Origin of the sequence: Methylobacterium sp. 13MFTsu3.1M2 (assembly GCF_900112625.1) — a bacterium.
Classification (GTDB): domain Bacteria; phylum Pseudomonadota; class Alphaproteobacteria; order Rhizobiales; family Beijerinckiaceae; genus Methylobacterium.
Genome location: NZ_FOMM01000003.1, coordinates 167,773 through 280,483, shown reverse-complemented (window position 1 = coordinate 280,483; position 112,711 = coordinate 167,773). Strand labels below are relative to the sequence as shown.

Annotated in this window: 99 protein-coding genes and 1 pseudogene (1 of these 100 cut by a window edge); 49 read left to right on the top strand and 51 right to left on the bottom strand. The window is 72.0% G+C overall.

Features of this window, described 5'->3' with window-relative positions:
• The gene (locus tag BM314_RS03340) at positions 1-675 is read right to left on the bottom strand and encodes a transglutaminase-like cysteine peptidase (RefSeq protein ID WP_020092510.1); all 675 of its coding nucleotides are present in this window, start codon (positions 673-675) and stop codon (positions 1-3) included.
• A 250-nt stretch (positions 676-925) separates the two neighbouring features.
• On the opposite strand from BM314_RS03340, the gene BM314_RS03335 reads away from it, so the two are divergent.
• From BM314_RS03335 to BM314_RS03315, 5 genes are all read left to right on the top strand, one after another.
• On the top strand, positions 926-1,495 hold the full coding sequence (locus BM314_RS03335) for a c-type cytochrome, methanol metabolism-related (RefSeq protein ID WP_026604819.1): 570 nt from the start codon (positions 926-928) through the stop codon (positions 1,493-1,495).
• Between the two features lie 141 nt (positions 1,496-1,636).
• On the top strand, positions 1,637-2,857 hold the full coding sequence (locus BM314_RS03330; RefSeq protein ID WP_026604820.1) for an FIST signal transduction protein: 1,221 nt from the start codon (positions 1,637-1,639) through the stop codon (positions 2,855-2,857).
• Complete coding sequence (locus tag BM314_RS03325; RefSeq protein ID WP_056526969.1) at positions 2,854-4,200, top strand: ATP-binding response regulator; 1,347 nt, start codon at positions 2,854-2,856, stop codon at positions 4,198-4,200. Before BM314_RS03330 ends, BM314_RS03325 begins: the two co-directional genes overlap by 4 nt.
• A 221-nt stretch (positions 4,201-4,421) precedes the next feature.
• Positions 4,422-5,849, top strand: coding sequence for an MFS transporter (locus tag BM314_RS03320; protein WP_020092514.1), 1,428 nt, complete (start codon positions 4,422-4,424; stop codon positions 5,847-5,849).
• A gap of 68 nt (positions 5,850-5,917) precedes the next feature.
• Positions 5,918-6,715, top strand: coding sequence for an SDR family NAD(P)-dependent oxidoreductase (locus BM314_RS03315; RefSeq protein WP_091976883.1), 798 nt, complete (start codon positions 5,918-5,920; stop codon positions 6,713-6,715).
• A gap of 342 nt (positions 6,716-7,057) precedes the next feature.
• Here the strand turns inward: BM314_RS03315 and BM314_RS03310 are convergent, their stop codons facing one another.
• Complete coding sequence (locus BM314_RS03310; RefSeq protein WP_012320460.1) at positions 7,058-7,417, bottom strand: SWIB/MDM2 domain-containing protein; 360 nt, start codon at positions 7,415-7,417, stop codon at positions 7,058-7,060.
• 243 nt (positions 7,418-7,660) lie between these two features.
• Here BM314_RS03310 and BM314_RS31235 point away from each other — a divergent pair, with 243 nt between their 5' ends.
• The 3 genes and pseudogenes from BM314_RS31235 to BM314_RS03300 form a co-directional block, all read left to right on the top strand.
• Positions 7,661-7,783, top strand: coding sequence for a hypothetical protein (locus tag BM314_RS31235; RefSeq protein WP_020092516.1), 123 nt, complete (start codon positions 7,661-7,663; stop codon positions 7,781-7,783).
• 49 nt (positions 7,784-7,832) lie between these two features.
• Positions 7,833-8,318, top strand: a complete 486-nt coding sequence (locus BM314_RS03305; RefSeq protein ID WP_042669689.1) for a DUF2721 domain-containing protein — start codon at positions 7,833-7,835, stop codon at positions 8,316-8,318.
• A 118-nt stretch (positions 8,319-8,436) separates the two neighbouring features.
• Positions 8,437-8,790 (top strand): annotated as a pseudogene (locus tag BM314_RS03300) (PRC-barrel domain-containing protein); the annotation flags it as partial.
• Between the two features lie 106 nt (positions 8,791-8,896).
• Here the strand turns inward: BM314_RS03300 and BM314_RS03295 are convergent.
• Positions 8,897-9,304, bottom strand: coding sequence for a hypothetical protein (locus tag BM314_RS03295; protein WP_026604823.1), 408 nt, complete (start codon positions 9,302-9,304; stop codon positions 8,897-8,899).
• 339 nt (positions 9,305-9,643) lie between these two features.
• Here BM314_RS03295 and BM314_RS03290 point away from each other — a divergent pair, with 339 nt between their 5' ends.
• The 7 genes from BM314_RS03290 to BM314_RS03260 all read left to right on the top strand — a co-directional run bounded on the left by BM314_RS03290 (position 9,644) and on the right by BM314_RS03260 (position 18,241).
• Entirely contained in the window at positions 9,644-10,453 is an 810-nt protein-coding gene (locus BM314_RS03290; protein ID WP_091976881.1) for a PRC-barrel domain-containing protein, read from the top strand.
• Positions 10,450-11,826: an MFS transporter gene (locus tag BM314_RS03285; protein WP_042669687.1), complete on the top strand. Its 1,377-nt coding sequence runs from the start codon at positions 10,450-10,452 to the stop codon at positions 11,824-11,826. Before BM314_RS03290 ends, BM314_RS03285 begins: the two co-directional genes overlap by 4 nt.
• Before the next feature lie 204 nt (positions 11,827-12,030).
• Entirely contained in the window at positions 12,031-13,800 is a 1,770-nt protein-coding gene (locus BM314_RS03280) for an ABC transporter ATP-binding protein (protein ID WP_026604824.1), read from the top strand.
• 308 nt (positions 13,801-14,108) lie between these two features.
• Positions 14,109-15,038 (top strand): glutaminase, encoded by a 930-nt coding sequence (locus tag BM314_RS03275; protein ID WP_091976879.1) that lies wholly within the window; start codon positions 14,109-14,111, stop codon positions 15,036-15,038.
• Between the two features lie 99 nt (positions 15,039-15,137).
• Positions 15,138-16,547 carry an MFS transporter gene (locus BM314_RS03270; RefSeq protein ID WP_091976878.1) on the top strand — a complete coding sequence of 470 codons (1,410 nt, stop codon included), beginning with the start codon at positions 15,138-15,140 and terminating at the stop codon, positions 16,545-16,547.
• 52 nt (positions 16,548-16,599) lie between these two features.
• A complete protein-coding gene (locus BM314_RS03265) occupies positions 16,600-17,175 on the top strand; it encodes a Uma2 family endonuclease (RefSeq protein ID WP_026604825.1) in 576 nt (191 codons plus the stop codon).
• 52 nt (positions 17,176-17,227) lie between these two features.
• The gene (locus BM314_RS03260; protein WP_091926249.1) at positions 17,228-18,241 is read left to right on the top strand and encodes an adenosine kinase; all 1,014 of its coding nucleotides are present in this window, start codon (positions 17,228-17,230) and stop codon (positions 18,239-18,241) included.
• Between the two features lie 54 nt (positions 18,242-18,295).
• Here BM314_RS03260 and BM314_RS03255 read toward each other — a convergent pair whose 3' ends face one another.
• A complete protein-coding gene (locus BM314_RS03255; protein WP_244539831.1) occupies positions 18,296-19,921 on the bottom strand; it encodes a methyl-accepting chemotaxis protein in 1,626 nt (541 codons plus the stop codon).
• On the opposite strand from BM314_RS03255, the gene BM314_RS30900 reads away from it, so the two are divergent.
• Positions 19,830-20,096 carry a hypothetical protein gene (locus BM314_RS30900; RefSeq protein WP_244539832.1) on the top strand — a complete coding sequence of 89 codons (267 nt, stop codon included), beginning with the start codon at positions 19,830-19,832 and terminating at the stop codon, positions 20,094-20,096. The two genes, BM314_RS03255 and BM314_RS30900, sit on opposite strands and share 92 nt — an antisense overlap.
• Positions 20,097-20,167: 71 nt before the next feature.
• On the opposite strand, the gene BM314_RS03250 is transcribed toward BM314_RS30900, so the two are convergent.
• The 9 genes from BM314_RS03250 to BM314_RS03210 all read right to left on the bottom strand — a co-directional run bounded on the left by BM314_RS03250 (position 20,168) and on the right by BM314_RS03210 (position 31,958).
• Complete coding sequence (locus BM314_RS03250) at positions 20,168-21,139, bottom strand: NADPH:quinone oxidoreductase family protein (protein ID WP_091976876.1); 972 nt, start codon at positions 21,137-21,139, stop codon at positions 20,168-20,170.
• 55 nt (positions 21,140-21,194) lie between these two features.
• Positions 21,195-23,288 carry a hybrid sensor histidine kinase/response regulator gene (locus tag BM314_RS03245; protein ID WP_091976875.1) on the bottom strand — a complete coding sequence of 698 codons (2,094 nt, stop codon included), beginning with the start codon at positions 23,286-23,288 and terminating at the stop codon, positions 21,195-21,197.
• Between the two features lie 163 nt (positions 23,289-23,451).
• A complete protein-coding gene (locus tag BM314_RS03240; RefSeq protein ID WP_244539830.1) occupies positions 23,452-24,642 on the bottom strand; it encodes a hypothetical protein in 1,191 nt (396 codons plus the stop codon).
• Positions 24,643-24,765: 123 nt separating this feature from the next.
• Positions 24,766-27,924 carry a DNA polymerase I gene (gene polA / locus BM314_RS03235; RefSeq protein ID WP_056526885.1) on the bottom strand — a complete coding sequence of 1,053 codons (3,159 nt, stop codon included), beginning with the start codon at positions 27,922-27,924 and terminating at the stop codon, positions 24,766-24,768.
• A 22-nt stretch (positions 27,925-27,946) separates the two neighbouring features.
• Positions 27,947-28,306 carry a HepT-like ribonuclease domain-containing protein gene (locus tag BM314_RS03230; protein ID WP_091976873.1) on the bottom strand — a complete coding sequence of 120 codons (360 nt, stop codon included), beginning with the start codon at positions 28,304-28,306 and terminating at the stop codon, positions 27,947-27,949.
• Positions 28,287-28,583, bottom strand: a complete 297-nt coding sequence (locus BM314_RS03225) for a nucleotidyltransferase family protein (RefSeq protein ID WP_020092532.1) — start codon at positions 28,581-28,583, stop codon at positions 28,287-28,289. The genes BM314_RS03230 and BM314_RS03225 overlap by 20 nt, the downstream gene beginning before the upstream one ends.
• 60 nt (positions 28,584-28,643) lie before the next feature.
• Positions 28,644-30,125, bottom strand: coding sequence for a UdgX family uracil-DNA binding protein (locus BM314_RS03220; protein WP_170868028.1), 1,482 nt, complete (start codon positions 30,123-30,125; stop codon positions 28,644-28,646).
• Positions 30,125-31,336: a putative DNA modification/repair radical SAM protein gene (locus BM314_RS03215; protein ID WP_091976872.1), complete on the bottom strand. Its 1,212-nt coding sequence runs from the start codon at positions 31,334-31,336 to the stop codon at positions 30,125-30,127. Before BM314_RS03215 ends, BM314_RS03220 begins: the two co-directional genes overlap by 1 nt.
• A gap of 76 nt (positions 31,337-31,412) precedes the next feature.
• Positions 31,413-31,958 (bottom strand): regulatory protein RecX, encoded by a 546-nt coding sequence (locus BM314_RS03210; protein ID WP_091976870.1) that lies wholly within the window; start codon positions 31,956-31,958, stop codon positions 31,413-31,415.
• A 224-nt stretch (positions 31,959-32,182) separates the two neighbouring features.
• On the opposite strand from BM314_RS03210, the gene BM314_RS03205 reads away from it, so the two are divergent.
• The 3 genes from BM314_RS03205 (at position 32,183) to grpE (ending at position 37,163) form a co-directional block, all read left to right on the top strand.
• The gene (locus BM314_RS03205) at positions 32,183-33,601 is read left to right on the top strand and encodes a TAXI family TRAP transporter solute-binding subunit (protein WP_091976869.1); all 1,419 of its coding nucleotides are present in this window, start codon (positions 32,183-32,185) and stop codon (positions 33,599-33,601) included.
• Positions 33,602-33,652: 51 nt separating this feature from the next.
• Positions 33,653-36,445, top strand: a complete 2,793-nt coding sequence (locus tag BM314_RS03200; RefSeq protein ID WP_020092537.1) for a [protein-PII] uridylyltransferase — start codon at positions 33,653-33,655, stop codon at positions 36,443-36,445.
• A gap of 103 nt (positions 36,446-36,548) precedes the next feature.
• Positions 36,549-37,163 carry a nucleotide exchange factor GrpE gene (grpE, locus tag BM314_RS03195; protein WP_026604829.1) on the top strand — a complete coding sequence of 205 codons (615 nt, stop codon included), beginning with the start codon at positions 36,549-36,551 and terminating at the stop codon, positions 37,161-37,163.
• An 18-nt stretch (positions 37,164-37,181) separates the two neighbouring features.
• On the opposite strand, the gene BM314_RS03190 is transcribed toward grpE, so the two are convergent.
• The 3 genes from BM314_RS03190 to BM314_RS31230 form a co-directional block, all read right to left on the bottom strand.
• A complete protein-coding gene (locus tag BM314_RS03190) occupies positions 37,182-37,553 on the bottom strand; it encodes a phospholipase A2 family protein (RefSeq protein WP_056526870.1) in 372 nt (123 codons plus the stop codon).
• Positions 37,554-37,738: 185 nt separating this feature from the next.
• Positions 37,739-38,476, bottom strand: a complete 738-nt coding sequence (locus tag BM314_RS03185) for an outer membrane protein (RefSeq protein ID WP_091976868.1) — start codon at positions 38,474-38,476, stop codon at positions 37,739-37,741.
• 35 nt (positions 38,477-38,511) lie between these two features.
• Positions 38,512-38,640: a hypothetical protein gene (locus BM314_RS31230; protein WP_020092541.1), complete on the bottom strand. Its 129-nt coding sequence runs from the start codon at positions 38,638-38,640 to the stop codon at positions 38,512-38,514.
• A 474-nt stretch (positions 38,641-39,114) separates the two neighbouring features.
• On the opposite strand from BM314_RS31230, the gene BM314_RS03175 reads away from it, so the two are divergent.
• Both BM314_RS03175 and BM314_RS03170 read left to right on the top strand, forming a co-directional pair.
• A complete protein-coding gene (locus BM314_RS03175; protein ID WP_091976866.1) occupies positions 39,115-39,960 on the top strand; it encodes a DUF6502 family protein in 846 nt (281 codons plus the stop codon).
• Positions 39,961-39,971: 11 nt separating this feature from the next.
• Positions 39,972-41,267 carry a DUF5666 domain-containing protein gene (locus tag BM314_RS03170; protein WP_091976864.1) on the top strand — a complete coding sequence of 432 codons (1,296 nt, stop codon included), beginning with the start codon at positions 39,972-39,974 and terminating at the stop codon, positions 41,265-41,267.
• A gap of 192 nt (positions 41,268-41,459) precedes the next feature.
• Here the strand turns inward: BM314_RS03170 and ada are convergent, their stop codons facing one another.
• Positions 41,460-42,524, bottom strand: coding sequence for a bifunctional DNA-binding transcriptional regulator/O6-methylguanine-DNA methyltransferase Ada (ada, locus tag BM314_RS03165; RefSeq protein ID WP_091976863.1), 1,065 nt, complete (start codon positions 42,522-42,524; stop codon positions 41,460-41,462).
• Between the two features lie 177 nt (positions 42,525-42,701).
• Here ada and BM314_RS03160 point away from each other — a divergent pair, with 177 nt between their 5' ends.
• A complete protein-coding gene (locus BM314_RS03160) occupies positions 42,702-43,688 on the top strand; it encodes an alginate O-acetyltransferase AlgX-related protein (protein ID WP_091926237.1) in 987 nt (328 codons plus the stop codon).
• A gap of 145 nt (positions 43,689-43,833) precedes the next feature.
• On the opposite strand, the gene BM314_RS03155 is transcribed toward BM314_RS03160, so the two are convergent.
• Positions 43,834-44,580: a YebC/PmpR family DNA-binding transcriptional regulator gene (locus tag BM314_RS03155; RefSeq protein WP_056526849.1), complete on the bottom strand. Its 747-nt coding sequence runs from the start codon at positions 44,578-44,580 to the stop codon at positions 43,834-43,836.
• A 229-nt stretch (positions 44,581-44,809) separates the two neighbouring features.
• Here BM314_RS03155 and BM314_RS03150 point away from each other — a divergent pair, with 229 nt between their 5' ends.
• Positions 44,810-45,850, top strand: a complete 1,041-nt coding sequence (locus BM314_RS03150) for an SDR family oxidoreductase (RefSeq protein WP_091679417.1) — start codon at positions 44,810-44,812, stop codon at positions 45,848-45,850.
• Between the two features lie 34 nt (positions 45,851-45,884).
• A complete protein-coding gene (locus tag BM314_RS03145; protein ID WP_091976861.1) occupies positions 45,885-46,859 on the top strand; it encodes an MBL fold metallo-hydrolase in 975 nt (324 codons plus the stop codon).
• Here BM314_RS03145 and BM314_RS03140 read toward each other — a convergent pair.
• From BM314_RS03140 to BM314_RS03125, 4 genes are read right to left on the bottom strand one after another with little or no spacing between them, the layout of a single operon-like run.
• Positions 46,820-47,608, bottom strand: a complete 789-nt coding sequence (locus tag BM314_RS03140) for an HAD-IA family hydrolase (RefSeq protein WP_091976860.1) — start codon at positions 47,606-47,608, stop codon at positions 46,820-46,822. The genes BM314_RS03145 and BM314_RS03140 overlap by 40 nt on opposite strands.
• Entirely contained in the window at positions 47,602-48,288 is a 687-nt protein-coding gene (gene rpe / locus BM314_RS03135) for a ribulose-phosphate 3-epimerase (protein ID WP_091926234.1), read from the bottom strand. The genes BM314_RS03140 and rpe overlap by 7 nt, the downstream gene beginning before the upstream one ends.
• Before the next feature lie 20 nt (positions 48,289-48,308).
• On the bottom strand, positions 48,309-49,169 hold the full coding sequence (locus BM314_RS03130; RefSeq protein ID WP_091926233.1) for a phosphoribulokinase: 861 nt from the start codon (positions 49,167-49,169) through the stop codon (positions 48,309-48,311).
• A gap of 23 nt (positions 49,170-49,192) precedes the next feature.
• A complete protein-coding gene (locus BM314_RS03125) occupies positions 49,193-50,248 on the bottom strand; it encodes a class 1 fructose-bisphosphatase (protein ID WP_091976858.1) in 1,056 nt (351 codons plus the stop codon).
• Between the two features lie 182 nt (positions 50,249-50,430).
• On the opposite strand from BM314_RS03125, the gene BM314_RS03120 reads away from it, so the two are divergent.
• Together BM314_RS03120 and BM314_RS03115 are read left to right on the top strand one after the other, a co-directional pair.
• Positions 50,431-51,378, top strand: a complete 948-nt coding sequence (locus tag BM314_RS03120; protein ID WP_026604832.1) for a LysR family transcriptional regulator — start codon at positions 50,431-50,433, stop codon at positions 51,376-51,378.
• Positions 51,375-52,619: an NAD(P)/FAD-dependent oxidoreductase gene (locus tag BM314_RS03115; RefSeq protein ID WP_091976857.1), complete on the top strand. Its 1,245-nt coding sequence runs from the start codon at positions 51,375-51,377 to the stop codon at positions 52,617-52,619. The genes BM314_RS03120 and BM314_RS03115 overlap by 4 nt, the downstream gene beginning before the upstream one ends.
• Positions 52,620-52,955: 336 nt before the next feature.
• Here BM314_RS03115 and BM314_RS03110 read toward each other — a convergent pair whose 3' ends face one another.
• From BM314_RS03110 to BM314_RS03100, 3 genes are all read right to left on the bottom strand, one after another.
• A complete protein-coding gene (locus tag BM314_RS03110) occupies positions 52,956-54,197 on the bottom strand; it encodes an MFS transporter (protein ID WP_170868027.1) in 1,242 nt (413 codons plus the stop codon).
• Between the two features lie 81 nt (positions 54,198-54,278).
• Complete coding sequence (locus BM314_RS03105) at positions 54,279-55,193, bottom strand: amino acid ABC transporter substrate-binding protein (protein WP_091976855.1); 915 nt, start codon at positions 55,191-55,193, stop codon at positions 54,279-54,281.
• A gap of 117 nt (positions 55,194-55,310) precedes the next feature.
• Positions 55,311-55,955, bottom strand: a complete 645-nt coding sequence (locus BM314_RS03100) for a glutathione S-transferase family protein (protein WP_043712443.1) — start codon at positions 55,953-55,955, stop codon at positions 55,311-55,313.
• A gap of 186 nt (positions 55,956-56,141) precedes the next feature.
• Here BM314_RS03100 and BM314_RS03095 point away from each other — a divergent pair, with 186 nt between their 5' ends.
• The 4 genes from BM314_RS03095 to BM314_RS03080 all read left to right on the top strand — a co-directional run bounded on the left by BM314_RS03095 (position 56,142) and on the right by BM314_RS03080 (position 60,652).
• Entirely contained in the window at positions 56,142-56,522 is a 381-nt protein-coding gene (locus BM314_RS03095) for a response regulator (protein ID WP_020092557.1), read from the top strand.
• Positions 56,523-56,594: 72 nt separating this feature from the next.
• Entirely contained in the window at positions 56,595-58,568 is a 1,974-nt protein-coding gene (locus tag BM314_RS03090; RefSeq protein WP_091976853.1) for an AI-2E family transporter, read from the top strand.
• 132 nt (positions 58,569-58,700) lie between these two features.
• Positions 58,701-60,320, top strand: a complete 1,620-nt coding sequence (locus tag BM314_RS03085; RefSeq protein WP_091976851.1) for a hybrid sensor histidine kinase/response regulator — start codon at positions 58,701-58,703, stop codon at positions 60,318-60,320.
• A gap of 17 nt (positions 60,321-60,337) precedes the next feature.
• On the top strand, positions 60,338-60,652 hold the full coding sequence (locus BM314_RS03080; RefSeq protein ID WP_091976850.1) for a plasmid stabilization protein: 315 nt from the start codon (positions 60,338-60,340) through the stop codon (positions 60,650-60,652).
• 51 nt (positions 60,653-60,703) lie between these two features.
• Here the strand turns inward: BM314_RS03080 and BM314_RS03075 are convergent, their stop codons facing one another.
• Both BM314_RS03075 and BM314_RS03070 read right to left on the bottom strand, forming a co-directional pair.
• Positions 60,704-61,594, bottom strand: coding sequence for a ketopantoate reductase family protein (locus BM314_RS03075; protein ID WP_091976849.1), 891 nt, complete (start codon positions 61,592-61,594; stop codon positions 60,704-60,706).
• A gap of 20 nt (positions 61,595-61,614) precedes the next feature.
• Positions 61,615-64,698 (bottom strand): D-2-hydroxyglutarate dehydrogenase YdiJ, encoded by a 3,084-nt coding sequence (locus BM314_RS03070; RefSeq protein ID WP_091976848.1) that lies wholly within the window; start codon positions 64,696-64,698, stop codon positions 61,615-61,617.
• Positions 64,699-64,822: 124 nt separating this feature from the next.
• Here BM314_RS03070 and BM314_RS03065 point away from each other — a divergent pair, with 124 nt between their 5' ends.
• The 6 genes from BM314_RS03065 to rpmG all read left to right on the top strand — a co-directional run bounded on the left by BM314_RS03065 (position 64,823) and on the right by rpmG (position 70,263).
• On the top strand, positions 64,823-65,161 hold the full coding sequence (locus BM314_RS03065) for a hypothetical protein (protein WP_091976846.1): 339 nt from the start codon (positions 64,823-64,825) through the stop codon (positions 65,159-65,161).
• A gap of 137 nt (positions 65,162-65,298) precedes the next feature.
• Positions 65,299-67,620, top strand: a complete 2,322-nt coding sequence (gene rnr / locus BM314_RS03060; protein WP_091976845.1) for a ribonuclease R — start codon at positions 65,299-65,301, stop codon at positions 67,618-67,620.
• Between the two features lie 23 nt (positions 67,621-67,643).
• Complete coding sequence (locus BM314_RS03055) at positions 67,644-68,108, top strand: DUF983 domain-containing protein (protein ID WP_091976843.1); 465 nt, start codon at positions 67,644-67,646, stop codon at positions 68,106-68,108.
• On the top strand, positions 68,065-68,808 hold the full coding sequence (locus tag BM314_RS03050; RefSeq protein WP_091976842.1) for an NUDIX hydrolase: 744 nt from the start codon (positions 68,065-68,067) through the stop codon (positions 68,806-68,808). Before BM314_RS03055 ends, BM314_RS03050 begins: the two co-directional genes overlap by 44 nt.
• A complete protein-coding gene (locus tag BM314_RS03045) occupies positions 68,805-69,989 on the top strand; it encodes an MFS transporter (protein WP_244539828.1) in 1,185 nt (394 codons plus the stop codon). The genes BM314_RS03050 and BM314_RS03045 overlap by 4 nt, the downstream gene beginning before the upstream one ends.
• Positions 69,990-70,095: 106 nt before the next feature.
• The gene (rpmG, locus tag BM314_RS03040; RefSeq protein ID WP_020092568.1) at positions 70,096-70,263 is read left to right on the top strand and encodes a 50S ribosomal protein L33; all 168 of its coding nucleotides are present in this window, start codon (positions 70,096-70,098) and stop codon (positions 70,261-70,263) included.
• 390 nt (positions 70,264-70,653) lie between these two features.
• Here rpmG and BM314_RS03035 read toward each other — a convergent pair whose 3' ends face one another.
• The 5 genes from BM314_RS03035 to BM314_RS03015 form a co-directional block, all read right to left on the bottom strand.
• On the bottom strand, positions 70,654-71,571 hold the full coding sequence (locus BM314_RS03035) for a LysR family transcriptional regulator (RefSeq protein ID WP_020092569.1): 918 nt from the start codon (positions 71,569-71,571) through the stop codon (positions 70,654-70,656).
• A gap of 76 nt (positions 71,572-71,647) precedes the next feature.
• Positions 71,648-73,309: an OFA family MFS transporter gene (locus tag BM314_RS03030; RefSeq protein WP_051123735.1), complete on the bottom strand. Its 1,662-nt coding sequence runs from the start codon at positions 73,307-73,309 to the stop codon at positions 71,648-71,650.
• Between the two features lie 217 nt (positions 73,310-73,526).
• On the bottom strand, positions 73,527-74,213 hold the full coding sequence (locus tag BM314_RS03025; protein WP_091976840.1) for a metal ABC transporter permease: 687 nt from the start codon (positions 74,211-74,213) through the stop codon (positions 73,527-73,529).
• A 311-nt stretch (positions 74,214-74,524) separates the two neighbouring features.
• Positions 74,525-77,224: an aconitate hydratase AcnA gene (acnA, locus tag BM314_RS03020; protein ID WP_091976839.1), complete on the bottom strand. Its 2,700-nt coding sequence runs from the start codon at positions 77,222-77,224 to the stop codon at positions 74,525-74,527.
• A 442-nt stretch (positions 77,225-77,666) separates the two neighbouring features.
• Entirely contained in the window at positions 77,667-78,482 is an 816-nt protein-coding gene (locus BM314_RS03015; protein ID WP_091976900.1) for a tetratricopeptide repeat protein, read from the bottom strand.
• 126 nt (positions 78,483-78,608) lie between these two features.
• Here BM314_RS03015 and BM314_RS03010 point away from each other — a divergent pair, with 126 nt between their 5' ends.
• On the top strand, positions 78,609-80,009 hold the full coding sequence (locus tag BM314_RS03010) for a leucyl aminopeptidase family protein (protein ID WP_091976837.1): 1,401 nt from the start codon (positions 78,609-78,611) through the stop codon (positions 80,007-80,009).
• A 107-nt stretch (positions 80,010-80,116) separates the two neighbouring features.
• Here BM314_RS03010 and BM314_RS03005 read toward each other — a convergent pair whose 3' ends face one another.
• From BM314_RS03005 to BM314_RS02995, 3 genes are all read right to left on the bottom strand, one after another.
• Positions 80,117-81,289, bottom strand: a complete 1,173-nt coding sequence (locus BM314_RS03005) for a M20 aminoacylase family protein (RefSeq protein ID WP_091976836.1) — start codon at positions 81,287-81,289, stop codon at positions 80,117-80,119.
• A 99-nt stretch (positions 81,290-81,388) separates the two neighbouring features.
• The gene (gene cueR, locus BM314_RS03000) at positions 81,389-81,850 is read right to left on the bottom strand and encodes a Cu(I)-responsive transcriptional regulator (protein WP_091679471.1); all 462 of its coding nucleotides are present in this window, start codon (positions 81,848-81,850) and stop codon (positions 81,389-81,391) included.
• Positions 81,847-84,321, bottom strand: a complete 2,475-nt coding sequence (locus BM314_RS02995; RefSeq protein ID WP_091976834.1) for a heavy metal translocating P-type ATPase — start codon at positions 84,319-84,321, stop codon at positions 81,847-81,849. Before BM314_RS02995 ends, cueR begins: the two co-directional genes overlap by 4 nt.
• Before the next feature lie 174 nt (positions 84,322-84,495).
• On the opposite strand from BM314_RS02995, the gene BM314_RS02990 reads away from it, so the two are divergent.
• Positions 84,496-85,107, top strand: a complete 612-nt coding sequence (locus tag BM314_RS02990; protein ID WP_091976833.1) for a glutathione S-transferase family protein — start codon at positions 84,496-84,498, stop codon at positions 85,105-85,107.
• On the opposite strand, the gene BM314_RS02985 is transcribed toward BM314_RS02990, so the two are convergent.
• The 11 genes from BM314_RS02985 to BM314_RS02935 form a co-directional block, all read right to left on the bottom strand.
• Positions 85,089-86,360: an ATP-binding protein gene (locus tag BM314_RS02985; RefSeq protein WP_170868023.1), complete on the bottom strand. Its 1,272-nt coding sequence runs from the start codon at positions 86,358-86,360 to the stop codon at positions 85,089-85,091. The two genes, BM314_RS02990 and BM314_RS02985, sit on opposite strands and share 19 nt — an antisense overlap.
• A gap of 19 nt (positions 86,361-86,379) precedes the next feature.
• The gene (locus tag BM314_RS02980) at positions 86,380-87,468 is read right to left on the bottom strand and encodes a lysylphosphatidylglycerol synthase domain-containing protein (RefSeq protein WP_020092580.1); all 1,089 of its coding nucleotides are present in this window, start codon (positions 87,466-87,468) and stop codon (positions 86,380-86,382) included.
• 152 nt (positions 87,469-87,620) lie between these two features.
• Positions 87,621-88,250: a uracil-DNA glycosylase gene (locus BM314_RS02975; protein WP_091976831.1), complete on the bottom strand. Its 630-nt coding sequence runs from the start codon at positions 88,248-88,250 to the stop codon at positions 87,621-87,623.
• Positions 88,240-88,998, bottom strand: a complete 759-nt coding sequence (locus BM314_RS02970) for a PIG-L deacetylase family protein (protein WP_091976898.1) — start codon at positions 88,996-88,998, stop codon at positions 88,240-88,242. The genes BM314_RS02975 and BM314_RS02970 overlap by 11 nt, the downstream gene beginning before the upstream one ends.
• A 42-nt stretch (positions 88,999-89,040) precedes the next feature.
• Positions 89,041-90,279 (bottom strand): glycosyltransferase family 4 protein, encoded by a 1,239-nt coding sequence (locus BM314_RS02965; RefSeq protein ID WP_091679479.1) that lies wholly within the window; start codon positions 90,277-90,279, stop codon positions 89,041-89,043.
• An 85-nt stretch (positions 90,280-90,364) separates the two neighbouring features.
• The gene (locus BM314_RS02960; protein WP_091926216.1) at positions 90,365-91,237 is read right to left on the bottom strand and encodes a sugar phosphate isomerase/epimerase family protein; all 873 of its coding nucleotides are present in this window, start codon (positions 91,235-91,237) and stop codon (positions 90,365-90,367) included.
• Entirely contained in the window at positions 91,234-92,835 is a 1,602-nt protein-coding gene (locus BM314_RS02955; protein ID WP_091976830.1) for a YcaO-like family protein, read from the bottom strand. Before BM314_RS02955 ends, BM314_RS02960 begins: the two co-directional genes overlap by 4 nt.
• Before the next feature lie 177 nt (positions 92,836-93,012).
• Entirely contained in the window at positions 93,013-94,008 is a 996-nt protein-coding gene (locus tag BM314_RS02950) for a Gfo/Idh/MocA family protein (RefSeq protein WP_091976828.1), read from the bottom strand.
• The gene (locus BM314_RS02945; protein WP_091976826.1) at positions 94,008-95,189 is read right to left on the bottom strand and encodes a class I SAM-dependent methyltransferase; all 1,182 of its coding nucleotides are present in this window, start codon (positions 95,187-95,189) and stop codon (positions 94,008-94,010) included. The genes BM314_RS02950 and BM314_RS02945 overlap by 1 nt, the downstream gene beginning before the upstream one ends.
• Before the next feature lie 44 nt (positions 95,190-95,233).
• Complete coding sequence (locus BM314_RS02940; protein WP_091976825.1) at positions 95,234-96,163, bottom strand: HD domain-containing protein; 930 nt, start codon at positions 96,161-96,163, stop codon at positions 95,234-95,236.
• A gap of 40 nt (positions 96,164-96,203) precedes the next feature.
• A complete protein-coding gene (locus BM314_RS02935; RefSeq protein ID WP_020092589.1) occupies positions 96,204-97,394 on the bottom strand; it encodes an inositol-3-phosphate synthase in 1,191 nt (396 codons plus the stop codon).
• 349 nt (positions 97,395-97,743) lie between these two features.
• On the opposite strand from BM314_RS02935, the gene BM314_RS02930 reads away from it, so the two are divergent.
• The 7 genes from BM314_RS02930 (at position 97,744) to BM314_RS02900 (ending at position 104,075) form a co-directional block, all read left to right on the top strand.
• Positions 97,744-98,988 (top strand): transglycosylase SLT domain-containing protein, encoded by a 1,245-nt coding sequence (locus BM314_RS02930; RefSeq protein WP_091976896.1) that lies wholly within the window; start codon positions 97,744-97,746, stop codon positions 98,986-98,988.
• A 294-nt stretch (positions 98,989-99,282) separates the two neighbouring features.
• Positions 99,283-99,519 carry a DUF6894 family protein gene (locus BM314_RS02925; RefSeq protein ID WP_020092591.1) on the top strand — a complete coding sequence of 79 codons (237 nt, stop codon included), beginning with the start codon at positions 99,283-99,285 and terminating at the stop codon, positions 99,517-99,519.
• A 141-nt stretch (positions 99,520-99,660) separates the two neighbouring features.
• Entirely contained in the window at positions 99,661-100,722 is a 1,062-nt protein-coding gene (locus tag BM314_RS02920) for an MBL fold metallo-hydrolase (RefSeq protein ID WP_091976823.1), read from the top strand.
• A gap of 153 nt (positions 100,723-100,875) precedes the next feature.
• Complete coding sequence (locus BM314_RS02915) at positions 100,876-102,495, top strand: ABC transporter substrate-binding protein (RefSeq protein ID WP_091976822.1); 1,620 nt, start codon at positions 100,876-100,878, stop codon at positions 102,493-102,495.
• 98 nt (positions 102,496-102,593) lie between these two features.
• Positions 102,594-102,839, top strand: coding sequence for a hypothetical protein (locus BM314_RS02910; RefSeq protein WP_042675621.1), 246 nt, complete (start codon positions 102,594-102,596; stop codon positions 102,837-102,839).
• Between the two features lie 194 nt (positions 102,840-103,033).
• Complete coding sequence (locus BM314_RS02905; protein ID WP_020092595.1) at positions 103,034-103,447, top strand: CREC-EF hand family protein; 414 nt, start codon at positions 103,034-103,036, stop codon at positions 103,445-103,447.
• A gap of 313 nt (positions 103,448-103,760) precedes the next feature.
• Positions 103,761-104,075, top strand: a complete 315-nt coding sequence (locus BM314_RS02900; protein ID WP_091976821.1) for a hypothetical protein — start codon at positions 103,761-103,763, stop codon at positions 104,073-104,075.
• Positions 104,076-104,133: 58 nt separating this feature from the next.
• Here the strand turns inward: BM314_RS02900 and pcaD are convergent, their stop codons facing one another.
• Together pcaD and BM314_RS02890 are read right to left on the bottom strand one after the other, a co-directional pair.
• Positions 104,134-104,931, bottom strand: coding sequence for a 3-oxoadipate enol-lactonase (pcaD, locus tag BM314_RS02895; RefSeq protein ID WP_091976820.1), 798 nt, complete (start codon positions 104,929-104,931; stop codon positions 104,134-104,136).
• Positions 104,932-105,020: 89 nt separating this feature from the next.
• Complete coding sequence (locus BM314_RS02890) at positions 105,021-105,293, bottom strand: DUF2061 domain-containing protein (RefSeq protein ID WP_020092598.1); 273 nt, start codon at positions 105,291-105,293, stop codon at positions 105,021-105,023.
• 206 nt (positions 105,294-105,499) lie between these two features.
• On the opposite strand from BM314_RS02890, the gene BM314_RS02885 reads away from it, so the two are divergent.
• A complete protein-coding gene (locus tag BM314_RS02885; protein ID WP_091976819.1) occupies positions 105,500-105,769 on the top strand; it encodes a hypothetical protein in 270 nt (89 codons plus the stop codon).
• Here the strand turns inward: BM314_RS02885 and BM314_RS02880 are convergent.
• Positions 105,756-106,136: a hypothetical protein gene (locus BM314_RS02880; RefSeq protein ID WP_091976817.1), complete on the bottom strand. Its 381-nt coding sequence runs from the start codon at positions 106,134-106,136 to the stop codon at positions 105,756-105,758. The genes BM314_RS02885 and BM314_RS02880 overlap by 14 nt on opposite strands.
• A 114-nt stretch (positions 106,137-106,250) precedes the next feature.
• On the opposite strand from BM314_RS02880, the gene BM314_RS02875 reads away from it, so the two are divergent.
• The gene (locus tag BM314_RS02875; RefSeq protein WP_091976815.1) at positions 106,251-106,679 is read left to right on the top strand and encodes a DUF1810 domain-containing protein; all 429 of its coding nucleotides are present in this window, start codon (positions 106,251-106,253) and stop codon (positions 106,677-106,679) included.
• Between the two features lie 4 nt (positions 106,680-106,683).
• Here the strand turns inward: BM314_RS02875 and BM314_RS02870 are convergent, their stop codons facing one another.
• The gene (locus BM314_RS02870) at positions 106,684-109,143 is read right to left on the bottom strand and encodes a PBP1A family penicillin-binding protein (RefSeq protein ID WP_091976814.1); all 2,460 of its coding nucleotides are present in this window, start codon (positions 109,141-109,143) and stop codon (positions 106,684-106,686) included.
• Positions 109,144-109,303: 160 nt separating this feature from the next.
• Entirely contained in the window at positions 109,304-109,966 is a 663-nt protein-coding gene (locus BM314_RS02865; protein WP_091976812.1) for an HdeD family acid-resistance protein, read from the bottom strand.
• Between the two features lie 194 nt (positions 109,967-110,160).
• Here BM314_RS02865 and BM314_RS02860 point away from each other — a divergent pair, with 194 nt between their 5' ends.
• Positions 110,161-111,450 (top strand): HlyD family secretion protein, encoded by a 1,290-nt coding sequence (locus BM314_RS02860; RefSeq protein WP_091976810.1) that lies wholly within the window; start codon positions 110,161-110,163, stop codon positions 111,448-111,450.
• A gap of 5 nt (positions 111,451-111,455) precedes the next feature.
• Positions 111,456-112,711 carry the 5' portion of a DHA2 family efflux MFS transporter permease subunit gene (locus BM314_RS02855; RefSeq protein ID WP_091976895.1) on the top strand. The gene runs 415 nt beyond the window's last position, so the window shows 1,256 of its 1,671 coding nt (coding positions 1-1,256); it begins with the start codon at positions 111,456-111,458; the stop codon falls past the right edge of the window.

Genomic DNA, 112,711 nt, shown 5'->3' with positions numbered 1-112,711 from the left:
TCACCGGTTTGCGGTGGTGACCGGGGAGGTGACGCCGCCGAGGGAGACCCAGGCGACGGCGTCCTGGCTCTCGCGCTTGATGAACACGTAGCCGGTCTTGTGCCAGGGCAGGATCGCGCTGGTCTTGTTGTCGAGCACCAGGTCGCCGCGGTCGGTGATCAGGGTCAGCACGGCGTGGCCCTCGCCCTTCTCGTCGATCACCACGGTCATGCGCATCGCCCGCCGCGGCAGGCCGGCCTCGGCCAGCATGTGGCGCTTGAGCAGCTGGAAGTCCTCGCAGTCGCCGATGCCGTCCTCGGCCAGGTCCCAGCGGTCGGCCACGTGCAGGTGGTCCTGGTCGGTCATCGGCTCGATCGCCTTGTTGACCCGCCGGTTCACCGACACGATCGTCGCCCAGGTGGCGGGCGTCAGGCTGATCCGGGCCGGCTCGCCCCGGTCCAGCGCGCACTCCGCCGCGTAGGTCTGGCAGAACGTCACCCACGCCGCGATCGGCTTGGCATCGCCCTGCACCCGGGCGCCGGCCTCGGTGGGCAGGCTCGCCAGCGTCTGCGCCTGGGCCGGGGCGGCGAGCCCCGCGACGGCGAGGACAGCCAGGGCCGCCCGGCGGCTCCGGGAGAGCCGACGCGAGGCGGGTCCCTTGACCAGGCCCTGCATCATGGAAACCGCGAACCGCATCGCCGGGACCCAACCGTTAAGCTCTCGTTAACGAAAGCTCTCACGCCGGCGGGCCGGCGGCAATCCGCCGATTAACAAAAGGTTAATGCTGTGCGCAACGCGGATAAGCGCACTCTCGGCCGGTCATCGTGACGCTCACCGGCCGTGCTCGAAAACGTGAAGGCGCCTCAAGGTGTTCTCCGACGAGATCCGCCGTTATCCCGGCACCGCGCCACCAAGAAGAAGCCTGTGGGCGGCAGGAGGAAGACGTATGCGTTGCGTTGCAGACAGAGTGGCCGGCCTCGTCCTGGCCGGGCTCGCAGCGGGAACCCTGGGGATGCTGCCGGCCTCCGCCGCGGCTCCGACCACCGCCCCGCCCGCGACCGACCTGAAGAGCGAGGGGCCGACGCAGCCGGCCAAGGTCCAAGACGGTCAGTACACCGACAAGAACGGTAACCCGACCTACCACGTCACGGACGGCGGCAAGATGGTCGACTGGTACACGATGTCCGGCTACGTCCGGTACAGCGCGAACTGCATGGCCTGCCACGGCCCCGACGGGCTGGGATCGACCTACGCGCCGTCGCTGGTCGACGCCCTCAAGGGCATGGACTACGCGCAGTTCGCCGGCATCGTCGTGGGCGGCAAGAGGGACGTGAACGCCTCGCAGGAGCTGGTGATGCCCGCCTTCGGCGAGAACAAGAACGTCACCTGCTACCTGCCGGACATTTACACCTATCTCCGCGCCCGCTCCGACGGGGCGCTCGGCCGCAACCGGCCGTCCGAGCACGAACCCAAGCCCGCGGCCTTCGAGAAGGCCGAGGATGCCTGCATGAAGTGAGGCCGCCCCGGTCCGGCTTCCCGCGCGGACCGGACCGGGTCGACACGCCCCGTTGCACCGCTCGATTGCGCACGACATACTCCGCCCAAGACGCTGAAGAGCGGGCGCCAAGCCTGCCGAGGGGGTCGCAGGGGGTGGAACGTGGCTCAAGGATCGGGAGTGCGCCGCCATCTGTGCGGCATCTGGACGGCCTGGACGGACGCGGCCGGGGCCGCCGACGCGGCCGCGGAGGTGGCGCTCGCGGTCGGTGACACCGCCCTGTCGCAGGTCGTCGCGTTCTTCTCCGCCGATTACGATGCCGAGATCCTGGCCCGTGCCCTGGAGACCCGGTTCCCCGGCGTGCCGGTGGCCGGCTGCTCGATGTCGGGCGGCATCGCCCCGGCCGGCGGCCTCGACCGCGGGCTCGTCGTCATCGCGTTCCCGGCCGAGCGGTTCCGGATCGTCTCGACCGTCCTCGACGCCATCGACCACCTCGACGTGGAGCGGACCGCCTCGGCGGTCCGGGCGCTGCGCCGGACCCTGGACCCGCTGGACCGGTGCCGCGATGTCGACGCGGCCGGCACGGGCCACCGCTTCGCCCTGTCGCTGATCGACGGGCTCGCCAACGCCGAGGAGACCGTGGTCTCGGCGATCGCCTGGGCGCTCGACGGCATCCCGATCGTCGGCGGCTCGGCCGGCGACGACCTGCGCTTCCGGGACGCCGTCATGCTCCACGGCGGGAAGATCCACCGCAAGGCGGCGGTCCTGGTGCTCGTCGAGACCGACTTCTCGGTGGAGATCTTCAAGAGCGACAATTTCGAGCCGACGCGGACCAAGTTCGTGGTCACCGCCTCGGACGGCGAGCGCCGCACCGTGCACGAGCTCAACGCCGAGCCGGCGGCCCGGGAATACGCGATGGCGATCGGCCTCGACCCCGAGGGCCTGTCGCCGATGAGCTTCGCCGCCTACCCGCTCGCCGTGAAGGTCGGGGGCGAGTATTTCTGCCGCTCGATCCGGCGGATGAACGAGGACGGCTCGCTCAGCTTCTTCTGCGCGGTGGACGAGGGCGTGGTGCTGACCCTCGCCGAGCCGCGCGACATCGTCGCCTCGACCCGGGCGGAGTTGGCGCGCCTCGACGCCGTGCTCGGCGGCGTCGACCTGATCATCGGCTTCGAGTGCGTGCTCCGCCGCCTCGACGCCGAGAGCCGGCAGGTCCGGCACGGGATCGCCGACCTCTACCGTCGCTACAACGTCGTCGGCTTCGAGACCTTCGGCGAGCAGTACCGGGCGATGCACCTGAACCAGACCTTCACGGGCATCGCCATCGGCAAGACCCTCGCCGCGGGCGCGCCGGCCGCGGCCCCCGCCCCGGCCGCGTCGTGACCCTGCACCCGAACGGCCTCGAGACCGACGCGTCCCTGCACCGGCGGATCGAGAAGCTCGAGCGGATCAACGCCGCGCTGATGTCCCATGTCGAGCGCTCCATGGACCAGCGGGGCAGCGCCTACTCGCTGTTCCAGACGGCGATCATGCTCGAGGGCCGGGTCCGCACCCGCACCGAGGAGCTGACCGGGCTGATGCACCGGCTGGAGCGCTCCAACGAGGCGCTGGCCGCGGCCAAGGAGGAGGCCGAGACCGCCAACCGCTCGAAGACGCGGTTCCTGGCGGCGGCGAGCCACGACCTGCTGCAGCCGGTCAACGCCGCCCGCCTCTCGATCTCGGCGCTCGCCGACCTCGACGTGCCGCCGGAGGCGCGCACCATCGCCGGACAGGTGGAGCGGGGCCTGCAGACCATCGAGGACCTGATCAAGACGCTGCTCGACATCTCGAAGCTCGATGCCGGGATCGTCCGGCCGCAGGTCCAGCCCGTCTTCCTGCCCGACCTGCTGGCGGGGATCGCGGAGAGCTTCGAACCCTTCGCACAGCGCAAGGGCCTGCGCCTGTCGGTCCACTGCCCGGACCTGACCGTCACCAGCGACGTGGTGCTCCTGCAGCGGATCCTCCAGAACCTCGTCTCCAACGCCGTCCGCTACACCCGCACCGGCGGGATCGTCCTGGCGGCCCGGCGCCGGTCCGGCGGCGTCCGGATCGAAGTGACCGACACGGGCTGCGGCATCGCCGCCGAGGAATGCGAGCTCGTCTTCGACGAGTTCTTCCGGGGCGGCGACCGGCCGAGCAGCGGCGAGGAGCCTGGCCTCGGCCTCGGCCTGTCGATCGTCCGCCGCATGGCCCTCGCCCTCGATCATCCCCTGCGGCTGCGCTCCCGGGTCGGCCACGGCACCCGGGTGTCGCTGACGCTGCCCCTGAGCGCGGTCCCGGCCGCCGCCGCGCCGCCCGCCCCGGTGGCGACCCGGCTCTCGGGAGCCCACGTCCTCGTCGTGGAGAACGACGCCTCCACGGCCGACGCCCTCGCGCGCCTGCTCCAGAACTGGGATGCAAGGGTCTCGACCTTCCGCGACCTCGCGGGGGTGAAGGCCGCCGTCGCGGCGGGCGCCGGGGCGCCGGACATCCTGGTGCTCGACTACCATCTCGACGACGGCGCCTGCGGCCTCGACGTGGCCGCCTATCTCCGGGCGCTGCATACCGGGCCGCTCCCGGTCATCGTCACCACCGCCGACCATACCGGCGCGGTCGAGGAGCGCGTCACCGCCGCCGGCGCGGAGCTCGTGCACAAGCCGATCAAGCCGGCCCAGCTCCGCTCCCTGCTCACCTACATGCTGGCCTGAGCCCGATCGGGCGCCGCGACGCGCCGGCTCGCGCCGGATCCGAGCCGCGGGCGTCCGCGGCGAACACTCCCGTCCGCGCCGTGACATAGGACACACGCCCCCCCTCGACGGGCCTCCCCGCCTGCGCGACAGGGAGCAGCATCCGCGGCGCGTCCCGTGCCCGGATGTCCCCCCGCCATCGACGTCACGGACCCGCCGGGACGCCGCAGGAGCGCGCACCCATGGCGCAGGTCCCGCACGGTCCGACAGGCAGCCCGCCGGGTCATCCTCAGGGCACCGCGCAGGGGCCCGTCCAGGACGGCCTGCCGCCGCGCGAGCGCGTCCTCGCCATGGCGGCGATCGGGCTCGCCATGACCATGGCGGTCCTCGACGGGGCCATCGTCAACGTGGCGCTGCCCGTCATGGCCAAGGACCTCGCGGTCCGGCCGGCCGACGCGATCTTCGTGGTCAACGCCTATCAGGTCGCCGTCACGGCGAGCCTCCTGCCGTTCGCGGCCCTCGGCGACATCTTCGGCTTCCGGAAAGTCTACCTGCCGGGGCTCGCGCTGTTCGTCGCCGCGTCGCTCGCCTGCGCGGTCGCGCCGAACCTGCCGATGCTGATCGCGGCCCGCATCGTCCAGGGCCTCGGTGGCGCGGCGATCATGAGCGTGAATATCGGCTTCGTGCGCTTCATCTACCCGCACCGGATGATCGGCCAGGGGGTCGCCAACGTCGCGCTGGTGGTGGCGGTGGCCTCGGCCGCCGGCCCGACCGTGGCGGCGGCGATCCTGTCGGTGGCGACCTGGCCCTGGCTGTTCCTCGTGAACATCCCCGTGGGCCTGCTGGCCCTGGCGGTGGCGTCCCGGACCCTTCCAGTCACACCGGCGAGCGGCCGCCCCTTCGACCTCGCGAGCGCGGTGCTCAACGCGCTGACCTTCGGCCTGCTGATCATCGGGATCGACGGTCTCGGCGATCCGGAGGCGCGCAGCGTCGCGATCGTCGAGCTCGCCGCCGCCCTGGTCATCGGCGCGGTGTTCGTCCGGCGCCAGATCCGGCTGCCCGCCCCGCTCCTGCCGGTCGACCTGCTGCGGATCCCCGCCTTCGCCCTGTCGATGGCGACGTCCGTCGCCTCGTTCTGCGCCCAGATGGTCTCCTACGTGGCGCTGCCCTTCTACTTCCAGGACGTGCTGCACCTCTCCAGCACCCAGACCGGCTTCCTGCTCACCCCCTGGCCGATCGCGGTCGCCGCGATGGCGCCGATCTCCGGCCGCCTCGCGGACCGCTACCCGCCCGGCATCCTCGGCGGCGTCGGGCTGGCCATGATGGCCGCCGGGCTCGTCAGCGTGACGCTCCTGCCCGCGGCCCCCGCCACCCTCGACATCGTCTGGAGGCTCACCCTGTGCGGCCTCGGCTTCGGCCTGTTCCAGTCGCCCAACAACAAGGTCATCGTCACCTCGGCGCCGCGCGAGCGGGCCGGCGGGGCGAGCGGGATGCAGTCGACGGCGCGGCTCACCGGGCAGTCGCTCGGCGCGGCCCTGGTGGCGGTGATCTTCGGCCTGACGCACGGGCTCGGGGCCGAGCGGGCCGTCACCATCTCGCTCTCCTGCGCGGTGGCGCTCTCGGTGATCGGCGGCTGCGCCAGCGTCCTGCGGCGGAGTCGGAGCGGCTAGGCCGACCCCGTATGCCACCGCGGGCGCGGGACCGCGTTGACGCGACGAGTCACGTGCAGGAGCGTCCCATGGATCTCGATCTCACCGGCCGGAAGGCCCTGGTCACCGGCTCGACCGGCGGCATCGGCTACGCCATCGCCAAGGAACTCCTCGATCTCGGCGCCGAGGTCGGCATCAACGGCCGCACGCCCGAGCGCGTCGAGGCTGCGCTGGCGAGGCTGCGGGGCGAGGCGCGGGCCGGCCGCGCCTTCGCGGCGCCGGGGGATGTCGCGACCGCGGACGGCGTGTCCGCGCTCGTCCAGGGGCTGCCGGTCGTGGATATCCTGGTCAACAACACCGGGATCTTCGAGCCGAAGCCGTTCTTCGAGATCCCGGATGCCGACTGGCAGCGCTTCTTCGACGTCAACGTGATGAGCGGCGTGCGCCTGTCCCGGGCCTACACGCCCGGCATGGCGGAGCGCGGCTGGGGCCGGGTGATCTTCATCTCCAGCGAGTCCGGGATCAACACGCCGACCGAGATGGTCCATTACGGGATGACCAAGACCGCGCAGCTCGCGATCTCCCGCGGGCTCGCCCAGACGGTGGCCGGCAGCGGCGTGACGGTCAACAGCGTCCTGCCCGGCCCGACCCTGTCGGAGGGCGTCGCGGAGTTCATGACGCAGATGGCCGGCGGCGCGGCCGACGCCGACCTCGAGGCCATGGGCCGCCAGTTCGTCGCGGAGCACCGGCCTTCCTCGCTGATCCGGCGCCTCGCGCGGGTGGAGGAGGTGGCGAGCCTCGTCGCCTATCTCTGCAGCCCGGCCGCGAGCGCCACCACCGGCGCAGCTCTGCGGGTCGACGGCGGTGTCCTGCAGGGTCTAGCCTAGGATCTGGCGCGGCCCGGCCCCGGGATCAGGACCGGTCCGGGCATCACCCGCCGGTCTCGGAAGCGGTGGCCCGGTCGACCAACCCGCGGGCGCGGGACCGCGATGCCCGGCGAGAGCGCGCGAGGAAGCCCGGGATCCAGACCCGTGGGATCCGGACCTATGAACGCGCCCCGCTCCGCGGATCGCCCGAGCCCGCCGGGTTGACCGGCGGCTCTGGATACTGGGCTTTCGCCCGCGGCGCGCCGCGCCATGTCGGCCGGTCGTCCGGCCCGACTGGAGCGTCGCGGAGGCACCTAGAGCCGTCGGCCCAGACGAGACGCCGGACTTGGCTCTAGGTCGTGATCAGGCCTTCAGGTGGGCGGCGAGATGCTTGTTCATCTCGAACATGGAGCACTTGTCCTTGCCGAAGACCTTCTTGAGCTTGTCGTCGGCAACGATCTCGCGCTTGTTCTGCGGGTTCTGAAGATTGTTCTTCTTGATGTAGTCCCAAACCTTGCTGACCACCTCGCCGCGGGGCAGCGGGCTGGTGCCGACGATGGCGCCGAGCTCGGCCGACGGCTTCAGCGGCTGCTGCAGAGCGTTGGGCTTGGTGCCGGCCGACTTGGCGGCAGCCGGCTTCGCAGCCTTCGCCGGGGCGGCCTTCTCCGCAGTCTTGGTGGTCTTGGCCGCCTTCGGCGCAGCCTTCTCGGTCTTTGTGGCCATAAACTTCCTCCGGTTCTCGGGCCGCAGGCCGGGGCATGATCGCCCCACGGCCGAGCCAGCATAGCAGCAACTAAGCGGTGCCGCCGCCGTTCCAAGGGGAAATTGCCTTTGCAGCCCCCTCATCCACAAGGCACGCACGAGAATCCCCTGTGGGATCGCCCGATCGACGCCGTGGTGAAGATTATTCGGTCCGATGCCGGGCGCGAAACCTGCTCTTAACAATCCTGCGCGCGAAGTACAGACATGTTCGCCCCGGCCCTCACGCTCGCGCTCCTGCTCGCCACCGGACTGGTCACCGGTCTCGGGTTGGTGATCCGCGCGGAGACGACGGCCTCCGGCACCGCGCCGGGGCGCGGACTGATCTGAGCGACCCGGGATTGCCGCGCCGGTCCGCCGGGTGCATCAGCCCGACCGCATGACCGACCCGATCACCCTCGCGAGCCTGGAAGGGACTGCCCACGTCGTCCAGGTGGCGCTCAGCCCCGTCTTCCTGCTGTCGGGCATCGCGACGCTCCTCAACGTCTTCGGGGCCCGCCTCGCGCGCGTGGCGGACCAGGCCGACCACGTCTCCGGATTGCTGGCGGGGGCCGGCGACGCCGAGCGCGTCCGCCTCGGTCAGCGCCTGGACCGCCTTCACCGGCGCTCCCTCGCGCTCGACGCCGCAGTGTTCCTGGCCGCGCTCGGCGGCGTGGCGACCTGCGGCTCGGTGCTGACGCTGTTCGTGGGCGCGCTGCGCGACAGCACGGTCGCGACCCTGCTGTTCGGCCTGTTCGGCGCGGCGATCCTGTGCACGCTGTGCGCCCTCGTGGCCTTCGGCTTCGAGATGCTGCTGGCGAACCGCTCGGTCCGCGACCGGATCAACCAGCGGCGGGCGAGCGCCGGCATGCCGCCCGACCGCTGAGCGCTCGGTGCGGGTCCGGACCCCGCGCCCCGCCGGCGGAACCGGTCCCGACCGGCGCGCTTAGTGAGCCGAGGGACCGCCGCGCGGGCACGACCCCGCGCGCGAACCGGGAGAGATCATGCCGACGGACCTGCCCAACGAGCGCACCCTGAGAAAGCCCGGCACGCTGGAGCTCGACCCCGCCGCCGGCGAAGGCGTCGCCATCGACGAGACGCCGCGGCTGATCGCGTCCAACAGGGTCGAGGGCACCGCCGTCTACGACCGCAGCGGCCGCCACCTCGGCGCCATCCACAATTTCATGGTGGACAAGATCTCCGGACAGGTCGCCTACGCGGTTCTGGCCTTCGGGGGCTTTCTCGGGCTCGGTGAGACCCACCACCCGCTGCCCTGGAAGGCGCTGAGCTACAGCACCGAACTCGGCGGCTACGTGGTCGATCTCGAGCCCGGCGTGCTCGCGGAGGCGCCGAGCCAGGCGGCCGGTTAGGCCCGGCTCGTCGACCCGGGCTGTCGGGCGCGGATCATCCCGCGTCGCGGCGCGCGGACGCTTCGCTGCGGAGCGGGCCCCGGGACGTGCCGGCTCAGAACTTCCCGCCGAGGCCGACGCTGCCGCCCGGCGACAGCATCGGGCCCATCGAGCCGCTGCCGCCGCTGCCGCCGACGGCCGCGTTGCCGCCGTCGAGATCCTCGCGCCGGATGCGGCGCTCGCCGCTGTCGGCCGTCCGCGTGGCGCCGCCGGCGGTCTTGGGAATCGCGAGCTGCCTCGTCGGCGCCGTCTGGAGAGGCTGACCGTCGGCATCGACCGCGGCGTTGCGCGGCTCGCGGTTCGGCAGCGAACCGCGCAGCGACGGCGGCAGCCCGACCTCCGTCGCCGGCATCACGCCTCCGCCTCCGCCGAGCGCCTGACAGCCGGCCACGAGACCGGACAGGGCGGCACCGAGCGCGAGGCCGCGCGCTGCCGCGCATCGCGACGTGGTGAGGGTCGACATCGTGTAGTCCTCGACAGTGGCCACGGTGCCATCCGCGGCTCGCGTGGGTTTATGCGGGGTGGTCTACGCTGGGGATGCGGCGAAAACCAGACAGCGCCGCGGGACGCCGGGGGATGACGCCGCCCCCTCGGGCCGTGCGGGCGCCCCGCGCGGCCCGAGCCTTGCTGCGAGGCCGCCGCGGTCCATAACTTCGCCCAGGTCCTGCGGCACGACGCCATCCGCGGGCGGGATCCTGCCGGCGGCGGACCCGGAACCGGCCGAATGCGGTCGTGGACGCGCCGGCACGCCGGCGCGGCCCGGCCTTTCCTCAGAGGACGAAGCGTGTTCAGAACCAACCGGATGATCGCGGCCGTGACGCTCGCCCTCTGGGCGTCGGGGGCCGCGGCGCAGGCCCAGGTGAGCGGCAGCGAGGGTCCTGCCGGTCAGGCCGCGCCGCAGAGTCCGGCCGCGCCGCCATCCGCACCGCCGGCCCAGACGCCTGCCCAGACCCCGGGCCAGACGCCGGCCCCGGTACTGGCCCCGACGCCACCGCCCGCGGCGACCCCGGCCGCCCCGCCCGCCAGCCCGCCGGCTGCCGCGGGCGCGCCGCCCTCCGCGGCCCAGGCCCAGCAGCAGGGGACACCCGCCACCGTCCTCGACACGCAGGATTACGAGAGCCTGCTCGGCCGCAGCGTGCGCAGCGCCGGCGGCGACGAGCTCGGGCGCGTCATCGACATCATCATCGACAAGGAGGGTCATCCCCGCGCCGCCATCATCGATTTCGGCGGCTTCCTCGGTGTGGGAACCCGCAAGATCGCCGTGGACTGGCGCGCCCTGCGCTTCACGCCGGACGGCGGGAAGGAGCGCAAGCTGTCGGTCGCGCTGACCCGCAATCAGGTCCGCGTCTCCCCGGAATACAAGGCCGGCGAGCCGATCGTGGTCCTGGGCCCCGCCAGCCCGGCCGCGCCCGCGGCCGAGGGCGAGCAGGCGGCCGCGCCGACGGCGGGCTCCGCGACACCGCCGCAGTCGGCCCCGGCCCCGGCCGCGCCGGTGCCCGGCAACGCAGCCTCGGGCGCCGCGGCGCCTGCCGCCGCGACCCCGCCGACCCCCGCCGCGCCTGTGCCCGCGCCCGCGCCCGCCCCGCCCCCGGAGAAGGCACCGGATAAGTGACGGTGGCCCGGTTGAAGGTCAGAACCGCCGCCGCCCCCCGCGAGCGCGACGTGCCCCGGCAGGACATCCGTTCCCGTCCGACCCGCCTGAAGGATCAGGCGGCCGAGGCCGCACGCGCGCCGGCAGGCTCGGCGGTCCACGGCGAACGCGCGATCTCGTCGGCGAGCCGCTACGGCCTCGACGCCTTCGCGTTCTTCGTCGCGAACCTGCAGACCGGGTTCGGCCCGTTCCTGGCGGTCTACTTCTCCCAGGCCAAGTGGACCCAGTCCGACATCGGCTTCGCCCTCACGGTCGGCAGCCTCGTGGCGCTCCTCGGCCAGGTGCCGGGTGGCGCCTTCGTCGACGTCGTGCGCTCGAAGCGCTTCGCCGCCGCCGTGGCGGTCATCGGCATCGCCGGCAGCGCCTTCGCGCTGGCGGTCTGGCCGAGCTTCCTGATCGTGCTCCTGGCGATGGCGCTCCACTCGGCCGCGAGCTGCGTGTTGACGCCGGCCATCGCGGCGATCAGCATCGGTCTGGTCGGGCGCGCCCGGGCCGGCGAGCGCCTCGGCCGGAACGCGAGCTTCGCCGCCCTCGGCAACGCCCTCGGCGCGGCCGGCATGGGCGCCATCGGCTACTACCTGTCGAACGGCGCCGTCTTCTACCTCACCGCCGCCCTCGGGATCCCGACGGTGATCGCGCTGGCGCGCATCCGCGCCCAGGACATCGATCCGGGCGTGTTCAAGGAGCCGGCCCCGGCCCAGGCGGCGCCGGCCTCGACGGCGCCCGCGTCCGGCCAGGACGGCATCCGCGCGCTCCTGACCAACCGCGGCCTCCTGTGCTTCGCGGCCTGCATGGTGCTGTTCTTCCTCGCCAACGCCGCGATGCTGCCCCTCGTCGGCAGCGTCCTGACCCTGCGGGCGAGCGAGACCGCGACCGCGCTGGTGGCGGCCTGCATTATGGTCCCGCAGGCCGTCCTCGCGGTCAGCGCCCCGGCGGTCGGCCGGGCCGCCGAGCGTTTCGGCCGCTACCCGGTGCTGCTGTTCGGCTTCGGCGCCCTCCCGGTCCGCGGCCTGCTGCTCGCCTACACGACCAACCCCTACGGCCTCGTCGCCATCCAGGTGCTCGACGGGATCTCGGCCTCGGTGCTGGGCGTGATGGTGCCGCTGATCGTGTCGGACCTCACCCGCGGCACCGGCCGCTTCAACCTCGCCCTCGGTGCGGTCGGGACCGCCATGGGCATCGGCGCGGCCCTCTCGACCTCGCTCGCCGGCATCATGGCCGACCATCTCGGCAGCCACAGCGCCTTCCTGGGGCTCGCGGTCGTCGGCTTCGCGGCCTTCATGCTGGTGGCGCTGATCATGCCGGAGACGCGCCAGCCGGAGCGCGCGGCCTGACCCGGCGCGGCATCGGATTCGCTTGGGTGTTTCCAAGCCGCTCAAGCGGCGTTCAGGTTCTGCGGATAAAAGCGCGGCGAAGGTGCGAGCCGGTGAAACATATGGCAACGCTCTCGCGTTGCCGCTGCGGGTCAGACTGCGCCCGCGCTGCACTCCGCCTCAGCCCGTAAGCCAAAGCCGCGCGAATACGGAATGGTCACCGCGATGGAAGAGCTGCACCGATACGCCGACAGGCCCTTCGCCTTCGTCGGACGGTATCTCCGGCGCCGCTGGCTGCCGCACCTGGTCATCCTGATCTCGGTGCTCGGCGCCGTCGGCTTCTCGGTCTCCACCGACTACGCCCTGAAGGGCGTGGTCGACGCGCTGACGAAGGGTCCCGGCCCCGACAACACCGTGATCTGGGGCGCCCTGGCGGTCCTGATCGCCTTCATCGCCGCCGACAACATGCTCTGGCGCGTGGCCGCGCTGACCGGCGCCTTCACCTTCGTGGGCATCACGGGCGACATCCGGCGCGACCTGTTCCGGCACCTGACCGGCCACTCCCCGACCTTCTTCTCCGACCGCCAGCCGGGCACCCTGGCGTCGCGGATCACGGCGACCTCGAACGCGATCTTCACGGTCGAGAACATGTTCGTGTTCAACGTGATGCCGCCGACGGTCGCGGCCTTCGGGTCGATCGCCTACATCGCCACCGTCAACCTCACCATGGCGGGCATCCTGGCGGGCGTGTTCGCCGCCGTCGTCGTGCTGATGTTCAAGATGGCCGCGGCCGGCAAGCCGCTGCACCACGACTTCGCCGCCAAGGCCGCCTCCGTCGACGGCGAGATGGTCGACCTCGTCGGCAACATGTCGCTCGTGCGCGCCTTCTCGGCGTTCAAGCGCGAGGGCCAGCGCTTCGAGGGCACCGTCGCCACCGAGATGCGCGCCCGCCGCTCGTCCCTGCTCTATCTCGAGAAGCTGCGGATCGTGCACGCGGTGCTCACCGTGCTCGCCGTGTTCGGCCTGCTCTACTGGGCGATCCAGATGTGGGAGGCCGGCCAGGCGACGAACGGTCAGGTGGTCCTCGTCTGCACGCTCGGCATCCGCATCCTCGCCGCGACCCGCGACCTCGCGGTGGCGCTGGTCGACGCGACCCAGCACACGGCCCGCCTCTCCGAGGCGCTGCACACCCTGCTCCAGCCCCACGACCTCGTGGACCATCCGGAGGCGCAGCCGCTCAGCGGCCAGGGCGCCAAGATCGAGTTCGAGCACGTCGCGTTCAGCTATCCGGACGGGCGCCCCGTCTTCACCGACTTCGACCTCGTCATCGAGCCCGGCCAGCGCGTCGGCCTCGTGGGCAGGTCGGGCGGCGGCAAGTCGACCCTGTTCTCGCTGATCCAGCGCTTCTACGACGTGCAGAGCGGCGCGATCCGCATCAACGGGCAGAACATCGAGCGCGTCACGCAGGAATCCCTGCGCGAGGCCATCACGGTCGTGCCGCAGGACGTCTCGATGTTCCACCGCTCCCTGCGTGAGAACATCCGCTACGGCCGGCCCGAGGCGACCGACGAGGAGGTCTGGCAGGCGGCCGAGGCGGCGCACTGCACCGACTTCATCAAGGCCCTGCCGGAAGGCTTCGACACGATCGTGGGCGATCGCGGCGTGAAGCTCTCGGGCGGCCAGCGCCAGCGCATCGCCATCGCCCGGGCGATCCTGAAGAACTCGCCGATCCTGCTGCTCGACGAGGCGACCTCGGCGCTCGACGCCGAATCCGAGCAGGCGATCCGTCACGCCCTCGCCAACCTGATGAAGGGCCGGACCGTCATCGCGATCGCGCACCGTCTCTCGACGCTGCAGGATTTCGACCGGATCGTCGTGCTCGACGGCGGCCGCATCGCGCAGGACGGCTCGCCCGACAAGCTGACCCATCTCGACGGCTTCTTCCGGGAGCTGATGAAGAAGGAATCCATGGCGATGGCGCTCGCCGCCGCGTGATGATCCTTCTCGCCGAGCGGACGCACCGCAGCCGTCTTTGCGAGCGCAGCGAAGCAATCCAGTGAGGCACGCGATGCCCGAGCGTGGCGCATCCCTGGGTCGCTGCGCTGCGCTCGCGATGACGGTGCGGATCGAGTGACGGCCCGGCGGCCGGCGCTCGCCGGCTGATCGTGGCGCGGGCACGGCCGCTCCGGTTCCCACGCCCGCCCGGCACTGCTAGATCACCGCGCGGCCGGACCGGACCTTGCATCGCCTGAGACGTCGCGAACCGGCCCGGTTCCGACGCAACGCGACGCCCGAGCCCGACCGTGCCCGACCTTGCCCACGTCATCCGGGAGATCTCCGAGGAGATGGCCCAGCGCCCCGACCGGGGTGCGGTCGCGGACTACATCCCGGAGCTCGCCCGGGTCGATCCCGGCCAGTTCGGCCTGGCGGTGATCGACGCCGAGGGGCAGGTCTTCACCGGCGGCGACAGCGAGACGCCGTTCTCGATCCAGAGCGTGTCGAAGGTGTTCACGCTCACCCTCGCCCTCGGCATGGTCGGCGACCGCCTCTGGAAACGGGTCGGCCGCGAGCCCTCGGGCAATCCGTTCAATTCCATCGTGCAGCTGGAGCGGGAGCGCGGCGTGCCGCGCAATCCCTTCATCAACGCGGGCGCGATCGCGGTCACCGACGTGATCCTCTCGGGCCACGAGCCCCGCGAGGCGCTGGGCGAGATCCTGCGCTTCATGCAGTTCCTGGCCCAGGATTCCAGCATCACCATCGACGAGACGGTGGCGGCTTCGGAGAAGCGCACGGGCTTCCGCAACACCGCGCTGGCCAACTACATGAAGTCGTTCGGCGTCCTCGACAATCCGGTCGACTTCACGCTCGGCGTCTACTTCCATCACTGCGCCATCGCGATGAACTGCCGCCAGCTCGCGCGGGCCGGACGGTTCCTGGCGCATAACGGCGTCAACCCGTCGACCGGCCACTCGGTGGTCTCGGCCGAGCGCGCGCGCCGCATCAACGCGATCATGCTGACCTGCGGCCACTACGACGGGTCGGGCGAGTTCGCCTACCGCGTCGGCCTGCCGGGCAAGAGCGGGGTCGGCGGCAGCATCCTGGCGATCGCGCCCGGCAAGGCGTCCATCGCCGTCTGGTCGCCCGGCCTCGACGCGGCGGGCAATTCCCATCTCGGCCGCATCGCCCTGGAGCGGCTGACGCAGCGCATGGGCTGGTCCGTCTTCGGCGCCTGAGGGGAGCGCCGCTCCCCGCGTCGCACCCTCTTGCGCGGCGCCCGCTTCCGCGGCACTGCGCCGGCAGGGCGCCGCGGCGCCGAAACGGGGCGCACCGGCATGGCGACGCGTACGGCAGTCCGGGCTGCCGAGGAAGGTCTCGATCCCGGCGCCATCCTGGCCCGCCTCGACCGGCTTCCGGCGACGCCGACGGTCTGGCGCCTCGTGGTGCTGCTCGGCCTCGGCTTCTTCTTCGAGCTCTACGACCTGCTGTTCACCGGCTACGTCGCGCCGGGCCTCGTCAAGGCCGGGATCCTCACGCCGACGACCCCGGGCCTGTTCGGCGCCAGCGGCGTCGCGAGCTTCGTGGCGGCCCTCTTCACCGGCCTGTTCATCGGCACCATCGCCTGCGGCTGGCTCGCCGACCGGTTCGGCCGGCGGGCGATCTTCACGTGGTCGCTGCTGTCCTACACCGCCGCCAACGTGGTGATGGCCTGCCAGAGCGACGCCTTCGGCCTCAATCTCTGGCGCCTGATCGCGGGGATCGGCCTCGGCCTGGAGATGGTGACGATCGGCAGCTACCTGTCCGAGCTGGTGCCGAAGGCGATCCGGGGCCGGGCCTTCGCCCTGTGCCAGGGCATCGGCTTCACCGCCGTGCCGGTCGTGGCGTTCCTGTCCTACCTGCTGATCCCGGCGGCGCCCCTCGGCATCGACGGGTGGCGCTGGGTGGTGCTGATCGGCGCCTCGGCGGCGATCGTGGTCTGGTGGATGCGGGCGGGCCTGCCGGAGAGCCCGCGCTGGCTCGTCGAGCACGGCCGTCTGGCGGAGGCCGAGGCGGTCCTGCGGCGGCTGGAGGCGCGGATCGCGGCCGAGCACGGCGGCGCGCTTCCCGCACCGGCCGCGCCGGAGCCGGTGCAGCCGCGCGGCGCGTTCCGCGACATGTGGGTCCAGCCCTACCGGCGCCGCGCCCTGATGATGGCGGGGTTCAACGTCTTCCAGACGGTCGGCTTCTACGGCTTCGCCAACTGGGTGCCGACCCTCCTGGTGGCCCAGGGCATCACGGTGACGTCGAGCCTCGCCTACACGGCGCTGATCGCGCTGGCCGCCCCGGTCGGGCCCCTGATCGGCCTCGCCATCGCCGACCGGTTCGAGCGCAAGCACGTCATCGTGGCCGCCGCCCTCCTCTACATCGCTTGCGGCCTGGCCTTCGCGCAGACGCGGGACGTCACCGTCATCGTGGCGCTCGGCATCGGCCTGACGCTGGCCTCGAACGTGATGTCGTACAGCTTCCACGCCTATCAGGCCGAGCTGTTCCCCACGGGCATCCGGGCCCGGGCGGTCGGCTTCGTCTATTCCTGGAGCCGCTTCTCGGCGATCTTCACCGGCTTCGTCATCGCGTTCGTGCTGCGGGAGGCCGGGACGCCGGGCGTGTTCCTGTTTATCTCGGTGGCGATGCTGGCCGCGGGCCTGCTCGTCGGGCTGCTGGGTCCCCGGACGCGGGACGTCGCGCTGGAGAAGATCGCGGGGTGAGGCCCGTGAGGAGCACAGCTCCCGGCAAGCCGAATCCGTGCTAACCTCGGGCATGGTCGCTCAGCCGAGATCCCGGATGACGGTCGACGAGTTTCTCGCCTGGGCCGAGGGGCAGCCGGGGCGCTTCGAGCTGGTCGATGGCGAGGTGTTCGCGATGTCACCGGAGCGGGCCGGACATGCGTTGGTCAAGTTCGCAGCACAGACAGCCCTGAATCGCGCGATCAGAGCCTCCGGTGTCGTCTGCCACATGATGCCTGACGGCATGACGGTCCGCATCGACAGCACGACGACGTTCGAACCGGATGCACTGGTCTATTGTGGGCCCCGGATGGATCTCGATGCCATCGAAGTGCCGGATCCCGTCATCGTCGTCGAGGTTCAGTCGCCGGGCACACGCGCGGTGGACTCGGGCCTGAAATTGACCCGCTACTTCGGTCTGGAGAGCGTCATCCACTATCTGATCGTGGATCCGGTGAAGCGTCTCGTCATCCATCACCGCCGCGCGCAGGGCGGCCTGATCGAGACCCGCATCGCGACCCGGGAGACGCTGGACCTGACGCCGCCCGGCCTGCGCCTGCCCGTGCCGGAGCTGTTCGCCGACCTCGCGCCCGCCGACGACGGCGCTTGATCCGATCCGAGGCGGATGCCACAGCGGCGCGAACGCGAATCAGGACGCCCGGATGACTGCACCCCTCGATCTCCTCGTGCTCGGCAACGCGATCGTCGACGTGATCGCCCGCACGGACGACGCCTTCCTGTCGGCGCAGGGCGTCACCAAGGGCGCGATGCAGCTCATCGACGAGCCGCGGGCCGAGGCGCTGTTCCAGGCGATGGGACCGGCGACGATCGTGTCGGGCGGCTCGGGCGCCAACACCGCGGTCGGCGCGGCGCTCCTCGGGGCCAAGACCGGCTTCGTCGGCAAGGTCCGGAACGACGAGCTCGGCGGCCTGTTCAGCCACGACCTCAAGGCGACCGGCGTCGACTTCGCCGTCCCGGCCGCCGCCGAGGGGCCGGCCACCGCCCGGTGCTTCGTGCTCGTGACGCCGGACGGCGAGCGCACGATGAACACGTATCTCGGCGCCTGCCAGGGCCTGTCGCCCGACGACGTCGACAAGGCGCTCGTGAGCTCGGCCCGCGTCGTCTATCTCGAGGGCTACCTGTGGGATCCGCCGGCCGCCAAGGACGCGTTCCGCAAGGCCGCGCAGCTCGCCCATCAGGCGGGCAACGCCGTCGCGCTGACCCTCTCGGACGCGTTCTGCGTGGGCCGCTACCGCGACGAGTTCCTCGGCCTCGTGCGGGACGGCAGCATCGACATCCTGTTCGCCAACATGGCCGAGCTGCAGAGCCTCTACGAGACCGAGGATCCCGAGGCCGCCGTGGCGGCCCTGCGCGACGAGCGCAACGCCCGCGGCCGGCACCTGCTCGGCCTCGTCACGCGCTCGGCCGACGGCGCCCTGGTGGTTCAGGGCGGCGAGGTCCGGGCCGTCGAGGCGAGCCCGGTCCAGACCGTGGTCGACACGACCGGCGCGGGCGACCTGTTCGCGGCCGGCTTCCTGGCCGGGCACGCCCGCGGGCTCGACAACGTCGCCAGCGCCCGCCTGGGCACGCTCGCGGCCGCCGAGGTCATCCAGCATATCGGCGCCCGCCCGCAGGCGGACCTGGTCGGCCTGGCCAAGGCGCGCGGGCTCCTCTGAGCCGGCGCGCCGGGCGCGCGGCCGGAGGTCCGCGTTTGCGCCGATCCCGCGCGCTCAGGCCGCGCGGACGGTCGCGAGGAAGCGCGTCACCTCGTCCCTGAGGTGGCCGGACCGGTTCGACAGCTCCGAGGCTGCCGTGAGAACCTGATCGGCCGCCGCTCCGGTCCCCTTCGCCGCGTCGGCGACGCCCGTGATGGTGCTGGTGACGTCCGCTGCCCCCTGGGCGGCCTGGGAGACGTTGCGGACGATCTCCTGCGTCGCGGCGCCCTGCTGCTCCACGGCGCTGGCGATCCGCGTCGCCACCGCGCTGAGTTCCTGAACCCGACCGCCGATGCGTCCGATCGCCGTGACGGCGTCGCCGGTGGAAGACTGGATCCGGGCGACGTGGCCGCCGATCTCGTCGGTTGCCCGCGCGGTCTGACCGGCCAATTCCTTCACCTCCGCGGCCACGACGGCGAAGCCGCGGCCCGCCGCGCCGGCCCGCGCCGCCTCGATCGTGGCGTTCAGCGCGAGGAGATTCGTCTGCTCGGCGATGGTCGAGATCAGGGTCACGACATGGCCGATCTGGATCGCCGCCCCGTTCAGCTCTTGGACCAGATGCGCGGTCGCCGCCGCGTCCGCGACCGCCGACTGTGTCAGTTCCGTCGAACCCGCGACCTGGCGGCCGATCTCCTGGACGGAGGCGCCGAGTTCCTCGGCCGCCGCCGCCGCGACGCTGACGGTGCTGGCGGCGCGTTCGGCCGCGCTCGCCACCCGGATGGAGCGATCGGCGGTGTCGGCGGCAGCCTCGTTCATGGCCGAGGCCGTGTCCTGCAGCGCGGCGACGGCGGCCGAGACCGTGCCGATGATGCCGCCGACCGTGCCCTCGAAGGCGTCGGCGATCCGGTGCATGCCGCTCCGCCGCTCCGCCTCGGCCGTGGCGCGGGCCTGTGCGGCGTCGTGCTCGAGCATGCGCGCCCGGATCAGGCCGTCCTTGAAGACCTGGACGGACGCCGCCATGACGCCGATCTCGTCCCCGCGCTCGGAACCGCCGACGGCCGCGTCGAGGTCGTCGGCCGCGAGCCGGCCCATGGTTCCGGCCAGGGACCGGATCGGGCGGGCGACCCGGTGCCAGACCCACCAGACCGCCGCGCCGGTCATGAGCAACCCGATGACCGCGAGCGCGACGGTGACGGACCACGCCGTCCGGAACGCGTCCTCGGAGCGCTGGACCGAGACGTTCGTGCCCTCGGCGGTGACCTGGGCCAGATCCGCCAGGGCATCGAAGGCGGCCACGAGCGGCGGGCGGGCGGGCGCGATGGCGTCGCGGGCCGCGTTCCGGTCGCCGCGCCTGAGCGGCGCGAGGATCGCCTCCTGGGCGGTGCGATAGACCTTCCACCGCCCCTCGAACGCGTCCCAGAGCGCGCGCTCCCGGGGCGTCGTCGCGCGCGCGCGATAGCTCTGGAAGGCCTCGGGGATGGACCGATCCATCTCGACGAACTCGGCATCGAGGTCCCGGTTCTCACCGTCGTCGACGGCGACCACCTTGCGGATCGTCGTCGTGTGGTACCGCAGCATCAGGAATCGAATCGTATGGAGATCGTTGTCCTTGCGCACCCAGACGTCGCGGGTCTCCACGGCGGCGGCGTTGATGGCCTGTATCTGCATCAAGCCGACGGCCGAGCTTGCCAGGAAAAGCAGAAAGCCGACGATCGAGGGCAGTATCAGCTTCGATACGATACTTCTTCGCAGTCTCATCTCGGGCACCACAGAGGACGACACCGTCGCGTCGGGATGCATGAAGATGAAAGACAGATTTTTCCGCAACCTCTACTACGGCAGCGATCTGCGCCGCAGATCGGCGCGAAACGCATAGCGCGTCGCCCGCCGACGCCGCGCTGCGGGTCGCGCGCCGATCCGGGCTGAGGCGGGCGGCCGCGCCCCGGGTCAGGGCCGCAGGAGAACCTTGCCCACCGCCGCGCGGCGGGTCAGGAGGCCGAAGGCCTCCGGGTACTCCGCCAGCGGGTAGACGCCGTGGACCTGCGCGGTGAGCCTGCCCTCGGCGACCCAGTCGAGGAGCCGGCGCTGATCGGCCCGGTGCGCCTCGGGCTCCCGGTCCAGAAAGGCGCCCCAGTGGACGCCCTGCACGTCGAGTTCCTTGAGGAGCATCAGGTTCAGCGGCAGCCGCGGGATGGCGCCGGCGGCGAAGCCGATGACGAGGAAGCGCCCGCGCCAGCCGAGCGCCCGCAGGGCCGGCTCCGCGTAGGCGTCGCCGACCGCGTCGTAGACCACGTCGATCCCGCCGCCCGAGATCCGGCGCAGCTCGTCCTTGAGCGTCGCCGGGTCGTAGACCACGCCCGCCTCGGCGCCGTGGGCGCGGGCGACCGATAGCTTCTCCTCCGAGGAGGCGCAGGCGATCACCCGGGCGCCCATCAGCCGGCCGAGCTCGACGGCGGCGAGGCCGACGCCCCCGGAGGCGCCGAGGACCGCCAGCCACTCGCCGGGCCGCAGACGCGCGCGGTTCGCCAGGGCGTGCAGCGAGGTGCCGTAGGTGATGGTCAGCCCGGCCGCCTGCTCGTCCGGCACGGCGTCCGGCACCGGCGTGAGCCGGGCGGCGTCGAGGGCGATCAGCTCCGCGCAGCAGCCGTGCCCGGCATGGACGATCACCCGGTCGCCCACGGACACGCCCGCGGCGCCCTCGCCCAGCGCCTCGACCACGCCGACCCCCTCGCCGCCCGGCGAGAACGGCAGGGTCGGCTTCACCTGGTAGCGCCCGGCGGTGATCAGCGTGTCGAAGAAGTTCAGGGCCGCCAGCCGCATCCGCACCAGCGCCTGCCCGGGGCCCGGCACCGGGTCGTGCCGCTCGACGACCTCCAGATGGTCCGGCCCGTCGAGCCTCGTGCACAGCAGCGCCCGCATGGCGTCCCTCCTCCCCGGCGTTTCCCGGCCGATCAGGCCCGAACCGACCGTGCGGTCAAGCCGTTCCGATCATCTCGCGGATGCGGGCGCCCAGCACCTCCACCACGAACGGCTTGGTGATGACCTGCATCCCGGCATCGAGGGGCCCGTTGCCGAAGACCGCGCTCTCGGCGTAGCCGGTGACGAACAGGACCTTCAGGCCGGGACGCGTGATGCGGCCGGCCTCGGCCATCTGGCGCCCGTTCATGCCCCCCGGCAATCCGATGTCGGACACCAGCAGGTCGATGCGCACGTCGGATTGCAGCACTTTGAGGCCGGCCGCGCTGTCGGCGGCCTCGATCGCCGTGTAGCCGAGATCCTCCAGCACCTCGGTGACCAGCATGCGCACGGTCGGCTCGTCGTCGACCACCAGCACGGTCTCGCCCGGCGCGGCCCGCGGCGGCGCGCCGACGGCGGCGTGCGCGTCCTCCTCGGCGACCGCGCCGCGGTGGCGGGGCAGGTACAGGCAGACCGTCGTGCCCCTGCCGACCTCCGAGTGGATCCGCACCTGGCCGCCGGATTGCTGCGCGAAGCCGTAGATCATCGACAGGCCGAGGCCGGTGCCCTGCCCCAGGGGCTTCGTGGTGAAGAATGGCTCGAACACCTTGCCGACGATCTCCGGCGCCATGCCGCTGCCGGTGTCGGTGACGCACAGCGACAGGTACTGGCCCGGCGGCATGTCGTGGCGCCGGGCGGCGCGCTCGTCGAGCCACGCATTGGCGGTCTCGATCGCGATGCGGCCGCCCTCCGGCATCGCGTCCCGGGCGTTGATGCACAGGTTGAGGAGCGCGTTCTCGAGCTGCGGCGGGTCGACCAGGGCCGGCCAGAGGCCGGGCGGCGCCACGACCTCGACCACCACGGCGGGGCCCACGGTGCGGCGGATCAGCTCCTCCATGCCGGCCACCAGCCGGTTCACGTCGGTGGGCTTCGGGTCGAGGGTCTGGCGACGCGAGAAGGCGAGCAGCCGGTGGGTCAGCGCCGCGGCCCGTTTCGAGGCCCCCTGCGCGGCGTTGATGTAGCGGTCGACGTCCATGACGCGGCCCTGGCCGAGCCGGGTCTGGATCAGCTCCAGCGAGCCGGAGATGCCGGCGAGCAGGTTGTTGAAGTCGTGGGCGATGCCGCCGGTCAGCTGGCCGACCGCCTCCATCTTCTGCGACTGGCGCAGGGCCTCCTCGGCGGCGGCCAGGGCGTCGGCGCGCTCGCGCTCCGCGGTGAAGTCGCGGCCGACCGCGTTGATGACGCCCTCCCCGGGCCGGGCCGCCCAGCTGATCCAGCGATAGCCGCCGTCCCGGTGGCGGTAGCGGTTGTCGAAGCGCGCGAGGCTCGACCCCGCGGAGAGCTGGCGCGCGCCCTCGACGGTGCGGTCGAGATCGTCCGGGTGGACGAAGGCGATGAGCTTGGTTCCGATCAGCTCGTCCGGGCGCCAGCCCAGCACCTCGGTCCAGGCCGGGTTCACCGCGGTGATGGTCCCGTCGAACAGGCAGCGCAGCATCATGTCGGACGAGAGCGTCCACAGGGCGTTGCGGTCGGCCGTGCGCTCCTCGACCTGCTGCGCCAGCGTGGCGTTGAGTTGGCGCAACTCGGCCAGGGCGGCCTCCAGCCGGCCCTGGCTCTCCTTGAGGGCGGCGTCCGCCAGGACCCGGCCGGTGGTCTCGTTGGTGAGGATGAACAGGCCGGCGACCCGGCCCTCGGCGTCGAGAACCCGCGAGTACGAGAAGGTCCACCACGTCTCCCGGGCGCCGCGGTCGGTGTCGAGCTGCCACGGCAGGTCGACGAAGCGCTCCGGACGGCCCGCCATGGCGGCGTCGACGATCGGTTTGGCCTGATCCCAGGCATCGGCCCAGACCACGTCGAACCGCTCGCCCATCGCCCAGGGCAGCCGGGGGCCGAGCAGCGGGAAGTAGGTGTCGTTGAAGAAGAAGTGGAGGTCGGGTCCCCAGGCCAGGATCATCGATTCCGGCGAGTTGAGGACGAGCGACAGGGCCGCGCGGAACTCCGCCGGCCACGTCTCCGGAAGCCCCAGGGGATGACCCGACCAGTCGCGCGCGCGGATCATCCGCGCGGCCTCGCCGCCGCCGGAGAGGAAGGGGAAGGGGAAGGGGTCGGTCATCTAATTCTAGTTACAGTCCCAGTCTGCCCGAGCAACAAACTGCACATCAACTTATCACCAACTTTCCAATCTCTAAAATATCTGGCGCTTAAACGAATTGCAAATTTAAATTTCGTCGCGATACTTGACATAGATAGAATAATTGCCTGCGTCACTGTTCATTTCATACATTTACTATCAGATTTGGAAAATAAATTGAAATAGGCGTATCAACAACATGATCAGGCTCCAGAGCTCTTCGGACTTGGTTCGCAATTTCAGCTCGATAAGATTCTATTTTTGGAACCAATGAATATATGTCTGAGGTGTCAATTTGTATTGTTCTCATTTGGCTGACGTCGAATGGCACTCGTTCTGAAGCTCTGATTAATTGGACAATAGACAGTTTTATCGCGTGCCGCAAAGCCAGCTCATAGAATACATTAGGATTATGAAAGGACAAATCTGCAATAACGAGTCTCGATCTCATTATGTAATCTATAATTTGTCTCGTAATTACGCCCGGTTTATCTATAGCATCGGCCCGCACGACATTTAATTTAAATTGCTCGAGAGCGGGCTCCACAATGGAACCAAGAAATAAGTCTGAATGTCGCCTCGGCTCCGATCCGTCCTCTCCAATAGGAGCTATATAGAAACAAGTCGATTCAAATTGTGCATGCTCAGAGGTTATGATGTTTGTGGAATTTCTGGGCATTGGAGCCACAGGTATAATTCGGGAGGAATCCGGAGCCCTCCCAGCCGGCATTTCGGATAGCATTGCATCCAGTGAAATTATTCGCTCAGCACCCGAAAGGATTTTCAGCAGCCCTACAAAACGAAGATTAACAATAAAAGTATCTACCGCCTCTGCAGCAAGACTTTCATCCACGCCGCTATCTTTAGCTGCGTCGATCAATACGGCGTGCGCCGGCAACTTGTTTCCGACAAATTTTTGATAAAGCTTCTCGAAGGCTTCAATAATGAATATTGCCAATTCCGCCCTGGTTTTGGCTTGCTCCCGGATCGAAAATTGATCATCGACTGATTTTCGACCCTCGGGAGTGAGTTCTATATTCTCGGCTTGGACTCCTCCCTTAGTAAGCCCATATCTTCCCGAATTCACGATCAACTGCCGTGACGCGCTGCTTTCAGGTGATTTATTCAGTTGATCAAACAATGTAAGCCGTCTTACCGGCTGCCCGCCCCCAATTTGGAAAATTGTTTTGGCAAAACTAAGAATATCTTCAAATGATGATGCAGGAAACGGACGCTGAGCCCTACGCTTCTTGAGAACTTCCTCAACACTATTAGCCGATTTTGTAGTCGATTTTGCCGCCACCTCTAAGGTTTTATTCTTAGTTTGACGAGCCATATCTCAGTCTCCTCGTAAATCGTTATACCGATCAAAAACTAAAATAGCCCAAGTAATTTCTACCATCATCAAGTAACAAGATGATAATCACATACTTGATTTTGCACAATACCACGCGGTTAATTAGTGCGCCTCCTGCCAGTTGCCCGCCGCGTTGGCCTCGACCACCAGCGGCACCTTCAGGGTCAGGGCCGGCGCCGGCGCCTCCTCCATGACGCCGCGGATGATCGGGATCGTCCGCTCCACCTCGTCCTCGGCCGCCTCGAACACCAGCTCGTCGTGCACCTGCAGCAGCATGCGCGCCCTGAGCTTCTTCGCGGCGAGGGCCGCCTCCATCCGGGTCATGGCCCGCCGGATGATGTCGGCAGCCGAGCCCTGGATCGGCGCGTTGATCGCCTGCCGCTCGACGCTGGCGCGCTCGGAGGGGTTGTTGGAGCGGATCTGCGGATAGTGGCACACGCGGCCGAACAGGGTGGTGACGTAGCCCTTGTCGCGGCAGCTCTTCTTGGTGGTCTCGATGTAGTCCCGGATGCCCGGGAACTGCTCGAAATACTGCTTGATGAACGCCGAGGCCTCCTCGCGGCCGATGCCGAGCCGGTCGGCGAGGCCGAAGGCCGAGATGCCGTAGATGATGCCGAAGTTGATGGTCTTCGCCCGGCGCCGCAGGTCGGGCGTCATCGCCTTGAGCGGCACGCCGAACATCGCCGAGGCGGTCGCCGCGTGGATGTCGATCCCGTCCTCGAACGCCTTCCGGAGCTCCGGGATGTCGGCCATGTGGGCCAGCAGCCGCAGCTCGATCTGCGAGTAGTCGGCCGAGATCAGCCGGTTGCCGGGCGCCGCCACGAAGGCGCGGCGGATCCGGCGACCCTCCTCGGTGCGGATCGGGATATTCTGCAGGTTCGGCTCGGAGGAGGACAGCCGCCCCGTGGTGGTCGCCGCCAGCGAGAACGAGGTGTGGACCCGCGCCGTCTCGCGGTCGGCATGGGCCTGGAGCGCGTCCGTGTAGGTGGATTTCAGCTTCGAGAGCTGCCGCCATTCCAGGATCTTCTTGGGCAGCTCGTGGCCCGCCTGGGCCAGCTCCTCCAGCAGGGTCGCGGGCGTGGCCCACTGGCCCGACGGCGTCTTCTTGGCCCCCGGCAGACCCATCTTCCCGAACAGGATGTCGCCGATCTGCTTCGGCGAGCCGACCGAGAATTTCTCCCCGGCATCCTCCTGGATCTCCTCCTCCAGGCGGACGAGGATCTGCGAGAAATCCCCGGATAGGCGGCTCAGCATCTCCCGGTCGACGCGGATGCCGCGCTGCTCCATCCGGGCGATCACCGGCAGCAGGGGCCGCTCCAGGGTCTCGTAGACGGCGACCCGATGCTCGGCCACGAGGCGCGGCTTCATCATCCGCCACAGGCGCAGGGTCACGTCGGCGTCCTCGGCCGCGTAGGCGGTGGCCTTGTCGATGGCGACGCGGTCGAACGTCACCTTGTTGCGGCCGGTGCCGGCCACGTCCGAGAAGGTGATCGGCTGGTGGCCGAGGTGCCGGCGGGCCAGCTCGTCCATGCCGTGGCCGCCCTTGCCGGCGTCGAGCACGTACGAGATCAGCATCGTGTCGTCGAACGGCGCGACCTCGATGCCGTAGCGGGCGAGCACCACCCAGTCGTACTTGAGGTTCTGGCCGACCTTCAGGACGCCGGGGTGCTCGAGGAGCGGCTTCAGCCGGGCGACGGCCTCCTTCAGGGGGATCTGGCCCGGCACCGGCTCGACCACGTCGGAGGGCGCGGCGCCCTCGCCGAACAGGTCGGTGGCGTCCGCCTGCACCTTGGCGGCCTGGACGTGGGCGAGCGGGATGTAGCAGGCCCGGCCGGTGGCGACCGCCAGCGAGACGCCGACGAGGCCGGCCCTGTGGGCATCGAGCGAGTCGGTCTCGGTATCGACCGCGATCACGCCGGCCTCCTCGGCCTCGGCGATCCAGGCGTCGAGCTGCTCCAGGGACGAGACCGTCTCGTAGGCGGCGGTGTCGAACGGCGCCACGGATTCCGCGGCCCGGGCCGCCACCACGTTGCCGGGTGTCGCCTCGACGGGCGCCCGGGGCTTGGCGGGCGCGTCCGGCAGGTCGAGATCGGCGAAGGGATCGATCTCGCCGCCCTCCGGCGGGGCGGCGCCCGGCGGTCGCTCGGCCCCGGCGGCCGCGGTCTCGGGATCCGGCGGCACGGAATCGCCGAAGAACGGCACCGCGTCGCTGCCGCCGGCGGCGTTGCCGTAGCCGTGCGGCCGGGCGCCCGGCAGGAGGCGCGGATCGGGCTTCACCGCCTCGGGATCGACGTGCAGCATCTGGGCGATGCGGCGCGTCAGCGTGTTGAACTCCATCGCCTTCAGGAAGCCGACCAGCTTCTCGGGATTGGGCTGAGGCACGCCGAGGTCGTCCAGCGGCACCGGGACCGGTACGTCCTCCATCAGCGCCACGAGCCTGCGCGACAGCTTGGCCTGATCCACGTTGGCGAGCAGCGTCTCCCGCCGCTTGGGCTGCTTGATCTCGCCCGCCCGCTCCAGCAGGGCCTCGAGGCTGCCGAACTCCTTGATCAGCGCCGCGGCCGTCTTCAGGCCGATGCCGGGCACGCCCGGCACGTTGTCGGAGGTGTCGCCGATGAGCGCCAGCGCGTCGCCGATCTGGTTCGGCTGCAGGCCCTCCCACTTGGCGACGATCGCCTCGACGTCGAGGTTGCGCTCGGGCCGGTAGCCGGGCTTGCCCTTGGCACCCGACTCGAAATCGTAGAACCGCACCTGCGGCCCGACGAGCTGCATCAGGTCCTTGTCGGACGAGACAATGATGACGCCCGCGCCCCGCGCCTCGGCCTGGCGGGTGTAGGTGGCGATGAGATCGTCGGCCTCGTAGCGCTCCAGCTCCACCGCGTGCAGGCCGAAGGCGCGCACCGCGTCGCGCATCAGCGGCATCTGGCGCTTCAGGTCGTCGGGCGCGTCCGGGCGGTGGCCCTTGTAGTCGGGGAACATCTCCTTGCGGAACGAGCCCTCCGACTTGTCGAAGACGATCCCGAGATGGCTCGGCATGGTGCCGGCGGCGCCGTCCTGCAGGAACTGCGCGATCTTGGTGCAGAACAGCCGCACGGCGCCGGTGGGCAGCCCGTCGGAGGGGCGCGAATTGTACTTCTGGTCCTGGTTGATCGACTGGAAATAGGCCCGGAAGATGAAGGACGAGCCGTCGACCAGGATCACCTGATCGCCGGGTCCGACGGGCTTGGTCTCGGGGCTCGAGTCGGGCTTCGAGTCGGTCATGGGCTCAGGCGGCTCGGGGCGATCAGGAGTCGGGCGCGCGGGCGATTTCGGCGCGGCAGGCCGCGACGAGAACGGGCAATTCGTGGTGGACGGTGAGCCAGACGATGTCCAGCGTCACCCGATGATAGCTGTGGCGATAAAAGTTCCCCGCATCCGCGATCTGACGCCACGGCACGTCGGGATATCGGGCTCTCGTCTCGGCGCTCAATCGGCGGCTCGCCTCCGAGATGATCTCCAGGCAGCGCACGACCGCGAAGTGGGTGCGTTCGTCTGCCTCGAACGTCTCGAGCGTGAATCCCGCCACGAAGCGGGCAACGCGCTCCGCGTTGGCGATCATGTCGGCGCAGGCGGCCCGCTCGCGTTCAGAAGGCGGAAATGGCATCGCGCTCCGCGTGCGTGCGAACCCGATCCTTCAGGGCCGCCCGATCCGCCACGTCGACCCGGATCGGAAAGAGATCATCGATGAAGTGGCACAGGCCGACATAGCCGAAGAGACCGCCCACGACGGACACATCGATCTCGATCATCACGTCGAGATCGCTGTCGGCCCGCGCCTCCCCCCGGGCGACCGAACCGAACAGAGCCGCGTGCAGCACGCCGCGGCGGCGCAGTTCCGCCTCGTTGGCGCGCAGGATGTCGAGGGCGGCGAGCTTGTCCATGGCGGCGGGACCGGAGGGAATCGGCGGCCGCCAGCATAGCAGAAGCGCGGCAGAGGAGGATCAGGCCGCCAGCTCGCGCCCGAGCGCCTCCACCCGGCGCAGGTCGTCCACGAAGGCCGCGTAGGCCTCCGCCTTCGCCTCGTCCGGCAGCCGGAGCAGGTAGGACGGGTGGACCGTGATGAAGCCCTGGAATCGGTTGTCGTGCCGGTCGAAGCGGAACGGGCCGCGCGCCCGGGTGATCGGGATCGCCTTGCCGGTCAGCGCCAGCACGGCGGTCGCGCCGAGCGCCACGACGAGCTTCGGGCCGACGAATTCGAGCTCCCGGTCGAGCCACCACCGGTAATGGCTGACCTCGCCGGCTGTCGGCTTCTGGTGGATGCGGCGCTTGCCGCGCTCCTCGAACTTGAAGTGCTTGACCGCGTTCGTCAGGTAGCTCGCGCCCCGGTCGATCCCGGCCTCCGCCATGGCGCGGGAGAGCAGCTGGCCGGCGGGCCCGACGAAGGGCCGGCCCTGCCGGTCCTCCTGGTCGCCGGGCTGCTCGCCCACGAAGGCCACCGTCGCCCCGACCGACCCCTCGCCGAGCACGGCCTGGGTGGCCCCCGGAACCAGCGGCTCGGTCCGGCGGATGATCGCGTTCAGCTCGTCGAGGTTCTTGGGATCCTGGTCGGCCATGGCGGCGACGGCCCGGGCGGGTTCGCGGCGTGTGGGCAAGGTCGGCTCCCTCTCGATCATGGCTTCGGTGCGCCCGGCCGCCGCCCGGACCAGGGCCGGGATCGCGGCCGTCTCGGGCATGTTGTGCCAGTACTTCTTGGGCATCTCCGCCCGCATCGCCTTCAGGTTGGTGCGGGCCGGGTTGAACGTGCTCTCGTAATAGGTCTGCCAGCCGGCCTCGAAGCCGTCGCCCTCCGGAAGATGGGCGCGGTCGCCGGGCGGCCCGAAAGTCAGGGTCTCGGTGTCCCAATGGGCCGAGCCCTCGGGCGTCAGGATCGACCAGCGCATCCCGCGGAAGCGATCGACGAAGAACGGTGCCGCCGCCTCGAGGATGTGGTGGTCCGGCTCGAACCACGCGACGTAGCGCTCGCCGTCCGGTCCCTCCGCCCGGCGGAAGCGCAGGAAGGCGTGCATCTTGTGGAGGTCGCGCCCGATCGCCTTCGCCATCCGGTGCAGGCGGTGGACCAGCGGGTCGCTGCCGATCTCCATCAGGTGCCGCTCGCCGCGGCAGACCCGCCAGATCAGCGCGTAGAGCAGGCCGTAGCGCTCCGGATCGCGGTGGGGAATGACCTGCGGGATCAGGCCGGCGACGGCCTTCGGCAGGACGAGCGGCGTGTCGGTCGCCGGCTCGGCGTCGCTGCCGAACAGGCCGGGCGCGTCCGTCACCGACCACGTCACGGCCTCGGGGGCGACGCCCTGCGCGACGAGGCTTCGGGCGGCTTTGCGGAAACCGTCGAGATCGGCGCCGGGGCGCAGCGCGACGGCGCGCGGCGACAGCGAATCCCCTCTCTCCAGGGAGGGAGAAGGACTCGGCGCGTGACCCGCTCCCATCAGAACAGGCTCAGCTGCGCCGCGGGCTCGACCAGCCGCGCCCGGAGGTCGAGCCGGTCCGTCAGCCCGACCGGCCGATGGTCGGCGGCCACTAGGAACGGCCGCGCCCGCTTCAATCCGGAGGTCAGCCGGGCGACGTCATCGAGGCGCAAGGTCGCGTGCCGGCGCGCCCTGACGATCTTGTCGACCGCCCGCGCCCCGAGCCCCGGAACCCGCAGCAGCCATTCCCGGTCGGCGCGGTTCACGTCCACGGGGAACTTGTCCCGGTGCTTCAGCGCCCAGGCGAGCTTCGGGTCGATGTCGAGGGCGAGCATCCCGCCCTCGGAGGCGTCGGCCACCTCGTCGGGGGTGAATTCGTAGTACCGGAGCAGCCAGTCGGCCTGGTACAGCCGGTGCTCGCGCTGGAGCGGCGGCGGCTTCGGCGGCAGGATCGCTGAGCCGTCCGGGATCGGGCTGTAGGCAGAGTAGTAGACCCGCTTCAGGCCGACGCTGCCGTAGAGGAGCGCGCTCTTGCGGATCAGCGCCTCGTCGGTGGTGGTGTCCGCGCCGACGATCACCTGCGTCGAGTGGCCGGCCGGCGAGAACCGGCGCTTCTCGGCCTTGGCCTGCACGATGCGCTCGCCGATCTGCGCCATGGCGCCCTGGATCGCGGCGCCGTCCTTCTCGGGAGCGAGGCGCTCCAGGCTCGCCTCGGTGGGCAGCTCGACGTTGATCGAGAGCCGGTCGGCGTAGAGGCCCGCCTCCTCGATCAGCCAGGGGCTCGCCTCCGGGATCGACTTGAGATGGATGTAGCCGGCGAAGCCGTGGTCGCGCCGGAGCGACTTCGCCACGCGGGTCAGCAGCTCCATCGTGTGGTCGGGCGACTTGATGATGCCGGAGGAGAGGAACAGCCCCTCGATGTAGTTGCGCCGGTAGAAGTTCAGGGTGAGGTTCACGACCTCCTCCACGGTGAACTTCGCCCGCCGCACGTTCGAGGAGCGCCGGTTCACGCAGTACGCGCAGTCGAACAGGCACCAGTTCGTCAGCAGGATCTTGAGGAGCGAGACGCACCGCCCGTCGGGCGTGTAGGCGTGGCAGATCCCGGCGCCGGTGGTCGACCCGAGCCCGTCCTTGCCGGCCGCCCGCTTCGGCGCGGCCGAGGAGGCGCAGGAGGCGTCGTACTTGGCGGCGTCCGCGAGGATGCGCAGCTTCTTGGCCAGGGTCTCGTCCATCGAACAGACAATGAACAACGCGGCCGAAGGTGCAAGGCCGGCGCGGCGTTCACCCCGGGCCGCGATGCCGCACCCGTCACGCAGGCGCGTCGGGCTCGCCGGATTCGTCGGGCTCCCGGTCGACCACACGGCGGGCGAGGCCGTAGGCGAAGCCGGCCCGGGCCAGGGCGGCGAGGTCGCGGTCGCGGTGCGTCGCCCGCTGGTCCGGTCGGCGATACGGTCCCAGGCGTCGCCGCTTGGCGTAGGCCTGGGCGGCCTGCTCCTCGATCGCGTCCGCCTCCCCGTCCGGCAGGGCGTCGCGCTCCGCCAGCATGGCGGCCTCCACGACGTCGCGCGGGACCCCCTTGGCGGCGAGCTTGGCCGAGACGCCGCGGGTCGAGGTGCCGCGACGCCGCAGAGTGGCGAGGCGGGTGTCGGCGAAGCGCGCGTCGTCCACGAGGCCGGCCGACACCGCCCGCGCGACGGTCGCCGTCACGAGGTCGGCGAAGCGTTCGGGATCCTCGCCCCGGGCCCGCGCGCGCTTCTGGACGCGGCGCGCGAGCGTCCGGCGCAGCATCTCGGTCGAGGCGCTGTAGCGCTCCAGATAGTGGAGCGCCGCACGCTCCAGCCAGGCCGGGCTCACGGGGCCGGGCGGCTTGATCTCGCGGTCGCGACCTTCTGGCGCGGATCCTGCAACGAATGGAGATTTCACCGGTTCTTCACGATCTCGACAGGTTTGCGTTCCATGACTCGGGTATGGAACGCGCGCAACGCGACAGGCTCGGCCATGGCCCGAACCACCGTTCTTCGCCCGGCACTCCGCAGGGCCGATGGCGCCCGCGGCTGCACGGCGCGGCGGCCGTACTGATGCGGCGCGAGTGGCTCCTGGTCCTCGTGGCCCTGGGGCTCGCCGCGGCCGCGGCCGCGATCGTCTACCTGTCGCGCCCGAACACCCTGACGGTGGCGGTCGGCCCCCAGGACGGGCCCGAGGCCGCGCTGATCGAGGCCTATGCCGGCGCCCTCGACCGGGCCCGGGAGGACGTCCGTCTCAAGGTGGTGCGCTACGGCGACGTGCGCGACAGCGCCCTGGCACTCCAGCGCAACAAGGCCGACCTCGCGGTGGTGCGGCCGGACGTGTTCCTGCCCGAGAACGGGCTGACCCTGGCGATCCTGCACGACGAGGCCCTGGTCATCGCGGCGCCGGAGGCGGCCGATCTCGACGACGTGCCGGCCCTGGCGCGCAAGCGGCTCGGCATCGTGGTCCGCCACAGCGCCGACCTGTCGTTCCTCACGAACCTCCTGTCCTTCTACGACCTCGTGCCGGACATCGTGGGCGAGGACGCGCCGGAGGCCGGCCACGCCGCCGAGGCGGAGCCCGGCCACGTGGTCGTGGTGCCGCTGAAGGTCAGCGACGTCACGGCCGCGCTCACCGAGAAGCGGGTCGACGCGGTGGCGGTGATCGCGAGCCCCGCCTCCAAGCCGGCGGCCGCGGTCGTCCGCGCCGTCGAGCTGGGCGCGCCGGACCGCAAGATCGGCTTCGTCTCGATCCCGGACGGCGACGCGATCCTGCAGCGCTTCCCCGAGCTGCAGGCGGTGACGATCCCGGCCGGCACCTTCGGCGGCCGCCCGAAGCGGCCCGACGAGGAGGTCAAGACCGTCGGCGCCTCCTATCGCCTGATGGCCCGCGGCACGGTCAGCCGCGTCGCGGTCGCCTCTGCGACGCAGCACCTGTTCGAGTGGCGCTCGCGGCTCGCCTCGACCGCGCCGGTGGCCAAGCTGATGAAGGCGCCGGACTTCGACACGACGGTGGCGGCGACCTCGGCGCGCCTGCCGAACCACCCCGGCGCCGTCGACTATTTCGAGCGCGAGCAGCAGACCTTCCTCGACCGCTACGAGGACTACATCTACCTGTTCGCCTTCTTCGGCGGCACGATCGGCTCCGGCTTCGCGTGGCTCGGCCAGCGCCTCGCCCGCAAGCGCCGGGAGCGGGTCGACTTCGTCCTCGACCGGCTCCTCGACATCATGCGCGAGGTGCGCGCGGCGACCAGCGCCGCCGAACTCGACGCGATCGCGATCGAGACCGACGGGCTGGTGGCGGACGTGGTCTGCTACGCCCGCGAGCGCAGCATCGACGCGCGGACGGTCAGCGCGCTGATCCTGGCGGTCGACGGCGTCCACGCGGCCATCGCCGACGCGCGGCGGCAGACGAGCGAGACCGAGCCCCGGGCGGCGACCCGCAACCGCACGGCCCGGCTGCTCGCCCTCGATCTGCCGGCCGCGGAGTAGCGGCGGGCGCCGCATGGCTGGCGGCTTAGGGATATCATGCTAACGGGAACCATGTTCGATCCCGTCGCCGCCCTCGATACGGTTCTCGAGAACCTCGACCGCGAGGCCCGCGAGCCCACGAAGCTCCGGGCCGCGCTGGTGCCACAGCTGCGCCGGGTGATCGAGGAGGGCCACCGGGCCGCCGAGGCGCAGCTCCTCGAGGACCGCAACGGGCTGCTGTGCGCGCAGACCCTGTCGAATCTCACCGACGCGGTGGTCCGGGCGATCCACGACGCCGTGGTCTGGCGGCTCTATCCCAACGACAACCCGTCGACCGGCGAGCAGCTCGCGGTGGTCGCCACCGGCGGCTACGGCCGGGGCACGATGGCGCCGGGATCGGACATCGATCTGCTGTTCCTGCTGCCCTACAAGCAGACCGCGTGGTCCGAGAGCGTCGTCGAGGGGATGCTCTACGTCCTGTGGGACCTGAAGCTGAAGGTCGGCCACGCCACCCGCTCGGTCGAGGAGTGCCTGCGCGAGGCGCGGGCCGACATGACGATCCGGACGGCCCTCCTGGAGGCGCGGTACCTGTTCGGCACCCGGGTGCTCTACGAGGAGCTCGTGACGCGCTTCGACGCCGAGCTGGTGGTCGGGTCCGCCGCCGAGTTCGTCGAGGCGAAGCTGCGCGAGCGCGACCTGCGCGTCTCCAAGGCCGGCACCTCGCGCTACCTCGTCGAGCCCAACGTCAAGGACGGCAAAGGCGGCCTGCGCGACCTCAACACGCTGTTCTGGATCGCCAAGTACACCTACCGGGTCCGCGACCAGATCGAGCTCGTCAGCGCCGGCCTGTTCACCCCGGAAGAGTACGCGCTGTTCGAGCGCTGCGAGGAGTTCCTGTGGCGGGTGCGCTGCCACATGCACTTCGCCACGAAGCGCGCCGAGGAGCGCCTGTCCTTCGGTCTGCAGCCGCGGATCGCCGAGCGCTTCGGCTACGAGGCCCGGGGCGGCCTCTCCGGCGTCGAGCGCTTCATGAAGGCCTATTTCCGCATCGCCAAGGATGTGGGCGATCTCACCGCCATCGTCTGCGCGGAGTTGGAGGCACGCCACGCCAAGCGCACGCCGGTTCTCGACCGCTGGATCGGCCGGTTCCGCGACCGGTTCCGGGCGACCGCCATGGAGGCGGAGGATTTCTGGATCGACCACGGCCGGGTGAACCTGCGCGCGGAGGACGCCTTCGAGCGCGACCCGGTCAACCTCATCCGGCTGTTCTGGCTCGCCGACCGGCACAACCTCGCGATCCATCCGGACGCCAAGCGGCTGGCCAACCGGTCCCTGCGCCTCGTCAACCCGTCGCTGCGCGTGGACCCCGAGGCGAACCGGCTGTTCGTCGAGATCCTGACCTCGCGGAACGCGCCGGAGGAGGCGCTGCGCGAGATGAACGAGGCGGGCGTGCTCGGCCGCTTCATCCCGGATTTCGGCCGCATCGTCGCGATGATGCAGTTCAACATGTACCACCACTTCACGGTGGACGAGCACCTGCTGCGCACGGTCGGCGTGCTGGCGGACATCGAATCGGGCCGGGCCCAGGAGACCTACCCGCTGGTCTCGCGCCTCGTGCACTCGATCCATAACCGCACCGCGCTCTACGTGGCGATCCTGCTGCACGACATCGCCAAGGGCCGGCCGGAGGACCACTCGATCGCCGGCGCCGCCATCGCCGAGAAGCTCTGCCCGCGCTTCGGCCTGAACCAGGCGGAGACCGAGACGGTGCGCTGGCTCGTGGAGCACCACCTGCTGATGTCGATGACCGCGCAAAGCCGCGACCTCTCGGATGCCAAGACGATCGAGCGCTTCGCCGCGAGCGTGCAGAGCCTGGAGCGGCTGAAGCTCCTGACCATCCTGACGGTGGCCGACATCACCGCCGTCGGCCCCGGCGTCTGGACCGCCTGGAAGGGCACCCTGGTCCGCACCCTGTACGACGAGACCGAGGTCTACCTCTCGGGCGGCCATTCCGAGATCGCCCGCACCGACCGGGTGCGCCTCGTGCAGATGGGCCTGCGGGAACAGCTGCCCGGCTGGGGCTCGGAGGAGTTCGACGCCTACGCGGCCCGCCACAGCCAGGCCTACTGGCTCAAGGTCGACGGCACGCGCCAGCTCAAGAACGCGATCTTCCTGCGCGACGTCGTGCGCGACGGGCGGACCAGCGCGACCGACGTCGCCCTCGATCCCGTCCGGGGCGTGACCGAGATCACGGTCTACTCGCCGGACCATCCCCGCCTGCTCGCCATCGTCACCGGCGCCTGCGCGGCGGCCGGCAGCAACATCGTCGACGCGCAGATCTTCACCACCACGGACGGGTTCGCCCTCGACACGATCTTCATCTCGCGCGCCTTCGAGCGGGACGACGACGAGCTGCGTCGGACCAAGCGCATCACCGCGGCGATCGAGCGGGCGCTGAAGGGCGAGATCAAGATCGCCGACCTCGTGGCCGACAAGCACCCGCCGACCAGCACCCGCGCCAAGACCTTCCCGGTGCCGCCGGACGTCATCATCGACAACGCCCTGTCGAGCCGGGAGACCGTGGTGGAGATCACCGGCCTCGACCGGCCGGGCCTGCTCTACGAGCTCACTACGGCCTTCAGCCGGCTGTCGCTCAACATCACGTCGGCGCATGTGGCGACGTTCGGCGAGCGCGCCGTGGACGTCTTCTACGTCACCGACCTCACCGGCACGCGGGTGACGCAGCCTGACCGGCAGGCCGCGATCCGGGCCGCCGTGATGGACGTGTTCGCCCACGACGTCGCGACGCTGAAGGCCGAGGGTCTGGAGGCGCTGGTGGCGGCGCCGCCGCCGCGCGAGGCGTGAGCGTACGGGTTGATTTCGCGGCCCCGTGGCCAGATATCAGCGCCGATTCCACCATCCCTCACCGATTCCCGCCCACGACTGAAACGTGATGACGAGCAACGACATGCCCCAGGATGACCAGCGCCAGACCACGGTCGAAGCCGGTGCCGGCGCGGCCCAGGATCCCGCGCCCGCGGGTCAGGGCAGCGAGTCGGCCACCGTCGATCCGGTCGCGGAGGCCCTGGCCCTGCTGACCGCCGAGCGCGACGAGCTCAAGGACCGGACGCTGCGCACCCTCGCCGAGATGGAGAACCTGCGCCGCCGGACGGAGCGCGAGGTCGCCGACGCGCGCGCCTACGCGGTGACCAACTTCGCCCGGGACGTGCTCAACGTCGCCGACAACATCCGCCGCGCCCTCGACAGCGTCCCGGCCGACGCGAAGGCCACGGCCGACGGCGCCCTGAAGGGGCTGATCGACGGGATCGAGCTCACCGAGCGCGACCTCGGCAAGACCCTCGAGCGCCACGGCGTGAAGATCGTCGAGCCGCAGGGCCAGAAGTTCGACCCGAACCGCCATCAGGCGATGTTCGAGGTGCCGAACGCGGAGGTTCCGGCCGGCACCGTCGTGCAGGTCGTGCAGGCGGGCTACGTCATCGGCGAGCGCGTGCTGCGCCCGGCCCTGGTGGGCGTCGCCAAGGGCGGCCCGAAGGCAGCCGCCAACCCGGCCGACGCGGCCTGAACGGTCCCGCGGCGCGCCCTACTGGCAGGGCAGCGCCGCGGCGAAATCCGAGATGAACTGCGCGGTCTGGCGGGTCTGAGCCGGCGCGGCCGGATCGCGGGCGACGAGCCCCGCCTCGACGCGGAGACGGCCGTTGCAGGCGCAGGTCGGCAGCGTTCCCGCGGCCGGCTCGGGCGAGCACGCGTCGTGGTGCGCGCAGGCGAGATCCAGCGCGTCGATCGGCGGGTAGCCGGGCCCGCGGCTGCCGGGGCCGCAGAAATTCCCGTAGATCAGGATGGCGCCGCGCCCGTCGGGCCCGGGTGGCACGATCTCCTGCGCCCGCGCCGGGACGGTGCAGGCCGCGAGCGCGACGGCGAGCAGCATTGTCGTGAGGGAGGTCGAGCTGGGCATGCTCACGGCCGATCCTGTCGGAGAGAATCCGCGGTCCCGCGGGGCTGCACCCGCGCGGTATCCGGCCTCACCGACATCCCTCGGCCGTGGACAGGCTCGCGCGGCCGACAGATTCGCGAAGCCGAATGCAGGGCATTGCGACCCAGCTTGACCGCTCCGTCAAGCTATCGTCGAACGAATATTGCTCAGAATCGGTAATTCACACCGGCCCGAACCACCGCAAACCCGAAGTCCTGTTTGCCGGCACCATAAAACGCCGGAACACTGGCGTTGTAGTACGTGGCGGCGTTCGTTCCGCGGCCGAGATGGAGGTAGAGCGCCTCCACCTTGGCGGAGAGCTTGTCGGTGAAGGCGTACTCGATGCCGCCGCCGGCCGCGTATCCGGTCCGGTCGGTCGACGGCAGGGTGTAGGGGTAGGCGCCCGCGTCCGTCGCGCGCGCCCCGCCGCCGTAAGCGAAACCGCCGGTCCCGTAGACGAGGACCCGGTCGAACGCGTAGCCGAGCCGGGCGCGGACCGTGCCGAAATAGTCGAGGCTCGGTCGGACACTGTAATACGGCGTGGTGCCGAGATAGGCGGCGTCCGCCTTGGCGAAGGCCGCGCCCTGGATGTCGGCCTCGACGCCGCCGACGACGCCGGAGCCCGGCGTGAGCTGGTAGTTGTAGCCGATCTGACCGCCGCCGGCGAAGCCGCCGGACCGGCCCCCGCCCGTGACGGCGCCGTAGGTCGGGTCGGTGAAGCCGCCGCTCCCGGTCGGGAACGCGTATCCCGCATTCACGCCGGCATAGAAGCCCGTCCAGGTGAAGACCGGGAGCGACGGCAGTGGCGGCGGCGGCGCGCGGCGGGGCAGGTCGGCCGCCTGGGCGGCGAGGGCCAGGCAGCCGCATGCGGCGCCCGCGAGGGATGCGGAGGTTCGTGCGTTCATGGAAATCTCGTTCGGCGCGCGGCGGAGCCGCGGGATCAGAGGGCCAGGAGGAGCAGCCCGACGACGGTCACGGACAGGATCAGGCAGAGAGCGAGATCGAGAATGGCCGCTCCACCGCAGGTCGGCGCGGTTCGTGCGCGGTCGATACCGGAGAGGGCGATCAAGAGCGGACCTCCCGGTTCTCTTCCGTGCGTGCCGCGACCCTCAGGGTTCTCGCGGCGCGTCGGGGCCCGACAGCGCCCGAGGGTGCCGCCGCCCCGCCTGAGGGGGTGGCGGGAGCGGCGGCCTGCGGCGCCCTCGGTGAACCGGCGCGGTGGACCGTTTCCGCGACGGCGACCCCGAGGACGGGCAGCGTGAGCGCGGCGACGACGCAGACGAGGCGTCGGAGCCGCGGAAGGGGATCACTCAGGCTTGCCCGTCGCGCCTGGGCGGTGGGAAGCGTGAGCGGCGGCAGGGGCCTCGCCACGAGCGTTCGCGTATCAATCGTCATCGGCCGGCCCCGCATTTCGTGGGAAATTTGACCACGAAGCCGTTTTACGTGTGCAAAAATCCCACGTCAACGCGAAATCGAGGGACCAGCGTGCGCCTTCGCACGCGGTGGGATTGTGTCCCACAGCATGAGCCGTCACGATGCGGCCATGTCTGATACTGCCGATACACCGCGGGAGGGCGCCAGCCTGCACGCGCCGCTGGCGCGGCTGCTGCGCCCCCTCGTGCGCCTGCTCGTCGCCCGCGGCATCACCTTCCCGGCGCTCACCGACCTGCTGCGCGAGCTGTACGTGAACGTCGCCGAGTACGACTTCGCCCTCGCCGGAAAGGAGCAGACCGACAGCCGCGTCTCCCTGCTCACCGGCATCCACCGCAAGGAGGTCCGGCGCCTGCGGGGCGCCGGTGCTCCGGTCAGCGCCGTCCCGGCGGTCGTCTCCCGCACCAGCCGGATCATCGCCCGCTGGATCGCCGACCCGGCCTTCACCGACGCGCAGGGCCAGCCCCTGAAACTTCCGCGCACGGCCGAGGGCGGCGCACCCTCGTTCGAGTCGCTGGTCGCGGGCGTGACGCGGGACCTGCGGCCGCGCGCCGTCCTCGACGAGTGGCTCGATCGCGGGCTGGCCTTCACCGATGCGCAGGACCGGATCGTGCTGGCCGAGGCCGCCTACGTACCGAGGGGCGACGGCGCCGAGGGGCCTCAGCTCTACTATTTCGGCCGCAACCTGCACGACCATATCGCGGCTGCCGTCGCCAACATCTTCGGAGACGCGCCGCGCTTCCTCGAGCGGGCGGTCCACTACGACGGGCTGTCCGAGGACCTCGCGACCCGGCTCGAGGCGCGCGCCCGCGAGATCGCCATGGAGGCGCTGCAGCAGGCCAACCGGGAAGCGCACGCCGCCTGCCAGACCGATCCCGGCGGCACGCATCGCTGGAACTTCGGCCTGTACGTCTACACCGAAGCGGCGCCGCCGGCGCGGCGAGCGGACGAGCGGTGAGAGGCCGGCCGGTGCGCGCCACGCTCAATCGCCGGTTCGTCCTGCGCCTGCTAGCGGGCGCCGCGACCGTGCTGCCCGGCACCGTCCGGTCGCAGGAATCCCCGCGCGATCAGGGCATCGGCGGGACCGGCATGATGCGGACCGACGAGCCGAAGAGCGGGCCCCTCGGCGAGGGCGACCGCGGCATCGGCGGCACCGGCGTGATCGGTACGATCCGACGCTTCGGCTCGATCGTCGTCAACGACCTGCGCATCGCCTATCCGCCCGAGGTGGAGGTGCATATTGACGGCACGGCCGCGAAGGCCGCCGACCTGAAGATCGGTCAGGTCGTCCACGTGGTGGCGCGGCCCGAGGGCGGCGGACTCGCCACGGGGCGGATCGACGTCACGAGCGAAGTGGTCGGGCCGGTGGAATCGGTTGCGCCGGGGCGGCTCGTGGTGCTCGGCCAGCGGGTCTCGACCGCGGGTCTCGGCGGCGCGTGGCGGCCGGGCGCGCGGGTCGCCGTGAGCGGGCTGCGCCGGCCCGACGGCGTGATCGTGGCGAGCCTGATCGAGCCGCGGGACACCGGGCCCGACCGCGTCGCCGGCCCGGTGCGGCGGGTCGCGGGCGGCCTCGGGATCGGCGGCCTCCGCCTCGCGGGCGCCGACGCCCTGCCGCCGGGCCGGCGCGCCCTGGTGACGGGCCGTGCGGCGAACGGCGTGCTCACCGTGACCAACGCCGCGCAGGTCGGTCTGCCCTTCCCGCCGGGTCTGAAACAGGTCTCGATCGAGGCCTATATCGGCCGGGATAGCGGCAGGCTCAACGTCGGCGCGGGCTACGCCGTCGCGGGCCGCCCCGGCGCGCAGGTTCCGCGCACCGGGAGCGTGCGGGCGGTGCTGACCGCGGCGATCGCGCGGGACGGGGACCTGACGGTGGAGCGGCTGCGGATCGAGGACCGCATCGCGCCCGAGCCGCAGCGGCCGGACGCCCCGCGGTTCGAGCGGGAGCGCGACCGGCTCGACCTCCGCAACCTCCCCGACGAGGCGCCCGGCCGCTTCGGCGCCGAGCCCGGAGGCCGCCAGGGCGGCATCGGCGAACCGCGCGGCCCCGCGATCGACACCCGGCCGGGGGGCGCGGTCGTCCCCGGATCGGAGGGTACCGGCGGATTTGGAGCGCCGCGCGGCGGCTTCGGCGGCACGCCGCCGGCAGGCCCCGGGGCGTTCCCGGGCGGCCCCGGGGGCTTCGGCGGTCCGCCAGGTGGACCTAGCCCGGGCGGGGGCGGTTTCGGTGGCGGCGGTTTCGGCGGCCCTGGCGGCGGTCGACGCTAGCGCCGCCCCCGACCACGTCGGGACAGTGACGATCGCCGAGGCCGTGCCGAGCGAGGCGCGGTTCCCCTCTCCCGCGCGGGAGGGGGGCAAGTCGCGGCTGTCTCGACCGGAGGCACTTTTCCTCCGGACCGTCGCACTACGAAAGGGAACGGCCCTGGGGCAGACCGCACGGAGCGCCGGAGGCGCGGGACTTCAGGCCTCCGCCTCCCGGTCGAGCAGCGCGCGCTTGCGCGCGACGCCCCAGCGATAGCCCGACAGGGCACCGTCCGAGCGCACGACGCGGTGGCAGGGGATGGCCACCGCGACCGGGTTCGCCCCGCAGGCCTGCGCGACCGCGCGCGTCGCCGTCGGCAGGCCGATCGCCCGGGCGATCTCCGCGTAGGTCGCGGTGGATCCCACCGGGATCTTGCGCAGCGCCGTCCAGACCCGCTGCTGGAACGCCGTGCCGCGGATGTCGAGGGGCAGGTCGAGGCCGCTGCCCGGCGCCTCCACGAGCCCGATGACCCGCGCCATCCAGCCTTCGAAGGCCGGGTCGCCGCCCTCGATCTCCGCGGCGGGGAAGCGGTCCTGGAGATCGTGCAGGAGCGGCTCGGGCGCGTCCCCGAGGAGGATCGCGCAGACGCCCGCCTCGGTGGCGGCGACGAGGATCGCGCCGAGGCTGCAGGCGCCGATACCGAACCGGATGCGCAGGCCCGCGCCGCCCGTCCGGTAGGCGGCGGGCGCCATGCCGAGGCGCGGCGCGCCCGCCGCGTAGAACCGGCTCGCGGCGCCGTAGCCGGCCTCGTACAGCGCCTCCGTCACCGAGGCGGCCCCAGGCAGCCGCCGCGCCACGGCGGCGGCGCGGTGGGCGGCCGCGTAGGCTCTGGGGGTCACGCCGGTGGCGTCCTTGAACACCCGGTGGAAGTGGTAGGCGCTCAGGCCAGCGGCGCGGGCGAGCGCGGCGAGGGACGGAACCGTCTCCGCCGTCTCGATCAGGCGGCAGGCGCGGGCGACCGCCTCGGCCCGGCGCTCGGCGAGGGCGGGCTCGTCCGGGCGGCAGCGGCGGCACGGCCGGAAGCCGGCAGCCTCGGCCTCGGCGCAGGTCCGGTGGAAGCTGACATTCTCGGGCCGCGCCGCGCGCGCGGCGCAGCTCGGGCGGCAGTACACGCCCGTGGTGCGGACCGCGTACACGAAGGTGCCGTCGGCCCGCGGGTCGCGGGCGGCGAGGGCGGCCCAGCGCTCGGCATCGCCGGGGTCTGTCGCGGGAACGGGGCTCATGGCAGCCGTACTATGCGGCTTGGCGCGGGCCTTGAGGAGGGGCATGACGGGGCCTGCCGGGTGGTGGATGACGCGTGCGGCACTCTGCCGGTCCGCCGCCGCTCCGGCATCCCGCGCCTTGCGGCCGAATTCGACATCGGCGGCCGCCGGAAGGGCGACCCGCCTCACGAGTGCGCCATGGCTTCGAGCACGCCCGATCACATCCATGTCGGCCAGGACGGCTGGCTGTTCCTGAAGACGGGCACGAACGACGTGCTCGGCCAGTACGAGCGGCCGGAGGAGACGACCGAGCTGATCTGGCAGTGGCGCAGCCTCGTGACGACGCGGGAGCGGCGCCTGCGCGCCCAGGGGATCCTGTACCGCCACGTCGTCGCCCCGGAGAAGCTGATGATCTACGATCACCGGCTCGACGGGCTCACCATCCGGCCGGGCGCGTCGCCGGCCTACCGCCTCCTCCACAGCGAGCCCCCGGCGGGCCGCTTCCCGGGTCCGGTCGGGCTGTACGCGGCCTGGCGCCGGCGGAAGCGCTGGCGGCAGACCTGCATCGATCTGGTGACGCCGATGCGGGCGCAGCGCGACGCGGCCGACCTCTACTGCCGGACCGACACCCACTGGTCCGCCGACGGCTGCTATCTCGCCTACGCGGAGATCTGCCGGGCGCTGGGCGCCGAGCCGCGGCAGGACCTGCGAGAGCGGCCGTCCTTCGAGACCGACCACGACGGCGATCTGGGGAGCGCCTTCGATCCACCCCGGCGGGCGCGCTCGCGCACCGTCCTGATGCAGCAGGACGCGGTCCGGACCTACGGCAGCCCGATCGTCGAGGCCCGGGAGAAGGCCGGCCTGCTGCACACGCTGCATGTCGGCGCGCACGTGATCTACGGGAACGCCAAGGCCACCGACCCGCGCCGGCTGGTCTTGTTCGGCGATTCCTTCTCGCACGTCATGCCGTACATGCTGACGATCATGCTGGCCGAGACGTTCCGCGAGGTGCACTTCGTCTGGAGCACCTCGCTGGACTGGCCGTATATTGAGCGCGTCCGGCCCGACATCGTGCTGACCGAGGTGGCCGAGCGCTTCATGGTGCAGCTGCCCGACGACACCTTCTCGGTGGAGCGCTACGCGCAGGACCGCTTCGGGGCCGAACTCGCGGCCGCGGGCGCCTGACGGGCGAGCCCGGAACTCCGGAGGGCGAACACGCCGCCACCCCCGAATTCGCCAGTCCGGGATTGCCGAGCGGGATCCGGAGCGCAAGCGCGCCCGGCATGGCTGCGACCGGGACAGTCCGTTCCCGGCTCGCCGGCCGTGCCCCTCACGCCTGCAGCTTGGCCACCAGCGCGTCCGACAGGGCGAAGTTCACGTAGACGTTCTGGACGTCGTCTTGATCCTCGATCACCTCGACGAGGCGGATGAGCTTCTCGCCGGTCTCGTCGTCGACATTGATGGTGTTCTGCGCCTTCCAGATCAGGCCCGTGCGCGCGGGCTCGCCGAAGCGCGCCTCGAGGGCCTTGGTGACCTCGCCGTAGGAATCCTGGGCGCAGATGACCTCGTGTCCGTCCTCGCCGGAGCTGACGTCGTCGGCGCCGGCCTCGATCGCCGCCTCCAGCATCGTGTCGGCGTCGGCCACGGAGGCCGGGTAGGCGATCACGCCGACGCGGTCGAACATGAAGGCGACGGCCCCGGTCTCGGCGAGGCTGCCGCCGGACTTGGTGAAGGCCGAGCGCACGTCCGAGGCGGTGCGGTTGCGGTTGTCGGTCTGTGCCTCGACGATCAGCGCGGCGCCGCCGGGCCCGTAGCCCTCGTAGCGGATGTCCTCGTAGTTCTCGCCGTCGGCGCCGGCGGCCTTCTTGATGGCGCGCTCGATATTGTCCTTGGGCATGTTCTCGGCGCGGGCCGCCAGGATCGCGGCGCGCAGGCGCGGGTTCATCGCCGGGTCGGGCGTGCCGAGCTTGGCCGCCACCGTGATCTCGCGGGCGAGCTTGCCGAACACCTTCGAGCGGACCGCGTCCACCCGGCCCTTCCGGTGCATGATGTTCTTGAACTGCGAATGGCCTGCCATGACGGTTCGGACTTTTGTTCGTTGGCGCGGGCGGGCGTGCGGGACCCCGCCGTCGCGGCTGTGAGGTCGCGCCGTATATAGGCCGCCGCCTTCGGACGAAGCAACGCGGCCGCTGCCGGTCGGCGCGACACGGGCCGACACGGCCCCGCGGGCTTCGCAATCCCGTGACCGCGGAAAAAGTCGCCGTCTCGGGCGTTGGCGCTGGACTTCACGCGCAGCTGGGAACCCGATGTCGAGCCGGAACGGACGCAGCACGGTCATGGTCACGGGCGCGAGCGCCGGCGTCGGCCGGGCTGTCGCCCACGAATTCGCCCGGCACGGCTGGAACGTGGGGCTGATCGCGCGCGGCCCGGCGGGGCTGAGGGGCACGATCCGCGATGTCGAGCGGGCCGGCGGCCGGGCCCTGGCCTTTGCGGCCGACGTCGCCGACGCGGAGGCCGTCGCCCAGGCCGCCGACGCGCTGGCCGAGGCGTTCGGCGGCATCGACGTCTGGGTCAACAACGCGATGGTGACGGTCTACGCGCCCGTTCAGGAGACGAGCCCGGACGAGTTCCACCGCGCCACCGCGGTGACCTATCTGGGGCAGGTGCACGGCACGCTGGCGGCCCTCCGCCACATGGTCCCGCGCGACCGGGGCACGATCGTGCATGTCGGCTCGGCGCTCGCCTACCGGTCGATCCCGCTCCAGGCAAGCTACTGCGCCGCCAAGGCCGCCGTGCGGGGCTTCGTTGATTCCCTGCGCAGCGAGCTGCTCCACGACCGCAGCCGAGTCCGCCTGACGATGGTACAGCTTCCGGCCGTGAACACGCCGCAATTCGACTGGGCGCGCTCGCGGCTACCGCGCAAGCTCGAGCCGGTGCCGCCGATCTACCAGCCGGAGGCCATCGCCCGGCACGTCTTCCGGGCGGCGCACGACGCGCCCCGGGAAATGTGGATCGGGGCCTCGGCCTGGAAGGCGATCATCGGAAACATGCTGATCCCGGGCTGGATCGACGGCTACCTCGCCCGGCACGGCTATCGCGGGGAGATGACCGGCGTGCAGGCGCAGAAGAACCGACCCGACAACCTCTACGACCCGGTGGACACCGATCCCGGCGCCCACGGCCGCTTCGACTCCCGCGCGACCAGCGACGTCGCGGCGGCCGACCCGCGCTGGCTCAAGTTCGGGATCGCGGCCGCGCTCGGCCTCGTGGCCGGGACGATGCTGTTCGCCACCGAGGCGCACGGGCGGGCGGACGCCCGCGCCGATCGCCGGCCGGGCCGACGCTAGGCCACGGGCCAACGCGGGTTTCAAGGAGGATCCGATGCCGGGCACGAACCGTCGCGATCTGGTGCGGGCCGCGCTCGCGGGAGGGGCCGTCCTGGGTCTCGGCGGCCGCGCCCGCGCCACCGCACCCTTCGGCGGAGCGCAGGCGCCGGGCTTCTACCGGACGCGTGTCGGCAGCTGCGAGGTCACGATCCTCAACGACGGGGCGCGCAGCTTCCCGATGCCGGACCGCTTCGTGCGCAACGTTCCCCGGGACGAGGCGCTCGGCGCCGCGCGGGCGGCCTACATGCCCCCCGGCCAGGTGACGGTGCCGTTCAACCCGACGCTGATCAACACGGGCGCGAAGCTCGTCCTGATCGATACCGGCAACGGCCCGGTGCCGGGCGCGCCCGTCGGCCGCCTCGCGGCGAACCTCGCGGCGGCCGGGATCAGGCCCGAGGACATCGACCTCGTCCTGCTCTCGCACCTCCATCCCGACCACACGAACGGCCTCAAGCGGGCGGACGGCTCCCTCGCCTTCCCGAACGCCGAGATCCGGGCCGCCGCACCCGACTGGGCGTTCTGGATGAGCGACGCCAACATGGCCCGCGCCGCCGACCCGGTGACGCAGGGCTACTTCGCCAACACCCGCCGGGTGCTCGGCGACCTGAAGGACCGGATCGGCAGCTTCGCGTGGGACGAGGAGATCGTGCCCGGGATCACCGCCCTCGCCGCCCCCGGCCACACGCCGGGCCACACGGCCTTCGCGGTCGCCTCGGGTGCGGACCGTCTGCTGATCCAGTCCGACGTGACCAACATCCCGGCCTTCTTCCTGCAGCACCCGGACTGGCACGTGATGTACGATCACGACGCCGATCAGGCCCAGGCGACGCGCCACCGCTTCTACGACACGGCCGCGTCCGAGAGGGCCCTCGTGGTCGGCTACCACTTCCCCTTCCCGTCGCTCGGCCACGTGGAACGGGACGGACCGGGCTACCGGCTCGTGCCCATCGCCTGGGCTGGCACGCTCTGACCGTCCTGGGATTCGTGCCACCGGATCAGGGAGGCCAGATCCACGACCCCGCCCGGCCATTCGACGCCCGCGAGGTGCCGGTGCGGCCGGTCCGGCTCGCCGAGATCCGAGACGGCCGAGAAGGCGCCGTCGAGCTGGTGGCTCTCGGTGTAGCGGCTCCGGGTCGCCAGGACCGGCAGCCCGGCGGCCCGGGCCGAGCTGATGCCGGCGGCCGAATCCTCGAAGGCCACCGCCTCGGAGGCCGGGATCTCCAGGCCGGCGAGCGCCAGCAGGAACACGTCGGGGGCGGGCTTCTTGCGGCTCGCCTCGTCGCCGGCCGCGATCACGTCGAAGGGCGCTGCGTCCGGCGGGAAATTGGCGGCGAGGAGCCGGTCGACGTTCGGGCGGCTCGTCGTGGTGGCCACCGCGAGCCGGATTCCCGCGGCCCGGGCCTCGGCGATCAGCCGGGCGATCCCGGGGCGTAGCGGCAGGCCGTTCCGTGCGACGAGGTCGCCGTAGGCGCGCGTCTTGATAGCGTGGATCTCCGGCGCGCGGGCGTGGAGCGCGGCGGCTTCCGCCGGGTGCTCGGTGTCGATGTAGTGGGCGAGCCGCTCCTTGCCGCCCATGACGGCGAGCAGGTCGGCGTAGAGCGCCTCGTCCCACCGCCAGGGCAGGCCGAGCTCCGCGAAGGCGCGGTTGAACGCCTGCCGGTGCAGGTCCTCGGTCTCGGCGAGGGTCCCGTCGACGTCGAAGATCAGCGCCCTCAGCACGACAGGTCGCGACCGGAGGCGCCCTCCGCGCCCTCGCGGATCGCCGCGATGCGCTCGGCGTAGGCGCCCGGGCCGCCGCTGAACACCGCGTTGCCGGCCACGAACGTGTCGGCGCCGGCGCGGCTCGCGACCTTGACCGTCTCGGGGTCGATCCCGCCGTCGACTTGGATGCGGATGTCCCGGCCCGCCACCATGGCGCGCACCCGCGCCACCGATTCCATGGCGCCCTTGATGAAGCTCTGGCCGCCGAAGCCGGGATTGACGGTCATCACCAGCACGAGATCCACGAGGTCGAGCACCGGCTCGACCATGGCGGCCGGCGTGCCCGGGTTGATCGCCACGCCGGCGCGCTTGCCGAGGTCGCGGATGGTCTGGAGCGAGCGGTGGATGTGCGGCCCGGCCTCGGCGTGGACCGTGATGCCGTCGGCCCCCGCCTGCGCGAAGGCCGCGAGGTACGGATCGGCCGGCGCGATCATCAGGTGCACGTCGAAGTACTTCTGCGTGTGCGGCCGGAGCGCTTTCACCACCGGCGGCCCGAAGGTGATGTTGGGCACGAAATGCCCGTCCATCACGTCGAGATGGATCCAGTCGGCCCCGGCCGCGTCCACGGCGCGGGTCTCCTCGGCCAGCTTCGAGAAGTCGGCGGACAGGATCGACGGGGCGATGACGGGTGCGAGCATGGGAGGCTTTCGGGGTCGGCTCAGGCCAGCCGGCGGCGGCGCTCGACGAGCTGCATGATCATCGGCGTCAGGATCAGCTGCATCGCCAGGTCGAGCTTGCCGCCGGGGATCACGATGGAGTTGGCCCGGCTCATGAAACTGTCGTGAATCATGGAGACGAGATACGAGAAGTCGATCCCCTTCGGGTCCTTGAAGCGGATCACGACCATCGATTCGTCGGCGGTGGGAATCCAGCGGGCGATGAACGGGTTCGACGTGTCGACCGTCGGCACCCGCTGGAAGTTGATGTCGGTGAACGAGAATTGCGGGCAGATGGTCTGCACGTAGTCGGGCATGCGCCGCAGGATCACGTCGGTCACCGCCTCGGTGGAGTAGCCGCGGAACGAGCGGTCCCGGTGCAGCTTCTGGATCCATTCGAGGTTGATCACCGGCACGACGCCGATCTTCAGGTCGGCGTAGCGGGCGATGTCGACGTCCGGGTCGGCCACGCAGCCGTGCAGGCCCTCGTAGAACAGGAGGTCGGAATCGGGCGGGAACGTCTCCCAGTCCGAGAAGCTGCCCTCCGGGATGCCGTAGGCCTGCGCGTCGTGCTGGTCGTGGGCGTAGTGACGGGTCCGGCCGGTGCCGGACTCGGCGTAGCTGCGGAACACCGCCTCCAGCTCGGGCAGGAGGTTGGCCCGCGGCGCGAAGTGGGACAGCGTCGGCTCGTTCGCCATCATCGCCCGCATCGTGTCGCGGTCGAAGGCGTGGAAGCCGTCACCCTCGATGAAGACCGCCCGCACGTCCTCGCGGCGGAAGATCTGCTCGAAGGTGTTGCGCACCGAGGTGGTCCCGGCCCCGGAGGAGCCGGTCACCGAGATGATGGGGTGCCGCGCCGACATCGTTTCGTACTTCGGGCTCCGAGCTACGAGCGCATCAGGCCCCGCTGGCCGAACAGCGGCGAGCGGCCGGCATCGGGCTTGCCGCCCGCGTAGTAGGTCGCCACGCAGGACACCTCCTCGGTCGAGCCGCAGACCAGCGGCGCCCGCTCGTGGATGCCGGTGGCCACGAGGTCGAGGATCCGCGTCTGACCGTCGGTGGCCGCGCCGCCGGCCTGCTCGACCAGCATGGCCACGGGGGCGACCTCGTAGAGCAGCCGCAGGCGGCCGCGGGCGTAGTTCTTCCGGGCGTCGCCCGGGTAGAGGAACACGCCGCCGCGGGTCAGCACGCGCTGGATGTCGGCCACCAGCGAGGCGAGCCAGCGCATGTTGTAGTCCTTGTCGCGCGGCCCCTCGGTGCCGCGCTGGCAATCCTCGATATAGGCCTTCACCGGCGCGTCCCAGTGTCGGGCGTTGGAGGCGTTGATGGCGAATTCCTTGGTGGAGGCCGGCACCGACATCGCCGGGCTCGTCAGCTTGAACCGGCCCTCGGCGCGGTCGAGCACGTAGGACTGGGTGCCCTCGCCCAGTGTCAGGATCAGCGCCGTGGCCGGGCCGTAGGTGACGAAGCCCGCGGCGATCTGCGTCGAGCCGGGGGTGGTGAACGAGGCCAGCGAGTTCGCCGGATCCTTGATCGACGGCCGGATGCCGAAGATCATGCCGACGGCCATGTTCACGCCGATGTTGGAGGAGCCGTCGAGGGGGTCGATGGCGACGGCGAGCGGGGCGTCCGGGTTCAGACGCATCACCTCCTCGGCCTCCTCGGAGGCGACCTCGGCGACCGGAGCGCCCCGCAGCGCCGCGGTCACGCTCTCGTGAGCGATGACGTCGAGGGCCTTCTGAACGTCGCCGTCGCTGTTGTGATCGCCGGCCGCCGCGAGGTCGCCGCTGAGCGCGCCGCGCCCGATCCGCTCGCTGATCTCCACCGCCGACCGCGCCACGGCCGCGATCACCGCGGCGGAGTCCTTCAGCGCCGGATTGGCGTCCACGGCCTGCGCCAGGCAGGTCTCGAGGGGCGTCCCGATCGCCGCTGAAATTGCCATCGGCCTACTCCTCCTGCTCGGATCCCGTCCGCGAAGATCGCGCGTTCCGCGCCGGCTCTGTAGCGGCCGCTTGGCTGCCAAGATAGCGGTCTCTGTCTCCGGATCGACAGGAACCCGCGGCGGGGCCTTCAAGATTTCTGTGCGATCTTGTGCCATAGGACGAAAAAAACGAGATGTCCGCCATGCGCAACCTCTCCCTCAAGCAGCTTCAGGCGGTCGCTGCCGTGGCCCGCCTCGGCACCATGACCCGGGCTGCGCAGGAGCTGAACGTCACCTCGGCCGCCCTCTACGCGCGCATCCGCCAGCTGGAAGAGGAGGCCGGGCTGCTGCTGTTCGACCGGACGCCGGGCGGCCTCAAGCCGACGGATGCCGGCCGCGAGATGCTCTGGGCGATCGACAGCATCAACACGGTGCTGGAGACCTGCACGGACCGCCTGCGCACCCTGCGCGGCGCGGAGGGCGGCCGCGTGGCGCTCGGGGTCGTCTCCACCGCCAAGTACTTCGCCCCGCAGGTGATCGCGGGCTTCGTCAAGAAGCATCCCGGCGTCGAGATCAGCCTGTCGGTGCGCAACCGCGGCCAGACCGTGGAGGCGCTGCGCGGCTACGAGATCGACTTCGCCCTGATGGGCCGCCCGCCCCGGGACTTCCCGATCGAGGCCGCCACCTTCGGGCCGCACCCGATCGTGCTGATCGCGCCGCCCGGCCACCCGCTGGCGGGCCGGACCGACCTGAACCGCGAGGACCTCGCGGACCAGCCGTTCTTCCTCCGAGAAGAGGGCTCGGGCACCCGCATGGTCTTCGAGGAGTTCATGAGCGGCGTCCTGGTCAAGCGGGCGCCGCTGGACATCGACACCGGGTCGAACGAGACCATCAAGCAGGCGGTGATGGCCGGGCTCGGGATCGCGCTGCTCTCGGTGCACTCCGTGGCGGCCGAGCTGGAGAGCGGGCGCCTCGTCCTCCTCAACGTCAGGGGCCTGCCGATCCGGCGCGACTGGTACGCGGTCCGGCGCGCCGACAAGGTGCTGGGCCCGGCCGCCTCCGCGGTCTGGTCCTACCTGATGTCGGAGGGCGCGCGCTGCCTGCCGGGCGTCGCCCAGAGCGGTCTGGTGCTGGCGGGAGCCAAGGCGTGAGCGCCGCTGCCGGCGTCGTCGTGGCCGGGGCCGGGCAGGCCGGCTTCCAGCTCGCCGCGTCCCTGCGGGAGGGCGGGTTCCGCGACCCGATCACCCTGGTGGGCGACGAGACCGCCCTGCCCTACCAGCGGCCGCCCCTCTCGAAGGCCTACCTCGCCGGCAAGACCGACCGGGAGGGCCTGTTCCTGCGCCCGCCCGGCTTCTTCGCCGAGCACGCCATCGCGCACCGCCCGGGGCTCCGCGCCGTCGCGGTCGACCGGGACGCGCGCCGCCTGCAGCTCTCGGACGGCACCGACCTCCCCTACGACCACCTCGTGCTCGCCACCGGCGCGCGCAACCGTCCCCTGCCGGTCCCGGGCGCCGAACTCGCGGGCGTGCGCCAGCTGCGCGGCCTCGCGGATGCCGACGCCCTGAAGGCGGCGGTCGCCGAGGCCCGGGCGATCGTGGTCATCGGGGCCGGCTTCATCGGGCTCGAATTCGCCGCCGTCGCGGCCGCGCGCGGCCTGCCGGTGACGGTGATCGAGGCGGCCGAGCGGCCCATGGCCCGGGCGGTCTCGTCCGAGATGGGCGAATTCTTCCGCCGCGCCCACGCCGCGATGGGCGTGCGCTTCGCCTTCGGGGCCGGCGTGACGGCGATCGTCGGGCGGGACGGCCGCGCCACCGGCGTCGCCCTGGCGGACGGCAGCGAACGCGCGGCCGACCTGGTCCTCGTCGGGATCGGCGTCCTGCCGAACCGGGAACTCGCCGCGGAGGCCGGCCTGCCGGCCGAGGACGGCGTGCGGGTCGACGCGTTCCTGGCGACGCCCGACCCGGCCATCTCGGCGATCGGCGACTGCGCCCGCTTCCCGATCCCCTTCGCCCACGGGCTGACGCCGGACGGGACGGTGCGGATCGAGTCCGTGCAGAACGCCATCGACCAGGGCCGCTGCCTCGCGGCGCGCCTCACCGGCAAGCCCGCCGCCTACGGCGCGCTGCCGTGGTTCTGGAGCGACCAGGGTCCGCACAAGCTGCAGATCGCGGGCCTGTCGGGACCCCGCGATGCCGGCGTCGTCCGCGGGACCGGCGACGCGTTCTCGGTCTTCCGCTTCCGCGACGGGCGCCTGAGCGCGGTGGAATCCGTCGACCGCGCGGGCGACCACATGATCGCGCGGCGCCTGCTCGCGGCCGGGACGCCGCTGACGCCCGACCAGGCGGCCGATCCGGACTTCGACCTGAAGGGGCTGGCGATGGGGCGGGTCTGAGAGCTGCTCCGCGTCATCGCGAGCGTAGCGAAGCGACCCAGAGCAGCGCGACATCGGGAGGCGTGGCGCGACACTGGATTGCTTCGCTGCGCTCGCAAGGACGACCTCGCGCGGTTCAGACTAACTGTCGGAAAACCATGGGCCGGCTGGACGCCGCTTTGAATCTTCCGAGCACCATGCCCTTTCCCGGGCGCATGGAGCACCAGCGGAATGCGACCCGGGATCCAGCGCGAAACGTCGCGAAGCGTCGATATGCGGTGCCGCTTTCGCGGCGCTTCGTGTGCTGGTTCCCGGATCGCCTTCCACTGCGTTGCGGGCGTCCGGGAAAAGGCGCGCTCAGCCGGTAAACGGGACTGGTCCCGGCTTCTGCCGCAGGGCGATGGCGGTGGCGATCCCGAGCGCCAGGATGGTGACGGCGCATCCGAGCAGCGCCCCGAGCTGGCCGAACCGGAGCAGCGCCTGCCCGATCACCGCGACGCCGAGCGCTTGGCCGCAGAAGAACGAGAAGGCGTGGAGCGCCACCGCGGAGGCGCGGGCCTTGGGCGCGACCTCGGTGACCTGCGTCTGGTAGGTGTTGTGCAGCATGTAGAAGCCGAGGCCCATGGCGGTGAGCGCGGCGCAGTCGACCTGCCAGGAGCCCGCGAGCCCGACCACGGTGAGCGACGCGCCGCAGATCAGGCCGCCGCCGATCAGCATCCGCGGCAGGCCGAGCAGTCGCACCAGCAGCCCGACCAGGGCCGAGTAGAGCAGGCCGCCGACCGCGAACCCCGCCAGCACCAGCCCGGCCTCGCGCGGGCCGCCCTCGCCCCGCGCCTCGATCAGCGGGGCGAGGTGCGGGAAGACGCCGAAGATTGCGATCGCCTCGATGAACACCGCCGAGAACAGCACCCGCGCCCGGGGATTGCCCAGGATCGTGCGGTAGCGCGTCACCGCCTCGCCGAAGGCGGGGCGGCGGGCCGGGGCCCGGCCGGCCCGGTCGAAGCCGAGGACGGTCGCCGCGCAGGCCAGGGCCGCCACCGCGGCGGTGACCGCGAAGACGCCGCGCCAGCCGATCGCCGCCTCGATCAGGCCCGCGAAGGTCGAGCCCGAGAGCTGGCCGAGGATCACCGCCACGAGGAAGCGCCCGATCGCCACCTGGCGACCCTCCATCGGCACGCGGTCGCCCAGGAGGGCCAGCGAGAGCGGGATGCAGCCGCCCGCGGCAGCCCCCGCGAGCATGCGGAGGCCGAACAGGCTGCCGATGTCAGGCGCGACGCTGCACAGGGTCAGCGCGACGGCGAGCACCGCGAGGCAGGTGCTCATCACCCGCTCTTTGCCGAGCGCGTCGCCGATCGGGCCGAGCACCGGCTGGATGAACGCGTAGGGCAGCGCGAAGGCGGTGGAGAGGAGCGCCACCGTGTGGGCGTCGCTCGCGAGATCCCGGGCGAGCACGCCGACGAGGGGCTCGACCGAGCGGAGCGCGAAGGTGCTGCCGAACCCCGCGCAGGCCAGCACGACGATCAGGCGCGGGATCGACGTGGCCGGCGCCGCGGCGACGGCCGCGCTGGACGGGAGAGCCGGCTCTGTGCTGTCGGTCATGGCACGCTTCGCGAGGCGGGCGGGATCAGACCCGCGGCATCGCATCTCCCTCGCCGGAGCGGAACCCCGCCGCGCGACAGATCAGTGCGCGTAGAACGCGGGATCCGGATTGTCGGTCGGGTGCGCGAAGGCCCAGCGCAGGGCCGACGACAGCGGCACGCTGTAGTTGAGGCCGCGCGGCGGCACGGGCTTCAGGAACCAGCGGTCGTAGAGCACCGTGATCTCGGGGCTCCGGTAGAGATCAGCCGTCGCCCGGTCGACCACCGCCTTGAAGGCCGGGTCGTCCTTGCGCAGCATGATCCCGTAGGGCTCGGGGTTGGACAGGGTCTCGTCGCTGACTGCGTAGGCGGCGGGCTCCTTGGACTGAGCCGCGACCACGCTGAGCTGCACGTCGTCCATGACGAAGGCCGCCGCCCGGCCGGTCTCGACCATGAGGAAGCCTTCCGGGACGTCCTTGGCGGCGATCACCGTGATGCCGAGCTTGCGCTCGTTGTTGGCCTTGATCAGCATCAGGATGTTGGTCGAGCCGGCGACCGACGAGACCGTCTTGCCGCGCAGGTCGTCCAAGCTGGCGATGTGCTGGTCCTTCCGGGAGACGAAGCGGGTCGCCGTCAGGAAGTGCGTGTTGGTGAAGTCCACCTGCTTCTTGCGCTCGGCGTTGTTGGTGGTCGTCCCGCACTCCAGATCGATCGTGCCGTTGGTCATCAGCGGGATGCGGGACGAGGAGTTGACGAACTCCATCCCGACCTCGAGGCCCGGCATCTTCAGTTCGCGCTTCACCGCGTCGGTGATCCTCAGGCAGATGTCGACCGCGAAGCCGACGACCTTCTGGTCCTGGTCCAGGTAGCTGAACGGGGTCGCGGTATCGCGCACGCCGAGGACCAGCCTGTTGCTGTCGTGGATCTTCTTCAGCGTGCCGGTGAGCTCGGCGGCTCGTGCGGCGCCCGCGGGGGCGCCGAGGAGGAGCGCGGCGATGAGGGGAGCGAGCAGACGCATGGGCCGACGGGTTCCGGTCGCGCGAGGGGCCGCCCGCGGGGTGCGCCGGCGGCGGGAGACCGGACCGCGCGCCGGGGCCGGCCCCCGGCGCGAGCCCCAGCAAGAGTCCGGCCGCGGTCAGGTCGACGCGGCCGCCTGGTGCGCCTCTGCGAGCTGCGCGTCCGCGGCCGCGACCTTCCGCGAGGCCGGGCGGGACCGGATGCGCTCCACGTAGGCCGCCAGCACCGGGTCGGGCGCGACGAGGCCGAAGCCCGTCGTCCAGCCGAGGGCGCCGCCCCACAGCACGTCGACGGCGCTGAAGCGCGCGCCGAGCAGGTACGGGCCGGGCGTCAGGGCCTCCTTCACCCGGGCGATGACGCTGTCGTAATCGGCGTAGGCCGACAGGGCGCGCGGGCCCGGCTCCCGCTGGAGGTGCCGGTCGATCACCGCGGGCTCGAAGCACGACCCGTAGAACACCATCCATCGCAGATAGGTGGCGCGGTCGGGCTCGGTCGGCGCCGGGGCGAGCCCCGCCTCGGGGAACAGGTCGGCGAGGTAGAGGTAGACGGCCGCCTGCTCGGTCACGAGGGCGTCGCCGTGGCGGATCGCCGGCACCTTCGCCATCGGGTTGACGGCGCGATAGGCGTCCTGGAGGTGCTCGCCGGCGCGCATGTTGAGCGCGTGCAGCCGGTACGGGACCCCGAGTTCCTCGAGCAGCACGCGGACGCCCGACGAGCGGGTATTGGGCGAATGATAGAACTCGATGTCAGGCATACTGGCCATTCCGCCCCGTCCGAGGATTGTCGATTCGTTGGCGTCCACGCTCTTACCCGCGGACCGACGGGTCAACCGCGGACCGGAGGCCACTTCTCCAGGGACCGGAATCGCGGCAGGAACGTTGGGCGATTGTGCGTTGCCGCGCGTTGGGCCTCCGACCGGCACGACGCGAGCCGGGGGTTACGAGTTCTGATGGCGAAGATTCTGCTGGTCGAGGACCACGAAGAGATCTGGGACTTCCTCTCGCGCCGCCTCAAGCGGCGCGGCTACGAGGTGATGCTCGCGCATGACGGCGAGGCCGGCGTCCGGCAGGCGCGCTCGGGCCAGCCCGACGTGATCCTCCTCGACATGAACCTGCCGGTCCTCGACGGCTGGTCGGTCGCCCGGACGCTGAAATCCGGCACCGACACCCGGGCGATCCCGATCATCGCGCTCACGGCCCACGCCATGTCGGGCGACCGCGACAAGGCCATCCAGGCCGGCTGCGACGACTATCACCCGAAGCCCGTCGATTTCTCGAAGCTGCTCAGCCAGATCAGCGCCGCCCTGGGCGAGACCGCGCAGGCGAGTTGAGCCGGCAGCGGACGCGCGACCCGCGGCCCCGAGATCTGTGGCCCCGAGACCTGATGTGAGTGGAGCGTGTCCGTGAGCGAGGATCCCGTCACTGCCCAGCGCCTGCGGCAGGGCCTGCCGATCTTCGTGGCGCTGGCGTCGCTCCTCCTCGTGGTCGCCACGATGGCGGCCCTCTACCTCGGGCGCGAGATCCTCGTGCCGGTGACGCTGGCGATCCTCCTGAGCTTCGTCCTCGTGCCGGCGGTGCGGATGCTGCGGCGGCTGCGCGTGCCCCGCGCGCCGGCGGTCCTGCTCGTCGTGGTGATCGTCTTCGGCGCCCTGTTCGGCATCGGCAGCCTGATCGCCAGCGAGGCGTCCCAGCTCGCCTCCGACCTGCCGCGCTACACGCAGGTGATGCGCACGAAGATCAAGGATCTGCGCGGGGCGACGGCCGGGACCGGCACGCTCTCGCGGATCGTCGACATGGTGCAGGATCTCAGCGCCACCCTGCAGCCGCCGCCGGCCGCGGAGGTCCGCGGCGAGCCGGGAACGCGCACGCACCCGCTCACGGTCGAGCTCACCCCCGCCCGCGCGAGCGTCGTCGACACGCTTCAGACCTTCGCGGGCCCGATCCTGCACCCGCTGGCGACGACCGGCCTGATCCTGATCTTCACGATCTTCATCCTGCTCCAGCGCGAGGACCTGCGGAACCGGGCGATCCGGCTCGCCGGCGGCTCGGGCGATCTGCGGCGCACGACGGCGGCGATCGACGACGCCACGAGCCGGCTGAGCCGGTTCTTCCTGGCCCAGCTCGCCCTCAACATCGCCTTCGGGCTGGTGATCGGCATCGGCCTCTGGCTGATCGGCGTGCCGAGCCCGACCCTGTTCGGCGTCCTCGCCGCGATCCTGCGGTTCGTGCCCTATATCGGCGCGGCGATCAGCGCCCTGCTGCCGCTGATCCTCGCGGCCGCCGTCGATCCCGGCTGGAGCATGGTGATCGCCACCGCGGCGCTGTTCCTCGTGGTCGAGCCGATCTGCGGCCACGTCATCGAGCCGCTGCTCTACGGGCACTCCACCGGCCTCTCGCCGGTCGCCGTCATCCTGGCCGCGACGATCTGGACGTTCCTGTGGGGCCCGATCGGCCTCGTGCTGGCCACGCCCCTCACCGTCTGCCTCGTGGTGCTCGGCCGGCACGTGGAGCGGCTCTGGTACCTCGACGTGCTGCTCGGCGATCAGCCCGCCCTGTCGCCGCCCGAGATCTTCTACCAGCGCATGCTGGCCGGCGACCCGGTCGAGGCGATCGACCAGGGCTGGCAGTTCCTGAAGGAGCGCGCCCTCGTCACCTACTACGACGAGGTCGCCCTCGCGGGCCTCCTGCTGGCGCAGGAGGACCTGTCCCGCGGCACCCTGGATCGGGAACGGCAGGCGGAGGTCGGTGCCGCGATCGGGACGGTGGTGGACCGCCTCGGCACGGCGCCGGTCGGGCGCCGCGCCCGGCGGGGATCCGGCCGCGGCCCCGACACCGAGACCGCGGCGGCGCTCGCCGCCGTCGGGCCCGACCGGCAGGTGGCCGGCATCGTCCTCGAGCGCGAGGACCTCGCGCCCAACTGGCGCGGCGAGACGCCGGTCCTGTGCGTGTCGAGCCGCGGCCCGTTCGACGAGGCGGCGACGCTGATGCTGAGCCAGATCCTCGCGCGCCACGGGCTGGCCTCGCAGATCCTGTCCATGGCGGCGATCCGCGCCGGCGAGCGGCCGCAGAACCCGGACGGCCTCGCGCTGATCTGCTTCTCCTACCTCGAGCCGGTCAGCCTGTCGCAGATCCGGTTCACCGTCCGGCAGGCCCGGGCCGCGGTGCCGGGTGTCCGCATCCTGGTCGGCTTCTGGCGCGAGCGCGATCCCGCGACCCTGGAGCGGCTGCGCCGGGCGACCTCGGCGGACTTCCTGGTGACGTCGCTGAACGAGGCGCTGTCGGCCGTGCTGGGCGCCTGCCGCGAGGCCGCGCCGCCCCGGCTCGTCCCGGCCCCCGTGGGCGCGCCTTCCGAGGCGGCGCGGCCGGCCGCGGCATGAGCCCTTCGCGCGACACCGCCGCTGGGGATACAAGGTCGACTTCGGCCGTCCGGCCGCTAGTCTCGCGCACGCCTCGCGTGATCGACCGGGCGCAGAGGTCTTTCCCGGCCAGGAAGGTGACGACCGCCTCGCATGTCTGAGACGCCAGAAACACCGCCCTCCGGGCCGAGTCCCCCGATCCGGGACGGCGCCCCGAGCGACATCACCGATCGCAAGAGCGACATCTTCTTCGCGGCCGTCGAGACGACGCGGATGCCGATGATCGTCACCGATCCGCGCCAGCCCGACAACCCGATCATCTTCGCCAACCGGGCGTTCCTGGCGATGACCGGCTACACGCCGGAAGAGCTGATCGGGCGCAACTGCCGCTTCCTCCAGGGTCCCGACACCGACCGCGAGAGCGTCGCGCAGGTCCGCGCGGCGATCGCCGAGAAGCGCGAGTTCGCCACCGAGATCCTGAACTACCGCAAGAACGGCTCGACCTTCTGGAACGCCCTGTTCGTCTCGCCGGTCTACAATGCCGACGGCGAGCTCGTGTACTACTTCGGCTCGCAGCTCGACGTCTCGCGCCGCCGCGACGCCGAGGAGGCGCTGGGCCAGGCCCAGAAGATGGAGGCGCTCGGCCAGCTCACCGGCGGCATCGCGCACGATTTCAACAACCTGCTGCAGGTGATCGTCGGCTACGTCGACATCCTGGCGGCCGGCCTGGAGAAGCCCGACGCCGACCGCGCGCGGCTCGGCCGCGCCACCGAGAACATCCGGCAGGCGGCCGAGCGCGCCACGACGCTGACGCAGCAATTGCTGGCCTTCGCCCGCAAGCAGCGGCTGGACGGCCGCGCGGTCAATCTCAACACCCTGATCGAGGGGATGGGCGAGATGGTCGCCCGCTCGGTGGGCGAGGCCGTGAAGGTCGAACTCGACCTCGCGCCCGATCTCTGGAACTGCCGCGTCGACCCGACCCAGGCCGAGGTCGCGATCCTGAACGTGCTGATCAACGCCCGCGACGCGATGCCGGAGGGCGGCACCGTCCGGATCTCCACCGAGAACAGCGAGATCGCCGCGCGCGGCCGGGAGATCGGGCCGCTGCGCGACGGCCGCTACGTCAGCATCGCCATCAAGGACAGCGGCACCGGCATCCCGCCCGCCGTGCTCGCCCGGGTGATGGACCCGTTCTTCACTACCAAGGAGGAGGGCAAGGGGACGGGTCTCGGCCTGTCGATGGTCTACGGCTTCGCCAAGCAGTCGGGCGGCGCCGCGCAGATCGAGTCGGCGGTGGGGTCCGGCACGACGGTGCGCCTGTCGTTCCCCGCGACCGACGGCGACGTCAACGCCCCCGCGAAGGTCTCGCTGCGGGCCGTGGACCGCCAGGGCACCGAGACGATCCTGATCGTCGACGACCGCGAGGACGTGGCCGAGCTCGCCCGCACGATCCTGCGGGACTTCGGCTACACGACGCTGGTCGCGAGCAATGCCCGCGAGGCGCTGGAGATCCTGGATTCGAGCGGGAAGGTCGATCTGCTCTTCACCGACCTGATCATGCCGGGAGGCATGAACGGTGTGCTCCTGGCCCGCGAGGCCCGGCGCCGCCAGCCCAAGCTCAAGGTGCTGCTCGCCACGGGCTACGCGGAGGCGAGCCTGGAGCGAACCGATATCGGCGGCTCGGAGTTTGATCTCCTGAACAAGCCCTACCGGCGCACGGAGCTGGTCCGCCGCGTGCGCGCGATCCTCGACGGTCCGACCGGGGTGGGCTGAGCTTCGGGAGACGGCCCATGTCCCAGGGCGACAAGTCGAAATACACCGACAAGCAGAAGCGCAAGGCCGAGCACATCGCCGGCTCGTACGAGTCCCGCGGCGTGCCGGAGAAGGAGGCGGAGGCCCGGGCCTGGGCCACCGTCAACAAGGACGACGGCGGCGGCAAGAAGCCGGGCGGATCGGGCCGCGGCAAGGCCACCGGCCACCCGGCCGCCCACAAGGGCGGCGCGTCCGGCGGCAAGGCCTCGGCCGGACGCACGGCCGCGGAGCGCTCCGCCTCCGCCCGGAAGGCCGCCGCGACCCGCAAGGCCAACGCCGCCGCGCGGGCCTGACCGCCCGTCGCGAGCCGGGCCTCCGGCCTCCGTGCCGGTGCGGGGTCGATCTCAGTCCCGCCACTCGGCGAGCTTGACCAGCGCGTGCAGCAGCCGGTTCGCCGGCGTCGGGATCCCGTGCGCGGCGCCCCGGCGCACGATGGTGCCGTTGAGGTGGTCGATCTCGCTCGGCCGGCCGCGGGCCAGGTCCTGGGCGGTGGACGAGCGCTGTCCGGCCATGGCGGCGCTGAGCGCCATCACGTCGTCGAGGATGCCGGGCGACACGGACACGCCCTCGGCCTCCGCGACGCGCGCGCATTCCTGGACGACGTCCGCGATGACCGCGACCACGCCCTCGCCCTCCACCAGGCGGCCGTAGGGCAGCTGCGTCAGGGCCGACAGGGCGTTGTAGGCGCAGTTGATGATCAGCTTCGCCCAGAGCGCGTCGACGGCCTTCGCCGAGACGGTGGTCGGGATGCCGGCCGCCGCGAACGCGGCGGCGACGTGCCCGCTCGTCTCGGACGCGCCGAGGATCAGGTCGCCGCGCCCGTTGTGCCGGACGTGGCCGGGGCCGGCCATCGCGGTGGCGACGTAGACCGCCACCGGCACCACCGGCCGGCCCAGCACGGCGGCGAGCCGCTCGGCGTTGTCGACGCCGTTCTGGAGGCTGAGGACCGTGGCGGCCGGATCGAGGTGGGGGGCGATCATCGCGCCCGCCGCCTCGGTGTCGCCCGACTTCACGCAGACCAGCACGAGGTCGGCGCCCGACACGCCCGCCCCCGTATCGGTCGCCCGGACGGGCACGGAGGCCGTCCCGGCCGCGCTCTCCAGCACGAGACCGTCCTTCTCGACCGCCTCGACCAGGGCGGGACGGCCGATCAGCGTCACCGCGTGGCCGGCCCGCGCCAGGAGGAACCCGTAGTAGCAGCCGACCGCGCCGGCCCCCACGACGGCGACGGTCATGGCGGGGCTCACGGCGGGGCTCACGGCGCCACCGCCGCGGCGCGCTCGGGATGGAAGGGCGCCGCGCCCGCCTCAGCCGCGCGGACATGCTCCAGCAGCGCCTGGGCCGGGTGCCGCAGCCGCACGCCGTCGACCAGCTTGGCTTGGGAGCGGCAGGAATAGCCGTCCGCCAGCAGGGTGCAGCCGGGCGCCTCGGCGACGTGGCGGGCCCAGCTCAGGCCGTAGATCGCCTCGGAGGTGGCGCGGTGGCGCGCCTCGTGACCGTAGGTCCCTGCCATTCCGCAGCAGCCGGCGGCCGGCACCTCGAGCCGCAGGCCGAGATGGGCGAACACGGCCTGCCAGTCCCGCACCGAACCCGGCGCGTTGGTGCGCTCGGTGCAGTGGGGCAGCAGCCGCATCGTGCGCCCGCCCTGCCCCGGAGCGATTCGGTCGAGCCGGGCGGCGAGCCATTCCTGCAGGAGGTGGACCTTCGGGAGATCGCCGCCCAGCGCCTGCGCGTACTCGGACCGGTAGGTCAGCGTCATCGACGGGTCGATCCCGACCAGGGGCACGCCGTGCCCGGCGAGGTCGCGCAGCATCGCGGCGTTCGAGCGGGCGACGGCGGCGAACTGCGCCAGGAAGCCGTGCACGTGCAGCGGCTTGCCGTTCGGCCGGTAGGGCACCAGCCAGGGCCGGAAGCCGAGGGCGGCGAGGAGGTCGCAGCTGTCGGTCACGACTTCCGCGTCGAAGTGGCTGGTGAAGGCGTCCTGGACCACCAGCACGGACCGCGCGCGCTCCTGCGGGTCCAGCCGGGCCAGGGCGTCCGGGGTCGCGACGGCGACGCCGCGTTCCGCCAGTTGCGCCGCGAGCGCGACGGGCGACAGGGCCGGGATCGCCACCAGCCCGGCCCGGGCCAGGATCAGCCGGGCCAGCGGGTTGGCCAGGACCGCGTTGAAGAGGCGCGGCGCCCGCGCCGCCAGCGGCAGCAGCGGCTCCAGCGCCGCCACGAGATGGTCCTTCAGCGGCCGCGCGTAGCGCGTGTGGTAGAGCGCCAGGAACTTCGCCCGGAAGGTCGGCACGTCGACCTTGATCGGGCAGGACCCCGTGCAGGACTTGCAGGCGAGGCAGCCGTCCATCGCCTCCTTGACGGCGTGGGAGAAGTCGTCGGCCTCGGACCGGCCGCGGAGGCGGCTCCGCAGGGTCGCCGCCACGTCGGAGAGCCACCCGGCGCGCTGCCGCGCCAGCTCGGCGGCCGGGTCGACCCCGGCCTCCGCCGCGCGGCGCAGCCACTCGCGCATCAGCGAGGCGCGGCCTTTGGGCGAGTGGCGCCGCTCCCGTGTCGCCTTCCAGGACGGGCACATGGCCTCGTCCGCGTCGAAGCTGAAGCAGGCGCCGTTGCCGTTGCAGTGGAGCGCTTCGTCGAAATCCTCCCGGACCGGCGCCGGGATGGCGCGGTCCCGCTCGCCCCGGCGCGGGACGCCGTCGATCCGGGTCAGGCCCGCGCCCCTGGCGGAGGCGATCTTGCCCGGGTTCATCCGGTCGTCCGGGTCGAAGGCGCGCTTGACCGCCTCCAGCGCCGGCATCAGCGGCCCGAACGTCTGCGGCACGAATTCCGAGCGGAAGCCCTTGCCGTGCTCGCCCCAGAGCAGGCCGCCATACTTGGCGGTGAGCGCGACCACCCCCTCCGTGACCTCGCGGATCAGGCCGTTCTGCGCCGGGTCCTTGAGGTCGATGGCCGGCCGCACGTGCAGCACGCCGGCATCGACGTGGCCGAACATGCCGTAGCGCAGCCCCTTGCCGTCGAGGAGCGCGCGGAACTCCGCGATGTAGTCGGCGAGCCGCTCCGGCGGGACCGCCGTGTCCTCCACGAACGGGATCGGGCGCGCGTCGCCCTTGGCGGCGCCGAGCAGGCCCACCGCCTTCTTGCGCATGGTCCAGAGCCGCTCGATCGCGTCGCCCCGGGCGATGGTGAAGCCGAGGCGCCTCGTGTCGGTGCCGCGCTCGGCCTCCAGCGTCCCGGTGAGCCGCGCGAGGGCCGCCTCCACGGTCGCGGCGTCGTCGCCGACGAACTCCACGAGGTTGATGCCGTCCACCGGCCGCCCGGCCGGATCGTCGGGGAAGAAGGCCCGCACCTCGGCCCAGATCGGGTCCTTGCGGGCCAGCGCCAGGACCGTGGAGTCGATCGTCTCAACGGAGGCGGCGCCGAACGGCAGCAGCGCCTGCGCGTCGCGCAGCGCCGCGTCGAAGTCGATGTACGAGAGCGCGACCAGCACGGCGGCCTTGGGGATCGGCAGCACGTTCAGCCGCGCCTCGGCGATCAGCGCCAGCGTGCCCTCGGAGCCGCAGATCACGCTCTTGAGGTCGAATCGGCCGCCCGCGTCGCGAAGATGCGCGAGGTCGTAGCCGGTGAGGCAGCGGTTGAGCTTGGGGAAGCGCTCGGCGATGAGCGCGGCGTTCTCGGTGGCGACGGCGTCGACGGCGCGGTGGATGGCGCCGACGCGGTCGTCGCGGCCCTTGGCGGCGTCGAGCCCGGCCGGGTCCAGGGGCTCGGCGGTCCAGACCGTGCCGTCGGTGAGCACGCAGGTCAGCGCGAGGACGTGGTCCCGGGTCTTGCCGTAGAGGCACGAGCCCTGTCCGCAGGCATCGGTCGAGATCATCCCGCCGATCGTGGCGCGGTTCGAGGTGGAGAGCTCCGGCGCGAAGAACAGGCCGTGCTTGGCGAGCTCCCGGTTGAGCTGGTCCTTCACCACCCCCGGCTCGACCCGGACGATGCGGTTCGCGACGTCGATCTCCAGGATGCGGTTCATGTGCCGCGAGGTGTCGACCACGAGGCCGTGGCCCAGCGACTGCCCGTTGGTGCCGGTCGCCCCGCCCCGGGGCCGGATCACGATCTCGGTGAAGCGCGGATCCGCGAGGAGCTTGGCGACGCGCACGAGGTCGTCGCGGGTGCGCGGAAAGGCCACGGCCCCCGGCGCCACCTGGTAGATCGAGTTGTCGGTGGAAAAGACCGTGCGGTCGGCGTCCGAGAGCGTCAGGTCGCCCTCGAAGCCGCGCAGGCGCAGCTCGGCGCAGGCCGCGGCGTAGAGCGGCACGGCCTCGGTGTGGCGGGTCAGGACCGGGATCATCCGCGCCTTCTACACCCGGCGGATCGCGGGAGACCATCGGCGACGGGACGGCGCGCGCTGGCATCCGGCTTGCCACGCACCCGCGACCTCCTGCGACCTCCCGCAATCTCCGGAACGGATGCCCATGAACGCGAGCCTCGAACGGGTCAGGGATGCCCTGGCCGAGCTGATCAAGGCCGCCCTCCTCTCGGACGACGGCCTGAGCGACGCCTGCCGCGCGGCCGGCCGCGCCAGGCTCGCCGCCCTCGCGGGCGATCCGCCCGAGCCCGAGAGCCTGCGGATGGACGGCGCCTGGACGCTCGCCGTCCAGGCGGCGGAGAGCCCGGAACTCGCGCCGCTGGAGGGACGGGTGAACCTGACCCTGCCGCGCGCCTGCCCCTTCACCCTGGACGAGCTCCTCGCACCCGGCCTCGACGTGGATCAGGCCGTGGCGCGCATCCGCAAGGGCGCCTCGACCGGCTGATCGCGCCTGTTGAGGAGTGCCGGCACGGCGTTGCCGCGCGCGGGCCGGACACCCATGTTAGCCTCACAGGACCGACGCCTCGGTCCCGCGCCCGCACGCGGGTCCCGTCTATCGCAGAACTCTCCGGCACCCCCCTTTTGGCACGACGCACCACCGCCCCGGCGGCCGAGCCCGCCGCTCCGCAGCCCTTCCCCACCCGTGAGCAGATCCTCGCCTTCGTGGCCGAGTCGAAGGAGCGCGTCGGCAAGCGGGAGATCGCCAAGGCCTTCGGCATCAAGGGGGCCGCCAAGATCGACCTGAAGCGCGTCCTCAAGGAGATCGAGGAGGACGGCGCCCTCGACCGCGGTCGCGGCGGCCTCGCCCCGGCGGGCCATCTGCCGCCGGTCGTGCTGGCCGACATCCGCTCCCGCGACCGCCACGGCGATTTCCTGGCGGTCCCGGTGGAGTGGACCGGCACCGGCAAGCCGCCCGCCATCGTGCTGACGCAGCCCCGCGGCCCCCGGAAGGGCAACCGTCCGGCCCCGGGCATCGGCGACCGCGCCCTGATCCGGGTCGAGCGCGACGCGGAGGGCGGCTACACCGGCCGGGTCGTCAAGGTCATCGGGAAGAACAAGGCCGAGATCATCGGTGTCTACCGGGCCGGCGCGCAGGGCGGCCGGATCGTGCCCGTCGAGAAGCGCGCGCAGGGCCGCGAGATCCTGATCCCGCCCGGCGAGGAGGGGCAGGCCCGCGACGGCGACCTCGTCAGCGTCTCGCTGGAGCGCGAGACCCGGTTCGGCCTGCCGAAGGGGCGTGTGCGGGAGCGGCTCGGCTCGCTCGGTTCCGAGAAGGCGGTGAGCCTGATCGCCCTGCACCTCCACAACATCCCGCACGTCTTCGCCGACGCGACGCTGGCGGAGGCGGATTCCGCCAAGCCCGCCACCCTGAAGGGCCGCGAGGACTGGCGCGACCGGCCGCTCGTGACCATCGACCCGCCGGACGCCAAGGACCACGACGACGCCGTCATGGCCGAGGCCGATCCCGACCCGGCCAATCCCGGCGGCTTCATCCTCACCGTCGCCATCGCGGACGTGGCCGCCTATGTCCGGCCGGGCTCCAGCCTCGACCGGGAGGCGCTGGAGCGGGGCAACTCGGTCTACTTCCCCGACCGGGTCGTGCCGATGCTGCCCGAGCGGATCTCGAACGACCTCTGCTCGCTCCGCGAGGGCGAGGACCGGCCGGCGCTGGCGGTGCGGATGGTCATCGCCGCCGACGGCGAGAAGCGCCGCCACGCCTTCCACCGGGTGATGATGCGCTCCCGCGCCAAGCTCGCCTACGCGCAGGCGCAGGCCGCCATCGACGGGCGGCCGGACGACGCGACCGGGCCGCTCTTGGAGACGGCGCTCCGCCCCCTCTGGGCGGCCTACGCGGCCCTGCGGGCGGCCCGCGACCGCCGGGGGCCCCTGGCCCTCGACCTGCCCGAGCGCAAGGTTCTCCTGAGCCCCGAGGGCGCGGTCGACCGGGTGATCGTGCCGGAGCGCCTCGACGCCCACCGGCTGATCGAGGAGTTCATGATCCAGGCGAACGTCGCCGCCGCCGAGACCCTGGAGCAGGCGCGCCAGCCGCTGATCTACCGCGTCCACGACGAGCCCGCCCTGGAGAAGATGCGGGCGCTCGGCGAGGTCCTGGCCTCGGTCGGCATCAAGCTGCCCAAGGAGGGGGCGCTGCGCCCCGCCCTGTTCAACCGGATCCTCGCCACGGCGGCCGAGACCGAGCACGGCGTCTTCCTCAACGAGGTGATCCTGCGCAGCCAGGCCCAGGCGGTCTACGCCCCCGAGAATCTCGGGCATTTCGGCCTGAACCTGCGCCGCTACGCGCACTTCACCTCGCCGATCCGGCGCTACGCCGACTTGATCGTGCACCGGGCGCTGATCACCGCCTGCCGGCTCGGCTCGGACGGGCTCGCGAGCGAAATCTCCCTCGGCGAGCTGGCGCAGATCGGCGAGCAGATCTCGGCGGCCGAGCGCCGCGCCATGGCGGCGGAGCGCGAGACGATCGACCGGCTCATCGCCCACCACCTCGCCGACCAGGTCGGCGCGACCTTCGCGGGCCAGATCGCCGGCGTCACCCGGGCCGGCCTGTTCATCAAGCTCGACGAGACCGGCGCGGACGGCTTCGTGCCGGTCTCGCAGCTCGGCGCCGATTATTTCCGCCACGAGGAGGGCCGCCACGCCCTGGTGGGCGAGCGCACCGGCGAGACGTTCCGCCTCGGGGACCGGGTCGAGGTGCGGCTCGTGGAGGCCGCGCCGGTGGCCGGGGCGCTGCGCTTCGAGCTGCTCAGCGAGGGCCGGACCCGCTCCGGCGCCCGGTCCGCCGGGCCGGGGAAGAAGTCCGGCGGGCGCCCCTTCAAGGCCGCGCCGCCCGGCCGCCCCGCCGGCATCCGCAACACCGGGTCGCGCCACCGCGGCTCGCGCCGCTGACCCGGGCGGTGTACAGCCGGGGCATGGCCGCCGACGTGATTCCCGAGCGCACCCGCCTGATCCCCGCGATGGCCCGCGGCTTCGTCGGCCGCTGCCCGCATTGCGGCCAGGGCCGGATCTTCGGCCGCTTCCTCAAGGTGCGGCCGGAATGCGACGTCTGCGGCCTGGAGCTGCACCACCATCGGGCCGACGACCTGCCGCCCTACGTGGTGATCTTCATCGTCGCCCACATCGTCGGCTACCTGATCCTGGAGACCGAGAGCGCCTACGACGTGCCGCTCTGGGTCGAGATGGGCGTGTGGCCGGTCTTCACCCTCGTCTTCGCGCTGGCCCTGCTCCAGCCCGTGAAGGGCGCCGTCGTCGGGCTGCAATACGCCCTTGGCATGCACGGCTTCGCCACGCTACCGCGGAGCCGCCCCGCAGCGGGGCTTGAGGAGACGCGCCTTGCCGGAGCCGCAGCGGGAGCCCCCGATCATCACAGCTCCTGAGCGGAAGCCCGCCGCGGCGCGCCTGCGGCCGCGCGACGCCGCGACCATGATCGTGATCGACCGGCGCGGTAAGGGCGGCCCGAAGGTCCTGATGGGCCGGCGCAACCCGAACCTCGCCTTCATGCCGGGCAAGTTCGTCTTCCCGGGCGGCCGGATCGAACTCGGCGACCGCCACATGCCGGTGGCCGGGGCGCTCCCGGACTACGCCGAGGCGGCGCTGACCCGGCAGGTGTCCCGGCCCCTGCACCATCTCGGCCGGGCGCTGGCGCTCGCCGCGATCCGCGAGACCTACGAGGAGACCGGTCTGCTCCTCGGCACGACCGAGCACGGTGCGCCCGAGGACGTGCCAGCGGGCTGGGAGGGCTTCGCCCGGCACGGCGTCCTGCCCGACCTCGAGGCGCTGCACCTCGTCGCCCGCGCGATCACCCCACCGAAGCGCGTGCGCCGCTTCGACACGCGCTTCTTCACCGTCGACCGCCGGATGGTGGCGGCCGAGGAGCCGGGGCGGGTCGAGGCCGACGCCGAGTTCACCGAACTCGCCTGGGTGCAGCTCGACGCGGCCCGCAAGCTCGACCTCCCCTTCATCACCCGCGCGATCCTCGACGAGCTGGAGGCGCAGATCGCCGTCGATTTCGCGCCCTACCGGATGATCCCCTTCCACTACGAGCGCTACGGGCGGCGCGAACGGGTGGCCTTGTGAGCGGTCCGGACGGATTGCAGGACGGGCGGCGGGGGATCAGTTCGGAGGACGTGGCGGCGATCTCGGCGGCCGTGACCTGCGTCACCGTCGTCGGCATCGGGCTCAGCCTGTCGATCCCGCTCCTCTCGATCGAGATGGAGCGGCGCGGCGCGTCGAGCACGCTGATCGGGCTCAACACCGCGGTGGCGGGCATCGCCAGCATCTGCACGGTGCCGTTCGTGCCGCGCCTCGCCGCGCGGGTCGGCGTCGCCCCCCTGCTCGGACTGGCGCTCCTCGTCGGGGCGATCAGCCTCGCGCTGTTCCCGATGCTGCCGGGCATCGCCCTGTGGTTCCCCCTGCGCTTCGTGTTCTCGGCGACGCTCGGGGCGCTCTTCGTCCTCTCCGAGTACTGGATCAACGCCGCCGCCCCGCCGGAGCGGCGCGGCCTGGTGATGGGCATCTACGCGACCGTCCTGGCGGCGGGCTTCGCGGTCGGTCCGCTGCTGCTGGCCCTGGTCGGGACCGAGGGGCTGGCGCCCTACGCGACGGGGGCCGCCCTCATGCTGGCCGGCGGCCTGCCTATCGCCCTGGCCCGCGGCCTGTCGCCGACGATCGAGACGGGCTCCGGCCGCGGCATCCTCGGCTACGTCCGGCTCGCCCCCGGCGCCCTGGCGGCGGCCCTGGCCTACGGGGCGGTGGAGACCGGCATCTTCGCCATCCTGCCGCTCTACGGCCTGCGCCTCGGCTACGACGCGAAAGGGGCGGCCGGCCTCGTCAGCCTGATCGCGCTGGGCAACGTGCTGTTCCAGATCCCGTTCGGCTGGCTCGCCGACCGCCTCGACCGGGGCGCGGTGCTCCTCGGCGCGGGCCTCGCGGGGGCGGCGGGCTCGGCCCTGATCCCCCTCGCGGCCGGCCATCCGGCGGCGTTCGGCGCGCTGCTCCTCGTCTGGGGCGGCATCGCCGGGACCCTCTACACGGTCGGCCTCGCGATGCTGGGCGACCGCACGCCGCCGAACGATCTCGCGGGCGCCAACGCGGCCTTCGTGGTGCTCTACAATGTCGGGTTGATGCTGGGGCCGCCGGTGATCGGCGGCGGGCTCGACCTCGTGCCGCCGAACGGGTTCGCGCTGGCGCTGCTCGCCCTGTTCCTGGCCTTCGCCGGCTGGCTCGCCGCGACGGAGCGCCGGCGCGTCCGCTCTTGACCTGCCGGGCCCGATCGGGCATTCACCCGCCCGTATTCGGCCGGGCCCTCCCGGCCATTTGCGTTTCGCTCACGCGGAATGCCGCACCCTGCAGGAGCGCCGCGCCATGGCCAAGGCCGTCACCGTCAAGATCAAGCTCGTCTCCACCGCCGACACGGGCTATTTCTACGTCACCAAGAAGAATTCCCGCACGCAGACCGAGAAGCTGACGATGCGCAAGTACGACCCGGTCGCGCGCAAGCACGTCGACTTCAAGGAAACCAAGATCAAGTAAGGCCGCGGGCCGCTTCGCGGCCTGACCGCCCACGGGAAGCCGCTCCGGAGACGGGGCGGCTTTTTCCTTGCCCGGCGCGTTCCCGCGCACGGCGTCGCCGGGATCTCCCGAACCGCGACCTGGCCGGCCGACAGCCCGGCGCCAGCACGACTCGTTAACCGTCGCTCGTCCCGGACGCTGCCCGACCCGCCGGCCGATCACCGGCCCGCGTTCTCGGCCAGCTCGGCGGTTGGAGGGCGGGTTCGATGCAGCGGATCCTGCTGGCGATTCTCATCACCGCGGCGATCCTCGCGCTCTGGCGCGTCCTGACGCTGCCGGTGTACGCGCTTCGGGCGACCCGCGGCTTGCTCGCGGAACGCCGCGTTCCGGCCCGCGCCCGGAGCCGACCGCTCAGGAAGGGCCCGGCGCGGCCAGATCCGGATCGAGCGTCCGTGCCAGGGACCGCGCGATAGCCACGAGCGCCGTCACCATCGGCGTGGACGGCTCGCGCCGCGGGGCGACGAGGCCGATCGTGTGCTCCAGGTCGGGTGCGGTGATCGGGATCGTGCGCACGCCCTCCATGGGGCCCAGGGCGTCGACCAGGATCTCCGGCATGATCGAGGCCCAGCGCAGGGTGCGCACGTGGGTCAGCAGCACGATCATCGAGTTCGACTCGAGGGTCGCGGCGGGATCCGCACCCGCCTCGCGGATCTGCTGGTCGATGATCCGCCGGTTCTGCATGTTCGGCGTGAGCAGGCAGAGGGGCAGGCGGCTGGTCTCGGCCCAGGTGACGCTGGTGCGACCCTCGAAGGGCCCGCCGATCGCCGTCACGAGGCGGTAGCGCTCCCGGTAGAGCGGGACGGAGATCACCCGCCCGAGGGGCTCGTTGTCGAGGTAGGTCAGGCCCGCATCCGCCTCCAGGTTCTCGATCAGCGAGAAGATGTCGGCGGAGGTGGCCGATTCGACCGTCAGCCGCACGTCCGGGTGCCGCTCGCGGTAGGGCGTCGTGAGGTTCACGATCATCGGCAGCGCCGTAGGGATCGCGGCGATGCGGAGATGGCCGGTCAGGCCCCGGCGCAGACCGGTGACCTCCTCGTGCATGGCCCGCGCGTCGGCCACGATGCGCCGCGCCCATTCGAGGACCCGCTCGCCCTCGGGGGTGAAGCCCTGGAAGCGGGAGCCGCGCAGCACGAGCTGCACGCCGAACCGGTTCTCCAGCTGCTTCACGCCGGCCGAGAGAGTCTGCTGAGTCACGCCGCAGGCTTCGGCGGCGTGCCCGAAATGCTGCTCGCGGGCGAGCGCGAGCAGGAAGTCCAGCTTGTCGATCACGACGAAGGCATCCCGGCACGGCGAGGCGCCGGAAACCTAGCGGCCCGCCGGGCCCGCCACAACCGAGCGTGCCCGCTCAGCGGAACAGGATGAACGCCTTCGACAGGGTGATGCCGATGCCCCAGACGATCGGGATGCCGACCACCGCCCAGGCCAGCGCGGCCCCCGCGCTGAAGCCGCCACGGCCGATCCCGAAGGAGCCGGACGGCCCCGAGGCCGTGGCGCCGGCGCGGACGTCCAGGGAGGCCCGCTCGGAATCGGACATGAACCAGCGTTGCGCCAGGGGCCGGACGAGCAGGTTGCAGAGGAAGCCGACCGCCAGGAAGCTCGCCAGCACGTACATGGTCCGGCCGTAGAGATCGGCCCCCTGCACGCCCGCGGCGACCTGCGCCTCGCGGATCTTGGTGATGACGAAGGGCCCGACGATGCCGGCCATCGACCAGGCGGTGAGCAGGCGCCCGTGGATGGCGCCCACGAACTGCGTGCCGAACACGTCGGCGAGATAGGCCGGCACGGTCGCGAAGCCGCCGCCGTACATGGACAGGATCACGCAGAAGATCGCGACGAACAGCGCCTGCGAGCCGATGCCGGCGGCCCAGGGTGCCGCCGCGTACAGGAGGCCGCCCAGGGCAAAGAAGATCGCGTAGGTGACCTTCCGGCCGATGCGGTCCGACATCGAGGCCCAGAAGAACCGGCCCAGGATGTTGAAGAGTGAGAGCAGGCCGACGAAGCCGGCCGCGATGGCCGCGACCTGCGCCTTCTGGCCGGCGTCGAGGGCCGAGAAGCCGGTGCCGGGCAGGCCGATCAGCTCGCCGCCGAAGATCTCCTGGAGCATCGGCGAGGCCAGCGCCAGCACGCCGATGCCGGCCGACACGTTGAGGAACAGGACGAGCCAGATCATCCAGAACTGGACGGTCTTGTGGGCGTCGCGCAGGTGGACGTGCCCCGAAGCGATCATGGCGTTCTTGGCGGTCGGGCTGGTCCAGCCGTCCGGGCGCCAGCCGGCCGGCGGCACCCGGTAGCCGAACGCGCCGCCCAGCATGAACAGGATGTACCCCACGCCCATCACCGCGAGGGTCTGCCAGACGCCGGCCGAATCGGCGGTCCGGAAGCTCTTGATCAGGCTGTCGGCCAGGGGCGAGCCGATCATCGCGCCGCCGCCGAAGCCCATGATCGCCATGCCGGTCGCCATGCCGCGCCGGTCCGGGAACCACTTGATCAGGGTCGAGACCGGCGAGATGTAGCCGAGCCCGAGGCCGATGCCGCCGATCAGGCCCATGCCGAGCCAGACCAGCCAGAGCTGGTGGATGTAGACGCCGAAGGCGCCGATCAGGAAGCCGCCGCCCCAGCAGAGGGCCGCCGCGATGCCGGCCTTGCGCGGTCCGGCCCGCTCCAGCCAGCCGCCGAACAGGGCAGCCGAGAGACCGAGCACGACGATGCCGATGGAGAAGACCGTGACGAGGTCGCTGACCCGCCAGTCGCAGGTGGTGGTGAACAGGGCCGTCATCACGCCCATGTCGGGGCAGGCGGCGGGCGCCGGCTTGCCCACGGAGAGCGCCCGGGTCAGCGGCAGCCAGAACACCGACAGGCCGTAGGCCATCCCGATGCAGAGATGGATCGCCAGCGCCGCCGGCGGCACCAGCCACCGGTTGAAGCCCGGCTTGGCGACGATCCGCTCGCGCGACAACAGACTCGGCGTTCCCTCAGGCGCGATCGCGCCTGCCACTCCAGCACCCATGATGGACTCCTCCGCCGCGGCCTCGTTGGCGGGCCTCGCGGCGGCGGACGATGCGCGATTTGTGTGCAGGGTGCCAGCGCGCGACACGCTGAGACGTCGATTTTAATCCAGTCCGGCGCCGACTGTATGCGGATTCCTCGTCAACGCGCCGTCCGGAGGCCGTATGGACCGCCGCTGCGGGCGCCGGTCTGTCCGGCGCCCGCAGCGGCTGCCGCCCTCACATGGGCGGCGTCAGGCCGTCCTTGCCGACCGCGATGAGCTTGCCGTCGGCCTTGGCGCCGTCCTTGGCGACCACGGCGAAGACCTTGGAGCCGGGCGTCAGGATCGCCTTGTCGGCGGGCTCGAAGGCCACGATCGGCGCCGAGGCCGGCACCACGATCTCCTTGGAGCCGTCCTTGCCGTAGCTCACCGTCAGCGTGCGCTCGCCGCCCGAGGCCGCCTTGTCGGCCTTCACGGTGCCGTTCGTCATCGCGCTCTTCACCTTCGGGGCGTTCGACGACTCGGCCTTCACCGTGCCGTTGGTCATCGCGCTCTTCACCTTGGCGCCGGCGCCCGCGGTGTGGTCGGTGATCGAATCCCAGCCGTAATGGCCCTCGCCCGTGCCGCGCATCGACTCGGGGAAGAGCACGACCTCGAGGGCGGTCATCGGGTTCTCGCCCTTGGTGGCGGTGCCGATGAAGACGCCGTCCTTGATCGCGTCGAGGCTGGACGGGACAACCCAGGCGAACTTGGCGCCGCTCACGTCGACGGTCTCGGTCTTGCCGTCGTCGGTCTTGATCACGACCGTGCCGCCGTCGGCCTTGTCGACGGTCCCGCGGACGCGCTCGACCTGCGCGGCGAAGGCCGCACTCGACAGCAGGGCCGTCAGGCCGGCGGCGACGAGTGTCTTGCTGAGGTGCTTCATCGGGGTCCCATCCTGGCTTCAGGAGCCGGGTTATGGGGCGGCCCGCGCGCGAAACAAGGTTGCGCGCAAGCGAAACGACCTGCTCGGCGACAGAAGCGAGGTTGTCAGTCACCACCGTCTTTGCGAGCGGAGCGAAGCAATCCAGCCGGCGCAAGGACTTCCTCCGTCGCGCTGCCCTGGATCACTTCGCTGCGCTCGCGATGACGGGGTGGCGCGTCGGACGACGGCACCGACCGAAAACGAGTCAGGCGGCACCCGGTGGGCGCCGCCTGATTACCGCGCGGGCAGCGGGGACGCTGCCCTCCGGAGGCTCACGCCGCGAGCGAGCGCAGCACGTAGGGCAGGATGCCGCCGTTGCGGAAGTACTCGAGCTCGTCGAGCGTATCGATGCGGCAGGTCAGCGGGACCTGCTTCACCGAGCCGTCGGCGGACTTGATCTCCGCGGTGAGCGTCTGGCGGGGCTTCAGCTCGCCGGCGAGGCCCTTGATGGTGACGGTCTCGTCACCCTTCAGGCCCAGCGACTGCCAGCTCGTGTCGCCCTGGAAGACCAGCGGCACCACGCCCATCCCGACGAGGTTCGAGCGGTGGATGCGCTCGAAGCTCTCGGCCACCACGGCGCGGACGCCGAGCAGCTTCGTGCCCTTCGCCGCCCAGTCGCGCGACGAGCCGGTGCCGTACTCCTTGCCGGCGAAGATCACGAGCGGCGTGCCCTGTTCGGCGTACTTCATCGCCGCGTCGTAGATGAACATCTTCTCGCCGGACGGCTGGAAGTGCGTCCACCCGCCCTCGACCACGCCGCCGGAGGCGTCCTTCACCATCTGGTTCTTGATGCGGATGTTGGCGAAGGTGCCCCGCATCATCACCTCGTGGTTGCCGCGCCGCGTGCCGTACTGGTTGAAGTCCTGCACGCGCACCTGGTGCGACTGCAGGTACTCGCCGGCCGGCGAGGCCGCGCGGATGTTGCCCGCCGGCGAGATGTGGTCGGTGGTGATCGAGTCGAGGAACAGGCCGAGGATGCGCGCACCCTCGATGTCCTCGACGGGCTTCGGGGTCTTCTCCATGCCGACGAAGTAGGGCGGGTTCTGCACGTAGGTGGAGCCCGGGTTCCACGCGAAGGTCTCGGCCTCGGTGACCTCGACGTCCTTCCAGTTCTGGTCGCCGCCGAACACGTCGGCGTAGCGCGACTTGAACAGCGCCGAGGTGATGTTCTCCTCGATGAACTGCTGCACCTCGGCCGAGGACGGCCAGATGTCCTTGAGGTAGACCGGCTTGCCGTCGGAGCCCTGGCCGAGCGGCTCCGTGGTGATGTCGATCTGCATCGAGCCGGCGAGCGCGTAGGCGACGACCAGCGGCGGCGAGGCGAGGTAGTTCGCGCGCACGTCGGGGTTCACGCGGCCCTCGAAGTTGCGGTTGCCCGAGAGCACCGCCGCCGCGACGACGTCGTTGTCGTTGATCGCCTTCGAGATCGCCTCCGGCAGCGGGCCGGAATTGCCGATGCAGGTCGTGCAGCCGAAGCCCACGAGGTTGAAGCCGAGCGCGTCGAGCGGCTCCTGCAGCCCGGACTTCTCCAGGTACTCGCCGACCACCTGCGATCCGGGCGCCAGCGAGGTCTTCACCCACGGCTTGGAGCGCAGGCCCTTGGCGACGGCATTGCGGGCGAGCAGGCCCGCGCCGATCATCACCGAGGGGTTCGACGTGTTGGTGCAGCTCGTGATCGCGGCGATCACCACGTCACCGTGCCCGATGTCGAAGTTGGTGCCCTCGACCGGGTAGCGGCGCGCGAGGTCGGCGGCCTTCTTGAACTCGGTCTCCATCGAGGCGGCGAAGCCGGGCTTGGCGCCGTCGAGCAGCACGCGGTCCTGCGGGCGCTTCGGGCCGGCGAGCGAGGGCCGGACCTCGCCCATGTCGAGCTCCAGCGTGTCGGTGAAGACCGGGTCGGGGGTCTGGGCGTCGCGCCACATGCCCTGCGCCTTGGCGTAGGCCTCGACCAGGGCGATCCGGTCGTCGGAGCGGCCGGTGACCTTCAGGAAGTCGATGGTCTTCTGGTCAACCGGGAAGAAGCCGCAGGTCGCGCCGTACTCGGGGGCCATGTTGGAGATCGTGGCCCGGTCGGCGACCGCCATGTCGTCGAGGCCGGGGCCGTAGAACTCCACGAACTTGCCGACCACGCCCTTCTTGCGCAGCATCTGGGTGACGGTGAGCACGAGGTCGGTGGCGGTGGTGCCCTCGGGCAGCTTGCCCGACAGCTTGAAGCCCACGACCTCGGGGATCAGCATCGAGAGCGGCTGGCCGAGCATGGCCGCCTCGGCCTCGATGCCGCCGACGCCCCAGCCCAGCACTGCCATGCCGTTGACCATGGTGGTGTGCGAATCGGTGCCGACGAGCGAGTCGGGATAGGCGACGTCGGCGCCGTTCTCCGACTTCGTCCAGACGGTCTGGGCAAGGTATTCCAGGTTCACCTGGTGGCAGTTGTTGGTAGCCGGGGGGACCACCGAGAAGTTGTCAAAGGCCGACTGGCCCCATTTCAAGAAGGTGTAGCGCTCGCCGTTGCGCTCGTATTCGAGGGCGACGTTGTCGGCGAGCGCCTTCGGGGTGCCGAACTCGTCGACGATCACCGAGTGGTCGATGACGAGGTCCACCGGCACCAGCGGGTTGATCTTCTGCGGGTCGCCGCCGAGCGCCACCATGGCGTCGCGCATGGCCGCGAGGTCGACCACCGCCGGGACGCCGGTGAAGTCCTGCATCAGCACGCGGGAGGGGCGGAACGCGATCTCGACCTCGGCCTTGCCCTTCTGGTCGAGCCAGGCGACGGCGGCCTCGATGTCGGCCTTCTTGACCGAGCGGTCGTCCTCGTAGCGGAGCAGGTTCTCCAGGATCACCTTCATGGAGAAGGGCAGCGCGGCCGCCGAGGCGAGGCCGTTCTTCTCGGCCGCGGGAATGGAATAGTAGGTGTAGGTCTTGCCGCCGGCTTCGAGCGTCTGGCGGGCCTTGAAGCTGTCGAGTGAGGGCACGGCTGGTTCTATCCTCGCTGCGGGTTGTCGAACACGCGCAGGCAAGACCTGCGCTACGAGATCCGTGTTCGGCCTGTGTAGCGCCCGACGGGCGCGCGCCGCCCCGGGAGTGCCCGGGCAGGACGATGCGCGGGGGCGATTTGGACGCCCGTGATGCCGCGCGGCGCAGCCGCGGAGGGATATAGAACTTTTCGAATCTGGCCGCTACCGGGTCGTCATGACAGGTGCGTTTTCCTGTCGGGGACCGTGGCGGCGACTGGGCGCGCGCCGCGGAGGCCTGGGCGACTCGCGCATCTCCAGCGGGCATCGACGGTGGCGGCCGAGCGCGACAGGCCCCCTCTCCCGAGCGGGAGCGGAGAGCCGCACGCGTGTTGCCGGTGCTGCTGCGTACGTCCGCGAGCCCGCAGAAGGGCGGGAGTCGCGTGGCGCGGGCGCCCTACCCTTACCCGGGCGCGCCCGCGACGGACAGGGCCTTCGACCGATTCGGCTGGGCCGCGAGCCTGCGCAGGGACGCGACGTTCGTGGCCGCCTCCTCGGCGCTCATGTCGCGGCGCAGGACGGCCTCGGCATCGGCGAAGCGGCCCTTGAGGCCGAGCACCATGGCGAGGTTGGCGCGCACCCGCGCGTCGGCGCCGGGCTGGTCGGCGGCGAGGCGCAGGGTCTGCTCGGCCTGATCGAGGTTGCGCGACAGCGCGTAGGACAGGCCGAGATTGGACAGGAGCGAGGGCTCGTTCGGGCGGATCTTGAGGGCGGCCTCGTAGAAGCCCTGGGCGCGGGCCTGCTCGCCGAGCTGGGCGGAGGCCGAGCCCTGCGCCGACAGGATGCGCCAGTCGGGATTGGCGGGCGTGTGCGCGTTGGAGAGCACGTCGATCGCCTCGCGGAAGCGGCCCGCCTCGACCAGCGACTTTCCGTAGGCACCGAGCAGGGCCTGGTCGCGCGGGTTGCGCAGGGCGGCCTGCTGCAGCACCGCCGAGGCCTGGCCGATCTGGTCGGTGGCCCGCAGGGCGCGGGCGTAGGCCATCGCCGTGCGCCCGTCGGCGGGGTCGGCGTTGTAGCGCTCGGCCAGCCGGTCGATGTCCTGCCGCGAGGGCGCCGCGGCGGCCGCGGACGGCCCGCCGAGGGGGCCGATCGACCCGGTCGTCTCGGGCGAGCGGGTGTTGCAGCCGGCCAGGCCCAGCGCGACGACGGCGGCCGCGAGGGCGGCGCGGCGTCCGGGGCGTGCCTGGGATCGGGTGACCCGGAACAGGGCCGTCATCATGGTGCGCTCCGCCGGCATCGGGACCGGACGCGATGGCACGCGCTTCACGCTCCCGGCCGGCCGGTGATAGAGCGTTAACCCTAATCACCGGTTAAGCCGCCGGTCCGGGCGGCACGCGAGAGGCACATGATCCAGGCCGAGATTCCGGCGACGACCCGCGGGCTCCTGCCCGGCGACACCCAGGCCGTACCGGTGACGCTGGTCACCACCGGGGGCTGGGCGGCGGTCGAGTCCGGCCTGGAGCCCGCCCAGCGGAGCTTCGCCAGGGCCATCGGCTTCAAGCCGAAGGCGGGCAGCCTCGCGCTCCTGCCCGGCCCGGACGGCGGCCTCGCGCGGGTCCTGTTCGGCCTCGGCGATCCGGAGGCCGCGGCCTACGACAGGCTCCTCGCCGGCAAGCTGCCGGGGCTGCTGCCGGAGGGGACCTTCAGCCTGGACAACGCTCCCGCGCCGGCCGAGGCCGCCCTCGCCTGGCTGATGGGGAGTTACCGCTTCGGCCGCTACCGGTCCGGCGGCGGCACGAAGGCCCGGCTCGCGGCGCCCGCCGGCATCGACGCGGCCGAGGTGGAGCGGGTCGCCGCAGCGGTGGCGCTGGGCCGGGATCTCGTCAACACGCCGGCCAACGATCTCGGACCCGCCGAGATCGAGGCGGCCGCCCGGGCGGTGGCCGAGCGCCACGGCGCCTCCGTCGCCGTCACGGAAGGCGGGGCCCTCGCCGAGGGGTACCCGCTGATCCACGCGGTCGGCGCCGCGTCGCCCCGGGCCCCGCGGCTGATCGACCTGACCTGGGGGCCGGCGGACGCGCCGCGCGTGACCCTGGTCGGCAAGGGCGTCGCCTTCGACACCGGCGGCCTCGACCTGAAGCCGTCGGCCGCGATGCTGCTGATGAAGAAGGACATGGGCGGCGCCGCCGCGGCGCTGGCCGCCGCCGACATGGTCATGGGCGCGGGCCTGAACCTGCGCCTGCGCCTGCTGATCCCCGCGGTGGAGAACGCGGTCGCGGGCAACGCCTTCCGCCCCGGCGACGTGCTGCCGAGCCGGGCCGGGCTCAGCGTCGAGATCGGCAACACCGACGCGGAGGGCCGGCTGATCCTGGCCGACGCGCTCGCCCTCGCGGACGCGGACTCCCCCGACCTGATCCTCGACTTCTCGACCCTGACCGGCGCGGCCCGGGTGGCCCTCGGGCCGGACCTGCCGGCCTTCTTCACGGAGGACGACGCGCTGGCCGAGGCGGTGGCGCGGGCCGGCCGGGTGGCGATCGACCCGGTCTGGCGCATGCCGCTGCACGCGCCCTACGCGAGCCTGCTCGATTCCAAGGTGGCCGACCTCAACAACGTCTCGGGCGGGCCGTTCGCGGGAGCGATCACCGCGGCCCTGTTCCTGCGCCGCTTCGCGCCCAACACGAAGGCGCACGGCCATTTCGACCTCTACGGCTGGAACCCCTCCGCCAAGCCCGGCCGGCCGGAGGGCGGCGAGGTCCAGACGGCGCGGCTGACCTACGCGCTGCTCAAGGCCCGCTACGGCGGCTAATCGCCTCCCGTCATCGCGAGCGCAGCGAAGCGACCCAGGGCTGCGCAACCTCTAACGGCGTGGGCTGGGTCGCTGCGCGCGCGATGACGGTGCGGCTGGGGGCGCGCTCAGGCGGTGCGCGGCAGCCCGGTCTCGATCAGGCGCGCCCACAGGGAAGCCCCGTACGGCGCGGCCGCGTCGTTGAAATCGTAGTGCGGGTGGTGGAGCGAGGCGCTGTCGCCGTTGCCGATGAACATGTAGGCGCCGGGACGGCGGGCGAGCATGTAGGAGAAGTCCTCGGCGGTCATCATCGGCGCCACCGTCCGGTCGACGTTCTCCTCACCCACCAGCGCCTCGGCGACGCCGGCCATGAAATCGGTCTCGGCGGGATGGTTCTCGGTCACCGGGTAGCTCGCCCCGTACGCGACCCCGCCCCGCGCGCCGAAGCCGCCGGCGATCTCGGCCACCAGGGTCTCGATCCGCGCCTTGATCTCGCCGCGCACGGCCTGGGACAGCGTGCGCATGGTGCCGCGCATGGTGACGGTCTGCGGCAGGACATTGAAGGCCTCGCCGGCCTCCAGCGCGCAGACCGAGACCACGGCCGACTGCACCGGGTCGAGGTTGCGCGACACGATGCTCTGCAGGGCGATGATCACGTGGCTCGACACGAGCACGCTGTCGACGGCGTTCTGCGGCAGGGCCGCGTGGCCGCCCCGTCCCTCGATCGTGATCGTGAAGCGATCGGTCGAGGCCATGATCGGCCCCGGCCGGATCGCGAAGGTGCCGACCGCCATGCCGGGGATGTTGTGCATCCCGTAGACCGACTCGACCCCGAACCGCTCCATCATTCCGTCGTCGACCATCGCCTCGCCGCCGCCGCCACCCTCCTCGGCTGGCTGGAAGATCAGCACGGCCGCCCCGTCGAAATCCCGGGTCTCGGCGAGGTACTTGGCGGCGCCGAGGAGCATGGTCGTGTGACCGTCGTGGCCGCAGGCGTGCATCTTGCCCGGCACGGCGGAGCGGTAGGGCAGGTCGCGCACCTCTTGGATCGGCAGGGCGTCCATGTCGGCGCGCAGGCCGATGGCACGGTTGGAGCTGCGTCCCCGGCCGCGGATGACGCCCACCACCCCGGTCCGACCGATGCCGGTGACGACCTCGTCACAGCCGAAGGACCGCAGCGTCTCGGCGACGAAGCCGGCGGTGCGGTCGACGTCGTAGAGCAGCTCGGGATGGGCGTGCAGGTCGTGCCGCCACGCCGTCATCGTGTTGGCGAAAGCGCGGATCCGTTCGAGGACGGGCATCGGGGCGGGGCTCTCGTGGCCTTGGCTGGTGGGCCGGACCAGCAAAGCCGGGGCCAGAGCCGCCGTCAACGGCCAAGCTCGGTATCCGCGGAGCCTCGCTCACGCTGCGCCCCGCCCCGTGATCCCGCGCCCGCGCCGCCGCGGCGCGGGTGTATGGTCGCCTGCGGCGAGGTCGTCCAGGATCGGGCAGTCCGGCCGCGCGTCGCCGCAGCAGGCCTCCGCCAAGTGCTCCAGCGTCCGGGCCATGCCCTCCATCTCGGCGATGCGGCGGCGCAGATCGGCGATCTGCTCCTGCGCGATCGCCTTCACCCCGGCGCTCGGCCGGGCGCGGTCGCGCCAGAGCGCCAGGAGATCCGCGATCGCGTCCACGCTGAAGCCGAGGTCGCGGGCGCGGCGGATGAAGCGCAGCGTGTGCAGGTCCGCCTCGCCGTAGTGGCGGTAGCCGGATTCGGACCGGGCGGCCGGCGGCAGCAGGCCGGTCGCCTCGTACCAGCGGATCATCTTGGCCGAGACGCCGGTCCGGCGCGCCGCCTCGCCGATCGTGAGGGTCGCCGCGCTCATGCCGGCCTCGCGGCCAGCGCCGGCCCCTCGGCCGCCGCGGGACGCCCGCCGGCCCGGCGCAGCCGCAGGGCGTTGCCCAGGACGAACACGCTCGAGAAGGCCATGGCGCCCGCGGCCAGGATCGGCGACAGGGCCGGGCCGCCGAACGGCACCAGCACGCCGGCCGCCACCGGGATCAGCGCGGCGTTGTAGGCGAAGGCCCAGAACAGGTTCTGGCGGATATTAGCCATCACCGCCCGCGACAGCGCCAGGGCCTCGACCAGGGCCTCCAGATCGCCCGACATCAGCACCACGTCGGCGCTCTCGACGGCGATGTCGGTGCCGGTGCCGATCGCCAGTCCGACATCGGCCTCGGCCAGCGCCGGCGCGTCGTTGATGCCGTCGCCCACGAAGGCCACCGGCCCGTGTTCCGCCCGGAACCGCTGGACCGCCTCGACCTTCCCGCCGGGCAGCACCCCGGCGGCCACGGCGTCGATGCCGAGGCTCCGCGCCACGCCGGCGGCGGTGACGGGATCGTCGCCCGTGACCATCGCCACCGTGAGGCCGCGCGCCTTCAGGGCCGCCACCGCCGCGCGGGCGCCCGGCTTCACGGGATCGGCCACCGCCAGGATCGCGGCGTGGCGCCCGTCGAGGACGAGGTGGATCGGGCTCCGCCCCGCGCCCGCCAGCGCCTCGGCCCGGGCAGCGAGATCCGGGTCGAGGGCGACGCCGAGGCGCTCCAGGTAGCGCGGCGCGCCGAGGGCCACGGCCCGGCCCGCGACCCGTCCGGCGATCCCGAAGCCCGCCACCGCCTCGAAGCTGTCCGGTTCCGGCAGGTCGAGGCCGCGCTCGCGGGCCGCCGCCACGACGGCGCCGGCCAGCGGGTGCTCGGAGCGGGTCTCCAGCGCGGCGGCGAGGGCCAGCGCCGCGTCCTCCGCGACACCAGCGGCCGGGACGATCTCGGTGAGCCGGGGGCGCCCCTCGGTCAGGGTGCCGGTCTTGTCGAGGGCCACCACCCGCACGTCGCGCAGGCCCTGCAGCGCCGCGCCGTCGCGGAACAGCACGCCGCGCGCCGCCGCGCGCCCGGTGCCGACCATGATGGCAGTCGGCGTCGCCAGCCCCATCGCGCAGGGGCAGGCGATGATCAGCACCGCGACGGCGTTGACCAGGGCCGGACCCAGCGCCGGGGCGGGTGCCAGCGTCAGCCAGGCCAGGAAGGTCACCGCGGCGATGGCGATCACCGCCGGGACGAACCGACCGGTGACGCGGTCGACCAGCGCCTGGATCGGCAGCTTGCCGCCCTGGGCGCGCTCCACCATGGCGGCGATCTGCGCCACCACGGTAGCGCCCCCCACGGCCTCGACCCGCAGGTCGAGGCTGCCGCGGCCGTTGAGCGTCCCGCCGACCACGGTATCGCCCGGCCCCTTGCGCACCGGGGCCGGCTCGCCCGTCACCATGCTCTCGTCGACGTGGCTGCTACCGGCCACCACGGCGCCGTCCGCCGCCACCCGCTCGCCGGGACGCACCCGGACCACGTCGCCGAGGCGCAGGGCGTCGAGGGGCACCTCGGTCTCCGCGCCGCCGCGCACGACCCGGGCGGTCTTCGGCGTCAGGTCCATCAGCCGCGCGATCGCCTGGCCGGTGCGCCCCTTGGCGCGGGCCTCCAGCGTCCGGCCGAGCAGGATCAGCGTGACGATCAGGACGCTCGCCTCGAAGTAGATGTGCGCCGCGCCGGCCGGCAGGAGGTGCGGAGCCAGGGTCGAGACCAGCGAGTACAGGTAGGCGGCGCCGGCCCCGAGGGCGACCAGGGCGTTCATGTCGGGATGGCCGCGCAGCAGGCCCGGAACGCCGCGCAGGAAGAAGCGCCGCCCCGGGCCGGCGAGGACCAGGGTGGCCAGCGCGGCCTGGACCAGGGCCGTCACGGGGCCGCCGTGCAGCGCGGGCAGGAGGTGGCCGCCCATGTCGAGGACCACGACGGGCGCCGACAGCAGGGCGGCGACGATCAGGTCGCGCCGCAGGGCGCGCCCCTCCTCGGCCTGACGGGCGGAGGGGTCGACCGGGTGGCCGGCCTCGACCGACCGGGCCTCGTAGCCGGCCGTCTCCACGGCCGCCACCAGCGCGTCCATCGGCACCACCCCCTCGGGATGGCGGATCGCGGCCCGGCCGGCGGCGAGGTTGACGCTGGCGCCGGTCACCCCCGGCACGGCGGCCAGCGCCCGCTCGACGCGGCCGACGCAACTCGCGCAGGACATCCCGTCCACGGCCAGCAGGCTCTGCGTCTCTGGGACGGGGTAGCCGGCATCCGCGAGCGCCGTCGCGACGTCGCCCGGGCTCGTCGCCCCGTCGAGGACGAGGCTGGCGCGGTGGGTGGCGAGGTTCACCGCCACGTCCCGGGCGCCGGGCAGCGCCGCGAGGGCGCGCTCGACGCGGCCGACGCAGGAGGCGCAGGACATGCCCTCGACGTGGAGGGTCAGGGCGACGGATCTCGACATGGCGGTGGTCCGGTTGGAAGCATCCATGCCCAGTCAGATGGAGGTTCCCATGATGGGAAGGTCAAGGGTTCGCGGGCGAGGCTCCGGATCCGGCCGGTCGATGCGGGCCGCGGCCGTTGTCGAATCGCGCCCGCCCGGCCAAGGTCACCGCCCACCGGAGCGAAGGGGACACCGATGAGCGAGCCGCTGACGATCTACGGCGACCCGGGTTCCGGGAACTGCCTCAAGGTCAAGTGGGTCGCGGCGCATCTCGGCATCCCGGCGGTCTGGCGCGACGTCGACGTCCCGGGCGGCGGGACGCGCAAACCCGAGTTCCTCGCCCTGAACCCCGCCGGCCGCGTGCCGATCGTCGTCCTGCCCGACGGCACCGTGCTGTCGGAATCGAACGCGATCATCGTCTACCTCGCGGAGGGCTCCGCGCTGGTCCCCGCGGAGCCGCTGCCCCGCGCCCGGATGCTGCAGTGGATGTTCTGGGAGCAGTACAGCCACGAGCCCTACATCGCGGTCCGCCGCTACCAGCTCCACTACCTCAAGCGGGCGCCCGAGGATCTCGACCCGAAGCTCGCCGAGCGCGGCGCCGACGCCCTGCGGCTGATGGAGGACACCCTCGGGCGCTCGGCCTTCATGGCGGGCGAGACCCTGACCCTCGCCGACGTGGCGCTCGTCGCCTACACGCGCATGGCCCACGAGGGGGGCTTCGACCTCAAGGACTACCCGGCGATCCGCGCCTGGGTCGGGCGCGTCGAGGCCGGGCTCGGGATCGGCCCCTATACCGGGCCGGCCTGATCGGCCGCGAACCGAGGCGGCGCGGCGCCGTACTCGGGCAGGCTGACCCGCACGGTCGTCCCCTCGCCGGCCGCGCTCTCGATGGCGAGGCGTCCGCGGTGGCGGTTGAGGCTGTGCTTCACGATGGCGAGCCCCAGCCCGGTGCCGCCGCGGGCGCGACTCGAGGCGACGTCGACCCGGTAGAAGCGCTCCGTCAGCCGCGGGATGTGCTCGGGCGGGATGCCCGGCCCGTCATCGGCCACCGACAGGACGACGCGGCGCCCGAGGCGCGGGTCGTCCTCGCGGGCGAGCCCGACGCTGATCCGGCCGCCGCCGTACTTCACGGCGTTCTCGATCAGGTTCTCGATCACCCGCGCCAGCTCGTCGGCGTCGCCGGGGACCGCGTAGGGGCCCGCCCCCTCCTCCAGCCGGATCGTGGCGCCCCGCGCCTCGGCGGGCGGGCCCTGGGCGTCGACCATCTGGCGGGCGAGCGCCCCGAGATCGACCACCGCGGTGGGGGCGACGTGCTCGCGCAGCTCGATCCGCGACAGCGACAGCAGGTCGTCGATCAGCCGCGTCATCCGCAGGGCCTGGACGCGCATGATCTCCAAGAAGCGCTCCCGGGCCTGCGCGTCGTCGCGGGCCGGCCCCTGCAGGGTCTCGATGAAGCCGATCAGGGTGGCGAGCGGCGTGCGCAGCTCGTGGCTGGCGTTGGCGACGAAGTCGACCCGCATCGCCTCCAGGCGCCGGGCCGCGGTGAGGTCGCGCAGGAACAGGAGCGCGCTGACGCCGGACCCGTCGGGCATCGGCAGGGCGCCGATCTGGACATCGAAGGTCCGCTCCAGCGGCACCCGGGTCGACAGCGCGACGCGGCGCGGGAGGCCCGAACTCAGCACCGCCTCGATGCCGTCGAGGACCTCCGGGTCGCGGAGCGCGAAGGACAGCGGCCGGGCCTGGTGGAGGGCCGGCAGGAGCGCCCGGGCGGCGGGATTGGCCTCCAGCACCAGGGTGCGCCGGTCGACCAGGATGACCGGGTCCGGCACGTGGGCGAGCAGCGCCTCGGCGACGGCGTGGCGCGGCGTGGTGGTGGCCGGGCGCGGCACGGGCGCCTCGCGGCCGCGTCCGCCGAGCCAGCCGCCCAGGCAGACCGCCGCGAGGCCGATCAGGATCAGCGGGAGATCGAGCCGCCCGGCCAGGGCGGTGGCGAACCCGAGCAGGCCCGCGGCGATCGCGGCGCCGGTCCAGGCGGGGGAGCTGCGCAGGCGGCCGGACATGGCGGGCGCGGCCGGCCGCTCAGCGGGGCTCGGACTCGTCGTGCCACGCCCGGCCGGACGGGCCGGCCGTACCCTCCGGAGGCCCGGGATCGCGGGCGCCGCCCGCGCGCTTGACGATCTCGTACAGCCCGAGCATCGCCAGGGCGGTCACGAACGGCACGACGTAGTAGCAGCCCCGGAACAGCAGCAGCGAGGTCAGCACCTCGTTGCGCGGCAGGCTCGACAGGGCGAGCAGGATCGTCGCCTCGAACACCCCGATCCCGCCCGGCGCGTTCGACGCGATCCCCAGCATGGCGGCGAGCACGTAGATCGCCAGGAAGGTGGTGAAGCCGAGCGTCGTCTCCTGCGGCAGCAGGACGTAGAGCACCGCCGCCGCCGCGCAGACGTCGCCGATCCCGACGATCATCTGGCCGATGGAGACCGAGGCGCCCGGCAGCTCCAGGCGCCACTGCTTGACGGTGATGCTGCGCTTCTTGGCCGAGACCCAGGCGAGGTAGCCGAGCACCAGGGCGAGCGCCGCGAGGCCGACGCCCTGGTTGATCCGGATCGACGTGAAGGCGAGGCCGGCGAGCTGGCCGGCCTCGATGATCAGGCTCAGGCCCAGCACCACGCCCATGCCGAGCCAGAAGGTGAAGCCGGCGATGACGGTGAGCGCGGCGATCTTGGCCGTCGAGAGCCCCTGCCGGGCGTAGATCCAGTAGCGGATCGTCCCGGCGGTGAGCAGCGGGAAGCCGAGAGTGAAACTCACCGCGTAGCTCGTGAAGGAGGCGAGCGCGGTGATCCGGTACGGCACCTTGATCTTGAGCTGGCGCAGGGCCAGCGCGTCGTAGCCGGTCAGGAACAGGTAGCTGATGCCGACGAACAGGAAGGCGAGCCCGAGCTGCTCGGCGGTCGCCGCCGCGATGGCGCTGCGCACCTCCGCCCAGCTGACGCTCTGCACGAGCTTCCACAGGACGCCGAGGGAGACGGCGAACAGCACGATGCTGGCCGCCGTGCCGATCCAGGCATAGCGGCTGCGCCGGCTCTTCCGCTTCGAGCCCGCTTCGGCATCGTGCTGGACCGGCTCGACCGGCTCGGCCGGGCTCCGGTGCTGTCCCTGAAAATTCATGCCGATCGGCGTCCGCCCTTCCGGCTGCGCGGCCCGGCCCGAAGGCCGTCAGCCCGTGCCGGAATCTCCCGGACCGCGGCCCGTTGCCCCGCATGTAGGCCGAACCGGGGCGCAAGGCCAGGGAAGGCAGGCCCGTGACGGGCGATCTATCCTCAGCCGGAGGTCCGATCAAGGATCGCGGCCGCTTCCGCGAGGCCGCGCCGGATCCGCTCCGGCACCTCCGGCGCGGTGCAGACATAGGTCGGGCTCGGGTGCGGCACCCGGATCACCGGAAGGGCGGGGCGGAGCGCCGCGAGGGCGGGCGCGGCCTCGCCGGCGAAGCGGCCGGCCAGCACCGCCACGGCGAGGCGCGGCAGCAGGTCGAGGAGCGGGGCCAGATAGGGCGCGGCCGCCGCGACCTCCGCCCGGCGGGGCGCCCGGTTGCGGGCGCCCTCGGCGTGGATGAGCCAGGGGACCGCGTTCCAGATGAGCGTGTCGGCCCGGCTGAGCCCGGCCTCGGCGAGGAAGCGGAACAGGTTCGCGGCCGTGCCGTTCGCGCTGTCGCGGGTGACGAAGCCGGTGCGCAGGACCGCCGGGCCGGGGGTCTCGAGGAGGAGGAGCATCCGCGCGCCGACGCCGCCGTCCAGGGGGTCGGGCGCCGGGACCGGGGCGCCGCGCTCGGCCGCGATGCGCGCCGCCAGCGCCCGGATCGGTGCGATGTGGGGGCTGTCGATCAGGGCGCGGCGGGCCGCGAGGGCTTCCGGGTCGGCCAGCGCCTTCGGCGCCCGCGGCTCAGCCGGCATCGAGGCCGGGGATCGCCGGGACGAGGCGGCCCGACCGGCGGAAGCGCTCGGCGCCCTCCTCCCGGGCGAGGCGCGCGTCGAGGCCGGCCACGCCGCCGAACTGGAAGCCGATCTGGCTGGCATAGGCCGCGCAGGCGGCGCGCTTCCGGGCCTGCGCGTCCGGGGCGAGACGCATCGCCGGCTCGGCGAGGTCGGCGAACAGGTCGGCGAGGGGCGCCTTCGGGGCGGCCTCCCGCACCGTGTAGGGAAAGTCGCTCCACCACAGGATCGGCTGCGCCGGCGCGAGGCCGCGCAGTGCCCGCACGGTCTGAACGTGATCGACGTGCCCGCCGATCGCCTGCGGGGCCAGGAGGAGATCGGGACTCCCGGCGGCGATCAGCCCCGCGATGGCCGGTGCGAGCTCGGCCGCGACGCCGTCGTCGGCGCGCGTGTCGGCGAAGAGCTCCGGCGCCGAGCCGTAGCCCCGGTGCGGCGCCTCCCGGAACGGCAGGTGGACGGGCGGCGCGATGCCGAGCGCCGCGGCAGCCCGGACATCCTCGTCCCGGCGCAGGGCCATGTAGTCGACCTCCGGTCCGAGCCCCTTGTCCAGCTGGCAGGCGAGCGCGAAACCCCTCGGCTCGGCGACGCTGCCGGTGAACAGGGTCGCCATCACCACGCGCCAGCCAGCTTGCGCGAGGCTTGCCAGGAGGCCGCCGCACGAGAAGGCCGCGTCGTCGAGATGGGGCGAGAGGGCGAGCGCGGTGGGCATGGTCCGGGGTGCGACGGTCTCGATGGGTTCCAACCCGCGCGCTCAGAGCAGGTGCGGCTCGGCGCGGAAGCGACAAGTCGGATCGTGGGGCAGATCCGGCGAGAAGCCGGTGGCCGGCCGCTCGCCGCGCACGCGGGCGTAGACGTCCATGATCTGCCGCCCGACCGCGTGCCACGAGTAGACGCGGCGGCACTCCTCCAAGCCGGCCGTCGCGATGCGGCGGCGCAGATCCGCGTCCGCGATGACCCGGGTGAGCGCGGCGGCCAGCGCCGGGACGTCGCCCGGGTTCACCAGCAGCCCGTTCTCCCCGTCGCGCAGGCAGTCCGAGACGCCGACCGCGTGGCACGAGACGGTGGCGAGCCCGGCCGCGAGCGCCTCCAGGATCGTGTTGGAGAAGCCCTCCGCGTAGGTCGGCGAGACGAACACGTCGGCGCGGCGGTAGAGGTCGGGCACGGTGGCGTACTCGGCGTAGCCCGTGAAGGCGATCTCCCGCTCCGAGAAGGCGCGCTCGGCGGCGAGCGCCTTGGCCGGGTCCACGTCGGGCCCGATCCCCGAGATGGTGGCGGCGAACGGCGTGCCCTGCGCGCGCAGGATCGCCAGGGCCTCGATGAAGTCGAGCACGCCTTTCCGGCGGTCGACCCGGCCGTGGTAGAACAGCCGCACCGGGCCCGGATGGGGCGCGGGCAGCCCGTCGGGCGTGCCCTGCGCGAACCGGTCGGTGTCGACCGCGCCGGGCACGATGGTGAAGCGGGCGGGGTCCGACCCGAGCCGCTCGCAGACCTCGTCCACGAAGGAGGCGCCGCCGATCAGCAGCGCGTTGGCGTGGGCCAGCACCTCGCACATGGCGACCCGGTGGGTCTCGCAGCAGGAGCCGACCCAGTGGCCGTCGCCGCCCTGGATCGAGACGACGCTCGGCACGCCGAGTTCGCGCGCGGCGAGCAGCACCGCCCAGCCGGTCGGGTAACCGTATTGCGCGTGCAGGATGTCGAAGGGTTGTCGGGCGTGCTCGCGGCAGATCGCGTCCACCATCGCGGCGATGTCGCGCTCGAAGTCGCCCGACGCCTGCTCGCCGAGCTGCTCCAGGCCGATCACCCGCACGCCCGGCACCGGCGGGGGCGGCCCGCCCCCGTAGACCCGGGTGCCGAAGGCGTCGCCCCGGTACTGCGAGATCATCGTGACGTCGTGGCCGGCGCCGACCAGCTCGCGCAGCAGGTTCTGCGCGTAGACGCTCATGCCCGATATCGCCGGGAAATAGCGACGGCTGAGGAAGAGGATTCTCATCGCGCCGCACCTTCGCATCGACCGGGCGAGGCGCCGAGGCGCCCCCTCTCCCGTGCCCGGTCCTCGCCTCGCCGCGGTTCGGCTCTCACTGCCATTGCCGCCGCGTCTCCTGCTCGCCGGCCAGGACCGGGCCGGGGCGCCGACAGCCGCGGAGATAGTCCAGCGCCTGCGGGATCATCACGTCGGCCCGGTGGCTCTCGCGGGACAGCTCGACGCAGATCAGCTTGCCGAAGCCGACCGCCTCCAGGGCCTCCAGGACACCCGGCACGTCCATGTCGCCCTCGCCGAACGGCAGGTGGATGTGGCTGCCGCGCTTCATGTCCTCGATCGCCACGGTGCCGATCCGGTCGGCGAATTCCCGCACGGCGGCCGCCGGCTCGCGCTCGCCCGTGACGAGGCAGTGACCGGTGTCGAGGGCGAGCTTCAAGCCCGGCACGGAGAGGGAAGCGTAGTCGTCGAGCGTCTCGATCAGCATGCCGGGCTCGGGCTCCAGGCAGGGCACGACACCGGCCTCGGCGGCGAACGAGGCGACCTCGTGCAGCCCTTCCTCCAGCCAGCGCCGGGCCTCGCCGGGATCGACGCCGGGCTTCGGAACGCCGGCCCAGAACGAGACCGCCTCGGCGGAGAGCATGGCGCCGATCTCGATCGCCCGCTTGAGGAAGCCGACCCGCCGGGCGCGGCCCGCGGCGTCGGCGGTCACCAGCGTCGGCTCGTGTTTGGCGGACGGATCGAGGAGGAAGCGGGCGCCCGTCTCGATGACGCAGGTCAGCTCCAGCTTCTCCAGCAGGCTCGCCACCCGGCCGGCTTCCGCCGCCCAGGTGTCGGCGAAGGGGTCAAGGTGGTGGATGTCGAGGGTGAGCGCCACGCCGTCGTAGCCCGCCGCCTTGATCAGATGGAGCGCGTCGTCGAGGCGGTGGTTGGCCGCGCCGTTGGTGTTGTAGGCGAACCGGAGCGTCACGCCGCCCTCCCCTTCCGCTGGGCGAGGCGGAATGGCGCGTGGTGCGATTCCGGCTCGCGGTAGAGCGGATAGTGCCGCCCGACGATCCGCTCAGCCAGGGCCACGTCGAACAGCGGCTGGCCGCCGAACCGCTCCAGGGCTTCAGGGGTCAGACGCACCGGCCGCAAAGTCTCGCTCTCGGTGCCGAACTGGATGAGGGGATGGTCGCGGTCGATGAGCTTCCTCGTGTTGCGCTCGCCGATCCGGTAGTAGCTCATGGTCTCGACCTCGAGCCCCGGCACGATCGCCTTCACGACGCCGACCCCGCCGCCCGGCGGCGTGCAGTCGACGTAGAGCACGTCGAAGCCAGCCTCCAGCAGCCGGTCGCAGGCGATCTTCCCCCGGGCGTGGCCGTCGGCGGCCGGGGTCGAGGGCAGCTCGGCGAAGCGCTTCGTGCTCCGCTCCGAATAGACGGTGTCGGCCAGCACGCCGCGCAGGTCGGCCGCAGGCATCTCGATCCACTCGAGCATCGCCTGCAGGGCGCGGCTCTCCTCCAAGTCCAGGCTGGGCAGCGCCTTCTGGATGAACGCATCGACGTAGCCGGGCGGCGTCACCGTGGCGGCCATGTCGAGGGGGCCGTGCCCGAAGGTCTTGCGCACCCGCGCGGCCTGGAACTCCAGCAGCGCCTTGCGGAGCGCCCGCTCCCGGTCCGGGTCGCAGGCCTCGCCGCAGGCCGAGAGGGCGATCGGCGCCGGGGTGCGCGCCGGATCCTCGTCGTAGCCGACGACGTAGAGGTTGGTCAGCCCGAACTGGTCGGTGGCGAATTTCGGCAGCGCCCGGATGCCCAGCGCCTTCAGCCGGGCCAGCATGGCGGCGTTCTCCGGGCCGATGCCGTCGAGGTCGAGCATCACGCCCTGGTCGAGGGCCCGGAACAGCAGGCCGTTGCCGTCCCGCTGGAGCAGCTCCAGCACGCCGTGGCCCAGCGCGAAGGGCACGTCGGGCCCGGCGCCGAGGCCGTTGGTGATCAGGTTGGTGAAGGGCTTGTAGCCCTCCGACAGCTCGAAATAGTCGGTAGCGGCGACGTCGAGCGGCATCAGCACGATCTCGCCCGTGGCGTGGCGGATGCTCGGCGTCCACTCGAGCACCGTGTCGCGGTTCACCGGGGAGCCCGCGGGCAGGCAGAGGGTCAGCGGGTCGGCGACCGACTTGGCGCCGTAGACGCGGACGAGATCGGTATAGCTCGCCCGCTCCTTCGCGCGGGGCAGCACCGCGAGGGACGGCATCAGGTTCTCGGCGATCTCCGCCACGGCGCCGATCAGCGCCTCGTCGTCGGTGGCGCCGTAGCCGATCCCAGACGGCATCGCGCCCACGAAGAACGGGTCGTCGAGGAACAGGGCCACGAACCAGACCGGGATGCCGGTGCGATCGAGCGGTGCCAGCGGGAAGCCGACGACGCGCCCCTCCGGCAGCACGTCGAGATAGGCCTTGACCGGGTCGGGCAGGGTCTCGGGCAGGCCCTCGATCGGCCGCTTGGCGCCGAAACGGTAGGGGCGCGGCGCCTTGATCCGCTCGTGGCGGGCGCGGTCGTCCTGGTCGTGGAAGGCGTCTGCGTTGCTCACGTCGTGTTCCCGTCTTCCTCGAACCGCCTGCCTTCCCACCTTCGTCCCACTCACCCCCTCATCCTGAGGTGACCGCGAAGCGGGCCTCGAAGGAGGGCTCCGCCGCGCTCCGGCACCTCAGGATGAGGGGGTGGGTGGGAGATGCATGGTTCGTCGCGTGATCGAATGTCCTGTCCGCTACCCCTGCCCGTAGGCGCGGGCGACGAGCCGCATCGTGTGAAGGTCCCGGGACGCCGCGTACGCGGCCCGCTCCTCCGGCCGGCGCAGCGCCGAGCCGAAGGCGCGCACCTGCTCGGTGAAGGGCGAGCTGTCGGCGTCGAAGGCGAGCGGTTCCGCGCGCCCGCTGGCGCCGTCGACGAAGGTCAGCGAGCCGCCGGCCGTCTGGCCCATCGTGTTCTCGGCGACGAGCAGACCCTTCGTGCCGACCACCTCCAGGCGGCGGCGGGGCAGCGCGTCGGGACAATTGTAGGCGACGTGCAGGCTCGCCAGTGCGCCGCTCCGCGTGCGCCCGATCAAAAGGGCGCCGTCGTCGACGGCGTAATCCTGGGCCTTGGTCTGGGTGAGGGCCGCGAGGTCGGCGATCGGCTCGCCGAGCAGGTAGTCGACGAGGTCGAGCCCGTGCGGGGCGAGGTCCATCAGGGCGCCGCCGCCGGCCTGGGCGGCGTCGATCCGCCAATTGGGCTGCCCGGCCTCCGACCAGTCGCGCCCGAGCCAGCAGGCATAGACGATCCGCACCGCCGTCACGGTGCCGAGCCGCCCGGCCTCGACCTGCGCGCGGATCGCCCGGTGGGCCGGGTGGTGCCGCTGGTCGAAGGCCGTGCCGTAGAAGATTTTCTGCGACTCGACGGCGTGCGCGATGGCCTCGGCATCCGCCAGCGTCGCCGCCATGGGCTTCTCGCACAGGATCGCCTTGCCGGCAGCGGCCAGCGCCTCGACGGCGCCGCGGTGCAGGTGGTTCGGCGTCGCCACGTAGACCGCCTCGACCGCGGGCTCGGCGATCAGGCCGGCGAGATCGGCGTGGACGCGGGCACCGGCCCGCTCGGCGGCCGCGCGGCTCTCCGGGTTCGGATCGCTGACCGCCACCAGCCGGTGCCCGGCCGCGCGGATGCCGGGCTCCATGTAGTCGCGGGCGACCCAGCCGTAGCCGACGATGCCCCAGCCGACCGCGTCCATCACCACCGCTCCGGCAGGTCGACGAACTCGCGCACGCGCACGCGCTGCGTTTCCGACGCATCGAGGCCTTCGTCGAAGGTCAGCGACTCCGGTCCCGGGGAGTGCAGCGGGTACGTGGCGCGGGGGGCGTACTCCGCCTCGTAGCGCTCCGAGGGCCAGCGGATGACGTAACCGCCGCCCTCGGGCACGTAGAGCGGGTTGAGCCGCAGCACGGTGCCGGGCTTCGGCAGGGTGAGGCCGTCGACCAGGGCGCGCGGCGCCGGTCGCATCCCGGGACCGCACACCACCGAGAACGCCTCGCAGCTTCGCAGGGCGGCGGGGTCCTGCGGGCCCGGCGCCCGCGCCTCGACCAGCGCCCGGGTCAGCTCCGCGTCGTCGTAGACCAGGGCGTCGGGGAAGAACTCGGCGATCTCCTCGGCCGTCACCGCGCGGCCGGCCGAGAAGCCCGGGCAGTCGCGGTTGTGGATGTGGCTCAGCGCCAGCCAGCCGTCGTCGCCGGCGTTCTGGCGGAGGTTCTCGAGGAGCGCCGCCTTGTCGTCGAGGAAGTAGAAGGCGTCGTTGCAGACGACGAGGTCGACCGGCGCCCCAGGGATCGGCCAGTGGGGCGAGCCGGCGTCGAAGCAGACGAGCTGCGCCTTCTCGGCCACGACCCAGTGGCGCGCGACCCAGAGCTTGGCGAAGACCACGTCGGCGCCGGCGACCTTGCAGCCGCGCCGCTGCAACTCGCGCAGGTAGTGGCCGATGCCGCAGGCGAACTCGAAGACGCAGACGGGCTCGTTCCAGTGCGCCTCCAGCAGCGACAGGCCGGCCAGGAAGGTCGGGTCGCTCCAGCGGTGCAGGAAGTAGTCGCCGACGCGGCCCCAGCCGAGGAGCTCGACCGCCTCGCGGAGGGTCGCCTCGCGGCGCGTCTTGATCAGGCGGATGATCCCGGCGGGATCAGCCGGCGGCCCGTTCCACCAATCATCCTGATCGACCAGCAGCGCGGCCAGCGCCTCGTCGGGCTCGCCGGCGTCGAGATGGGCGAGTACCCGCTCGACCAGGGCCGCGCGGTTGATCCGCAGGTACGGGATGCCGTCGATCACGGGCCAGCGCGCGCCGGTCTCCGCGTCGCGCAGGGCGTGCGGGCCGTCGGCCTTCAGCGGGTTGCCGGTGTCCGGCGATCTGAGTTCGAACGGGATCATGGTTCTCGGGGCCGCCCGGGCAGATGGGCGACCGGGTCCGGCGATCAAGGGATGCGCATGTCGGCGAGGACACGATCGTGGAAGCCCTTCACCGGGCCGGCATGGACCAGCTCCCACTCGTCGAGCACCATCCCCATCGTGGTCGAGGCCCCCCGCAGGTGCTGGGCGATCTGGAGGACGCGGTCGATGCAGTCGGCCGCGTGGAAGGCGCGGCCCTCGGCGGTGGCGTCGTCGGGCAGCACCGCCCGGGCGCGCTCGACCTGGGCCCGCAGGCGCGCGTCGAGCTCGGCGAGGGCCCAGGCGGTGGTGGTCGCCATGATCGGGCCGAGATGGTCGCCGAGCAGCATCTCGCCGGTGAAGCCGGCATCCGGCATCGCGGCGTTGTGGAAGTGGTGGGCCATCGCGGCCAGGAACACGGTGCCGGGATCGGCCCGGTAGAACGGGCTGAGGCAGACCCCGTAGACCGCCACGATCAGGCAGTGCTCGGCGTGGTTCTCCGGCGGCTCCAGCAGGATCCGGGCGCGGCCGGGACAGGTCACGCCCGCCCGCGGCTGCTGCGCCAGGGCGCCGACGAAGCCCGGCAGCGGCCCGGGCCGGCCGGCCGGACGCGGCGCGAGCCGCGCGCGCAGGCGCTCGCGGAGGTCCGGATCGAGCTCTCCGGTGACGGCGTCGAAGCCCGCCACCAGCACCGCCGAGGCCGCCGCGTCGGAGAGCCCGGCCGCGGTCAGGAAGGCCGCGTCGAGGTCGCAGAGGCGCGTCGCCGCCAGCGTGACGGCCGCGATGTCGAGGGCGACGTCGTCCGGCGCGGCGCCGCCGGTCAGCAGCCCCCAGCCCTGCGCGAACAGCCGCTCGGCGATCGAGCCCGTACGGCCCGCGGAGCGGACGCGCTTGAGGTCGTTCATCTCGACCAGAAGGTCGCGCAGCGCTTCCGGCGCGGCGGCGCCGGAACGGGGCGGCTCAGTCTCGCTTGGCATCGTCTCGTTCCGAAAAGCCGCCCCCTGGTTCTGACGAAGCCTAGTGCACGCCCAGCCAGTCGCGGAGCATCTGCTCCTGCTTGCCGAAGGCGTGCTCCGGACCGTGGCCGTTCTTGACCATCGGCGCCTTGAAGAAGGTCGAGAGCTGCTCCTGCACGCCGCCGTCGCCGCGCTTGCTCGCGAGGTCGAGGACGCGGGCGATCTCGATGACGAGCGGCGCGGCCAGGATCGAGTCCTTGCAGAGGAAGTTCACCTTGATCTGCATCCGCTGGCCCATGAAGCCGGTGACGTCGATGTTGTCCCAGGCCTCCTTGTCGTCGCCGCGTGGGCGGTAATAGTGGATGTGCACGAGGTGGTCCTCGACCGGGTAGCCGAGGATCGAGTCGAGCACCGTGCCCTTGGTGTTGAGCTTCGACTGCAGCGAGTTCGGATCGTTCAGGGCGAGGCCGTCGCGGTTGCCCAGGATGTTCGTCGAGAACCAGCCGTCGACGTGGAGGGCGCGCGCCTTGAAGGCGGGGGCCAGCACCGTCTTCATCATGGTCTGGCCAGTCTTGCCGTCCTTGCCGGCCACCGGGACGTTCAGCTCCTTGGCGAGGTCGAGGAGCGCCGGGACGTCGGCGGCGACGCTCGGGGTGAAGTTGGCGTAGGGGATGCCGCTCTTGATCGCCGCGTAGGCGTAGAGCATCGCCGGCGAGATCGCCTCGTCGCTCGAATCCAGGCCCTTCTCGAAGGCGGCGGTGGAGTTCAGGGTCGGGTCGTTGAGGTCGGGCCAGCGCTCCGTGGAGGCGAGGTTCACCACGACCACGTCGTCGAGGTTGCTCTCCTTCTGGAAGCGGCGGAGATCGTTGGCGATCACCGAGACCGCCTCGCGGTGGTCCTTGGCGACGATCCGGTTCTGACCGTCGATGTTCTTGCAGAACTTCGCGCTGCCGACCGCCGGCCAGGGCGTGATGCCCTTCAGGACCTGGGCGCCGTTCTCGATGTCGTCCTTCGAGAGCACGCCGTGCCCGCTCGCCGCGGAGGCGAGGTCGTCGCCGTTCAGGTCCCAGCCCCCGAAGACGAGGTCCTTGTAGTCGGCCATGCCGGCCACGGAGAGACCGGCGAGCGGCAGCCCGTCGAGACGGTTGGAGCCGGATTTGATCATCTCGATGCCGGCGATGGCGGTGGTGGCGACGGCGCCTCCCATGCCAACGAAGGCGACACCGACGCGGCGACCGGACTGCATGCTCATCGGAAACTGATGTCCTTGTGCGGACGCGGGTGGCGTCTTGAAGGGTCCGTCCTGGGACGGAAATTCACCCCCCCGGGGCCGTACCTAACTGGCTCGGCGGTGCTCCGTTCCAACCCGAATGCGACAACATCGCCCCGCCGTCGTCCCGCGCGCGGCCGGTCGGCCGCCGGTCGGCGGCGTTAACGGAGCCCTAAGCGGGAGGGTTAACCCTTCCTTGACCGTGCCACGCTTGGATCACGGGGCCGTCCCATTCTGGTCACGGCCGGCGTCGATAGGGCCGCCGCTTCCAGAAAAAACCCGGCCGTCAGAGCCGGGCGGACGCAAGGACCGATCTAGAAGAGGACCGATGATGGGGGTTTTCCCGGAGCCGGCGCGTTGCGCCGACGACGTGAACCGACTCGTGCCGCAGACCCTGACCGGCACGGGGCATTTCGAGGATGAAGCCGTGGCGTGGCTGCCGCGGGCCGGTCGCGACGCAGGGCGCCGGTCACTTCGCCGCACCGGCCTCGGCCGGATCTCCGGGACGCTGGCCCTCGGGCTCGTCGCCGGGTTCGGCCTGCCGCAAGCCGCCTTCGCGCCCGCCTACTTCGCGCCGGCCGCCCAGGCCCACGACCGGGTCGACACCAGCCCGCGCGCCGCTCAGGAACTCGCTCAACGCGCGTTCGAGCCCGCGGTTCCCGCCGAGGCGGCATCGGCAGAGGCACCGGCACCGGCACCGGCGAAGGGTGCCTGGAACGGCCTGCCCGTGCCGGAGCAGGAGCCCGCCACCACGGCCCTGATCCAGGACGACCTCGCTGCCCTGCCGCGGGTGACGCAGGAGCAGGACGCGGTCAAGTTCGGCGAGCGCAGCGTGCCGCGCAAGGTGGTCGACACGATCGTCAAGGCCTCCGACGAGGCCGGCGTCGATCCCGTCTACATGATGGCGCTGGCCGACAAGGAATCGAGCTTCGACACCGCGGCGAAGGCCGCGACTTCCTCGGCGCAGGGCCTGTTCCAGTTCGTTGCCCGCACCTGGCTGGAGATGATCCGCGACTACGGCGCGCGCTACGGGCTCGCCGAGGAAGCCGCCGCCGTGAAGGGCCGGGGCGCCGCGATCACCGTGACGGGCAGCATGCGCGCCCGGGTGCTCGGCCTGCGCAACGACCCGCGCGTCGCCGCCCTGATGGCGGCCGAGCTGATCAAGCGCGACCGTGACCGGATCGAGGCCCGGGTCGGGCGCGCGCTCACCACGACCGAGCTGTACCTCGCCCATTTCCTCGGCACCGCGAGCGCCGGGCGCTTCCTGTCGCTCTCTTCCGAGAAACCCGACGAGGTCGCCGGCCGCGAGTTCCGCACCGCGGCGCGGGCCAATCGCGGCCTGTTCACCGAGAAGACGGGCGGCAAGCGCCGCAGCCTGACCGTGTCCGAGCTGCACGACCGGATCGACGGCATGATCGACCGGCGGCTGACCCGCTATCAGGGCGTGGCGGCGGTCGCCGAGGCGCTCGACAGGGCGCCGGCTCAGAGCGACGTCGCCGCCACCGAGGAGACGGTTCCGGTGGCCGGCAACCGCCGCGTCGAGGTGACGGAGGCGCTGCCGCCGGACGGCGTGTGAGAACCGGATCGCGGCGCCGGCCCGCCTGAGCGGGCCGGCTCGCGGCATCGGGCCGCCGGATCCGCCGGATGGGCGGCTCTCCCGGCCGCGGCCGCCGAGAAAGTCTCCCGCGCCGGCCCGCGGCCGTCCGCGGCGTCCCGAAACGCCGGGGCGGGTCGGGCGCGGCGCAGCGAGGCCGGAAGCGGCTTTCGCCCGACCGTGGAGCGGCCTCAAAGCTCGGCTTTTAAGGCACTGTTAACCATAGCAAGACCAATCCTGTCGGCAGACTACTTCTCTTAGAGATGCTTGGCGCCGATGCCCCGCTACTTCATCGACCTGCACGACGGCTCCCAGCCGATCCACGATGAGGTCGGATTCGACCTGCCGGACCTTCCGGCGGCCCGCGCCAAGGTCACCCGGATCATGTCGGCGATCGCCCGCGACATGCTGCCGGAGGTCGAGCGCCAGGATTACGTGGCCTGCGTCCGCGACGGCGTCGGCAAGGTGGTCTACCGGGCGCGCCTGTCCCTCGCTGCCGAGATGGTGGAGTGAGCCGGCGCGCTCCGGCCGCCTGATGCGTCCCTGCAGACGTCGCTGAGCGACGTCCCTGAGACGGCGCCGAAACCGCCCTGAGGCTCCCCGCCGCGCCGCGGCAGTGCTTGACCGGCCCCCGGTTCCGGCCATCTCGGACCCATGAAACGGCGCAGCCTGCTCACGGTCGCGAGTGCGGCCACGGTCATGACGCTCGGCGGCGTCGGCTACGCCGCGCACCGGCGCGGCCGGAACCCGTACTACCGCGGCCCGACCTCCGACCATTTCGACGGGTTGCGGTTCTTCCTGCCCGGTCAGTCCACCGACAAGGCGCTCCCCGACGTGCTGCGCTGGCAGGCCAAGCGGCAGCGCGAGCCCTGGCCCAAGAGCTTCCCCAGCCCCTACCCGGCCGACCGGCCGCCCGAGCGCGTCGAGAGCCTGCGGGTCGTGCTGATCGGCCACGCGAGCTACCTCGTGCAGGTCGCCGGCCGGAACATCCTGATCGACCCGGTCTTCGCCAAGCGCGCGAGCCCGGTCCGCTTCGCCGGGCCGAAGCGCGTCAACCCGCCGGGCATCGCCTTCGCCGACCTGCCGCCGATCGACGCGATCCTGGTCACCCACAATCACTACGACCATCTCGACGGGCCGAGCCTCGCCCGGCTCTGGCAGGCGCACCAGCCGCTGATCGTGGCGCCGCTGGGCAACGACACGATCCTGCGCGGCTACGACGACACGATGCATGTCGAGACCCGCGACTGGGGACAGTCGGTCGATCTCGGCGACGGGCTGCAGGTCCATCTGACGCCCGCGAACCACTGGTCGGCCCGGGGCGTCAACGACCGGCGCATGGCGCTGTGGTGCGCCTTCGTGATCACCTCGCCCCGCGGCGTGCACTACCATGTCGGCGACACCGGTTTCGGCGACGGCGCCCTCTTCTCCGACGTGCGGGCGCGGTTCGGGCCGCCGCGCCTCGCGACGCTGCCGATCGGCGCCTACGAGCCGCGCTGGTTCATGCAGGCGCAGCACGTCGACCCGGCCGAGGCGGTGAGGGTCTTCGGCCTGCTCGGCGCCGAGCAGGCGCTGGGCCACCACTGGGGCACGTTCCAGCTCACGGACGAGGGCGTCGAGCGGCCCGCCGAGGCGCTGGCGGCGGCCCTCGGCGGAGCCGGCATCCCGGCCGAGCGCTTCGTCGCCCTGAGGCCCGGCCAGGTCTGGGAGGCCTGACCCCCGGGCTGTCCGGGGAACGCCGGCGGCCATTGGGCACGATGCGTGCATCATTCTGTATGCAGCATGGGGTGGAGGCCCGGGCCGCGCCGCCGCGCGCCCGAGGGCGGGTGCCGTTCCGTGCGGCGCCCGCGCCTTCAGCCGAGAGACACGATGAACCCGATCAAGCCGACACGCCGATCCCTGATGGCCGGGGGCGTCGCCCTGGCGGCGCTGGGGGCGGCGGGCCGCGCCGGCGCGCAGGGCGCGGCCCCCGGCACCCTGACCTACGGCATCTCCATGACCGACCTGCCGCTCACGACCGGCCAGCCGGACCGGGGCGCGGGTGGCTACCAGTTCACCGGGCTGACCCTCTACGATCCCCTGGTCGCCTGGGAGCTCGACGTCGCCGACCGGCCGGGCAAGATGGCGCCCGGCCTCGCCACCGCCTGGGAGGCCGACCCGGCCGACCCCAAGGTCTGGACCTTCCACCTGCGGGAGGGCGTGGCCTTCCACGACGGGTCGGCCTTCGATGCCGACGCGGTGATCTGGAACTTCGACAAGGTGCTGAACAAGGAGGCGCCGCATTTCGACCAGCGGCAGGCGTCCCAGGTCCGCCCGCGCCTGCCCGGCGTCGCGAGCTACCGGAAGGTCGACGCCAAGACCGTCCAGGTCGTCACCAAGACGCCCGACAGCCTGTTCCCCTACCAGATGCTCTGGTTCCTGATCTCGTCGCCGGCGCAGTACGAGAAGGTCGGGAAGGACTGGGCGAAGTTCGCCTTCGAGCCCTCGGGGACCGGGCCGTTCCGGATGGGGCAGCTGGTGCCGCGGGTGCGCCTCGAGCTGCTGCCGAACATCGGCTACTGGAACCCGAAGCGGGTCCCGAAGCTCGCGAAGCTGACCCTCGCCTGCGTCCCCGAGGACCTCGCCCGGGTGAACGCGCTCCTGTCCGGCAGCGTCGACCTGATCGAGACGCCCGCGCCCGACGCGGTGCCGCGCCTGAAGGCCGCCGGCATGCGGGTCGTGGGCAACGAGACGCCCCATGTCTGGAACTACCACCTGTCGATGGTGGAGGGCTCGCCCTGGCGCGACCTGCGCCTGCGCAAGGCAGCCAACCTCGCCATCGACCGCGCGGGCGTCGTCGAGCTGATGGGCGGCCTCGCCCAGCCCGCCGTCGGTCAGGTCCAGGAGTCGAGCCCGTGGTTCGGCAAGCCGGGCTTCAAGATCCGGACCGACGTCGAGGCGGCGCGCAAGCTCGTCGAGGAGGCCGGCTACTCGGTGAAGAACCCCGTGAAGGCCACGGTCCTGATCCCGACCGGCGGCACCGGGCAGATGCTGTCGCTGCCGATCAACGAGTTCGTCCAGCAGAGCTGGGCCGAGGTCGGCATCCAGGTGGCGTTCAAGACCGTGGAGCTGGAGGTGGCCTACACGGCGTGGCGCCAGGGCGCCGCGGATCCGAGCCTCAAGGGCGTCAGCGCCGGCAACATCGCCTACGTCACCTCCGACCCGTTCTACGCGATCCTGCGCTTCTACGATTCGCGGCAGATCGCGCCGAACGGCGTGAACTGGAGCCACTACCGCAACCCCGAGGTCGACGCCCTCTGCGACAAGGTGAAGGCGAGCCTCGACGTGGCCGAGCAGAACCGGCTGCTCGCGCGCATCCACGAAATCGTCGTGGACGATGCCGTGCAGGTCTGGGTCGTTCACGACACCAATCCGCACGCTCTGTCGTCGCGGGTGAAGAACTACGTCCAGGCGCAGCACTGGTTTCAGGACCTGGCGACGCTCGCCTGATCAGCCCGGACCTGTGTCGGCTCCGGGAAGAACGGGAGAACATTGGGAACGATCGGCGCGAGGACGGGTTGGACTCCGAACGCACGAAGGAGAGTCCCATGAAGACCCTGCTTGCCGGCGCCGTCCTGGCCGCCTCCCTGACGAGCGTCGTCCCCGCTGCGGCGCAGCGAATCGATATCGGTCCCGACGGGCCGAGTGTCGACCTGCGCTCCCGCGCCCAGCGGGATCGCGACTTCCGCCGCGAAGAGTATCGGCGCGACCGCGCCTACGACGAGGATCGTCTCTACCGGCGCCAGCGGTTCGACGACGACCGCCCGGTGACGCGGCGCGGCTACGGATACTGAATCACCGCCCGAATCGCCTGTCGGCGATTGTGCGCTCTCTTCGGGGGTCGGCTCGCGCCGACCCCTTTTTCTATGCCGCGTCTCCGAAGCGCGGCCCGGGACAGCACGCAACCCACAGGGTCGAATTTCGCACTTGCGGCACGGTCAGTCGGAGACTAGGAAGATCGAGCATCAAATTTCGGGAGCATCTGGCAATGACCTCACGTTTCATCAGTGGCTTCGCGGCGGTCACCCTCGCGGTGTGCGGCCTCTCCGCTCCGGCCGCTTTCGCCAAGCCGATGAGCGGAACGAGCGCCGTCAAGATGATCGACACCGACAACGACGGCACCGTCGACATGAAGGAAGTGGAGGCGGTGGCCTCGGCGACCTTCGACCGTCTCGAGAAGGACGCCGACGGCACCCTCGACGCCAAGGAGCTGAAGGGCCGCCTGAGCGCCTCCGGCGTGAAGCAGGCCGATCCGGACAGCGACGGCACCCTCGACAAGAAGGAATACCTCGCGGCCGTCGGCGAGCGCTTCAAGCTGGCCGACCCGGACAACGACGGCACCCTCGACGCCAAGGAGCTGAACTCCAAGGCGGGCAAGGCTCTCCTGGCCCTCATCAAGTAAAACCGTCCGCGCGCTCCTGATGGAGCGTGGATCAGCGAGGCCTCCGCGGTGCTGACCGCGGGGGCCTTGCTGCGTTCATGGCGACCCTGAACCTTCGCCCGGACGCGCCGATCCATGGGGCCTGCACGTAAAAGTTGTGGATCGCGGCGATTGTTCTGCGGGCTCCGGCCGCGCCCGCGCCGGCGGAACATCCGACACCCCGTCCGGCCGCCGCGCCGGCTGCGACGCTCGACCGCTCGCCGGGCGCGGTCGGAGGGAGTTGACGGTCCGCAACCTGTAGGTGCACCCTCGAGGTGGTTGAGGGACCAAGACGATGCGGAACGGCTCACCAGAGGACGACGGCAACGCGAGACGCCGCGCGAGACCGGTCGCGCTGACCGAGGGACCGCACGGCGCGGCGGCGGCGGACGGACGCGACCGGATTGCCGGGAGCCGGCCGGAGCGCGCAGACGCGGAGCCGACGGCAACGCTCGGCGATCTCGGCGACGCCCTGCTCGCGGCCTATCGGCTGGCCGAGCAGGACGGCGACGCGCTGACCGTGTCGCTGCTCGGGCAGGCGCTGCTGCGGACCGGGCGGCGCCTGGCGCGCGGGATGTCGCCCGCCGATGTCGGGATCGCCTGCCACTGAAGCGGCGCGCGGTCCCGGACACTCGGGCGACTGACGGGACGGCGCCGCCGCGGCCCGCCTACGCGCCCGGCGCGGCGCGGTCGAGGAAGGCGCGCAGGTAGCCGCCGACCGCCTCGGCGCGCTCGACGGCGAGCAGGTGCGCCGCCCGGGGCAGCACGACGAGTTCGGCCTGGGCGATGCCGCCGCAGATCTCCTCGGCCATGGCCGGGGGCGTCGAGGGATCGTCGCGGCCGGCGATCACCAGGGTCGGTGCGGTGATGGCTCCGAGCGCCGGACGGAGATCCATGCGCCCGATCGCCCCGCAGCACACCGCGTAGCCGGCCGGATCGCAGGCCAGGAATCGCTCGCGGACAGCCCGTACCGTCTCGGGGGCGCGCTCCGCGAAACCCGGCGTGAACCAGCGCCCCAGCGTCGCCTCGACCACGGCCGCCGTCCCCTGGGCGCGCACGGTCGCGGCGCGCTCGTCCCAGCTCTGCAGGCTCGGCAGGAAGGCCGCCGTCGCCATCAGGGTGGCGCTGAGCGCGCGTCCGGGATCGGCGCTCGCCAGCGCCTGCACGGTCATCCCGCCGAGCGAGAGGCCGACGAGATGGGCGCGTCCGATGCCGAGGGCGTCCAGAAGGCCTGCGAGATCGCCGGCCAGATCCGCGATCGCGACCGGCCGGTCGCGCGTCTCCGACCGGCCGTGGCCGCGCGTGTCGTAGCGCAGCGTCCGGTAACGCCCCGTCAGCGCGGGCACCAGCGCGTCCCACATCTCCAGGGTCGCCCCCAGCGAGTTCGAGAAAGCGACGACCGGGGCGTCCTCCGGGCCCTCGAGGTGGTAGCGGAGGCCGAGTCCTCCGACGGTGATCTGCGGCATGCGGCTCTCTCCGGTTCGGGCTCTCGAGGATGTCACGCCGCCGGGCGGCGGGGCGGAGCTGGCGAGCAACGCGGCCTCCCGGACGGATCTCAGGCGCGACCGAGGGGAATCAGGCCCCAGCCGCGCTCGTGGAGGTAGTACAGCACGGTCTTGGTCACGGTCTCGGTCGAGGCGATCGAGCCGGCGACCAGCACGCTGCCGGTGAACAGATAGGACAGCAGCAGTGTGTCGAGGCTTCCGACGACGCGCCAGCTCACGGCCTTGGCGATCGAGCGGAGGCGGCTCTCCCCGGCCGGGGGCGCGCGCGTCCGTGCGGGCTCGGGTGCGCGGGCATCGCGGGTTGGGACGTCGTCGGCGGGCATGCGGGCTCCCTGCGGTCGATCCGAAACGCGCGCGGTGGCGCGGTCCATTATGGGGCGGCGCACCGGATGCTGCCCCGCCGGATCGCCCGGCGCGCGGATGACGATGCCGCGAGCCCCGCGCTCCGGAGGAGCGTCTTCAACATGGGTCAATGCGCCGGCGGCCGAAACGCTCGACAAGAGCGGTGCGAGCACAGAGGAAACCGGGGATGCACGAGCCTGCGATGGGCGACGCCGCGATCCGACCGGCGGAGTTCTGGGACACGGTCGGCGGCCTCGTGACCGCCAAGGTCGAGCCGGTGATCGGCCGCGCCGACAAGCAGCGTGGTCCCGTCATCGACTACCTGCGCGACCTGGAGGCCCTGGCGCGGCGCCAGTGCTCCAGCCGCGAGACGGTCCAGATCATCGCCTCGGGCCGGCGGCTCCTCGGAGACCGGAGCGAGATCGGGCCGTCGAACGGACCGTTCACCCGCGCCTGAGCTGGGCACCCGGCGGAGCCGCCCGCGCCATCCGCGACCGGACCAGATAGATCGCGGCCGCGACTGCCCAGGCCGCGCAGGTCGGCGCCACCCACTGCTGCAGATTCGGCAGGGACCAGCCGTACAGGAACTCGGCGCCGAGATGCGCCTGAACGGCGTCCCAGCCCGCGTGTTTGAGGACGTGTTCCCGCTGCCCGGCCTCGCGGCCGTAATAGTAGGTCGAGACCACGAGCGCCGCGACGCCTTCCGGTCGGGGACTGCGCAGCAGGATCAGAACGGCCGCCATTCCGGCGGTCTCGGGGATCGCCGTCAGGGCGTGGCTCATCGCCGGGTTCGCGACCATGAAGGCGACGAGCGTTGCGAGCATGGGCGGCGCTTACACCAATCCCGGCGCGGCGTCAGCGGCACTCCGGACCCGCGCCTGCATCCCCGGCGGCCGCCGCGCGGTTGACGGTGCGGGACCGGAACAACGGAGCCGCGCATGAGCGACACCTACGACCTCGGCCGCTTCGTCGCCGCGCAGGAGGGCGTCTACGGGCGCGCCCTGGCGGAGTTGCAGGCCGGAGACAAGCGCAGCCACTGGATGTGGTTCATCTTCCCGCAGATCGCCGGGCTCGGCGCGAGCCCGATGGCGCAGCGCTACGCCATCGGGTCTCTCGCGGAGGCGCAGGCCTACGCGGCGCACCCGGTGCTCGGCGCGCGCCTGCGCGCCTGCACGGCGGCCGTCAACGCCGTCGCCGGGCACTCGGCCCACGCGATCTTCGGCTCGCCCGACGATCTGAAGTTCCGCTCCAGCATGACGCTGTTCGCCCGCGCCGTGCCGGGCGAGCCGGTCTTCGCCGACGCGCTGGCGCGCTACTTCGACGGCAACCCCGACCCGCGGACGCTGGCGAAGCTCGGGGCAGGCTAGCGCCTCACCGGCCCCACAGCCCGACCCGCTCGGCGCGCGCCTGCTCCTCCGCGCCCAGGAGGTCCGGCGGGGCGTCCTCGGAGGCGCGGGCGCCGCCCGCGGCCAGGATCAGCCCGGCGAGGTCGTCGCCCTCGATGCGGCAGCGGGCCGTGGCCCCGTCGGACAGGCCGGTGCAGACCACCTCGCGGCGGCGCAGGTAGCTGGCGAGCTGGCGGGCGAGATGGCCGCGCTCGCCGACCACGCCGAGGAGGCGCACGACCCGCCCGCGCAGGTTGAGGGTGCCGGTATCGATCACCTCCGGCACGCCGCGGACCTCGCCGGCCGCGACAGGTTCGGCCGCGGGCGCGGCGGCGGCCCGGGCCGGCTCGGCCCGCTCCGCCGAGGGGCGGGCCTTGCCCTTCGCGAGCTTCTCGGCGGCCCGCTGGACGAAGTCGTGGAAGATCCCGGCCGGCATCTCGCCGCCGAACATGCGGTTCATCGGGCTGTCGTCGTCGTTGCCGACCCAGATCCCGACCACGAGATCGGGGGTCATGCCAACGAACCACGCGTCGCGGAAATCCTGGCTCGTGCCGGTCTTGCCGCCGATGATCTGGCCGGGCACCCGCGCGGCGCGGCCGGTGCCGGATTCCACCACCGCCTGCAGCGAGTCGAGCATCATGGTGCGCGGCTCCTGCGCCAGCATCGGGCTCGGGCCCGCGTCGGCGCGGACGTAGAGCGGCTGCGGCGCGGCCCCGCGGATCGCCTGGATGCCGTAGGACTGGAGCGGGGTGCGCCCGGACAGGACCGAGCCGTAGGCGCGGGTCATCTCAAGGAGGCTCACGGCGCCCGAGCCGAGGACGAGGCTCGGCACGTTGGGCAGGTCCGACTGGATCCCGAGCTTGCGGGCGGTGGCGATCACCGCCGGGATGCCGACATCCTGCCCGAGCTGGGCCGCCACGGTGTTGATCGAGAGCGCGAAGGCGGTCCGCAGGGGCACGGGCCCCCGGTAGCGGCCGTCGTCGTTCTCGGGCTGCCAGTCGCCGATCTGGACCGGGCGGTCGACCATCACGGATTCCGGCGTGTAGCCCTTCTCGTAGGCCGTCAGGTAGGCGAGGAGCTTGAACAGGGAGCCGGGCTGGCGCTTGGCCTGAACGGCGCGGTTGAACTGGCTGTCCTCGTAGTCGCGGCCGCCGACCATGGCGAGGATCGCGCCCTCCTTCGACAGCACCACCATGGCGGCCTGGCCGACCTTGCGGCGGGCGCCGTCCTTGTCGAGGCGGCGGGCCACGACGCCCTCGGCGAGGCTCTGCAGGTCGAGGTTGAGGGTCGAGCGCACCGTCATGTCGCCGTCGGTGCCGGCGAGGCGCTTCACGTCGCCCGCGATCATGTCGAGGAAGTAGTTGGTGCCGGGCGGCGCCTCGGGGGGCGATTTCAGGGTCACGCTCTGCTTGCGCGCGGCGTCGGCCTCGGCCTGCGAGATCGCGCCGGTCTCGACCATGGCCTGGAGCACCACGTCGGCGCGCTCCTTGGCGCCGCCGAGGTTGCGGGTCGGGGCGAGCTGCGAGGGCGCCCGCACCAGACCGGCCAGCATCGCCGATTCCGGCAGGTTCAGCGCCTTGGCGGGCTTGCCGAAGTAGCGGCGCGCCGCCGCGTCCGCCCCGTAGGCGCCGGCGCCGAAATACGCGGAGTCGAGGTAGCCGAGCAGGATCGCGTCCTTGCTCATGGTCGACTCGACCCGCAGCGCCAGGAAGGCTTCCTGCACCTTCCGCCAGAGCGTCTTCTCCTGGTTGAGGGAGGTCAGGCGGACATATTGCTGGGTGATGGTCGAGCCGCCCTCGCGCACGCCGCCGCCGCGGAGATTGCGCCACGCCGCCCGGGCGAGGCCGCGCAGGTCGATGCCCCAGTGGCTGTAGAAGCGGCGGTCCTCGATCGCCACGATCGCCTGGGCGAGGTGCGGCGGCAGGTCGGCCGCGGTGAGCTTCTGGCCGCGGAAGCTGCCGCGGGTGGCGAAGACCCGGCCGTCGTCGGCCTCGACGGTGATCGCCCGCTGGCCAGTCTCGACCACGGCGCCGCCCAGCGGCGGCAGGCTCACGAAGGCCGCGAACAGGTAGATCGCCAGCGCCAGGGCCGGCAGCAGGACCACCAGGGCGGCGGCGAGCAGGGCCGGGTGCCGGCGGCCGAGGATCGGCCGGGAACGCCGGTTCAGGGCGCGCGCGTCCGTCTCGGCGACGGCGGGCGGGCGCTCCGCCGGTGCCCGTCGCGCCCGCGCCGCGCGCTCCGCCGCGCGGGCCGACAGGGCCCGGCCGGTCCGCGCGAGGCCGAGCCCGGCCGCGGCGAGGAGGGTCCGGAGATGGCGCGCGAGGTCGCGCGCGGCCCGCCCGGCCTCCCGGGCGGCGAGCCGCGGGTCCGGGGCGTCGGCGGCGGGGTCCGGCTTCGGCGGTTTCGGCCCGTCGGCCGGGGCGCGTTCCGGCGCGTCGGGCGTCATCGTGGTGCGTGTTCCGGGACCGGCCGATCCGGCCGACCGAGCCTTCTAAGCCGCATCCGTCGCGGTGTCCCGCAGCCGTTGGGTCGCGGGACGGGCGGCGCGTCGATCGCGCCGCCACCGTGTGGATCGGGCCACGGGGCCCGATCCGGTCCCGGCCGGCTCACCGGCCGAGCGGCGCTCCCGGACCGACGGCGCCGTGCTGGGCGCGCAGCTTGAAGGCCAGGATCAGCAGGAAGATGCCGAAGGCGAAGGTATAGGAGCCGATCCACCACGTCAGCACCAGGGCCGACATGCCCGGGTTGATGAGCAGCACGAGGCCGAACAGGATCGACACCACGCCGCCGAGGCCCAGCCACCAGCGCCCGTAATGGAGGTGCAGGCGGAAGGCGGCGGCGATCATCAGGCCGCCGGTGACCAGTGCCCACGCGGCGAGCAGCAGCACGAACGCCCAGACGGCCGCGGCCGGCACCAGCACCGCGGCGACGCCCACCACGATGTCGACGAGGCCCTCGACCAGCAGGAAGCCCCAGCGCTCGTGGCGCTGCGCGGCCCGGACCGCGCCAACGACGGCGACGACGCCGTCGACGAGCATGTAGGCGGCGAAGAACAGGACCAGGGACAGCACGAAGGCGCCCGGCGCGATGAACGCGATCGCCCCGAACAGGACCGCGATGACGCCGCGCAGGGCGACGAGCCACCAGTTCCGCGCCAGGGCCGCACTCATGGCGTCGAGGCGCGCCGCGCCGACGAGCGGGATGCCGGAGGGGGTGGTCGCGGGGCCGGAACCGGGGCGGTTCGGCGTCAGGGATGGGCTGCTGGTCATGGCGAACTCCTGGGCCTTGAGGCCGGGAACGGCAAAGGTTCCGGGCGCAGAACGCCGCAGTGCGGCATGCGTTCCTAGGCGGGCTGATCCGCGCGTGGAACCTTGGGCCTGCGGCCGGCTTTTGCTGCCTGAGGCGGGCGATGCGACAAGCCCGGTCACCCCCGGGTGGCCGGCCCATCGGGCGACGACTTTCCATGTTCGACGATCAGCGGCACCTCTCCGAGGACGAGGCGCGCCCGCGGCCGGCCGACGGCCGGGCCGTCGCGCGCGAGCGCGACGTGCTCGATCTCAACCGCGCCGCGCCGGCCGCGGATCTCGAGACCGACCGTGAGACCGACCGCGAGATCGCGCGCAAGCCCGGCGCGGACGAGGCCGACGGCGCGCCCGAGGCGCGGGACGGGCAGGCCGACGACGACGCGGCGGATTCCGACGACGACGGGGACGAGGCGCGGCGCCCCAACGTCCTGCGGCGCCACCCGCTCGCGTTCCTACTCGGCGGGCTCGCGGTCGTCGCGCTCTGCGTCGGCGTGTTCTTCTACTGGCTGCTCTACATGCACCCCTACGAGAGCACCGACGACGCCTTCGTCGACGCGCGCAGCATCTCGATCCAGCCGAAGGTCGGCGGCTACCTCGTGGACGTGCCGGTCACCGACAACCAGCACGTCGAGGCCGGCCAGATCCTCTTCCAGGTCTTCCAGCGCGACTACGACATCGCCCTCGACCAGGCGAAGGCGCAGGTCGCCGCCGACGAGGCCGGCATCAAGAACATCGACGCGCAGATCCAGGCGCAGTACGCCAACATCGAGGTGTCCAAGGCGCAGGTCGCCACCGCCGAGGCGGCGCTGAAGTTCGCCCAGGAGGACGCGGCCCGCTACAAGGACCTCGCCGAGCGCGGCTCCGGCTCGGTCCAGCAGTCGCAGTCGGCGACCTCGACGCTGCAGCAGCGGCAGGCGGCGGTCCAGAGCGCCAATGCCAGCGTGGTCGCCGCGCAGAAGCAGGTCGGCTCGCTCCAGGCCCAGAAGGCCTCGACCCAGGCGCAGCTTGGCCGCGACCGGGCGCAGGTCGAGCAGGCCGAGCTGAACCTCGGCTACACGACGGTCCGCGCCGTGCAGGCCGGCCGCGTCGTGCGGCTCACCGGCGGCGTCGGCCAGCTCGCCCAGGCCGGCCAGACCCTGGCGATGTTCGTGCCCGACGACATCTGGGTGACGGCGAACTTCAAGGAAACGCAGATCACCGACATGCGGCCGGGCCAGCCGGTCGACATCGAGATCGACGCGTATCCCGGCCGCAAGATCCAGGGCACGGTGGCCTCGGTGCAGCCGGGCTCGGGCACGGCCTTCAGCCTGCTGCCGGCGCAGAACGCCACCGGCAACTACGTGAAGGTGACCCAGCGCATCCCGGTGAAGATCGTGGTCAAGACCTGGCCGACGGACGTGTCGATCGGCCCGGGCATGTCGATCGTCCCGACCGTCACGGTGCGGTGAGCAACGTGGCCGGCCGGGGGAGCGCGGCCGCGCCCGGGCGCGGGCCGGGTGCGGGCAAGGCGGCAGGCGGCAAGGCGGCAGGCGGCAGGTCCGCGTCCGGGAAGGCGCCGGGCGGCCACAATCCGTGGCTGATCGCCGGCGTGGTCGCGCTGGCGACCTTCATGGAGGTGCTCGACACCACCATCGCCAACGTGGCCCTGCGCTACATCTCGGGCGGCCTCGCGGTCGGTCCGGACGAGGCGGCCTGGGTGGTGACGAGCTACCTCGTCGCCAACGCGATCACGCTCACGGCGTCGAGCTTCCTGGCCAAGCGCTACGGCCGCAAGGCGTTCTTCATGTGGTCGGTGGCGCTGTTCACCGTCTCGTCGATCCTGTGCGGCTTCGCCTGGAGCCTGGAATCGCTGCTGCTGTTCCGGGTGATGCAGGGGCTCGGCGGCGGCGGCATGGCGCCGCTCGCGCAGTCGATCCTGGCCGATTCCTTCCCGCCGGCGAAGCGCGGCCAAGCCTTCGCGCTCTACGGGGTCGCCATCGTGGTAGCGCCGGTGATCGGCCCGACGCTGGGCGGCTGGCTCTCCGACAACGCCTCCTGGCACTGGTGCTTCCTGATCAACGGGCCGGTGGGCGTGATCGCCCTCGGGCTGATGTACTGGCTGATCGAGGACAGCGACGCGGCCAAGAAGGAGCGCCGCGCCCTGGTGCGCAAGGGCATCCGCTTCGACATCGTCGGCTTCGTGCTGGTCGCCCTGTTCCTCGGCTCGCTGGAGGTGATCCTCGACGAGGGCCAGCGGAAGGACTGGTTCGGCACCTCGACGCTGATGAACGTGTCCGGCGTGCTGATGGTCGTCTCGTTCATCGCCATGATCCCGTGGCTGCTGACCCGCGAGAACCCGGCCGTCGACCTCCGCCTCATCGGCAACCGGCAGTTCGGCTCGTGCTTCCTGGTGATGATGTTCACCGGGGCGATTCTGATCGCCACCACGCAGTTCATCCCGCAGATCACGCAGGAATATTACGGCTACACCGCCACCCTGTCGGGCCTCGTCCTCGGCCCGGGCGGCATCGTCACGGTGGTGATGATGTTCCTCACTGGCCGGATCTCGTCCTACGTCCAGCCGAAATGGCTGATCGCCACCGGCATGACCATCGTGGCGCTGGGCATGTACGACCTGACGCGGATCGACGGCAGCACGACCTTCGCGTTCTTCGCGTGGTCGCGGGTCTATATCGGCATCGGCCTGCCGATGGTGTTCCTGTCGATCAC

What these genes read in the sequence shown, in the direction of transcription:
- BM314_RS03340 (WP_020092510.1), bottom strand. Translation starts at nt 675, where the DNA reads ATGCGGTTCGCGGTTTCCATGATGCAGGGCCTGGTCAAGGGACCCGCC.
- BM314_RS03335 (WP_026604819.1), top strand. Translation starts at nt 926, where the DNA reads ATGCGTTGCGTTGCAGACAGAGTGGCCGGCCTCGTCCTGGCCGGGCTC.
- BM314_RS03320 (WP_020092514.1), top strand. Translation starts at nt 4,422, where the DNA reads ATGGCGCAGGTCCCGCACGGTCCGACAGGCAGCCCGCCGGGTCATCCT.
- BM314_RS03315 (WP_091976883.1), top strand. Translation starts at nt 5,918, where the DNA reads ATGGATCTCGATCTCACCGGCCGGAAGGCCCTGGTCACCGGCTCGACC.
- BM314_RS03310 (WP_012320460.1), bottom strand. Translation starts at nt 7,417, where the DNA reads ATGGCCACAAAGACCGAGAAGGCTGCGCCGAAGGCGGCCAAGACCACC.
- BM314_RS31235 (WP_020092516.1), top strand. Translation starts at nt 7,661, where the DNA reads ATGTTCGCCCCGGCCCTCACGCTCGCGCTCCTGCTCGCCACCGGACTG.
- BM314_RS03305 (WP_042669689.1), top strand. Translation starts at nt 7,833, where the DNA reads ATGACCGACCCGATCACCCTCGCGAGCCTGGAAGGGACTGCCCACGTC.
- BM314_RS03295 (WP_026604823.1), bottom strand. Translation starts at nt 9,304, where the DNA reads ATGTCGACCCTCACCACGTCGCGATGCGCGGCAGCGCGCGGCCTCGCG.
- BM314_RS03290 (WP_091976881.1), top strand. Translation starts at nt 9,644, where the DNA reads ATGATCGCGGCCGTGACGCTCGCCCTCTGGGCGTCGGGGGCCGCGGCG.
- BM314_RS03280 (WP_026604824.1), top strand. Translation starts at nt 12,031, where the DNA reads ATGGAAGAGCTGCACCGATACGCCGACAGGCCCTTCGCCTTCGTCGGA.
- BM314_RS03270 (WP_091976878.1), top strand. Translation starts at nt 15,138, where the DNA reads ATGGCGACGCGTACGGCAGTCCGGGCTGCCGAGGAAGGTCTCGATCCC.
- BM314_RS03265 (WP_026604825.1), top strand. Translation starts at nt 16,600, where the DNA reads ATGGTCGCTCAGCCGAGATCCCGGATGACGGTCGACGAGTTTCTCGCC.
- BM314_RS03260 (WP_091926249.1), top strand. Translation starts at nt 17,228, where the DNA reads ATGACTGCACCCCTCGATCTCCTCGTGCTCGGCAACGCGATCGTCGAC.
- BM314_RS03250 (WP_091976876.1), bottom strand. Translation starts at nt 21,139, where the DNA reads ATGCGGGCGCTGCTGTGCACGAGGCTCGACGGGCCGGACCATCTGGAG.
- BM314_RS03245 (WP_091976875.1), bottom strand. Translation starts at nt 23,288, where the DNA reads ATGACCGACCCCTTCCCCTTCCCCTTCCTCTCCGGCGGCGGCGAGGCC.
- BM314_RS03240 (WP_244539830.1), bottom strand. Translation starts at nt 24,642, where the DNA reads ATGGCTCGTCAAACTAAGAATAAAACCTTAGAGGTGGCGGCAAAATCG.
- polA (WP_056526885.1), bottom strand. Translation starts at nt 27,924, where the DNA reads ATGACCGACTCGAAGCCCGACTCGAGCCCCGAGACCAAGCCCGTCGGA.
- BM314_RS03230 (WP_091976873.1), bottom strand. Translation starts at nt 28,306, where the DNA reads ATGCCATTTCCGCCTTCTGAACGCGAGCGGGCCGCCTGCGCCGACATG.
- BM314_RS03225 (WP_020092532.1), bottom strand. Translation starts at nt 28,583, where the DNA reads ATGGACAAGCTCGCCGCCCTCGACATCCTGCGCGCCAACGAGGCGGAA.
- BM314_RS03220 (WP_170868028.1), bottom strand. Translation starts at nt 30,125, where the DNA reads ATGGGAGCGGGTCACGCGCCGAGTCCTTCTCCCTCCCTGGAGAGAGGG.
- BM314_RS03215 (WP_091976872.1), bottom strand. Translation starts at nt 31,336, where the DNA reads ATGGACGAGACCCTGGCCAAGAAGCTGCGCATCCTCGCGGACGCCGCC.
- BM314_RS03205 (WP_091976869.1), top strand. Translation starts at nt 32,183, where the DNA reads ATGCGGCGCGAGTGGCTCCTGGTCCTCGTGGCCCTGGGGCTCGCCGCG.
- BM314_RS03200 (WP_020092537.1), top strand. Translation starts at nt 33,653, where the DNA reads ATGTTCGATCCCGTCGCCGCCCTCGATACGGTTCTCGAGAACCTCGAC.
- grpE (WP_026604829.1), top strand. Translation starts at nt 36,549, where the DNA reads ATGCCCCAGGATGACCAGCGCCAGACCACGGTCGAAGCCGGTGCCGGC.
- BM314_RS03190 (WP_056526870.1), bottom strand. Translation starts at nt 37,553, where the DNA reads ATGCCCAGCTCGACCTCCCTCACGACAATGCTGCTCGCCGTCGCGCTC.
- BM314_RS03185 (WP_091976868.1), bottom strand. Translation starts at nt 38,476, where the DNA reads ATGAACGCACGAACCTCCGCATCCCTCGCGGGCGCCGCATGCGGCTGC.
- BM314_RS03175 (WP_091976866.1), top strand. Translation starts at nt 39,115, where the DNA reads ATGTCTGATACTGCCGATACACCGCGGGAGGGCGCCAGCCTGCACGCG.
- ada (WP_091976863.1), bottom strand. Translation starts at nt 42,524, where the DNA reads ATGAGCCCCGTTCCCGCGACAGACCCCGGCGATGCCGAGCGCTGGGCC.
- BM314_RS03160 (WP_091926237.1), top strand. Translation starts at nt 42,702, where the DNA reads ATGGCTTCGAGCACGCCCGATCACATCCATGTCGGCCAGGACGGCTGG.
- BM314_RS03155 (WP_056526849.1), bottom strand. Translation starts at nt 44,580, where the DNA reads ATGGCAGGCCATTCGCAGTTCAAGAACATCATGCACCGGAAGGGCCGG.
- BM314_RS03150 (WP_091679417.1), top strand. Translation starts at nt 44,810, where the DNA reads ATGTCGAGCCGGAACGGACGCAGCACGGTCATGGTCACGGGCGCGAGC.
- BM314_RS03145 (WP_091976861.1), top strand. Translation starts at nt 45,885, where the DNA reads ATGCCGGGCACGAACCGTCGCGATCTGGTGCGGGCCGCGCTCGCGGGA.
- rpe (WP_091926234.1), bottom strand. Translation starts at nt 48,288, where the DNA reads ATGCTCGCACCCGTCATCGCCCCGTCGATCCTGTCCGCCGACTTCTCG.
- BM314_RS03130 (WP_091926233.1), bottom strand. Translation starts at nt 49,169, where the DNA reads ATGTCGGCGCGGCACCCCATCATCTCGGTGACCGGCTCCTCCGGGGCC.
- BM314_RS03125 (WP_091976858.1), bottom strand. Translation starts at nt 50,248, where the DNA reads ATGGCAATTTCAGCGGCGATCGGGACGCCCCTCGAGACCTGCCTGGCG.
- BM314_RS03120 (WP_026604832.1), top strand. Translation starts at nt 50,431, where the DNA reads ATGCGCAACCTCTCCCTCAAGCAGCTTCAGGCGGTCGCTGCCGTGGCC.
- BM314_RS03110 (WP_170868027.1), bottom strand. Translation starts at nt 54,197, where the DNA reads ATGACCGACAGCACAGAGCCGGCTCTCCCGTCCAGCGCGGCCGTCGCC.
- BM314_RS03105 (WP_091976855.1), bottom strand. Translation starts at nt 55,193, where the DNA reads ATGCGTCTGCTCGCTCCCCTCATCGCCGCGCTCCTCCTCGGCGCCCCC.
- BM314_RS03100 (WP_043712443.1), bottom strand. Translation starts at nt 55,955, where the DNA reads ATGGCCAGTATGCCTGACATCGAGTTCTATCATTCGCCCAATACCCGC.
- BM314_RS03095 (WP_020092557.1), top strand. Translation starts at nt 56,142, where the DNA reads ATGGCGAAGATTCTGCTGGTCGAGGACCACGAAGAGATCTGGGACTTC.
- BM314_RS03085 (WP_091976851.1), top strand. Translation starts at nt 58,701, where the DNA reads ATGTCTGAGACGCCAGAAACACCGCCCTCCGGGCCGAGTCCCCCGATC.
- BM314_RS03080 (WP_091976850.1), top strand. Translation starts at nt 60,338, where the DNA reads ATGTCCCAGGGCGACAAGTCGAAATACACCGACAAGCAGAAGCGCAAG.
- BM314_RS03075 (WP_091976849.1), bottom strand. Translation starts at nt 61,594, where the DNA reads ATGACCGTCGCCGTCGTGGGGGCCGGCGCGGTCGGCTGCTACTACGGG.
- BM314_RS03070 (WP_091976848.1), bottom strand. Translation starts at nt 64,698, where the DNA reads ATGATCCCGGTCCTGACCCGCCACACCGAGGCCGTGCCGCTCTACGCC.
- BM314_RS03065 (WP_091976846.1), top strand. Translation starts at nt 64,823, where the DNA reads ATGAACGCGAGCCTCGAACGGGTCAGGGATGCCCTGGCCGAGCTGATC.
- BM314_RS03055 (WP_091976843.1), top strand. Translation starts at nt 67,644, where the DNA reads ATGGCCGCCGACGTGATTCCCGAGCGCACCCGCCTGATCCCCGCGATG.
- rpmG (WP_020092568.1), top strand. Translation starts at nt 70,096, where the DNA reads ATGGCCAAGGCCGTCACCGTCAAGATCAAGCTCGTCTCCACCGCCGAC.
- BM314_RS03030 (WP_051123735.1), bottom strand. Translation starts at nt 73,309, where the DNA reads ATGGGTGCTGGAGTGGCAGGCGCGATCGCGCCTGAGGGAACGCCGAGT.
- BM314_RS03025 (WP_091976840.1), bottom strand. Translation starts at nt 74,213, where the DNA reads ATGAAGCACCTCAGCAAGACACTCGTCGCCGCCGGCCTGACGGCCCTG.
- BM314_RS03015 (WP_091976900.1), bottom strand. Translation starts at nt 78,482, where the DNA reads ATGATGACGGCCCTGTTCCGGGTCACCCGATCCCAGGCACGCCCCGGA.
- BM314_RS03010 (WP_091976837.1), top strand. Translation starts at nt 78,609, where the DNA reads ATGATCCAGGCCGAGATTCCGGCGACGACCCGCGGGCTCCTGCCCGGC.
- BM314_RS03005 (WP_091976836.1), bottom strand. Translation starts at nt 81,289, where the DNA reads ATGCCCGTCCTCGAACGGATCCGCGCTTTCGCCAACACGATGACGGCG.
- cueR (WP_091679471.1), bottom strand. Translation starts at nt 81,850, where the DNA reads ATGAGCGCGGCGACCCTCACGATCGGCGAGGCGGCGCGCCGGACCGGC.
- BM314_RS02995 (WP_091976834.1), bottom strand. Translation starts at nt 84,321, where the DNA reads ATGTCGAGATCCGTCGCCCTGACCCTCCACGTCGAGGGCATGTCCTGC.
- BM314_RS02990 (WP_091976833.1), top strand. Translation starts at nt 84,496, where the DNA reads ATGAGCGAGCCGCTGACGATCTACGGCGACCCGGGTTCCGGGAACTGC.
- BM314_RS02985 (WP_170868023.1), bottom strand. Translation starts at nt 86,360, where the DNA reads ATGTCCGGCCGCCTGCGCAGCTCCCCCGCCTGGACCGGCGCCGCGATC.
- BM314_RS02980 (WP_020092580.1), bottom strand. Translation starts at nt 87,468, where the DNA reads ATGAATTTTCAGGGACAGCACCGGAGCCCGGCCGAGCCGGTCGAGCCG.
- BM314_RS02975 (WP_091976831.1), bottom strand. Translation starts at nt 88,250, where the DNA reads ATGCCGGCTGAGCCGCGGGCGCCGAAGGCGCTGGCCGACCCGGAAGCC.
- BM314_RS02970 (WP_091976898.1), bottom strand. Translation starts at nt 88,998, where the DNA reads ATGCCCACCGCGCTCGCCCTCTCGCCCCATCTCGACGACGCGGCCTTC.
- BM314_RS02965 (WP_091679479.1), bottom strand. Translation starts at nt 90,279, where the DNA reads ATGAGAATCCTCTTCCTCAGCCGTCGCTATTTCCCGGCGATATCGGGC.
- BM314_RS02950 (WP_091976828.1), bottom strand. Translation starts at nt 94,008, where the DNA reads ATGGACGCGGTCGGCTGGGGCATCGTCGGCTACGGCTGGGTCGCCCGC.
- BM314_RS02945 (WP_091976826.1), bottom strand. Translation starts at nt 95,189, where the DNA reads ATGATCCCGTTCGAACTCAGATCGCCGGACACCGGCAACCCGCTGAAG.
- BM314_RS02940 (WP_091976825.1), bottom strand. Translation starts at nt 96,163, where the DNA reads ATGCCAAGCGAGACTGAGCCGCCCCGTTCCGGCGCCGCCGCGCCGGAA.
- BM314_RS02935 (WP_020092589.1), bottom strand. Translation starts at nt 97,394, where the DNA reads ATGAGCATGCAGTCCGGTCGCCGCGTCGGTGTCGCCTTCGTTGGCATG.
- BM314_RS02930 (WP_091976896.1), top strand. Translation starts at nt 97,744, where the DNA reads ATGGGGGTTTTCCCGGAGCCGGCGCGTTGCGCCGACGACGTGAACCGA.
- BM314_RS02925 (WP_020092591.1), top strand. Translation starts at nt 99,283, where the DNA reads ATGCCCCGCTACTTCATCGACCTGCACGACGGCTCCCAGCCGATCCAC.
- BM314_RS02920 (WP_091976823.1), top strand. Translation starts at nt 99,661, where the DNA reads ATGAAACGGCGCAGCCTGCTCACGGTCGCGAGTGCGGCCACGGTCATG.
- BM314_RS02915 (WP_091976822.1), top strand. Translation starts at nt 100,876, where the DNA reads ATGAACCCGATCAAGCCGACACGCCGATCCCTGATGGCCGGGGGCGTC.
- BM314_RS02910 (WP_042675621.1), top strand. Translation starts at nt 102,594, where the DNA reads ATGAAGACCCTGCTTGCCGGCGCCGTCCTGGCCGCCTCCCTGACGAGC.
- BM314_RS02905 (WP_020092595.1), top strand. Translation starts at nt 103,034, where the DNA reads ATGACCTCACGTTTCATCAGTGGCTTCGCGGCGGTCACCCTCGCGGTG.
- BM314_RS02900 (WP_091976821.1), top strand. Translation starts at nt 103,761, where the DNA reads ATGCGGAACGGCTCACCAGAGGACGACGGCAACGCGAGACGCCGCGCG.
- pcaD (WP_091976820.1), bottom strand. Translation starts at nt 104,931, where the DNA reads ATGCCGCAGATCACCGTCGGAGGACTCGGCCTCCGCTACCACCTCGAG.
- BM314_RS02890 (WP_020092598.1), bottom strand. Translation starts at nt 105,293, where the DNA reads ATGCCCGCCGACGACGTCCCAACCCGCGATGCCCGCGCACCCGAGCCC.
- BM314_RS02885 (WP_091976819.1), top strand. Translation starts at nt 105,500, where the DNA reads ATGCACGAGCCTGCGATGGGCGACGCCGCGATCCGACCGGCGGAGTTC.
- BM314_RS02880 (WP_091976817.1), bottom strand. Translation starts at nt 106,136, where the DNA reads ATGCTCGCAACGCTCGTCGCCTTCATGGTCGCGAACCCGGCGATGAGC.
- BM314_RS02875 (WP_091976815.1), top strand. Translation starts at nt 106,251, where the DNA reads ATGAGCGACACCTACGACCTCGGCCGCTTCGTCGCCGCGCAGGAGGGC.
- BM314_RS02870 (WP_091976814.1), bottom strand. Translation starts at nt 109,143, where the DNA reads ATGACGCCCGACGCGCCGGAACGCGCCCCGGCCGACGGGCCGAAACCG.
- BM314_RS02865 (WP_091976812.1), bottom strand. Translation starts at nt 109,966, where the DNA reads ATGACCAGCAGCCCATCCCTGACGCCGAACCGCCCCGGTTCCGGCCCC.
- BM314_RS02860 (WP_091976810.1), top strand. Translation starts at nt 110,161, where the DNA reads ATGTTCGACGATCAGCGGCACCTCTCCGAGGACGAGGCGCGCCCGCGG.